General features: G+C 71.4%; 102 protein-coding genes and 3 pseudogenes. 45 read left to right on the top strand and 60 right to left on the bottom strand.

Features of this window, described 5'->3' with window-relative positions; translation table 11 throughout:
- Nucleotides 1–91 precede the first annotated feature (91 nt).
- From ACWDZ7_RS32380 to ACWDZ7_RS32365, 4 genes are all read right to left on the bottom strand, one after another.
- Complete coding sequence (locus tag ACWDZ7_RS32380; RefSeq protein ID WP_451801938.1) at nt 92–946, bottom strand: calcium-binding protein; 855 nt, start codon at nt 944–946, stop codon at nt 92–94.
- Between the two features lie 204 nt (nt 947–1150).
- Entirely contained in the window at nt 1151–2287 is a 1137-nt protein-coding gene (locus ACWDZ7_RS32375; RefSeq protein ID WP_451801936.1) for a hypothetical protein, read from the bottom strand.
- Nucleotides 2288–2505: 218 nt separating this feature from the next.
- Nucleotides 2506–2973: a hypothetical protein gene (locus ACWDZ7_RS32370; RefSeq protein ID WP_451801934.1), complete on the bottom strand. Its 468-nt coding sequence runs from the start codon at nt 2971–2973 to the stop codon at nt 2506–2508.
- 388 nt (nt 2974–3361) lie between these two features.
- Nucleotides 3362–3808, bottom strand: coding sequence for an Lrp/AsnC family transcriptional regulator (locus ACWDZ7_RS32365; protein WP_451514780.1), 447 nt, complete (start codon nt 3806–3808; stop codon nt 3362–3364).
- 94 nt (nt 3809–3902) lie between these two features.
- On the opposite strand from ACWDZ7_RS32365, the gene ACWDZ7_RS32360 reads away from it, so the two are divergent.
- The gene (locus tag ACWDZ7_RS32360; RefSeq protein WP_451801932.1) at nt 3903–4442 is read left to right on the top strand and encodes a rhodanese-like domain-containing protein; all 540 of its coding nucleotides are present in this window, start codon (nt 3903–3905) and stop codon (nt 4440–4442) included.
- Nucleotides 4443–4836: 394 nt separating this feature from the next.
- Here the strand turns inward: ACWDZ7_RS32360 and ACWDZ7_RS32355 are convergent.
- Nucleotides 4837–5123, bottom strand: a pseudogene (locus ACWDZ7_RS32355) (hypothetical protein); the annotation flags it as partial.
- Nucleotides 5124–5152: 29 nt separating this feature from the next.
- Here ACWDZ7_RS32355 and ACWDZ7_RS32350 point away from each other — a divergent pair.
- Entirely contained in the window at nt 5153–5998 is an 846-nt protein-coding gene (locus ACWDZ7_RS32350) for an SDR family oxidoreductase (RefSeq protein WP_451801931.1), read from the top strand.
- Nucleotides 5999–6146: 148 nt separating this feature from the next.
- Here ACWDZ7_RS32350 and ACWDZ7_RS32345 read toward each other — a convergent pair whose 3' ends face one another.
- Nucleotides 6147–7880: a DUF885 domain-containing protein gene (locus ACWDZ7_RS32345; RefSeq protein ID WP_451801930.1), complete on the bottom strand. Its 1734-nt coding sequence runs from the start codon at nt 7878–7880 to the stop codon at nt 6147–6149.
- 32 nt (nt 7881–7912) lie between these two features.
- Nucleotides 7913–8428: an Lrp/AsnC family transcriptional regulator gene (locus ACWDZ7_RS32340; protein ID WP_451801929.1), complete on the bottom strand. Its 516-nt coding sequence runs from the start codon at nt 8426–8428 to the stop codon at nt 7913–7915.
- A gap of 84 nt (nt 8429–8512) precedes the next feature.
- On the opposite strand from ACWDZ7_RS32340, the gene ACWDZ7_RS32335 reads away from it, so the two are divergent.
- Nucleotides 8513–9778 carry a trans-sulfuration enzyme family protein gene (locus tag ACWDZ7_RS32335; RefSeq protein ID WP_451801945.1) on the top strand — a complete coding sequence of 422 codons (1266 nt, stop codon included), beginning with the start codon at nt 8513–8515 and terminating at the stop codon, nt 9776–9778.
- Here ACWDZ7_RS32335 and ACWDZ7_RS32330 read toward each other — a convergent pair.
- Together ACWDZ7_RS32330 and ACWDZ7_RS32325 are read right to left on the bottom strand one after the other, a co-directional pair.
- Nucleotides 9693–11171, bottom strand: a complete 1479-nt coding sequence (locus ACWDZ7_RS32330) for a GNAT family N-acetyltransferase (protein ID WP_451801928.1) — start codon at nt 11169–11171, stop codon at nt 9693–9695. The genes ACWDZ7_RS32335 and ACWDZ7_RS32330 overlap by 86 nt on opposite strands.
- Nucleotides 11172–11319: 148 nt before the next feature.
- Nucleotides 11320–12915 (bottom strand): alkaline phosphatase D family protein, encoded by a 1596-nt coding sequence (locus ACWDZ7_RS32325; RefSeq protein WP_451801927.1) that lies wholly within the window; start codon nt 12913–12915, stop codon nt 11320–11322.
- Nucleotides 12916–13121: 206 nt separating this feature from the next.
- On the opposite strand from ACWDZ7_RS32325, the gene ACWDZ7_RS32320 reads away from it, so the two are divergent.
- Nucleotides 13122–13532, top strand: coding sequence for a VOC family protein (locus ACWDZ7_RS32320; protein WP_451514773.1), 411 nt, complete (start codon nt 13122–13124; stop codon nt 13530–13532).
- Here ACWDZ7_RS32320 and pdxR read toward each other — a convergent pair.
- Entirely contained in the window at nt 13490–14956 is a 1467-nt protein-coding gene (gene pdxR, locus ACWDZ7_RS32315; RefSeq protein ID WP_451801943.1) for a MocR-like pyridoxine biosynthesis transcription factor PdxR, read from the bottom strand. The genes ACWDZ7_RS32320 and pdxR overlap by 43 nt on opposite strands.
- 153 nt (nt 14957–15109) lie before the next feature.
- Here pdxR and ACWDZ7_RS32310 point away from each other — a divergent pair.
- Nucleotides 15110–15898: pseudogene (locus tag ACWDZ7_RS32310) on the top strand (DMT family transporter); the annotation flags it as partial.
- Between the two features lie 87 nt (nt 15899–15985).
- Here ACWDZ7_RS32310 and ACWDZ7_RS32305 read toward each other — a convergent pair.
- Nucleotides 15986–16816 (bottom strand): alpha/beta fold hydrolase, encoded by an 831-nt coding sequence (locus ACWDZ7_RS32305; protein WP_451801926.1) that lies wholly within the window; start codon nt 16814–16816, stop codon nt 15986–15988.
- A gap of 190 nt (nt 16817–17006) precedes the next feature.
- On the opposite strand from ACWDZ7_RS32305, the gene ACWDZ7_RS32300 reads away from it, so the two are divergent.
- Together ACWDZ7_RS32300 and ACWDZ7_RS32295 are read left to right on the top strand one after the other, a co-directional pair.
- Nucleotides 17007–17897 (top strand): RNA polymerase sigma-70 factor, encoded by an 891-nt coding sequence (locus ACWDZ7_RS32300; protein WP_451801924.1) that lies wholly within the window; start codon nt 17007–17009, stop codon nt 17895–17897.
- Between the two features lie 306 nt (nt 17898–18203).
- On the top strand, nt 18204–18965 hold the full coding sequence (locus ACWDZ7_RS32295) for a GntR family transcriptional regulator (protein ID WP_451801923.1): 762 nt from the start codon (nt 18204–18206) through the stop codon (nt 18963–18965).
- Nucleotides 18966–19043: 78 nt separating this feature from the next.
- Here ACWDZ7_RS32295 and ACWDZ7_RS32290 read toward each other — a convergent pair whose 3' ends face one another.
- Nucleotides 19044–20201: an ROK family transcriptional regulator gene (locus ACWDZ7_RS32290; RefSeq protein ID WP_451801921.1), complete on the bottom strand. Its 1158-nt coding sequence runs from the start codon at nt 20199–20201 to the stop codon at nt 19044–19046.
- A 159-nt stretch (nt 20202–20360) separates the two neighbouring features.
- On the opposite strand from ACWDZ7_RS32290, the gene ACWDZ7_RS32285 reads away from it, so the two are divergent.
- Nucleotides 20361–20834: a hypothetical protein gene (locus ACWDZ7_RS32285; protein ID WP_451801920.1), complete on the top strand. Its 474-nt coding sequence runs from the start codon at nt 20361–20363 to the stop codon at nt 20832–20834.
- 25 nt (nt 20835–20859) lie between these two features.
- On the opposite strand, the gene ACWDZ7_RS32280 is transcribed toward ACWDZ7_RS32285, so the two are convergent.
- The 5 genes from ACWDZ7_RS32280 to ACWDZ7_RS32260 form a co-directional block, all read right to left on the bottom strand.
- The gene (locus tag ACWDZ7_RS32280) at nt 20860–21912 is read right to left on the bottom strand and encodes an enoyl-CoA hydratase/isomerase family protein (protein ID WP_451801918.1); all 1053 of its coding nucleotides are present in this window, start codon (nt 21910–21912) and stop codon (nt 20860–20862) included.
- A 21-nt stretch (nt 21913–21933) separates the two neighbouring features.
- Nucleotides 21934–22926 carry a methylmalonyl Co-A mutase-associated GTPase MeaB gene (gene meaB / locus ACWDZ7_RS32275; protein ID WP_451801941.1) on the bottom strand — a complete coding sequence of 331 codons (993 nt, stop codon included), beginning with the start codon at nt 22924–22926 and terminating at the stop codon, nt 21934–21936.
- Between the two features lie 13 nt (nt 22927–22939).
- A complete protein-coding gene (scpA, locus tag ACWDZ7_RS32270) occupies nt 22940–25141 on the bottom strand; it encodes a methylmalonyl-CoA mutase (protein WP_451801916.1) in 2202 nt (733 codons plus the stop codon).
- Complete coding sequence (locus tag ACWDZ7_RS32265) at nt 25141–26988, bottom strand: methylmalonyl-CoA mutase family protein (RefSeq protein ID WP_451801915.1); 1848 nt, start codon at nt 26986–26988, stop codon at nt 25141–25143. The genes scpA and ACWDZ7_RS32265 overlap by 1 nt, the downstream gene beginning before the upstream one ends.
- Before the next feature lie 140 nt (nt 26989–27128).
- Nucleotides 27129–27920, bottom strand: a complete 792-nt coding sequence (locus ACWDZ7_RS32260) for a GNAT family N-acetyltransferase (RefSeq protein WP_451801913.1) — start codon at nt 27918–27920, stop codon at nt 27129–27131.
- A gap of 482 nt (nt 27921–28402) precedes the next feature.
- Between ACWDZ7_RS32260 and ACWDZ7_RS32255 the strand changes: the two genes are divergently transcribed.
- Together ACWDZ7_RS32255 and lysA are read left to right on the top strand one after the other, a co-directional pair.
- Nucleotides 28403–28822, top strand: coding sequence for an SAV_915 family protein (locus ACWDZ7_RS32255; protein WP_451801911.1), 420 nt, complete (start codon nt 28403–28405; stop codon nt 28820–28822).
- Complete coding sequence (lysA, locus tag ACWDZ7_RS32250) at nt 28810–30141, top strand: diaminopimelate decarboxylase (protein WP_451801909.1); 1332 nt, start codon at nt 28810–28812, stop codon at nt 30139–30141. The genes ACWDZ7_RS32255 and lysA overlap by 13 nt, the downstream gene beginning before the upstream one ends.
- A gap of 63 nt (nt 30142–30204) precedes the next feature.
- Here the strand turns inward: lysA and purB are convergent, their stop codons facing one another.
- The 3 genes from purB to ACWDZ7_RS32235 form a co-directional block, all read right to left on the bottom strand.
- Complete coding sequence (gene purB, locus ACWDZ7_RS32245) at nt 30205–31647, bottom strand: adenylosuccinate lyase (RefSeq protein WP_451801908.1); 1443 nt, start codon at nt 31645–31647, stop codon at nt 30205–30207.
- Between the two features lie 97 nt (nt 31648–31744).
- Nucleotides 31745–32266: an ATP-binding protein gene (locus ACWDZ7_RS32240; RefSeq protein WP_451801906.1), complete on the bottom strand. Its 522-nt coding sequence runs from the start codon at nt 32264–32266 to the stop codon at nt 31745–31747.
- 116 nt (nt 32267–32382) lie between these two features.
- Nucleotides 32383–33162, bottom strand: coding sequence for an SGNH/GDSL hydrolase family protein (locus tag ACWDZ7_RS32235; protein WP_451801905.1), 780 nt, complete (start codon nt 33160–33162; stop codon nt 32383–32385).
- A 135-nt stretch (nt 33163–33297) separates the two neighbouring features.
- Here ACWDZ7_RS32235 and ACWDZ7_RS32230 point away from each other — a divergent pair, with 135 nt between their 5' ends.
- Nucleotides 33298–33558 carry a holin gene (locus tag ACWDZ7_RS32230; RefSeq protein ID WP_451801903.1) on the top strand — a complete coding sequence of 87 codons (261 nt, stop codon included), beginning with the start codon at nt 33298–33300 and terminating at the stop codon, nt 33556–33558.
- Here the strand turns inward: ACWDZ7_RS32230 and ACWDZ7_RS32225 are convergent, their stop codons facing one another.
- From ACWDZ7_RS32225 to ACWDZ7_RS32215, 3 genes are all read right to left on the bottom strand, one after another.
- Nucleotides 33559–34572, bottom strand: a complete 1014-nt coding sequence (locus tag ACWDZ7_RS32225) for a hemolysin family protein (protein WP_451801902.1) — start codon at nt 34570–34572, stop codon at nt 33559–33561.
- Nucleotides 34569–35900 (bottom strand): hemolysin family protein, encoded by a 1332-nt coding sequence (locus tag ACWDZ7_RS32220; RefSeq protein ID WP_451801901.1) that lies wholly within the window; start codon nt 35898–35900, stop codon nt 34569–34571. Before ACWDZ7_RS32220 ends, ACWDZ7_RS32225 begins: the two co-directional genes overlap by 4 nt.
- A gap of 175 nt (nt 35901–36075) precedes the next feature.
- Complete coding sequence (locus ACWDZ7_RS32215; protein ID WP_451801899.1) at nt 36076–36501, bottom strand: GNAT family N-acetyltransferase; 426 nt, start codon at nt 36499–36501, stop codon at nt 36076–36078.
- A 418-nt stretch (nt 36502–36919) separates the two neighbouring features.
- Between ACWDZ7_RS32215 and ACWDZ7_RS32210 the strand changes: the two genes are divergently transcribed.
- From ACWDZ7_RS32210 to ACWDZ7_RS32180, 7 genes are all read left to right on the top strand, one after another.
- A complete protein-coding gene (locus ACWDZ7_RS32210; protein WP_451801897.1) occupies nt 36920–38134 on the top strand; it encodes a B12-binding domain-containing radical SAM protein in 1215 nt (404 codons plus the stop codon).
- Entirely contained in the window at nt 38131–39657 is a 1527-nt protein-coding gene (locus ACWDZ7_RS32205; protein ID WP_451801895.1) for a B12-binding domain-containing radical SAM protein, read from the top strand. Before ACWDZ7_RS32210 ends, ACWDZ7_RS32205 begins: the two co-directional genes overlap by 4 nt.
- Nucleotides 39654–41432: an AMP-binding protein gene (locus ACWDZ7_RS32200; protein ID WP_451801893.1), complete on the top strand. Its 1779-nt coding sequence runs from the start codon at nt 39654–39656 to the stop codon at nt 41430–41432. The genes ACWDZ7_RS32205 and ACWDZ7_RS32200 overlap by 4 nt, the downstream gene beginning before the upstream one ends.
- Nucleotides 41422–41709 (top strand): acyl carrier protein, encoded by a 288-nt coding sequence (locus ACWDZ7_RS32195; RefSeq protein ID WP_451801891.1) that lies wholly within the window; start codon nt 41422–41424, stop codon nt 41707–41709. Before ACWDZ7_RS32200 ends, ACWDZ7_RS32195 begins: the two co-directional genes overlap by 11 nt.
- Nucleotides 41710–41736: 27 nt before the next feature.
- Nucleotides 41737–42990: a beta-ketoacyl-[acyl-carrier-protein] synthase family protein gene (locus ACWDZ7_RS32190; protein WP_451801889.1), complete on the top strand. Its 1254-nt coding sequence runs from the start codon at nt 41737–41739 to the stop codon at nt 42988–42990.
- A gap of 34 nt (nt 42991–43024) precedes the next feature.
- Entirely contained in the window at nt 43025–43459 is a 435-nt protein-coding gene (locus tag ACWDZ7_RS32185; RefSeq protein ID WP_451801888.1) for a PaaI family thioesterase, read from the top strand.
- Between the two features lie 88 nt (nt 43460–43547).
- A complete protein-coding gene (locus ACWDZ7_RS32180; RefSeq protein ID WP_451801887.1) occupies nt 43548–44285 on the top strand; it encodes an enoyl-CoA hydratase/isomerase family protein in 738 nt (245 codons plus the stop codon).
- Between the two features lie 48 nt (nt 44286–44333).
- Here the strand turns inward: ACWDZ7_RS32180 and ACWDZ7_RS32175 are convergent, their stop codons facing one another.
- The gene (locus tag ACWDZ7_RS32175) at nt 44334–46898 is read right to left on the bottom strand and encodes an ABC transporter permease (protein WP_451801885.1); all 2565 of its coding nucleotides are present in this window, start codon (nt 46896–46898) and stop codon (nt 44334–44336) included.
- A gap of 14 nt (nt 46899–46912) precedes the next feature.
- Nucleotides 46913–47743 (bottom strand): ABC transporter ATP-binding protein, encoded by an 831-nt coding sequence (locus ACWDZ7_RS32170; RefSeq protein WP_451801884.1) that lies wholly within the window; start codon nt 47741–47743, stop codon nt 46913–46915.
- 164 nt (nt 47744–47907) lie between these two features.
- Here ACWDZ7_RS32170 and ACWDZ7_RS32165 point away from each other — a divergent pair, with 164 nt between their 5' ends.
- Both ACWDZ7_RS32165 and ACWDZ7_RS32160 read left to right on the top strand, forming a co-directional pair.
- Complete coding sequence (locus tag ACWDZ7_RS32165; RefSeq protein WP_451801883.1) at nt 47908–48207, top strand: antitoxin; 300 nt, start codon at nt 47908–47910, stop codon at nt 48205–48207.
- 4 nt (nt 48208–48211) lie between these two features.
- Nucleotides 48212–48583, top strand: a complete 372-nt coding sequence (locus ACWDZ7_RS32160) for a fic family toxin-antitoxin system, toxin component (protein WP_451514837.1) — start codon at nt 48212–48214, stop codon at nt 48581–48583.
- A gap of 41 nt (nt 48584–48624) precedes the next feature.
- On the opposite strand, the gene ACWDZ7_RS32155 is transcribed toward ACWDZ7_RS32160, so the two are convergent.
- The 4 genes from ACWDZ7_RS32155 to bioB form a co-directional block, all read right to left on the bottom strand.
- Nucleotides 48625–49296 (bottom strand): class I SAM-dependent methyltransferase, encoded by a 672-nt coding sequence (locus ACWDZ7_RS32155; protein WP_451801881.1) that lies wholly within the window; start codon nt 49294–49296, stop codon nt 48625–48627.
- Nucleotides 49297–49841: 545 nt separating this feature from the next.
- Complete coding sequence (gene bioD / locus ACWDZ7_RS32150; RefSeq protein WP_451801880.1) at nt 49842–50576, bottom strand: dethiobiotin synthase; 735 nt, start codon at nt 50574–50576, stop codon at nt 49842–49844.
- A 1-nt stretch (nt 50577) separates the two neighbouring features.
- Entirely contained in the window at nt 50578–51858 is a 1281-nt protein-coding gene (locus ACWDZ7_RS32145) for an adenosylmethionine--8-amino-7-oxononanoate transaminase (RefSeq protein WP_451801879.1), read from the bottom strand.
- A complete protein-coding gene (gene bioB / locus ACWDZ7_RS32140) occupies nt 51851–53014 on the bottom strand; it encodes a biotin synthase BioB (RefSeq protein WP_451801878.1) in 1164 nt (387 codons plus the stop codon). The genes ACWDZ7_RS32145 and bioB overlap by 8 nt, the downstream gene beginning before the upstream one ends.
- A gap of 120 nt (nt 53015–53134) precedes the next feature.
- Here bioB and ACWDZ7_RS32135 point away from each other — a divergent pair, with 120 nt between their 5' ends.
- Nucleotides 53135–54295 carry an 8-amino-7-oxononanoate synthase gene (locus tag ACWDZ7_RS32135; protein ID WP_451801877.1) on the top strand — a complete coding sequence of 387 codons (1161 nt, stop codon included), beginning with the start codon at nt 53135–53137 and terminating at the stop codon, nt 54293–54295.
- Nucleotides 54296–54327: 32 nt separating this feature from the next.
- On the opposite strand, the gene ACWDZ7_RS32130 is transcribed toward ACWDZ7_RS32135, so the two are convergent.
- Both ACWDZ7_RS32130 and ACWDZ7_RS32125 read right to left on the bottom strand, forming a co-directional pair.
- Nucleotides 54328–54552 carry a DUF397 domain-containing protein gene (locus tag ACWDZ7_RS32130; RefSeq protein WP_451801876.1) on the bottom strand — a complete coding sequence of 75 codons (225 nt, stop codon included), beginning with the start codon at nt 54550–54552 and terminating at the stop codon, nt 54328–54330.
- A gap of 9 nt (nt 54553–54561) precedes the next feature.
- Nucleotides 54562–55428 (bottom strand): helix-turn-helix domain-containing protein, encoded by an 867-nt coding sequence (locus ACWDZ7_RS32125; protein WP_451801875.1) that lies wholly within the window; start codon nt 55426–55428, stop codon nt 54562–54564.
- Between the two features lie 273 nt (nt 55429–55701).
- Here ACWDZ7_RS32125 and ACWDZ7_RS32120 point away from each other — a divergent pair, with 273 nt between their 5' ends.
- On the top strand, nt 55702–56154 hold the full coding sequence (locus ACWDZ7_RS32120; protein ID WP_451801874.1) for an ATP-binding protein: 453 nt from the start codon (nt 55702–55704) through the stop codon (nt 56152–56154).
- Nucleotides 56155–56197: 43 nt separating this feature from the next.
- On the opposite strand, the gene ACWDZ7_RS32115 is transcribed toward ACWDZ7_RS32120, so the two are convergent.
- On the bottom strand, nt 56198–57115 hold the full coding sequence (locus ACWDZ7_RS32115) for a LysR family transcriptional regulator (protein ID WP_451801872.1): 918 nt from the start codon (nt 57113–57115) through the stop codon (nt 56198–56200).
- 120 nt (nt 57116–57235) lie between these two features.
- Between ACWDZ7_RS32115 and ACWDZ7_RS32110 the strand changes: the two genes are divergently transcribed.
- Complete coding sequence (locus ACWDZ7_RS32110) at nt 57236–57853, top strand: LysE family translocator (RefSeq protein WP_451801871.1); 618 nt, start codon at nt 57236–57238, stop codon at nt 57851–57853.
- Here the strand turns inward: ACWDZ7_RS32110 and ACWDZ7_RS32105 are convergent.
- From ACWDZ7_RS32105 to ACWDZ7_RS32090, 4 genes are all read right to left on the bottom strand, one after another.
- Nucleotides 57792–58400, bottom strand: coding sequence for a DUF6328 family protein (locus ACWDZ7_RS32105; RefSeq protein ID WP_451801869.1), 609 nt, complete (start codon nt 58398–58400; stop codon nt 57792–57794). The genes ACWDZ7_RS32110 and ACWDZ7_RS32105 overlap by 62 nt on opposite strands.
- An 81-nt stretch (nt 58401–58481) precedes the next feature.
- Complete coding sequence (locus ACWDZ7_RS32100; RefSeq protein WP_451801868.1) at nt 58482–58955, bottom strand: C40 family peptidase; 474 nt, start codon at nt 58953–58955, stop codon at nt 58482–58484.
- A gap of 526 nt (nt 58956–59481) precedes the next feature.
- Nucleotides 59482–59790 (bottom strand): hypothetical protein, encoded by a 309-nt coding sequence (locus tag ACWDZ7_RS32095; protein ID WP_451801866.1) that lies wholly within the window; start codon nt 59788–59790, stop codon nt 59482–59484.
- A gap of 7 nt (nt 59791–59797) precedes the next feature.
- Nucleotides 59798–60433, bottom strand: coding sequence for an ATP-dependent Clp protease proteolytic subunit (locus tag ACWDZ7_RS32090; protein WP_451801864.1), 636 nt, complete (start codon nt 60431–60433; stop codon nt 59798–59800).
- Nucleotides 60434–60651: 218 nt separating this feature from the next.
- Here ACWDZ7_RS32090 and ACWDZ7_RS32085 point away from each other — a divergent pair, with 218 nt between their 5' ends.
- On the top strand, nt 60652–60936 hold the full coding sequence (locus ACWDZ7_RS32085) for a type II toxin-antitoxin system Phd/YefM family antitoxin (RefSeq protein ID WP_451801863.1): 285 nt from the start codon (nt 60652–60654) through the stop codon (nt 60934–60936).
- Nucleotides 60937–61156: 220 nt separating this feature from the next.
- On the opposite strand, the gene ACWDZ7_RS32080 is transcribed toward ACWDZ7_RS32085, so the two are convergent.
- Nucleotides 61157–62203: an ABC transporter permease gene (locus tag ACWDZ7_RS32080; protein ID WP_451801861.1), complete on the bottom strand. Its 1047-nt coding sequence runs from the start codon at nt 62201–62203 to the stop codon at nt 61157–61159.
- 148 nt (nt 62204–62351) lie between these two features.
- Here ACWDZ7_RS32080 and ACWDZ7_RS32075 point away from each other — a divergent pair, with 148 nt between their 5' ends.
- The 7 genes from ACWDZ7_RS32075 to ACWDZ7_RS32045 all read left to right on the top strand — a co-directional run bounded on the left by ACWDZ7_RS32075 (nt 62352) and on the right by ACWDZ7_RS32045 (nt 67857).
- A complete protein-coding gene (locus tag ACWDZ7_RS32075; protein WP_451801860.1) occupies nt 62352–62972 on the top strand; it encodes a TetR/AcrR family transcriptional regulator in 621 nt (206 codons plus the stop codon).
- Nucleotides 62973–63170: 198 nt separating this feature from the next.
- On the top strand, nt 63171–63473 hold the full coding sequence (locus ACWDZ7_RS32070) for an urease subunit gamma (RefSeq protein WP_451514727.1): 303 nt from the start codon (nt 63171–63173) through the stop codon (nt 63471–63473).
- 17 nt (nt 63474–63490) lie between these two features.
- The gene (locus ACWDZ7_RS32065; protein WP_451801859.1) at nt 63491–63835 is read left to right on the top strand and encodes an urease subunit beta; all 345 of its coding nucleotides are present in this window, start codon (nt 63491–63493) and stop codon (nt 63833–63835) included.
- On the top strand, nt 63828–65549 hold the full coding sequence (locus ACWDZ7_RS32060) for an urease subunit alpha (protein WP_451801858.1): 1722 nt from the start codon (nt 63828–63830) through the stop codon (nt 65547–65549). Before ACWDZ7_RS32065 ends, ACWDZ7_RS32060 begins: the two co-directional genes overlap by 8 nt.
- Nucleotides 65550–65585: 36 nt before the next feature.
- Nucleotides 65586–66260 carry an urease accessory protein UreF gene (locus ACWDZ7_RS32055; RefSeq protein ID WP_451801857.1) on the top strand — a complete coding sequence of 225 codons (675 nt, stop codon included), beginning with the start codon at nt 65586–65588 and terminating at the stop codon, nt 66258–66260.
- 119 nt (nt 66261–66379) lie between these two features.
- Nucleotides 66380–67063 carry an urease accessory protein UreG gene (ureG, locus tag ACWDZ7_RS32050; RefSeq protein WP_451801856.1) on the top strand — a complete coding sequence of 228 codons (684 nt, stop codon included), beginning with the start codon at nt 66380–66382 and terminating at the stop codon, nt 67061–67063.
- Nucleotides 67060–67857, top strand: coding sequence for an urease accessory protein UreD (locus tag ACWDZ7_RS32045; protein WP_451801939.1), 798 nt, complete (start codon nt 67060–67062; stop codon nt 67855–67857). The genes ureG and ACWDZ7_RS32045 overlap by 4 nt, the downstream gene beginning before the upstream one ends.
- 1 nt (nt 67858) lies before the next feature.
- On the opposite strand, the gene ACWDZ7_RS32040 is transcribed toward ACWDZ7_RS32045, so the two are convergent.
- Both ACWDZ7_RS32040 and ACWDZ7_RS32035 read right to left on the bottom strand, forming a co-directional pair.
- Nucleotides 67859–68347 carry a YbaK/EbsC family protein gene (locus ACWDZ7_RS32040; RefSeq protein WP_451801855.1) on the bottom strand — a complete coding sequence of 163 codons (489 nt, stop codon included), beginning with the start codon at nt 68345–68347 and terminating at the stop codon, nt 67859–67861.
- Between the two features lie 105 nt (nt 68348–68452).
- Nucleotides 68453–69187, bottom strand: coding sequence for a lysophospholipid acyltransferase family protein (locus ACWDZ7_RS32035; RefSeq protein ID WP_451801853.1), 735 nt, complete (start codon nt 69185–69187; stop codon nt 68453–68455).
- Nucleotides 69188–69409: 222 nt separating this feature from the next.
- Between ACWDZ7_RS32035 and ACWDZ7_RS32030 the strand changes: the two genes are divergently transcribed.
- Nucleotides 69410–69802 carry an SSI family serine proteinase inhibitor gene (locus tag ACWDZ7_RS32030; protein WP_451801852.1) on the top strand — a complete coding sequence of 131 codons (393 nt, stop codon included), beginning with the start codon at nt 69410–69412 and terminating at the stop codon, nt 69800–69802.
- Between the two features lie 34 nt (nt 69803–69836).
- Here ACWDZ7_RS32030 and ACWDZ7_RS32025 read toward each other — a convergent pair whose 3' ends face one another.
- The 5 genes from ACWDZ7_RS32025 to ACWDZ7_RS32005 form a co-directional block, all read right to left on the bottom strand.
- A complete protein-coding gene (locus ACWDZ7_RS32025) occupies nt 69837–69995 on the bottom strand; it encodes a hypothetical protein (RefSeq protein WP_219689097.1) in 159 nt (52 codons plus the stop codon).
- Nucleotides 69996–70082: 87 nt separating this feature from the next.
- On the bottom strand, nt 70083–71033 hold the full coding sequence (locus tag ACWDZ7_RS32020) for a cytochrome c oxidase assembly protein (RefSeq protein WP_451801850.1): 951 nt from the start codon (nt 71031–71033) through the stop codon (nt 70083–70085).
- Nucleotides 71034–71141: 108 nt separating this feature from the next.
- Nucleotides 71142–72167, bottom strand: coding sequence for a 6-phosphofructokinase (locus ACWDZ7_RS32015; RefSeq protein WP_451801848.1), 1026 nt, complete (start codon nt 72165–72167; stop codon nt 71142–71144).
- 144 nt (nt 72168–72311) lie between these two features.
- Nucleotides 72312–73040, bottom strand: coding sequence for a type 1 glutamine amidotransferase (locus tag ACWDZ7_RS32010; RefSeq protein WP_451514718.1), 729 nt, complete (start codon nt 73038–73040; stop codon nt 72312–72314).
- A 41-nt stretch (nt 73041–73081) separates the two neighbouring features.
- Nucleotides 73082–74320 carry a MurT ligase domain-containing protein gene (locus ACWDZ7_RS32005; RefSeq protein ID WP_451801847.1) on the bottom strand — a complete coding sequence of 413 codons (1239 nt, stop codon included), beginning with the start codon at nt 74318–74320 and terminating at the stop codon, nt 73082–73084.
- Between the two features lie 141 nt (nt 74321–74461).
- Here ACWDZ7_RS32005 and def point away from each other — a divergent pair, with 141 nt between their 5' ends.
- Nucleotides 74462–75001 carry a peptide deformylase gene (gene def, locus ACWDZ7_RS32000; protein WP_451801845.1) on the top strand — a complete coding sequence of 180 codons (540 nt, stop codon included), beginning with the start codon at nt 74462–74464 and terminating at the stop codon, nt 74999–75001.
- A gap of 19 nt (nt 75002–75020) precedes the next feature.
- Here def and ACWDZ7_RS31995 read toward each other — a convergent pair whose 3' ends face one another.
- Nucleotides 75021–75671: a TetR family transcriptional regulator gene (locus ACWDZ7_RS31995; protein ID WP_451801844.1), complete on the bottom strand. Its 651-nt coding sequence runs from the start codon at nt 75669–75671 to the stop codon at nt 75021–75023.
- Nucleotides 75672–75837: 166 nt separating this feature from the next.
- On the opposite strand from ACWDZ7_RS31995, the gene ACWDZ7_RS31990 reads away from it, so the two are divergent.
- The gene (locus tag ACWDZ7_RS31990; protein ID WP_451801843.1) at nt 75838–77064 is read left to right on the top strand and encodes an acyl-CoA dehydrogenase family protein; all 1227 of its coding nucleotides are present in this window, start codon (nt 75838–75840) and stop codon (nt 77062–77064) included.
- A 31-nt stretch (nt 77065–77095) separates the two neighbouring features.
- Here ACWDZ7_RS31990 and ACWDZ7_RS31985 read toward each other — a convergent pair whose 3' ends face one another.
- From ACWDZ7_RS31985 to ACWDZ7_RS31970, 4 genes are all read right to left on the bottom strand, one after another.
- Nucleotides 77096–77884, bottom strand: coding sequence for a GNAT family N-acetyltransferase (locus ACWDZ7_RS31985; RefSeq protein WP_451801841.1), 789 nt, complete (start codon nt 77882–77884; stop codon nt 77096–77098).
- Between the two features lie 42 nt (nt 77885–77926).
- Nucleotides 77927–78967 carry a PhlD gene (locus ACWDZ7_RS31980; RefSeq protein ID WP_451801840.1) on the bottom strand — a complete coding sequence of 347 codons (1041 nt, stop codon included), beginning with the start codon at nt 78965–78967 and terminating at the stop codon, nt 77927–77929.
- Between the two features lie 98 nt (nt 78968–79065).
- Nucleotides 79066–79887, bottom strand: coding sequence for an MmyB family transcriptional regulator (locus ACWDZ7_RS31975; RefSeq protein WP_451801838.1), 822 nt, complete (start codon nt 79885–79887; stop codon nt 79066–79068).
- Between the two features lie 434 nt (nt 79888–80321).
- Complete coding sequence (locus ACWDZ7_RS31970; RefSeq protein ID WP_451801837.1) at nt 80322–81209, bottom strand: Gfo/Idh/MocA family protein; 888 nt, start codon at nt 81207–81209, stop codon at nt 80322–80324.
- A 199-nt stretch (nt 81210–81408) separates the two neighbouring features.
- Between ACWDZ7_RS31970 and ACWDZ7_RS31965 the strand changes: the two genes are divergently transcribed.
- Both ACWDZ7_RS31965 and asnB read left to right on the top strand, forming a co-directional pair.
- Nucleotides 81409–82017, top strand: coding sequence for a TetR/AcrR family transcriptional regulator (locus ACWDZ7_RS31965; protein ID WP_451801835.1), 609 nt, complete (start codon nt 81409–81411; stop codon nt 82015–82017).
- A 298-nt stretch (nt 82018–82315) separates the two neighbouring features.
- Complete coding sequence (asnB, locus tag ACWDZ7_RS31960; protein WP_451801833.1) at nt 82316–84157, top strand: asparagine synthase (glutamine-hydrolyzing); 1842 nt, start codon at nt 82316–82318, stop codon at nt 84155–84157.
- 44 nt (nt 84158–84201) lie between these two features.
- Here asnB and ACWDZ7_RS31955 read toward each other — a convergent pair whose 3' ends face one another.
- Both ACWDZ7_RS31955 and ACWDZ7_RS31950 read right to left on the bottom strand, forming a co-directional pair.
- Nucleotides 84202–84477, bottom strand: a complete 276-nt coding sequence (locus ACWDZ7_RS31955) for a hypothetical protein (protein WP_451801832.1) — start codon at nt 84475–84477, stop codon at nt 84202–84204.
- A 209-nt stretch (nt 84478–84686) separates the two neighbouring features.
- The gene (locus tag ACWDZ7_RS31950) at nt 84687–85442 is read right to left on the bottom strand and encodes a sulfite exporter TauE/SafE family protein (RefSeq protein ID WP_451801831.1); all 756 of its coding nucleotides are present in this window, start codon (nt 85440–85442) and stop codon (nt 84687–84689) included.
- 170 nt (nt 85443–85612) lie between these two features.
- Between ACWDZ7_RS31950 and ACWDZ7_RS31945 the strand changes: the two genes are divergently transcribed.
- Both ACWDZ7_RS31945 and ACWDZ7_RS31940 read left to right on the top strand, forming a co-directional pair.
- Complete coding sequence (locus tag ACWDZ7_RS31945) at nt 85613–86545, top strand: LysR family transcriptional regulator (RefSeq protein WP_451801830.1); 933 nt, start codon at nt 85613–85615, stop codon at nt 86543–86545.
- Between the two features lie 180 nt (nt 86546–86725).
- A complete protein-coding gene (locus tag ACWDZ7_RS31940; RefSeq protein WP_451801828.1) occupies nt 86726–88816 on the top strand; it encodes a pectinesterase family protein in 2091 nt (696 codons plus the stop codon).
- A 17-nt stretch (nt 88817–88833) separates the two neighbouring features.
- Here ACWDZ7_RS31940 and ACWDZ7_RS31935 read toward each other — a convergent pair whose 3' ends face one another.
- The 3 genes from ACWDZ7_RS31935 to lpdA all read right to left on the bottom strand — a co-directional run bounded on the left by ACWDZ7_RS31935 (nt 88834) and on the right by lpdA (nt 94475).
- Nucleotides 88834–90354 carry an MFS transporter gene (locus ACWDZ7_RS31935; RefSeq protein ID WP_451801827.1) on the bottom strand — a complete coding sequence of 507 codons (1521 nt, stop codon included), beginning with the start codon at nt 90352–90354 and terminating at the stop codon, nt 88834–88836.
- A gap of 415 nt (nt 90355–90769) precedes the next feature.
- Nucleotides 90770–92941 carry an MMPL family transporter gene (locus ACWDZ7_RS31930; protein ID WP_451801825.1) on the bottom strand — a complete coding sequence of 724 codons (2172 nt, stop codon included), beginning with the start codon at nt 92939–92941 and terminating at the stop codon, nt 90770–90772.
- Between the two features lie 130 nt (nt 92942–93071).
- Nucleotides 93072–94475, bottom strand: a complete 1404-nt coding sequence (gene lpdA / locus ACWDZ7_RS31925; RefSeq protein WP_451801824.1) for a dihydrolipoyl dehydrogenase — start codon at nt 94473–94475, stop codon at nt 93072–93074.
- Nucleotides 94476–94751: 276 nt separating this feature from the next.
- On the opposite strand from lpdA, the gene ACWDZ7_RS31920 reads away from it, so the two are divergent.
- From ACWDZ7_RS31920 to ACWDZ7_RS31905, 4 genes are all read left to right on the top strand, one after another.
- Complete coding sequence (locus tag ACWDZ7_RS31920) at nt 94752–95642, top strand: SAM-dependent methyltransferase (protein WP_451801823.1); 891 nt, start codon at nt 94752–94754, stop codon at nt 95640–95642.
- Between the two features lie 201 nt (nt 95643–95843).
- Entirely contained in the window at nt 95844–96788 is a 945-nt protein-coding gene (locus ACWDZ7_RS31915) for a TauD/TfdA dioxygenase family protein (RefSeq protein WP_451801822.1), read from the top strand.
- 179 nt (nt 96789–96967) lie between these two features.
- Nucleotides 96968–98629 carry an ABC-F family ATP-binding cassette domain-containing protein gene (locus tag ACWDZ7_RS31910; RefSeq protein ID WP_451801821.1) on the top strand — a complete coding sequence of 554 codons (1662 nt, stop codon included), beginning with the start codon at nt 96968–96970 and terminating at the stop codon, nt 98627–98629.
- 30 nt (nt 98630–98659) lie between these two features.
- Nucleotides 98660–99082: a YunG family protein gene (locus ACWDZ7_RS31905; RefSeq protein WP_451801820.1), complete on the top strand. Its 423-nt coding sequence runs from the start codon at nt 98660–98662 to the stop codon at nt 99080–99082.
- On the opposite strand, the gene ACWDZ7_RS31900 is transcribed toward ACWDZ7_RS31905, so the two are convergent.
- From ACWDZ7_RS31900 to ACWDZ7_RS31890, 3 genes are all read right to left on the bottom strand, one after another.
- Nucleotides 99067–99219: a hypothetical protein gene (locus ACWDZ7_RS31900; RefSeq protein WP_451801819.1), complete on the bottom strand. Its 153-nt coding sequence runs from the start codon at nt 99217–99219 to the stop codon at nt 99067–99069. The genes ACWDZ7_RS31905 and ACWDZ7_RS31900 overlap by 16 nt on opposite strands.
- 294 nt (nt 99220–99513) lie before the next feature.
- Nucleotides 99514–99954, bottom strand: a complete 441-nt coding sequence (locus ACWDZ7_RS31895; protein WP_451801818.1) for a subtilase-type protease inhibitor — start codon at nt 99952–99954, stop codon at nt 99514–99516.
- 453 nt (nt 99955–100407) lie between these two features.
- Nucleotides 100408–100851, bottom strand: a complete 444-nt coding sequence (locus ACWDZ7_RS31890; protein ID WP_451801817.1) for a DUF3093 domain-containing protein — start codon at nt 100849–100851, stop codon at nt 100408–100410.
- 181 nt (nt 100852–101032) lie between these two features.
- Here ACWDZ7_RS31890 and ACWDZ7_RS31885 point away from each other — a divergent pair, with 181 nt between their 5' ends.
- Nucleotides 101033–103813 carry an alpha/beta hydrolase family protein gene (locus ACWDZ7_RS31885; protein ID WP_451801815.1) on the top strand — a complete coding sequence of 927 codons (2781 nt, stop codon included), beginning with the start codon at nt 101033–101035 and terminating at the stop codon, nt 103811–103813.
- A 28-nt stretch (nt 103814–103841) separates the two neighbouring features.
- On the opposite strand, the gene ACWDZ7_RS31880 is transcribed toward ACWDZ7_RS31885, so the two are convergent.
- Both ACWDZ7_RS31880 and ACWDZ7_RS31875 read right to left on the bottom strand, forming a co-directional pair.
- Nucleotides 103842–105356 (bottom strand): amidase, encoded by a 1515-nt coding sequence (locus ACWDZ7_RS31880; protein WP_451801814.1) that lies wholly within the window; start codon nt 105354–105356, stop codon nt 103842–103844.
- Complete coding sequence (locus ACWDZ7_RS31875) at nt 105349–106662, bottom strand: MFS transporter (protein ID WP_451801813.1); 1314 nt, start codon at nt 106660–106662, stop codon at nt 105349–105351. The genes ACWDZ7_RS31880 and ACWDZ7_RS31875 overlap by 8 nt, the downstream gene beginning before the upstream one ends.
- Before the next feature lie 71 nt (nt 106663–106733).
- Between ACWDZ7_RS31875 and ACWDZ7_RS31870 the strand changes: the two genes are divergently transcribed.
- Nucleotides 106734–107687 carry a GlxA family transcriptional regulator gene (locus ACWDZ7_RS31870; RefSeq protein WP_451801812.1) on the top strand — a complete coding sequence of 318 codons (954 nt, stop codon included), beginning with the start codon at nt 106734–106736 and terminating at the stop codon, nt 107685–107687.
- Between the two features lie 41 nt (nt 107688–107728).
- Nucleotides 107729–108274, top strand: a complete 546-nt coding sequence (locus ACWDZ7_RS31865) for a GNAT family N-acetyltransferase (RefSeq protein WP_451801811.1) — start codon at nt 107729–107731, stop codon at nt 108272–108274.
- Here ACWDZ7_RS31865 and ACWDZ7_RS31860 read toward each other — a convergent pair.
- Nucleotides 108182–108544, bottom strand: a pseudogene (locus ACWDZ7_RS31860) (slipin family protein); the annotation flags it as partial. The gene ACWDZ7_RS31865 and the pseudogene ACWDZ7_RS31860 overlap by 93 nt on opposite strands.

Below are 108544 nucleotides of genomic sequence, written 5' to 3'. Positions count from 1 at the left end.
CCTGTGTCGCGGTCCCGCCCCGGCCGGCTTGATTGCGGCCTCTTGTTCCCCTCCCTCGGCCCCAACCTCGTTTGGGGGGGGGGGGGGCTGTTCAGTCCTGGTGGAGTTCGTTGCGGCCCGGGCCGCCGGAGAGCTTGTCGGTGCCTGTGCCGCCCCACAGAACGTCGTCACCGCTGTTGCCCCACAGCGTGTCGTTGCCGTCCTCGCCGTACAGCTTGTCGTTGCCCTTGCCGCCGTAGAGGACGTCGGCGCCGCCCTTGCCGCGCAGGACGTCGTTGCCGTCCTCGCCGTGCAGGGTGTTCTCCTCGCCGGTGCCGGTCAGGGAGTCGTTGCCGGGACCGCCGAAGCAGTCCTGGCTGCACTGGGTGAGGGTGTCGTTCCCGGCGTCCCCCCACGGGCCGAAGCCGAACGGGCCGCCGCCGCCGTCGAGGCGGTCGTCGCCGTCGCCGCCGTGCAGGAGCGCGGACTCCGACGCCTTGATGACATCGTTGCCCGTGCCGCCGTAGATCCCCGCCCATGCCTGGCTGTCCGGCGCGAGGGTCGCGGTGTCGTTCTGGTCGCCGAGGTCGATGTCGTAGCTGTCGGAGTCGTCCGAGTTCTCCGGGATCTTGACCGCGCACCGCACGGCGGTGCGGTCACCCTCCTCGGGGTACACGCACTCGTCCCACTCCGCCGCGTCGGCGGAGATGGCGATGTCGTACCGGTCGTGGAAGGTGAGGACGTAGTAGGAGTCGTGCTCGCCGCGATTGTCGATCTCTTCGTCGACTGTCACCTTGTTCTGCTGGCCGGGTGCCGCCTTGTACCAGAGCTCGCCGTCCGCGACGACGACGGAGGCCGTGGCCAGAGCGGCGGACGGGGCGGCCTGGGCGGTCGACGCCGTTAAGCCGGCCGTGCCGAGAGCCAGGGCAAGGGCGGCAGTGGCTGCGATGTTCCGGTGAATGCGCATGCGGAAGTGACCCTTCAGGGTGTGCGTGTGCAGTGGTGCTTCTGGTCACCCGGTTAGACAAGAGGCCCGGGAACGGAGTTGCCCGGCGGCTCATGAACAGCGGCGGACGGTGTGGTGACCGGTACGTGGACGGCGCCGCTGCGACGGCCGCCCGCTTTCATGAGCCCTGCGAGCCGTGGCGATGGCGCGCAGCAGGTGCAGGCTCTAGGAGCGGGTGGCGGTCGCGCAGTCGTTGCCCGTGGTCGTCGCGCCGTTGCTCGTGTCGAGCGGCTTGCTGCGGTCGTACGGATCTACCTGGTGGGCCTCGTCGGCGGGCCGCTTGTCGGCCGTGTCGAAGGGCGGCACGAAGTAGCCGGTCGGGGCGGAGCAGCCGCCGTTGGTCATGTCGAGCGTGTACGAGACGAGGGACATCGTGCCCGGTTCGGTGATGACCTCGGCCGGGTCGTCCCAGCTCATCACCACCTCGCGCCGCACGATCGTACGGACGACCTCGGCGTCCCGCCCGCTGTCGCCGGCCGAGGTGACCGGGTATACGAAGGTGACGTCCGCCGTCACTTCGACCGCCCCCCGTTTCCCCTCCCGGTACGTGAGCCGACCGCGCGTCTTGACCACGTCACCGACCAGCCGGGTCTGCGCCGGCCGGAAGCGGCTGAACAGCAGCAGCGGGTCGGTCTTGTCGGTGGGCGCCGTCGACGACAGGGCGGTACGCAGATACTCCTGGACGTCCTTCTGGTGCGGATTCAGCAGCGCGATCGCCTTCGTGGGCCGCTTGCCGCGCAGCACGCGGGAGTCGAGCCCCGCGGCCACCAGGAAGTCCCGGCTCTGCCGCAGTGCCCGCTCGACCTGGGCGGCGTCCATCCAGCCGGTCGCCTTGGCCGGTGGCACCGTGATCCCTGCCGCTCCGTCGGCCCAGCGGGCGGCAGGCGAACCCCGGAAGGGGGCGGCGAGGGTAGGGCGCAGACCCGGCTCAGCGCCGGGCGCCTCCCGCGGGCTCTCCGACTCGGCGGCCAGCGGCGCCCCGTCCTGCCCGCCGTCGTTGCCACCGTCGTTGCCCCCGAACCAGCCGGCGACCTGCTGCGGGAAGAGCCCCACGACCAGGAGGGCCACGGCCGCCACCAGGCCGGTCACGTACCAGCCTGTCCTGCGCCGGGGCGGGGCGGGTGAATACGCACGCCAGCCCTCCGGCTGCCCGGGGCGTTCCCGCAGCCGCCGCGCCACCTCACGGGCACGCGCCGACGGCTCCACGGGAGCCCCGGCCGCACCCGTGACCGATTCACGGAGGAACCGCTCCCACTCCTCTTCGGACGCGGACGACCTGTCCTGCCCCCCAGCACCACTCACACCGCACTCCCGTTCCAGCTCGCCTTGCTCGATGCCTGGTCCGGTCCATCGAGAGCCGTTCGCATGATCGCATGAGCAAGCCGCCGGCCTGCCGGGGCGGTGGGCGCCACGACGAAGAGCCCCCGGAGTGATCACTCAACGGGGACTCTTTTGTGCCCTGTCCTGCCTGGGTCTTGCCTAGGTCTTGCCTAGGCCTTGTCTGGTCAGAGCGGTTGCGGTCAGAGGTTGTAGCGCTCTACCTTCAGCACCCAGTTCTGCACGCCGCCCATGTCCGCTTCACTCACGCGGAGCCTCACTTGGGCGTTGACGTACCGTTCGGCGAACTCGGGTTCGAAGCGGGCCACACGGAGGAGTGTGTGGCTGGACCACTCCGGGTTGCCGCGGGCGGTGATGTAGCGGTGGTTGTTGCTGAGCGGCTCGGCCTGCTGGTCGCCGAAGAAGACGGTCGCGTTCAGCACGCCCTGCCCGTTGCCGCCCTGGTCGGAGGAGAGGGCCTCCGCGGAGAAGGTGGCCACGAAGATCGCGCCGTAGGAGGGCGCTCCCTGTCCCAGGCGCAGGTCGATCGATGCGCCCGGGACGTCGGTCCAACTGGTGCTGGTGGTCTCGAAGCGTTCGGCGTCCCACTTCGCGTAGGTGATGTTCGGGGCGCTGGTGATACGGAAGGAGTTCTGCGCGGGTGTGCTCATGGCTGCTCCTCGTCGGTGGGAGGGGGCCGGCGCACCGGAGTTGACGCCGGCCGTGTTGCGAGGATCACCGTGTTCCGCTTGCGCCACACCTCTTCGCGTGACACCACGTATCTGTACGGGTACTTTGAGTCATTGGATGGTCGCATCGCCGTCCTCCGGCGTCACACCGGGCACTGAGGGGTCGTTCATGCGTCCTAAGGGGCCGCCGGTGCAGGCGTGGCAGGGGCACTGGCATGCGGAACACAACAGTCCGGAAACGGCTCACCCACTCGGATGACTCATGAGCCATGAGCCATGGCTCATGGCTCATGGCTCACAGGTCAACGTCAACGTTCAGTAGCCTTGACGGAGTTGGCGAGGACCGCCACATTCAAGGGGCCGGGCGTGCTCAGCGTCCCAGTGGGCGCCTCGGCAGGGGAGAGGAGTAGACGACGCTCGTCGTCACCGAACCCAGCGCGCCGATGCGGCCCGAGACCTCTTCCAGGTGGTTCATCGAACGCGCGGCGACCTTGATGACGAAACAGTCGTCGCCCGTGACATGGTGCGCCTCCAGGATCTCCGGGGTCGCCTCGACCAGGTCGTGGAACGGTTTGTAGTTGCCCGTCGGATAGCGCAGACGTACGAACGCGAGAATCGGCAGGCCCAGCCGATCCGGGTCGACCACGGCCGCGTAGCCCTGGATGACGCCCGCCTCCTCCAGGCGCCGCACGCGCTCGGTGACGGCGCTCGCGGACATCGAGACGGCGCGCGCCAGTTCGGCATAGCTGGCGCGGCCCTCGCGCTGGAGGACGTCGAGGATGCGCCAGTCGGTGGCGTCCGTGGAATAACCGGTCATGCCCGAGAGGAAACAGGGAAATCATCGGCTGATCAAGAGGGATGCCGGGGATCACCGCTTCAGGCTTCCGGCCACGAGCCGTAGATTTTCTGCCATGAACAACACGAACGCGCAGCTCAGCGCCCCTTCCGACGGCGCCTCCGCCGTCCCCGCCGCCCCGGTCGCCGCCGTCGCGAATCCCGTCCTGCGGATTCCGCCCGCCTCCCCGGCCGCGGCCGCCGCGTACTTCGGTGCGAGCCTCGCCTTCCATGCCGATGTCTCCGACGTGGCGTCCGTGCTCGCCGCCGACGGCGACCCCGGCTTCGTCGTCATCGACACCCGCTCCACCGCGTCCTGGGACCAGGGGCACATCCCGGGAGCGCTGCACCTGCCCACCGCGCTCATCCCCGAGCAGGCGGAGGCGCTGCTCGACAAGTCGGTGCCGGTGGTCACCTACTGCTGGGGCCCCGGCTGCAACGGCGCGACCCGGGCGGCGCTCGCCCTCGCCCAACTGGGCTTCCAGGTCAAGGAGATGCTCGGCGGCTTCGAGTACTGGGCGCGTGAGGGCTTCGGGTTCGAGACGTGGGAGGGCCGCGAACAGCGCACCCCGGACGCGCTGACGGCCCCGGTCGACGCGGCCGACTGCGGCTGCTGAGCGAGGGCCGCCTCGTCGACGCGGGGCCAGATCACGCGGAAGAGGTCGGCGTCGGCTGCGCGCGGGGCGCCGAGGTGGGCGTCGGCTGCGCGCGGGGCGCCGACGGCCACGCCGAAGAGGCGGAAGCCCAGCAGGCGCTTGACCTCGTTGCAGCCGCGCATCCACTCCTCCGTGACCCCGCACTCCTCATCGTTGATCAGCACGATGTCGGCGCGCCGGTCGGCGGTCCACGCCTCCCGGGGAAGCGGCCGATCAGTTCGGCCCACTGTGCGAGCCTGCTGGTGCGCAGCCGTTCCGCCAGCCGGGCGCGCTGGTCGAACGGCATCCGCTCCCATGCGCCGGAGTCGACTCCCCACGCCCGCGTCAGCGCGGCCTCCCCGCGTACGGCCTCGGCGGCCTCCGTGGCGCGGCCGTCGTAGACCTGGCGGTACTCGCCCCGGGCCATCTCGGACTTCGCCGTCCCGGGCGGGCCGAGCGCCAGCGAGTGCTGCCCGGCCAGCAGCGTCACCATCAGGGTGCGCACCACGTCGGCCCGCGCTCGTAGAAACGGTCCGACACCTCGTCGCTGATCGCCCGCAGCTGCTTGGCCGTGTCCTGCGCGTCGTACGTGCCCTGTGCCCGCGCGTCCTGTACATCCTGTGCGCTCACATTCGACTCGCCCCTCGAAAACGTCGTGCACATCACGGCCCCACCGCCCATCATGAACTGCCATGCCACACCTTCCGCCTCCCTCTCCCGCCCGACTGCGCCGCGACCCGCTCCCGTTGCGCGGCCGCACCGCTCTCGTCACCGGGGCCAGCCGGCGCGGCGGCATCGGGTATGCCGTGGCGCGCCGCCTCGCCGCGTACGGAGCCGGTGTGTATCTGCACCACCACGTCCCGCACGACGCCGCCATGCCCTGGGGCGCCGACCAGCCGGACGACGTCGTCGAGGGAGTGCGTGAGGCGCTCGGCGACCCGGACGCGACGGTCCGCGCGGGGCCGGGCGACCTGGCGGAGCCCTCCGCGCCGGCCGAGTTGATCGACTCGGCGGCCGACGCGCTCGGCGGGCGGATCGACATCCTCGTCGCCAACCACGCGCTGAGCGGCAGCGACGGCTCGCTCGACGCCGTCGACGCCGCCATGCTCGACGCGCACTGGGCGGTCGACACCCGCTCCGTGATCCTCCTCGTCCAGGCGTACGCCCGGCTGCGCGCGAGGTCGGCGCCACCGGCCCCCGGCGGGCGCGTCGTGATGATGACGTCGGGACAGGACATCGCGGGCGGCATGCCGCAGGAGATCGCGTACGGCCTCCAGAAGGGCGCGCTGGCCTCGGTGACCCGGTCGCTCGCGACCGGTCTCGCCGACCTCGCCACCACCGTGAACTGCGTCAACCCGGGCCCGGTGGACACCGATTACCTCACGGGCGAGGCCTATGCGCAGGTCGAGGCCCGGTTCCCGGCGGGCCGCTGGGGGATGCCCGACGACCCGGCCCGGCTCATCGCCTGGCTCGCCACCGACGAGGCGGCCTGGATCACCGGCCAGGTCATCGACTCGGAGGGCGGCTTCCGCCGCTGAGCAGGCGAACGTACGTCAATGAGGTGACGTACGTACGTCGGTGAGTGGACGCACGTGCGTACGTCAGTGAGTGGACGCACGTACGTACGTAAGCGGGCGGCGGGCCGGGAGACGCGCGAGCGCCCGCCCCGTCCCGCCGCCGCTCCCGTCACAGTGCGGACAGCTCGTCCACCAGGTCGTCCAGGCCCAGCGAGCCCTGGGAGAGCGCGGCCATGTGCCACGCCTTGGCGTCGAACGCGTCCCCGTGGCGGCGCCGCGCGTTGTCGCGGCCCAGGAGCCAGGCCCGCTCGCCCAGCTTGTAGCCGATGGCCTGGCCGGGGATCGTGAGGTAGCGGGTCATCTCGCTCGCCACGTACTCCGTCGGACGGCTGCAGTGCGCGTCGTAGAACTCCTGGGCCAGGTCCGGCGTCCAGCGCTCACCGGGGTGGAAGGGGGAGTCCGCCGGGATCTCCAGCTCCAGGTGCATGCCGATGTCGACGATGACCCGCAGCGCCCGCATCATCTGGGCGTCCAGATAGCCGAGCCTGCGCTCCGGGTCGGTGAGGAAGCCCAGCTCGTCCATGAGCCGCTCCGCGTACAGCGCCCAGCCCTCCGCGTTGGCGCTGACGATGCCGACGGTCGCCTGGTAGCGGGAGAGGTTCTCCGCGACGTGGGCCCACTGGGCCAGCTGCAGGTGATGGCCGGGCACGCCCTCGTGGTACCAGGTGGAGACGAGGTCGTAGACGGGGAAGCGGGTCTCGCCCATGGTCGGCAGCCAGGTGCGGCCGGGGCGGGAGAAGTCCTCGGAGGGGCCCGTGTAGTAGGGGGCCGCGGCGCCGCCGGGCGGGGCGATGTGGGACTCCACCTTCCGTACGCGCTCGGCGAGTTCGAAGTGTGTGCCGTCCAGCGCCTCGATCGCCTCGTCCATCAGCTCCTGCAGCCAGACCCGCACCTCCTCCACGCCCTCGATGTGTGTCCCGTGCTCATCGAGGTGGGCGAGTGCCACCCACGGCGTGGCCGCGCCCGGCACGATCTTCTCGGCCTCGGCCCGCATCTCCCCGAGCAGCCGGTGGAACTCCGACCAGCCGTACGCGTACGCCTCGTCGAGATCCAGGTCGGTGCCGTTGAAGTAGCGGGAAAGCAGGGCGTAGCGCTCGCGGCCCACGGTGTCGGGAGAGCCCTCGATCGCGGGCGCGTAGACGTCCCGCATCCAGTCGCGCAGCGCCACGACGGCGGCGGTGGCGGCGCGCGCCGCGGCGTCCAGGTCGGCGCGGAGCGCGTCCGGACCCGAGGCGGCGAACTCCTCGAACCAGCCGCGGCGACCCGCGTCGCCCGCCTCACGCTCCTCGCCCTCCTCGCCCGCCCACTCGGTGAGCTGCCCGATGAACGTGGCGGTGGGGCGCGGCGCCGCGAACAGCTTGCGTTCCAGACCGAGTTCGAGGGAGGCGCGGTAGCCCTCGTACGCGGCCGGCACGGCCCGCAGCCGCTCGGCGATCGCCGACCAGTCCTCCTCGGTCTCCATGGGCGTCACGGTGAAGATCTCGCGCACCTCATGCGGCACCGTGTGCAGATTGCCGACCCAGCGCAGCCATTCGCCGGTGTCGCGCACGGCGAGTTCCGCGGTGAGCCGCTCCCGCAGCAGCCGGCCGCAGCGGCGCTCGACCTCGCTGTCCGCGCCGGGCCCGCGCTCCGCCTCGTCGAGCCGCGCCAGGGTCGTCCGCGCCAGCCGGGCGAGCGCCTCCTGGCCCGCGGGCGAGGTGTCGGGGAGCCTGCTGTTGCTCTCCTTCACGCCGAGGTAGGTGCCGGTGAGGGGATCGAGGGCGATGAGCTCGTCGACGTACGCGTCGGCGACCTCACGGGGCAGGGGGCCGGTGTTCGGATGCGGGTTCTTCGTGGCTGACATGCGGACATCCTCGTACGAGGGGCCGGTGCGCGTCACCATGATTCACCGTCGACATCGGGTGTCCCGTCGGCGGCGGCCTCGGGCGGCAGCAGCGGACCGCACTCCCACTGCTGGAAGATCAACCTCGTCTCCACGCGGGCCACTTCGCGCCGCGCCGTGAACTCGTCGAGGACGAGCCGCTGCAGATCGGCCGGACCGGCCACCGCCACATGCACAAGAAAGTCGTCCGGGCCCGTGAGATGGAACAGGGACAGCGACTCCGGCAGCGCCCGGATCCGTTCCACGAAGGGGCCCACGAGGTCGCGGCGGTGCGGCCGCACCTGCACCGAGAGCAGCGCTTGAAGGCCACGCCCGAGCTTCGCCGGGTCGAGCCGCAGCCGCTGTCCGAGAATCACCCCCGAGCGCCGCAGCCGCGTCACCCGGTCCAGACACGTGGACGGTGCGACACCGACCTGCGCCGCGAGGTCGCGGTAGGTGGTCCGGGCGTCGTTCTGCAGCAGGCGCAGAATGTGGAGGTCCACCGGGTCGAGTGCGACAGATTCGGCCATTGGCCGAACGTAACACGGCATTCACGGCCGAAGCCCCGGGTGTTGTTCAGCCTGTGGGGCATGGACGCGAACACGGAGACAGTCATGCATGAGGCGCCGCTCGGCGGGTCGCGGGTGGCGGACGAGACCAGGGGAGACGGGGCACCGGCGCCGCGTGCGCTCGCCACCGAGGCCGTGCACGCCGGGCGCGACGATCTGGCCGAACTGGGCCTGCACGCCCCGCCGATCGACCTCTCGACGACGTACCCCTCCCACGACAGCCGGACCGAGGCCGCCCGCATCGACGCCTTCGCCGCCGACGGGACCCTCGACGACGGGCCGCCCGTCTACGCCCGTCTCGGCAATCCGACCGTCGCCCGCTTCGAGACCGCCCTCGCCCGCCTCGAAGGCACCGAGAGCGCCGTCGCGTTCGCGAGCGGCATGGCCGCCCTGACCGCGGTCCTCCTCGTACGCGGCGCGGCGGGCCTGCGCCACGTGGTGGCCGTCCGGCCGCTGTACGGCTGTAGTGACCACCTGCTCACGGCGGGCCTGCTCGGCACCGAGGTGACGTGGGTGGACCCGGCCGGCATCGCGGACGCCATCCGCCCCGACACCGGCCTGGTGATGGTCGAGTCACCGGCCAACCCCACCCTCGCCGAACTCGACCTGGCCGCCGTGGCCCACTCCTGCGGCGAGGTGCCGCTGCTCGCCGACAACACCTTCGCGACGCCCGTGCTCCAGCGGCCCGTGGAGAGCGGCGCCCGTCTGGTGCTGCACAGCGCCACGAAGTACCTGGGCGGGCACGGGGACGTCCTCGGCGGGGTGGTGGCGTGCGACGAGGGGCTCGCGCGGCGGCTGCGCCAGGTGCGGTTCGCCACCGGCGGGGTGCTGCATCCGCTCGCCGGATATCTGCTGCTGCGCGGCCTCGCCACGCTGCCGGTCCGGGTGCGGGCGGCGTCCGGCAACGCGGCCGAACTGGCGCGGCGCCTCGCCGGGGACCCGCGCGTGGCCCGCGTCCACTACCCGCGGCTCGGCGGCGCCATGGTCGCCTTCGAGGTGCGCGGCGACCCGCACGAGGTGACCGCGGGGGTGCGGCTGATCACCCCGGCGGTCAGCCTCGGCAGCGTCGACTCGCTCATCCAGCACCCGGCGTCCATCAGCCACCGCGTCGTGGACGCGGCGGATCGGCACTCGTCCGGCGTGAGCGACCGGCTGCTGCGCATGTCGTGCGGGCTGGAGGACGTCGAGGACCTCTGGCGCGACCTGGACAGGGCGCTCGGTCCGGTCAGCGGTGCGCCCGCTGGTGCCGCTCGACACGGGCGTCCTGCTCACGGTCGTCCTGCTCACGGTCGTACGGCGATCGCGCGCTGACGGTCGTCGCGTCGAGGCGGGCCGTGATCACCAGCGTGCCCTCCTCGATCTGGTAGTCGAGCGGCAGGCCGAGCCCGCGCATCGCCGCGACCATGCCCGTGTTGGACGCCTGAGTCACCGCGTACACACTCTCGCAGCCCGCCTCGACCGCCATCGCCACGAGCCTGCCGAGCAGCTGGCCGCCGATGCCGCGCCGCTGCCAGTCGTCCTCGACGAGCAGCGCGATCTCGGTCTCGTCGCCGTCCCAGAGCAGATGGCCGATGCCGACGACGCGGCCGGAGGCGGTCTGTACGGCGAGGGTGCGGCCGAACCGAGGGCTGAGCAGGTGGCCCAGATAACGGTCGGCGTCCCGTACCGGACCGTGGTAGCGCATGCTCAGCGTGCGCTGCGAGCAGCGGTCGTGCATGGCCTTGGCGGCCTCGACGTCGGCCGTGCCGGCGCGGCGCACGGTGATGGCGTCGCCCTCGGGCAGCGTCAGCACGTCCTCGCCGCGCGGAACGCGCGGACCGAGCCGCGTGTCGAGCTCAACCAGGGCACGCGCGCGGGCGAACTCCGTGGGCGTGAACGGCAGATACGGCCGCTCCACGGTGATCACCTCGCCCTCCGGGCCCTTCAGGCGCAGCACGGTCCCTTCGAGCACGCCGTCGACCGGAACCTCGTGCGCCGCCTTGTCCTCGCGCCCCACGGCCCGGGACGCGGCGGGCAGCGACCGGATGGTGCAACGGCCGAGAAGCTGCCGCAGTGCCAGCGGCAGCTCCGCCGCGTCGAGCGCGGTACGGGTGGCCAGGCCCAGGACGCGGGTGGGGGCGTCCACCAGGTCGTGGGCGTCGGCGCGTTCGATCCAGGTCCCCGAGCCGCCCGCCCGCGCGATCGACCGGGTGATCTCGGCGGCGGAGAGCGCCTCGGGGGCGCGCAGCAGGAACTCGTCGACCGTGCCCTCGGCCAGGGGGTGCGCCTGGAGGCTCAGGATGTCCACCCGGCTCTCGGCGAGGGCCACGCACAGGGCGGCCAGTGAGCCCGGCTCGTCCCGTACGGTCGTACGCATCCGCCACAGCGTCGACCCACCGGACGGCTCGGCGGAACGCCCCGAGGAATCCTCGGCGGCGGTGGGCCCGGCCTGCTCCGCTACGGCGGGCGGCCGGGCGCCGGTATCGTGCGCCGCCGGCGGCGGTGCGTGGTTGTGGCGCCGTGCCCACCAGAGGTGGAACCCGGCCGTGGCGAGCAGCACCACGGCCGAGACCACGAGCAGGACGGGCCCGCCGGGCCCGTGCCCGATCATGTTCGCCACGGCGTCCGCCACCGCGACGGCGGTGAACAGCGCGGCCAGCTCGACCACGTCGCGCCGCCAGTGGTGGACGGGGCGGCCGTGCTTGGTGCGTGTCACGTCAGGCATGTCAGCTCTCATACGGCCACTGTGCGGGACCGGTGTTGCGTGATCACGAACGCCTTGTGACTGATGGGTTAAGAGGTCATCTGCCCTCTTCGCGCCTTTTGCCCAGCGCTACTGGCCCACGCGGCGTGCCGCTGACCCACTCGGCGTACTACTGGCCCACCCGGCCCGGCCGCAGGACCTTCGTGAAGAGTACGCCGCCGCCCTCCTGCCGCAGACGCACGGTCAGCTCACCGCTGTCCCCGTCGATGTCGACCTCACCGAAGTACTGCGGCGTCTCGGCCGGGGAGGTGTTCGCGCGGCTCGGCGCCTTGATGAACGTCTGTTCCGGTCCGAACGTCGCGTCGAGCTTCGTCGCGGGGAATCCTCCGGCGGCCAGCGGCCCGGACACGAACTCCCAGAACGGCGCGAAGTCCTTGAACGCCGCGCGCGACGGGTCGTAGTGCTGCGCCGAGGTGTAGTGCACGTCGGCCGTCAGCCACAGCGTGCCGGTGATCTTCCGGTGCTTGATGTGCCGCAGCAACTCGGCGATCTGCAGCTCGCGGCCCAGCGGGGCGCCCGGGTCGCCCTGCGCCACGGCCTCGAAGTTCGTCCTGCCGTCGGGCACGACGAGGCCCAGCGGCATGTCGGACGCGATCACCTTCCACACCGCCCGGGAGCGCGACAGCTCCCGCTTCAGCCAGGCCAGCTGGCGGGCGCCGAGGATGCCGGTGGCGTCTTCGGGCTGTCTGTTCGGCGAGTTGGCGTTGCGGTACGAACGCATGTCCAGGACGAACACGTCCAGGAGCGGGCCGTGCCGCAGCACCCGGTACACCCGCCCGCCTTCGTCGCCGGGCGGCAGCGTGGACACGGGGAAGTACTCGCTGAACGCCCGCAAGGAGCGGCCCGCCAGGACGTCCACGTCCTTCTCCGTGTAGCGGGCGTCGTCCAGGATCTGCCCGGGGTACCAGTTGTTGCGCACCTCGTGGTCGTCCCACTGCACGACGGACGGGACCTGGGCGTTGAACCGCCGCAGGTTCTCGTCGAGCAGGTTGTAGCGGAACGCGCCGCGGAATTCCTTGAGTGACTCGGCGACCTTGGACTTCTCCTCCGTCGTGACGTTCCGCCACACCGTGCCGTCGGGGAGGGTGACGCTGGGCTGGATCGGCCCGTCGGCGTAGATGGTGTCGCCGCTGCACAGGAAGAAGTCGGGGTCACGGCGGCGCATCTCCTCGAAGACGCGGTAGCCGCCGCGGTCCGGGTTGATGCCCCAGCCCTGGCCCGCGATGTCACCCGACCACAGGAAGCGCACCCCGTCCTTGCGGCCCTTCGGCGTCGTCCGGAACGTGCCGGTGACCGGCTCTCCGGTACGCCGCGGATCGTCGGGGTCCGCGAGCAGCACCCGGTAGTGGATCTGCTCGCCCGCGGGCAGCCCGCGCAGCCGGGTCGTCCCCGTGAAGTCCGTGTCCGCACCGAGCAACGGGCCTCGCCAGCGCCGCGGATCGCGGAACGACTCCGTGGCCGACGTCTCCACGATCATCCGGGCCGGCCGGTCGGAGCGGACCCAGACGAGCCCCGCGTGCGCGGTCACGTCCCCCGCCTGCACGCCCCACCCGGCCTTGGGACGCCCCGACAGCGCGAACGAGGGAGCCGCCCCGGCCGACGCGGGCACGGCGAGCGCGGACACGGCGAGCCCCGCCGGTACGGCGAGCGATCCGCGCAGCACGCTGCGGCGACGCGGGGACGGGCTCGGCTGACGTGGTGACATGGATGCGCCTCCAGTTGACGGGTGCGACCAGTGTGCGGGTGCTGCTCGGGCCCGCGCCAGGGCCTGGGCCGAAGGTCGCAGGTCTGCGGGCGGAGGACCAGGGACCCGCGCACCAGGACGTATGACCGATGGCTTAATGATCAACGGCGGCTACGCTCTTGAACCAGGGGCACGCGAACGGGCGTGCCGCACAGAAGGGGGCCCACATGCCTGTCAGCGGTCAGAGCCACATCCGTATCGCCCGCCCGTCGCGCGACCTGGCGGCGGCGGAGCGCTTCTGGGTCGGCGGACTCGGACTGGGGGTGGTGTACCGGTCCGAGGGCAGCGACATACCCGGGGAGCACGATCTGCTCATGGTGGGGTGGCCGGACGCCTCCTGGCACCTCGAACTCGTGCATGAAGCCGCCGCTCCCGTCCAGCCGCGGCCCACCGAGGAGGACCTCCTCGTCGTCTACGTCGACGGTGAGGTCCCCGAAGCGCTGGTGGCGCGCCTTGAGGAGCACGGCGGCAAGCGGGTCCTCTCCCCCAACCCGTACTGGAACGAATGGGGCGTCACGGTCGAGGACCCGGACGGCTATCGCCTGGTGCTCTCGACGCGCGCGTGGTCCAACGCCTGAACCTCCCGCGCCCCTTGGACGGCTTCGGCCAACAACCGGACACCTTCGGTGATCCGGGTGGGCGTCAGGTGCGCGTACCCGAGGACGAGACTCACGCCGCTTCCGGCCGGCGTCCCGTAGTCGCTCAGCGGCCGGAGCGCGACCCCGGCCGCGGCGGCCCGCTCCAGGAAGACGTCCTGCGGCCCCCAGCGGCCGGGCAGCCGGGCGATGACGTGCAGGCCCGCCGCGATGCCGGTGACCCGCACCCCCGGCAGGTGCTCGCGCAGCGCCGACACCAGGGCGTCCCTGCGCTCCCGGTAGGCGCGCTGGCAGCGGCGCAACTGCCGGTCGTAGTCGCCGCGTTCGACGAAGCGGGCCAGAAGCGCCTGGTCGAGCGTCGGATTGCCCAGGTCCATCACGCGCTTGCGCTCGACGACCTCCTCGGTGAGGCCGTCCGGTACGAGCAGCCAGCCCAGGCGCAGTCCGGGGGCGAGCGACTTGCTCACCGAACCGGCGTAGGCGACGTGTTCCGGGTCGAGCCCCTGCAAGGCCCCCACGGGGGCGCGGTCGTAGCGGAAGTCCCCGTCGTAGTCGTCCTCGATGACGAGGCCGTCCACCGACCGCGCCCACTCCAGGAGCTCGGCGCGCCGCCTCGCCGAGTACCCGATCCCCGAGGGGAACTGATGGGCGGGCGTGGTGACGACCGCGCGTACGCCCCGCTCCCGCAGCGCCCCTGGGTCCACGCCCTCGTCATCCACCGGGATGCCCACCGGGGTGATCCCCGCGGCGGCCAGCAGCGTCTCGTGCTCGGGGCTTCCCGGGGCCTCGACGCCGACCGCCGTCCGCCCGCGCGCGCGGAGCACCAGGGCCAGCAGCGTCATGGCCTGCGCCACGCCCGAGCAGACGACGACGCGTTCGGGCTCCGCGACCACGCCGCGCCGCCGCACCAGCAGATCGGCGAGGACCGTACGCAGCCGGGGCAGCCCGCGCGGATCGGGGTAGCCCAGCATGTGGTGCGGCAGCTCGGCGAGGACCTGACGGTGGGCGGCGGCCCAGGCGGCGCGGGGGAACAGCGAGAGGTCCGGGACGCCGGGAAGGAAGTCCACGCGCGCGTGCCCGGGGCGGGGCGCGCGATCGCGCACCGCGGGCGCCGCGGCCCGTGCCGCGCCGCCCACCCAGGTGCCCGAGCCCCGGTCGCTGCGCAGATAGCCCTCCGCCGTCAGCTGTTCGTACGCCTCCGTGATCAGGCCGCGCGACACGCCCAGATCGGCAGCCAGTTCACGGCTGGAGGGCAGCCGCGTGCCGGGCACGAGCCGGCCCGCTCTGACGGCCTCCCGCAGGGCCGACCGCAGGTCGCGGCCCCGGCTGCGCGCGGGGGCGGTGGCGGCCGGAAGGAGGAGCTCCCAGGCGGCGGTCCCTTGCGGGCCTTGTGACGTCAGCGTGATGCACCTCTTCGGGAGAGCGGTTCCAGGGGAGAGCGGTCGAGGACGCGAAAGGAGCGAGAGGCGGGGAGCGGTTCGCGCACGTGCGAAGTGGTCCCCGAACCAGCCCTGGAAGTGGACCTTAATGGGGGCCGCCCGGCTTCCTAGCGTCAGGGCATGAACGTGAACTCCTCTCGCGGGGCGCTGCTCGCGGCCCTCGCCTGTCTCCTCGTCGGCGGCTCCTTCACCGCCAACAGCCTGCTCGGCGACTACCCCTACGCCGGCGGCCAGTTCCTCCGCTACGGGCTGGCCTGTCTGCTCCTGCTGCCCTGGCTGGGAAGGGGCGGGGCCGCCACCCTTCGGCGTCTGCCGCGGCGCCAGTGGGGCCGCCTCGCGCTGCTGGCCGCCGTGGGGATGGTCGGCTTCAACATGGCCATCCTGGCCGCTGAACGGTCGGCGGAACCTGCCGTACCGGGTGTCTTCGTAGGGTGCGCGCCCGTCGTCGTCGCCATCCTGGTGCCGCTCCTTGAACGGCGTACCCCTCAGCGCACCGTCATCCACGGGGCGCTGCTCGTCGCCGTGGGCGCCTTCGTCGTGCAGGGATGGGGGCGCACCGACGGCCTGGGGCTCGTCTTCTCGGTCTGCGCGCTCGCGGGGGAGGTCGGCTTCGCGGTGCTCGCCGTCCCCGTGGTGCGTCCGCTCGGTCCCAGGCTGCTCGCGGCCACCGTGTGCGCGCTCGCCGCCGTCGAGTCGGCCGCCCTCGGCGTCGTGGTGGACGGCAGTGGGTTCGTGCGGTGGCCCGACCGTACGGAAGGCGCCGCCCTGTTGTGGCAGGCGGTGATCGTCACCGTCGTCGGCTTCGTGCTCTGGTACACGGGGCTCCAGCGCATCGGCGCCGAGCGCGCCACGCTCTTCTCGGGCCTCATCCCGGTCGCGGCGGCGTGCACGGCGCCCCTGGTCGGCACGGGCACGTACGGCGCCGCCCAGGCCGTCGGCAGCGCGCTCGTCGGTGTCGGAGTGGCGGTGGGCTCCGGTGTGCTGCGCGGGCGCCCCTCAGCGGCAGGTGTCGAGGATGACGCGGGCGACCAGGGCCGGGTCGTCGTTCATCGGGACGTGGCCGCAGCCGGGCAGCCGCACGAGCCGCGCGCCGGGGATGGTGTGCTTGGCGCGGATTCCCTGGCGCCGCAGGAGCAGCCGGTCCCGGGTGCCCCAGGCGACGGTGACCGGCAGGCCCGTCACATCGTCGCGGAAGAGGACCTCCCGCCCGGCCGCCAGCGTCGCGCCGAACCCCGTGGCATGGCGCAGCGCGAGCGTCTCGGCGACGACCGCCTCCGGTGAACGGCGCCCGGGGCGGGCGTAGATGGTGCTGGTGAGTGCCGCGCGCCCGGCCGCGGTGCCGGAGAGCCGCTCGATCATCGGCAGCGGCAGCAGGCGCGCGCCCTGCCGCATCGCGAGCAGCGTGCCGAACGCGTACCTGCGCTCGGCAGTCGTCCAGAAGCCGCCGGGCGACAGCGCGGTGACGGAGCGCACGAGCTTCTCGCGGCCGAGCTCCAGGGCGAGCAGCCCGCCCAGGGAGTTGCCCGCGACGTGGGGGCGCTCGATCTCCAGGGCGTCACACATCGCGCCGAGCGCCGGCACGACCGTCGAGAGGCCGTACGTCAGTCCGTCCGGCAGCGCGGGTGACTCGCCGAAGCCCGGCAGGTCGACGGCGATCACGTCGTGCTCGGCGGCCAGGATGTCCACCACCGGGTCCCAGGCCTGGCGGTGGTGGCCTATGCCGTGCAGGAGGAGCAACGGCTCGCCCGCGCCCGAGCGTTCGTAGGAGATCGTCACGGGGAGCGGGCCGCTGGGCGACGCGACGCTGAAGGACACCTCTGCGGCCATGACTGCTCCTGTCCCCGCCGCGGGACGACGGTTCCTCAGATACGTTAGACACGTTGTCAGCAACAATTACCGCTCAGTAGGCCGCACTTCAAGAGGCTGACCGCCTGTCCGTGCCGACCGGCCGGTCATGTGCTGTGCGCCGCACCGTTTCCTTCTGGACAGCGGATGCCCCGTGAGCTGGGATGGAGGGGTGGCTACCGACAGCGTGACCGACCTCTTCGAACAGCACCGCCCCGTCCTGATGGGTGTCGCCTACCGCATGCTCGGCCGGGTGGCCGACGCGGAGGACGTCGTCCAGGAAGCCTGGCTGCGCTGGTCCGCCGCAGACCACGGCCAAGTGCGCGAGCCGCGTGCCTATTTGGTGCGCGTCACCACACGCCTCGCCATCGACCGGCTGCGCCATGTGCAGTCCCGGCGCGAGGCGTACGTGGGGCCCTGGCTCCCCGAGCCCTACGTCACCGACTTCGGCCCCACCGTCCCCGACACGGCCGAGCGGGCCGTGCTCGCCGAGTCCGTCTCCCTGGCGGTCCTCGTCGTCCTGGAGTCCCTCTCGCCCCTGGAGCGCGCCGTCTTCGTGCTGCGGGAGGCGTTCGGGTTCCCGTTCGCCGAGATCGCGCTCACGCTGGACCGCAGCGAGTCCGCCGTGCGCCAGCTCGCCGGACGGGCCCGCAAGCACGTCGAGGCGGGCCGCCCCCGCTACGAGGTGGACCCGGCCGAGCGCCGCGACCTGACCGAGCGGTTCCTGGCCGCGGCGGCGGAAGGCGACCTCGAAGGGCTGATGTCCATGCTCGCCCCGGACGTCCGGCTGGTCGGCGACAGCGGCGGCAAGGCCAAGGCCCCGCTGCGCGTCCTGGAGACCGCCGACAAGGTGGGCCGCTTCCTGCACGGCGTCGCGGCCAAGGGCATCGCCCCCGGCGCCGAGCTGGAATTCCGGTTCCTTGAACTCAACGGCGTCGAGTCCCTGCTCGTGCTGGCCGACGGCAGGCCCGACAGCGTCTTCCAGGTGGACGTCGTCGACGGCCGTATCCAGAAGATCTACATCATCCGCAATCCGGACAAGCTCGTGTCGCTCCCCCGGTAGTACCGCACAGAAAAGGCGAGCGAAACCGCATAACTCCTCAGAAAGAAGCCCCCGCCGACCGGTGGGGGCTTCTTTCTGAGGAATTTCGACCCATCCGCACGCCCGCGTGGCCGGTTACGCCCGCTTGGCCCCGTGCGAACTCCGCGTGAATGCTCTGTGGCATCACTCCTGTGCGGGCTGTAACGGATCGAGGATTGGTCTTGACCAAGGGTGGGTGCGGGCCTATGGTCGCAGGGATAGTGCAGGAACCTTTAATAAACAAGGGCGCTAAAACGCCGCTGTTGAACGGCGATTGCGGAGGACAGGGTGGGGACCACGCAGCTCGACACGGTGCCGGAGCCGAAGTACTGGCACCTCAAGACCGTGCTCAGTGAGGCGCTCGACTCCGAGTTCGCCGTGGGGGAGATCCTGCCGAACGAGCGCGAACTGGCCGCCCGCTTCGGCGTCGCCCGCGCCACGCTCCGTCAGGCACTCGAACAGCTCGAACTGGAAGGCCGGCTCCAGCGCCGCCGCGGAGTCGGTACGACCGTGGCGCCGCCGCGGATGGGCGTGGCCGTCGGGTCCGCGCAGGGCACATGGCCGGGCGCGGTCGGCGACGCCTGGCAGCCCGCGGACTGCGTTCCGGCGGTCCCGCCCGCGGCCGTCGGCCGCATGCTGGAGACCTTCCCCGAGGAGCAGGTCCACACGGTGCGCCGCACCCGTGTCTCGCAGGGCCAGCCCGTCGCCGCCGAACTGCTGTACGTCCCGTCGTCATCGGTCGCCGAACTGACCGGCATGGACGCCCCGTCCGGCGCCGCCCGCGCGCGCGTGGTCCTGCGCGAACTGGCCCGGCTCGGCCTCGAAGGGCAGGACAGGGCCGTCGAGCTCGGCTCGGCCCGCGCGGACGACGCCAAGGCGCTCGACCGGCTCCCGGGAGCGCCGGTCCTCGTCGTGACGACCCGCTTCTTCGCCGAGGGCCGCACGGCCGCGGTCTCCGTGGCGACCTACCGCGCGGACACCTGCCGGCTCACCTTCGGGGACTCCGTCGGCGTGGAGATCCACCACGGTCCGGAGCGCCACGCTTCCTGACGATCGCCTCCCGGCGGCGCCCTCAAGGGCTCCCGCCGGGACAGCGGCGGCAACGCTCCCCACCGCATGGCGCGTCCCTCAACGGCGAGCGGTGACGGTGCCCTCCACGGCGAACAGCTGCTCCTCGACGTGGTCGAGCGCAAGGCGCAGCGCCCCCGTCGCCACCGCCGCCTCGCCCAGCACCGACAGCGCGACGCGGGGCGGCCGCAGGCAGTAGCGCGCCAGCTCCCGGTGCAGCGGTTCCAGCACGCCGTCCAGGCCCGCCGCCCAGCCGCCCACGACGACCAGTTCGGGATCGAGGGCCAGCACCAGGGCCGCCACGTCGTGCACGAGGCGCTGGATGAAACGCTCCACGGCCTCCCGCGCCCGCTCGTCGCCCTCCCGTGCGTGCGCGAAGACCTCGGCGACCGCCTGCTCGTCCAGCGGGTGCAGCGGCTCGCCCGTGGTGGAGAGCAGCGTCTCCGGAGTGACCTCACGGCCCAGCAGATGCAGCGCGCCGATCTCGCCCGCCGCGCCGCCGTACCCGCGGTGCAGCCGACCACCGATCAGCGACCCGGCCCCCGGGCTCAGACCCGCGAGGACGAACACCACGTCGTCGATGTCGGTCGCCGCGCCCTTCCAGTGCTCGGCGACGGCCGCCGCGTTGGCGTCGTTCTCCACGAGCACCGGGCACTTGAACGAACGGCGCAGCCGCTCGCCGAGCTGGAGACCCGTCCACTCGGGCAGCGCCGTGCTCAGCCGCACCGTGCCGTCCGCCTCCAGGATGCCGGGGCTGCCCACCCCGACCGCGCGCAGCGAGCTGCGGGCGATCCCCGCGCGGCGCAGCAGATCGGCGACCGTGGTGCGCAGCCGTTCGAGCCGCTCGTCCGCCGGGGCCTCTTCGGAGACGTCCTTCGACGCCGTGCCGAGGACCTTGCCGTCCAGATCCGACAGGACGGCCGCCACCCGGTGCGGCCCGATCTCCAGGCCCAGCAGATGGCCCGCCTCCGCCCGGAAGCGGAACTTCCGCGCGGGCCGTCCCTGGCGCCGGGCGCCGCTGTCCTCGGCCGCGGACTCCACCACGAGCCCGGCCTCGATGAGCCCCTCGACGACCCCCTCGACGGTGGGCCGGGAGAGCCCGGTCACGCGGGTGATCTCCGTGAGCGTCGCCAAGTCCGTGGCGCGCAGCGCGTGCAGCACCACCGCGGAGTTGATCCGCCGCAACAGAGAGGGGTCCCCGCCGGTCAGCTGCCCCAACGTCCGTCCTTCCAGATCGTGCGCATGATGGCCGGATCGTACTCGTAGGACGGGGCAGCGGCGAGTGCCGGGCCCGCATTCACCCTGCGTACGGCCGTCATGCGGGCCGGACGGAGTCCGTATGACCGATTGTCAGTGGCGCCCGCTTTACTGGGCTTCATGAGTACCGCACAGCATCTCGCCGCGATCGACCTGCTGCGCTCACGGGAGTTCCCCGCGGAGCACGGCAGGTCGGAGTGCGGCTCCGAGGGTCCCGGGTACCACATCGCCGAGTTACTGACGAGCGACACCTTCTGGGAGGACGACGGCACGCGGTGGCACATCACCGAGGAGCAGTACGAGGCCGAGCGGGACGGTCTGACGGTCCTCCTCGCCGACCGCTGGGGGCCGCCCCAGAGGTTCAGCCTGGCGAGCCTCTTCGAGCGCACCATGGACGCGGAGTTGGGGACCGACGGCCAGGGCGGGACCGAGGCCGAGGAGATACCGGAGCCGTGGGCCCAGCTCAGCTCGTCCGTGCCGGATCTGCACCTGTGGCGGGTGGACGGCCGCTGGATCGCCCTCGGTGTCGCGCAGTGGGACAAGGAGCTGCCCTTCCAACTCCTCGCCGTGGTCACCGAGATCGACCCGCCCTGAGGCCTGCCGCCGTCGCGACGACGCGTCACCGCCGGCACGGAGCGTGCACGTCGACGTCCTCGAAGAAGCGGGCCACATCCGCCTCCGTCACCTGCTCAAGCCCGGCGGGCGACCAGCGCGGCCTGTGGTCCTTGTCGACGACCTGGGCCCTGATGCCCTCGGGAAGGTCGGGTGAGCCGAGCGCGGCACAGGACACCCGGTACTCCTGCGCGAGGACGGCTTCCAGGGACGGCAGTTCACGCGCCCGGCGCAGCGCGGCGAGCGTCACCTTGAGGGAGGTCGGGGACTTCGTCAAAATCGTCTCGGCCGCTTCCTTCGCGTGCCGGTCGCCGGAGGCGTGCAGCCGGTCGACGATCTCCTCGACGGTGTCCGCGGCGTAGCAGTGGTCGATCCACTCGCGGTGCGCGGCGAGTTCACCGGCCGGGACCATATCGGCGTACCGGCGTACGGCCTCGGGCGCCTCGATGTCGGCGAGGGCCGCGGTGAACTCCTCCAGGCGCTCGGAGCGTACGTAGTGGTCGGCGAGGCCGCACAGCACCGCGTCGCCCGCGCCCACGGCCGTGCCGGTCAGCGCGAGGTGCGTGCCCAGCTCGCCCGGCGTACGTGTCAGCAGATAGGTGCCGCCCACGTCCGGGACGAAACCGATGCCGGTCTCCGGCATGGCGACCCGCGAGCGTTCGGTGACCACCCGCACGCTGCCGTGCGCCGAGACGCCCACGCCGCCACCCATCACGATGCCGTCCATGACGGCGACGTACGGCTTCCGGTAGCGGGCGATCCGCGCGTCGAGGCGGTACTCGTCGTGCCAGAACGCGGCCGAGGCCGCCCCTCCGCCCGCCCGGACGTCGTCATGGATGGAGCGGATGTCGCCGCCCGCGCACAGGCCGCGCTCCCCGGCGCCGGTGAGCACCACCGTCGCCACCGACTCGTCGTCCTGCCAGGCGGTGAGGGCGTCGTCCATCAGCCGGACCATGGCGTGGTCGAGGGCGTTGATGGCCCGCGGCCGGTTCAGGACGAGGTGCCCGGCGCGGCCCTCGCGGCGGACCAGGACGGGGGCGTCGTCGCGGGGGACGTTCATGGTGCGGGTGGCTCCGTTCATTCACATGCGGCGCGTCTGGAACGCGTCGAGGATCCGCTCGGCGGCCGAGGTGGCCGTCAACGTACCCTCCCGGACGCGTCGCTCAAGATCAGGGGTGACGCGCCGCACGTCCGCGTGGTCCCGAAGCCTGCCGAGCAGCTCGTCACGGACCATCGACCACGTCCAGTCGACCTGCTGGTCGCGGCGCTTGGCGGCGAGGCGGCCGGTCGAGTCCAGGAGCGTGCGGTGCTGCTCGATCCGCTCCCAGAGCGTGTCCAGGCCGCTCGACTCGCGGGCGCTGCACGTGAGTACGGGCGGCGTCCAGGCGGCGTCGGAAGGGTGCATCAGCCGTAGGGCGCCCGCCAGTTCACGCGCCGCCGAGCGCGCGTCCCGCTCGTGCGGCCCGTCCGCCTTGTTCACGGCGATCACGTCCGCCAGCTCAAGGACGCCCTTCTTGATGCCCTGCAACTGATCACCCGTGCGGGCCAGGGTCAGCAGCAGGAACGTGTCGACCATGTTCGCGACCGTCGTCTCCGACTGCCCGACGCCCACGGTCTCCACGAGCACCACGTCGTAACCCGCCGCCTCCATCACCACGATCGACTCCCGCGTCGCCTTGGCCACCCCGCCGAGCGTCCCGGCGGAGGGAGACGGGCGTACGAACGCGGCGGGATCCAGCGAGAGCCGCTCCATCCGCGTCTTGTCGCCCAGGATGGAGCCGCCCGTGCGCGTCGACGACGGGTCGACGGCGAGCACCGCGACCCGGTGGCCGAGCGAGGTGAGCATCGTACCGAGCGCGTCGATGAACGTGGACTTGCCCACACCCGGCACACCGCTGATGCCGACCCGCCGCGCCCGCCCGCTGTGCGGGAGCAGCTCCGTCAGCAACTGCTGCGCGAGCGCACGGTGCTGCGGTCGCGTCGACTCGACGAGGGTGATGGCGCGCGCGACGTACGCGCGCTTCCCGTCGAGGACGCCCTTCACATACGTGTCGATGTCGATGGTCACAGGCAGCGGGCTCACCGGCTCACAGGTCGTGGCCGAGATCGGCCGCCAGTCGGGTCACCAGGTCGTGCGCCGCGTCCGGGATCACCGTGCCGGGCGGGAACACCGCCGTGGCGCCCGCCTCGTGCAGCGCCTCGACGTCCTGCGGAGGGATCACCCCGCCCACGACGATCATGATGTCGTCGCGGCCCTCGGCGGCCAGCTCCTCGCGCAGCGCCGGTACGAGGGTCAGATGCCCGGCGGCCAGCGAGGAGACGCCCACGATGTGCACGTCGGCCTCGACGGCCTGGCGGGCGACCTCCGCCGGGGTCTGGAAGAGCGGACCGACGTCGACGTCGAAACCCAGGTCGGCGAAGGCGCTGGCGATCACCTTCTGGCCGCGGTCGTGGCCGTCCTGGCCCATCTTGGCGACCAGGATGCGCGGGCGGCGCCCCTCGGCCTCGTCGAACGCGTCCACCAGCGCGCGTGTGCGCTCGACGGACGGGGACTGGCCTGCTTCGGTGCGGTACACACCGGAGATCGTACGGATCTGGCCCGCGTGCCGCCCGTACACGCTCTCCAAGGCGTCAGAGATCTCACCGACCGTGGCCTTCGCGCGGGCCGCGTCGACCGCGAGCGCGAGCAGATTGCCCTCCAGGCCCGGACCCGAGCCGCGCTCGGCCGCCGCGGTCAGCGCGCGCAGCGCGTCCTGGCAGGCCGCGTCGTCGCGCTCCTCGCGCAGGCGGCGCAGCTTGGCGATCTGCTGGGTGCGCACCGAGGAGTTGTCGACCGCCCGGACCTCGATCTGCTCGTCGGTCTCCACCCGGTACTTGTTGACGCCGATCACGGGCTGGCGTCCCGAGTCGATGCGGGCCTGGGTGCGCGCGGCGGCCTCCTCGACGCGCAGCTTCGGGATGCCGGCCTCGATGGCCTGCGCCATGCCGCCCGCCGCCTCGACCTCCTCGATGTGCTGCCAGGCACGGCGTGCCAGGTCGTAGGTGAGCTTCTCGACGTACGCGCTGCCGCCCCACGGGTCGATCGTCCGCGTCGTCCCCGACTCCTGCTGGATCAGGAGCTGGGTGTTGCGGGCGATGCGCGCGGAGAAGTCGGTCGGCAGGGCGAGCGCCTCGTCGAGGGCGTTCGTGTGCAGGGACTGGGTGTGGCCCTGCGTCGCCGCCATCGCCTCGACACACGTACGCGTGACGTTGTTGAACACGTCCTGCGCGGTCAGCGACCAGCCCGACGTCTGCGAATGAGTACGCAAGGACAGTGACTTGGCGTTCTTCGGGTCGAACTGCTTGACCAGCTTCGCCCACAGCAGGCGCGCCGCCCGGAGCTTGGCGACCTCCATGAAGAAGTTCATGCCGATCGCCCAGAAGAAGGAGAGCCGGGGCGCGAACGCGTCGACGTCCAACCCCGCCTCCCGCCCGGCCCGCAGATACTCCACACCGTCGGCGAGCGTGTACGCCAGCTCCAGGTCGGCCGTCGCCCCCGCCTCCTGAATGTGATAGCCGGAGATCGAGATGGAGTTGTAGCGCGGCATCTTCTGCGAGGTGTACGCGAAGATGTCGGAGATGATCCGCATCGAGGGCTTCGGCGGATAGATGTAGGTGTTGCGGACCATGAACTCTTTGAGAATGTCGTTCTGAATGGTCCCGGCCAGCTTCTCCGGCGGTACGCCCTGTTCCTCCGCCGCCACGATGTACAGCGCCAGTACGGGGAGCACGGCGCCGTTCATCGTCATCGACACCGTCATCCTGTCCAGCGGAATGCCGTCGAAGAGCTGACGCATGTCATAGATGGAGTCGATCGCCACGCCCGCCATGCCGACATCGCCGGTGACGCGCGGATGGTCGCTGTCGTACCCGCGGTGCGTCGGCAGGTCGAAGGCGACCGACAGGCCCTTCTGACCGGCCGCGAGATTGCGCCGGTAGAAGGCGTTGGACTCCTCGGCGGTGGAGAAACCCGCGTACTGCCGGATCGTCCAGGGCTGGTTCACGTACATCGTCGGATAGGGGCCGCGCAGATACGGGGCCACACCCGGATACGTCCCGAGGAAGTCGACGCCCTCCAGGTCGGCGCCCGTGTACAGCGGCTTGACCGCGATGCCCTCGGGCGTCTCCCACAGCAGGTCGCTCTCGGACCTGCCCGTGGACTCCTTCACCGCGGTGCGCCACTGCTCGGACGAGCCCTCCACGCCCGCGCCGGAACCCAGGTCGACGGAGGAGAAATCGGGGATGCGCATTACGCCACTCCCATGCGGTCGAGGGTGGAGGTGAGCACGGCCACGGCGTCACAGCCGGCGAAGACGTACGCGTCGACGCCGTCGTACGCACCGCGCCCCGCGAGGAACACCTGCCGCGCGCCCGCGGACTTGAGCGCTCGGGTGACGGCCTCCGCCTGCTCGGCGTAGAGCGCGTCGCTGGAACACAGGCACGCGACCGTCGCGCCGCTGGCCTCGAAGGCGTCGGCGGCCGTCGCCGCGTCCACCGTCGCGGGCTCGTGAACGGTCTCGATGCCGCCCGCCTGGAAGAGGTTCGCGGCGAACGCGGCCCGCCCGGTGTGCGCGGCGGCGGGGCCGAGCGCGGCGAGGAACACCTTGGGGCGCGCGCCGGTCTCCGCGAGATGCGCGTCCGAGCGGGTACGCAGCTCCTCGTACGTCTCGTCGCGGCGTACCCGGGGCAGCCCGCCGGTCGGCGCGGCCGGTGCGGTCGCGCGCTCCACGGGCCGCTCCGCCAGGAGCGGGAACTCACTGACGCCGGTGATCGGTTCCCGGCGCCGGGCGAGCTTCGCGCTGCGCTCGGCCCAGGTGCCGGCGAGACGCTCGCCGACCATCCCGGAGCGCAGGGCGGCCGCCTGGCCGCCCGCACGCTCGATCTCCTGGAAGAACGCCCAGCCCGCGTGGGCCAGTTCGTCGGTGAGGCGCTCCACGTACCAGGAACCGCCCGCCGGGTCGATGACGCGGGCCAGGTGCGACTCGTCGATGAGGATCGTGGACGTATTGCGGGCGATGCGGCGCGCGAACGCGTCCGGGAGGCCCAACGAGTGGTCGAACGGCAGCACGGTGACGGCATCGGCGCCGCCGACGCCCGCGCCCAGGCACGCCACCGTCGTGCGCAGCATGTTCACCCACGGGTCGCGGCGCGTCATCATCACCGGCGAGGTCACGGCGTGCTGACGCTGCGCCCCCGCGGCGGCCGCCCCGCACACCTCGGCGACGCGGGCCCAAAGGCGGCGCGCGGCACGGAGCTTGGCGATCGTCAGGAACTGGTCGGCGGTCGCCGCGTAGCGGAACTCCAGCTGCGCGCAGGCCTCTTCGACCGACAGCCCGGCCGCGGTCAGCTCCCGCAGATAGGCGACGCCCGTGGCGAGGGAGGCGCCAAGCTCCTGCGCGGCCGAGCCGCCCGCCTCGTGGTACGGCAGCGCGTCCACGGCGAGGGCCCGCACCCCCGGGTACTCCCGCCCGCACAGCCGTGCGAGCTCAACGGCTTCCGCCGGGTCCAATGCCTCACCTGAGCGGGCCTCGTGGCCGAGGACGTCCGCGCCGAGCGTGCCGCGCGCCGACTCCTTGGCGACGCCCGCGGCCTCGTACAGGCGCAGCAGCTCGCGCGCCGCGGGACCGTACTCGGCCCCCGCGTCGAGCGCGATCGGGGCCAGGTCCAGATAGACGCCGTCCAGCGTCCGCGCCAGGTCGGACACCGGTACGCCTGCCGCGCCCACGCCCAGCCACAGCGAGGTGACGCCGTTCTCCAGGTCCGCGAGCACGGCTTCGTTCGTGCGGGCCGGGTCGGCGCTCATGTGCCGCTGCCGTACGTCCCAGCCCGCGGCGGTGCTGCCGCTGGGTGTGGCGCCCCGTACAAAGGGGGCGAAACCGGGGAGGCCGGCGGTGGGCGCGGCGTCACGGGAGGTGTACAGGGGGCGGGTGGTGAGCCCGTCCTCCAGGGCGGTGGACAGCGCTTCCTCTGCGGCCGTGCCCGATACGTCCTTACCCGACTTGCGCAGCACGCCTTCCACAAGGCGCTGCCACTGCTCATGGGTCGCATCAGGGAACTCGGCGGCCAGGGAAAGCCCGTCGTCAGGCAGGACCGTCATGCCCCGATGCTAGGGCGCAACCCATGGCACGCGGTGCCAACAAAGGCTGTGACCTTGCCCTCTTCTGAACGCTCTTGATCTCGAACGAGCGGGCGGCTAGGACGTGCGGGGGCACCCGGTGTACCGGCGCGGGTGTCGGCTCACGCGGAGGCGCGGGGTGCGGACTGAGGTCGCGCGACAGGGTTCCCGGTGGCGTACCGGACGTACTCGCGGTGCAACCGGAACCCCGCGTTCCAGGCGAGCAGGCGGCTGGGCCGGTCGTTGCGCCCGCACGACCAGCTCGCGGTGCGGCCGCGCGCGGTGATGTCCGCGCACAGGGCGGTGACACAGGCCGCCGCCAGGTGTTCGCGGCGGCGCTCGGGCATGGTGAGCACGGCCACGTCCTCATACGCGTCGCCCACGAAGTAGCCGCAGGCGACGGCGGCGATCCGGCCGCCCCGGTCGAACGCGGCCCAGCCGTGCCCCGAAGCGGCGAGCTCGGCCGGACCGCCCCAACTGGCGTGGATCCAGGCCGAGTCGTCGGGGGAGAGGCCGACGAGTGCGGGAGCGTCGTCGGGTGACAGGCGGCGGACGGTCACACCGCGCGGCGGACGCGGCGCGGTCACCGGCTCGCGGTGTACGTAGACCATGCGCTCGGCCGGGGCGACCCGGTCGAAGGCGGCGCCGAGCACCGGCAGGAAGCGGGCGGGCGCCTCGACCTGGCTGTGCGCGAAGGGCGCCAGAGAGGCCGGGTCGACGCCTCCCGGATCACCGCTCAGCAGCACATGGCCCGCGCACGAGACCGCCACGGCCCGCGGTCTCAGCGCGCGGTCGCCCCACCAGGCGCCCACCCCGGTGGCGGCGACGTGTTCGGGCAGGCATGCGGGCCCGGGGGCCCCGGCGGTGAACCAGCGGGGCGCGACGGGCAGACGGTGCGGGGAAAGCTGGATCATGAGCCGCTCCTCCGGAGTGGGACCTCGGTGGGACCTCGGTGGGACTTGACGGGACTTAGATGGGACCTCGGTGGGACCTGATGGGACTTTGATGGGACCTCGGTGGGACTTTGGTGGAACCTTCGAGTGAACTTCGGACCGTAGGTGCGCGAGAAGGGACGAGCGGTCGGTCGCGGGCCGGGGTCGCGCCGCCGGCCGCCTCACCCCGGGTTCCCATCCCCTCGTCTCTCCAACTGGCCCGCATATGTCCCCTCTCGTCATCCAACTGGCCCGCGTACGACGGCTCAAGAGGGCCTCGTCGGCGTTGACGCGGCCCTGATGGCCGGGGCGGCGGCGCGCCAGTGTCGCGTCAGGGAGGATGGCTGACGCGTCAACGTCGCGTCAGCCAGGGAAGGTTGACACTCCGTGCCGGGCATAACGTCTCCGTACACCTTCTCTCTCCACCTTCTCTCTCCACCTTCTCTCTCCACCGGAGGAACCCCATGGCAGAGCTTCTGTGCGGCGAGGATCCCGAGCCCTGTGAACCCGGCCCGGCCGGGCCGCTCTTCGTCCCCGTCCGGCCGGGACCCGTGGGCTGCGTGGCCCGCCTGTTCCGCACACCCGTCGGCGGGCGCACCGCCGTCGCCTTCACCACAGCGCAGCGGCTGAGCGCGGCCCTCGGCTCCCGGCAGACGTGGATCAGGCTCTCCGAACCGGCACTCCGTGCCCTTGTCGTGCCGCTCGGCGTCAGCGGCATCACCGTCGACCCCCGCCTGGCCACACACCCCGTCGGCCCCGCGCCGGCCCGGCCGCGCGAGCGCCACGCCGCCGCGTGGCGCGAGCGGGACCCACGCGCGGTGGGCGCGCCGCGGGTCAGCGGCGCGGCGGTGCTGGTGGGTGCGGTGGCCCTGTGGATCGGCTGAGGACGAGGCGGACCACGCCCGACGGTGACCTGTCCATCTGGCCCGCGTCCGCCACACCCCTCGCACACGGCGATCTCGCCGTCGGCGGAGTGCCGCTCTCCGAGGTCGCCGAGCGCTTCGGTACGCCCGGCTACGTCCTGGACGAAGCTGACGTACGCGCACGCTGCCGCAGCTACCTGCGTGCGTTCAAGGGCGCCGAAGTGCTCTATGCCGCCAAGGCGTTCCTGTGCCGCGCGATGGCGCACTGGATCGACGAGGAGGGCCTCGGGCTCGATGTCTGCTCGGCCGGGGAGCTGGAGCTCGCCGTCACCACGGGGTTCCCCGCGGACCGCATCGTCCTGCACGGCAACGCCAAGAGCCCCGACGATCTGCGGACCGCGCTGCGGCTCGGGGTCGGGCGGATCGTCATCGACAGCGCGTCGGAGATCGCGCGCCTGGCCGCCGCCGTGCCGCCGGGCAGTCGGCAGAAGGTGATGGTCCGGGTCGTGCCGGGCATCGCGGCCGGCGGGCACGTCAAGATACGGACGGGCACGGACGACCAGAAATTCGGCCTCTCCCTCACCGACGGCTCGGCGCAGCACGCCATCGCCCGCATAGTCGGCCAGCCCACGCTCGAACTGGTGGGCCCGCACTGCCACCTGGGCTCGCAGATCACCACGGAGAAGCCCTTCGTGTGCGCGGTGCGCCGGCTGGTCGGGCTGATGGCACGCGTCAAGGACCAGCACGGGATCGCCCTCCCCGAACTGGACCTCGGCGGCGGACACGGCATCGCGTACCGGCCGGGCGAGGACGCGCTCGACATCGCCTCCCTCGCCCGCAAGGTGCGCGCCGAACTGACCGGGAGCTGCGCGGCGGCCGGCCTGCCCGTGCCGCGGCTCGTCGTGGAGCCGGGGCGGGCGATCGCCGGCCCCGCCGGGGTGGCGCTCTACCGGGTCCTCGCGGTCAAGCGGACCGGCGGGCAGACCTTCGTAGCGGTCGACGGAGGCATGAGCGACAACCCGCGGCCCGCCCTGTACGGAGTGCGCTACGCGCCCCGTCTGATCGGCCGGCGCTCGATGTCCGGGCCGCAGCCGGTGACGGTGGTCGGGCGGCACTGCGAGGCGGGCGACATCCTCGCCTCGGACGTCCCGCTCCCCGGCGACGTACGGCCGGGGGATCTGCTCGCCGTCCCGGTCGCGGGGGCCTACCACCTGTCGATGGCGTCCGGCTACAACCTCGTGGGCCGCCCGCCCGTGGTCGCGGTGGCCGACGGGCACGCCAGGCTGCTGGTCCGCCGCGAATCACTGGCGGACTTCCGCAGCAGGGACATAGGTCTTTGAAGCCTGTGGAACACGGTGGCCCCGGGGCGTCTTGCCCCGGGGCCACCGTATCCGACATGACCGTCAGAGGATCGCGCCCGGCGTGTACGCCGCGGCCTCCGGGTGCTGCTTGAGGAGCGTCTCGATCCGCGCGACGACCGTGGCGACCTGGTCGCTCGCCGCCCCCGTGAAGGACAGCTTGTCGGCCATCAGCTCGTCGAGCTGCGCGCGGTCCAGCGGGATGCGGGAGTCGGCGGCGAGCTTGTCGAGGAGTTCATTGCGCTCGGCGCCCTGCTCCCGCATGGCGAGCGCGGAGGCGACCGCGTTCTCCTTGATGGCCTCGTGGGCCTCCTCGCGGCCGACGCCCGCGCGCACCGAGGCCATCAGGACCTTGGTGGTGGCGAGGAAGGGGAGGTAGCGGTCCAGCTCGCGCGCGACGACCGCCGGGAAGGCGCCGAACTCGTCCAGCACGGTCAGGAAGGTCTCCAGGAGGCCGTCGAGCGCGAAGAACGCGTCGGGCAGGGCGACCCGGCGTACGACCGAGCAGGAGACGTCGCCCTCGTTCCACTGGTCGCCCGCCAGCTCGCCGGTCATCGAGGCGTAGCCGCGCAGGATGACGGTGAGGCCGTTGACGCGCTCGCACGAGCGGGTGTTCATCTTGTGCGGCATCGCGGACGAGCCGACCTGGCCCGGCTTGAAGCCCTCGGTGACCAGTTCGTGCCCGGCCATCAGACGGATCGTCTTGGCGAGGGAGGACGGCGCGGAGGCGACCTGCACCAGCGCGGTGACGACCTCGTAGTCCAGGGAGCGCGGGTAGACCTGGCCGACCGAGGTGAAGGCGCGGTCGAAGCCGAGGTGCCCGGCGATACGGTCCTCCAGCTCCGTCAGCTTGTCCGTGTCGCCGCCGAGCAGGTCGAGCATGTCCTGGGCGGTGCCGACCGGGCCCTTGATGCCGCGCAGCGGGTAGCGGCCGAGGAGGTCGTCGAGGCGGCGGTAGGCGACGAGGAGCTCGTCGGCGCCGGTCGCGAAGCGCTTGCCCAGCGTCGTCGCCTGCGCGGCGACGTTGTGGGAGCGGCCCGCCATGACCAGCTCGGCGTACTCGCCGGCGAGCTTGCCGAGCCGGGCGAGGACGGCGACGGTGCGGCCGCGGATCAGCTCAAGGGAGAGCCGGATCTGCAGCTGCTCGACGTTCTCGGTGAGGTCGCGCGAGGTCATGCCCTTGTGCACGTGCTCGTGCCCGGCGAGGGCGTTGAACTCCTCGATACGGGCCTTCACGTCATGGCGCGTGACCTTCTCGCGCTCGGCGATGGAGGCCAGGTCGACCTGGTCGAGGACGCGCTCGTAGTCGGCGATGGCGGCGTCGGGAACCTCGATCCCGAGGTCCTTCTGCGCGCGCAGCACGGCGAGCCAGAGCTGACGCTCCAGTCTCACCTTCTGCTCGGGCGACCAGAGGGTGGCGAGCTCGACGGAGGCATAACGTCCCGCGAGGACGTTCGGGATACGGGGCTTTGCAGGCGCGGCAGTCACGTGTACGGAGTTTACCGGGCGTCCATACGGGCTCCGAACCATCTGCGTGATGTAGGAACCTACAGGTCAGACGCTGTTTTCGCGTGGCGGGCGGGCCTCAGCTCCGGACGGCCTCCGCGATCCGCAGGGCGGCCTGGGCGGGCGTGAGGTGTGTGGTGTCGACGACCTCGGCCTCGCCGTGCAGCCAGGTGCGGGCGGCCTCGGCGTAGGGCTCCAGGTATGCGAGGCGGAAGGGGGAGGGGCCGAGAAGGGTGTCCCCCTCGATGCGCCCGCGCAGGGTGTCCTGATCGGCGTGGAGGACGAAGTGCCTTACCGGGATGGAGTGTTCGGCGAGGCCCGCGCTGATCTCGCGCCAGTACCGCTCGACCAGGACGGTCATGGGCACCACCAGGGTGCCGCCGGTGTAGTCGAGTACGCGGCGGGCGGTCTCGACGACCAGCGGCCGCCACGGCGGCCAGTGCTGGAAGTTGTCCGTCCCGGGCAGCCCGGGCGTGATGTCCATGAGCGTCTCGCCGACCTTCTCGGCGTCGAACACCCGCGAATCCGGGAGGAGGGGCTGGACGAGTGCGCTGGTCGTGGTCTTGCCCGCGCCGTGGGTGCCGTTGAGCCATACGATCATGCGCCGACGCTAGCGCTGTGCGGGCCACGGGGACAGGCACGGCGGAGATCCGGTACGGCTTGCGGCCGCGTATCAGGCCGCTCCCCCGAGTGGCCCGTCCAGCCGGCGGACACGGCCTAGGGCAGCGGGCCGTCGTAAGGCAGCAGCTCGGGACGCTTCGGCGGGCGGCCGTCACCGGAGGAGCGGCCGGTGAGGCGGCGGCCGATCCACGGCATGAGGTGCTGCCGGGCGAAGCGGACGTCGGCGACGCGGCGCCGGGCCCAGTTCAGCGGCACGGCCGCGGACAGCGGGGTCTGCCAGTCGTCCTCGGGCGGGTAGCCGAGGGACTGCCACACGGCCTCTGCGATCCTGCGGTGCCCCTCGGCCGTGAGGTGCAGCCGGTCGACGTCCCAGAGGCGCTGGTCGCCGAGGACCGAAGCGCCGTACAGGTTCACGACCACCGCGTCGTGCCGGGACGCCAGGTCGTCGATATGGGCGTAGAGCTCCTCCATGCGCGGACGGAACCGCTCCATCACCGGACCGTTCCGGCCCGGGCTGCGCATCAGGACGAGCTGCTTGCAGGAGGGAGCGAGCCGTTCGACGGCCTCTTCGAGGAGGTCACGCACGCGGTTCATGTCGCACTTGGGGCGCAGTGTGTCGTTGAGGCCGCCCACCAAGGTGATGACGTCGGGCTGCATCGCGGCCGCCACGTCCACCTGCTCGGCGACGATCTGGCCGATGAGCTTGCCGCGCACCGCGAGGTTCGCGTAGCGGAAGCCGGGGCTGTGCGCCGCCATCCGCGCGGCCAGGAGGTCGGCCCAGCCGCGGTAGCTGCCGTCGGGCAGCAGATCCGACATGCCCTCGGTGAAGGAGTCGCCGACCGCGACGAGACTGGTGTAGTTGGCATTCATCTGCATGGCGGAAGCGATGGTAACCCGCCGGCCGCCCTGGAAGCAGGCGGCGGACGAAGCCGAGGCGCGCGCGATCTGTGCAGCGCGCCCCGGCGGCGGTATGCCATGGGCAAACCGTCGTCCCGAGAGAGCGAGTACGCCATGTGGACCGCAGCCTTCTGGAAAGCCACGGCGGAACGTGCGATCCGCACCTTCGCGCAGGCGCTCGCCGCCGTCCTGGTCGCCGGGGCGACCAGCCTCCTGGACGTCGCCTGGGGCGCCGCCTTCGCGACGGCCGGTCTGGCGGCGTTCCTCGCCGTCCTGACCGCGATCGGCGCCTCGGAGGCCGGGGCGGCAGGCCCCGGCATCACGGAGGAACCGACTCCGGAGCGCACCGACGCGCCCAGGGCCCCGGCGGGGTAGCTACGCGGTCTGGCCGAACAGCTCCCGCAGCACGTCCTCCATGGTGACCATCCCGGCGAGCCTGCCGTCGGAGCCGAGCACCGCGGCCACATGCGTACGGCTGCCCCGCATCGCGGTCAGCGCGTCGTCCAGCGGCGTCGTCTCGCGCACCTGGGCGATCTTCCGCATGTCCGGGACCCGGAACGGCAGATCCCGCGGCGCCCGGTCCAGGGCGTCCTTGACGTGCAGGTAGCCGACGATCCGACGGCCCTCGTCGACGACCGGGAAGCGGGAGAACCCGGACTCGGCCGAGAGGTTCTCCAACTGCTCCGGAGTGACGCCCACGCGCGCGTAGACCACGTCCTCCAGGGGCAGGACGACGTCCCTGACCGGGCGCCGGCCCAGTTCGAGCGCGTCGTGCAGCCGCTCCTGCGCGCGGCCGTCGATCAGACCGGCGGCGCTGGAGTCCTTGACCATGCGGGCCAGATCGTCGTCCGAGAAGCTCGCCGAGACCTCGTCCTTGGCCTCGACCCGCAACAGCTTCAGCAGGCCGTTGGCGAACGCGTTGATCGCGAAGATCACCGGGCGCAGCGCCCGTGCGAGCGCCACCAGCGGCGGGCCGAGCACCAGCGCCGTGCGCACCGGCTCGGCGAGCGCGATGTTCTTGGGAATCATCTCGCCGAGCAGCATGTGCAGATACGTCGCCACGGTCAGCGCGATGACGAACGAGATGGGGTGCACCAGACCGTGCGGCACTCCCACCCCGTCGAACACCGGCTCAAGGAGATGCGCGATCGCGGGCTCCGCGACGACACCGAGGACGAGCGTGCACAGCGTGATGCCCAGCTGCGCCGCCGCCAGCAGCGCCGACACGTGCTTGAGGCCCCACATCACGCTCTTGGCGCGCCTGTCGCCCTCCTCGGCGTGCGGTTCGATCTGGCTGCGGCGTACGGAGATGAGGGCGAACTCGGCGCCCACGAAGAAGGCGTTGACGACGAGCGTCGCGAAACCGATCAGCAACTGGATGGCGGTCATCGGGCGTCCTCCGCCTCGTCCGTGGTCAGCGGGGCGTGCAGGAGCACGCGCGCGGCGCGGTGCCCGGCGGCGTCCGTGACGTCGAGCCGCCAGCCGCCGACCTCGACGCTGTCGCCGACGGCCGGGATGCGGCCGAGTTCTGTCGCGACGAGCCCGGCGAGCGTCTCGTACGGCCCGTCGGGCGCCCGCAGGCCGACCCGCGCGAGCTGGTCGGTGCGGGCCGCGCCGTCGGCGGAGTAGAGCGTCCTGCCGTCGTCGTCCTTGCCCGCGGAGGCGATGTCGGGTGTCTCGTGCGGGTCGTGCTCGTCCCGTACCTCGCCGACGACCTCCTCGACGATGTCCTCCAGGGTGGCGACCCCGGCGGTGCCGCCGTACTCGTCGATGACCACGGCCATCGTGCGCTTGCCCGAGAGCCGGTCGAGGAGGCGGTCGACGGTCAGCGACTCCGGTACGAGCAGCGGCTCGCGCATCAGTTCGGCGACGGACACGCGCGGCCTGCGTTCGGCGGGCACGGCGAGCACGTCCTTGATGTGGGCGACGCCGACGACCGAGTCGAGGTTGCCGCGGTAGACGGGGAAGCGGGACAGGCCGGTCGCACGCGTGGCGTTCGCGACGTCCTCGCAGGTGGCGTGGACGTCGAGGGCCATGACCTGGACGCGCGGCGTCATCACGTTCTCCGCGCTGAGGTCGGCGAGGTTCAGCGTGCGTACGAACAGCTCGGCGGTGTCCGCCTCCAGCGCGCCCTCCTTGGCGGAGTGCCGGGCCAGGGCCACCAGCTCCTTGGGGCCACGCGCGGAGGCCAGCTCCTCGGCGGGCTCGATGCCGAAGCGGCGTACGGAACGGTTCGCGGTGTTGTTCAGATGGGCGATGAACGGCCGGAACGCGGCGCTGAACAGCCGCTGCGGCGTCGCCACGCGCTTGGCGACGGCGAGCGGCGAGGAGATCGCCCAGTTCTTGGGGACCAGCTCACCGATGACCATCAGGAAGACCGTCGACAGCGCCGTGCCGATGACCAGGGCCACCGAGGACGCCGCCGATCGGGGGAGGCCGAGGTCGCGCAGCGGGCCCGAGATCAGCTTGGCGATCGAGGGCTCGGAGAGCATGCCGACCACCAGGTTGGTGACGGTGATGCCGAGCTGGGCGCCGGAGAGCTGGAACGTGAGGTTCTTGGCGGCCTTGAGGGCGCCGGCGGCGCCGCGCTCGCCGCGCTCGACGGCCCGTTCGAGCTCGCCGCGCTCGACCGTGGTGAGGGAGAACTCCGCCGCGACGAAGACACCGCAGGCCACACAGAGCAGCACCGCCGCGAGGAGCAGGAGCACTTCGGTCATCGGGTCACCTCCTTCCCATGATCGGACAGGGGCGGAAGGGATGCGCGATGTCGGGTACTGGGAGGCTCGCCCATGGGCGGACGCTCACACCTTTCAGTCGAATACGAGTGTGACGACCATGGTAAAGGACCAGCAAAGCCGCTCTCGAACCCCCTGGAGGGCCCTGCGGCCGGACTCAGTGGGTGAGGGGCTTCACCCAGCGGCTCCACTGCGGTTCGGGGCCGTAGCCCGCCGCGCGCCACGCGTGGTGGGCCAGTTCGTTGCGGTCCAGGACCATGGCGTCGACCCGTCGCCCGCCGAGGCGTGCGAACCTGTCCTCCGCGGCGGCCAGCAGCGCCGACCCCACGCCCTGGCGGCGGTGATCGGGGTGGACGGCGAGGCGGTAGGCGGAGCATCGCCATCCGTCGAAGCCGGCTATCACGGTGCCGGTGAGGAGGCCGTCGCGCTCCGCGAGCAGCAGGGCTTCGGGGTCGCGTGTGATGAGTCGGGCCACGCCGTCGTGGTCGTCGCTGATGCTGGTCCCTTCCGCGGCGTCGCGCCAGAACAGCAGTACGGCGTCGATGTCGGCGAGGGTGGCGTGGCGGATGTAGAGATCGCTCATGGGAAGAGCCAAGCAGAGCGCCGGTTGATCTGGCGACCGGTTTCTCCGCATGGTTCCGGCCGAGTTGTCCGGGCCCGGAGAGACTCCGCTTCTGCCGCCCCTCGGAGCGCCCACACGTCACGTACGTGGGGAAACGGCGCGTCCGGATCGGACAACCGGACCTCGGCCGGTTGGCGTGAATTCAGTGGCTCTAATAACCGGGTTGTTCCATGGGTTGACACAGGGTTTCGCCGATCCTAGAGTCAAAAATCTGTGCATGAATGTGTGAATGATAAATAAAATAGTTCTGGTATTGCGGGCCGGTTGAGGCGAAGGGGAACAGCGGATGAAGAGAGTGCTCCTCACGACCGCTCCGAAGGAGGCCCTGATCGAGTCCGACGGTATCGGTGGGAACTGGTACGACCGGACCGACACATATATGGCCTGGACCTGCGCGGTAGATCTTGAGGACCGGCTCTCCGTCACCTGTCCACCGACCGGACTCAGCTTTATCAAGTGCAACGTGCCGGACGTCGAAATCCTTGAGTACCCCACCTGGGACGAGTACCTCACCGCCCTGCAGTCCGAGACGTGGGACATGGTCGGCATCAGCTTCTACACCTGGTCGACGCCCGTCGCGATCGAGATGGCGAAGGTCGCACGCGAGGCCGGTGTACCGGAGATATGGGCCGGCAACTACGGTGTCCTCTCCCCGGGAATCGACGAATACTTCACCAAGAAGATAAAGGGTGCGGGCGAGGCGCCGATCCACCAGTACGTCTACGGCACGCCGCTGCCACGTGTGCGACACCCGGCCATGCTGGGCGAGAGCGGTTTCCGCGGGATGAAATCTCCGGTCGGCTACTTGTATTCGAAGCGCGGGTGCAATATCGGCTGCACCTTCTGTTCGACGCCGATCTTCAATCCCAAAGAAGAAGCCATCTTCATGGAGGACACGTACGCGGCACTCGACGCGTACCGGGAAGCCGACGTCGCTCACGTCATCATCTATGACGAGAGTTTCTTCCTCACCAACGCCCTGGCCGAGCAGGTGGTGGACGCGCTGGCGGAGCGCGAACTCCCCTGGATCTGCCTCACCCGAGCCGACCTGATCCGGGGCAGAATTCCCGAGCTGACCGACCGCTATATGGACGGTGCGATCGTCGGTATCGAGTCGTATCGGGACAAGAACATCGCCGACGTGAAGAAGCGCGACGACGTCTACAACGTCCGGCAGACGGTCCGCGAGCTGATCGACAATGGCCGCCGGGCGCTCGGCACCTTCATGGTCGGTTTCGCCGAGGACAGCATCGAGGACATGCGGTTCGACATCGAGCAGCTGAGTGAGGAAGGGCTGTTCGCCTGTCAGCTGACGCTGCTGACCCCGTTCCACGGCACCCGCCTCTACCGGCAGATGGAGCACCTGGTCGACGAACCGGACCTCAGCAAGCACGATCTGTACAACCTGGTGTGGAAGCACCCGAAGATGAACCGCAGTGAGGCACGTGACCTGCTCGCGTGGGCGCAGCGCCGGGTCAACGACCCTGACCGGATCGCCGCCAGGCTCAAGCAGGAAATGAAGGCGAAGGTACGGAAAGAGTTCGCGCGCCGCCACGGCGCGACGCCGCTGAGCCAGTCGGGATCCGCGTCATGAGAAGCCTCAACATCCTCTGCGTGCAGCTGGGTTTCCACGAGGCGTACCCCGACGCGTCCACACTCGCGACGACCTACAACGACGGGATCTACTACGTCGCGTCCTTCGTCCAGCAGGAGTACCCGGACGCCCGGGTCGAGATGTGCCAGATGTTCTGGGGTGAGAAGCCGGAGGACTTTCCCCTGGCGAGCTACGACTACATCCTGATCTCGGCGCTGGCCACCCACTTCTGGTCGAACCTCCAGGCGCTCGAGTTGATACAGCGCGCCAAACGCCCCGGCTGCGTGGTCATCATGGGCGGACCGCACGCCGCGTTCGCACCCTACGAGGCACTGCGCTACGCGGATTACGCGGTGATCGCCGAGGGCGAGATCCCCGCCGTCCAGCTGATCAACGCGCTGGAGGCCGGCGACCCCCTCACCGAGGTCGACAACCTGGCCTACATCGGAGCCAACGGCGAGCTGACCCTGAACAAGATCGCCCGTTACGGGAACATCGACCACGCGATCAACCCGGAGTTCCTCAAGCGCGCGCCGAAGCTTCACTGGGCCACGGTCTCGATGTCGCGCGGGTGCCCGTTCGACTGCTCCTTCTGCTATGCGATCCGCCTGCTCGGACGGCGGTTCCGCACCAAGACGGTGGAAGACGTCCGCAACGAGCTGGATGCCATCTACCAGCAGACCGGATGCAACCGCTTCTATGTCACGGATCTGAACTTCACGACCCGCAAGAGCTACTGCCGTGAAATCGCCGAGGCATTCCGGGACCGCGACTACAAGTTCATCGCCATGAGCCGGGTCAACCACGCCGACGACATGGACCTGGTCCTCGACCTCAAGCGGTCGGGGTTCGACGAGTACTGCCTGGGAGTGGAATCGGAGGACCCGAGTGTCCTCCAGGCGTTCAACAAGCGGGTCGACCCCTCCGAGCAGACCCGGCGCCTGCTGCGCTTCGCCGAGAACGACATAGCCATTCACTCCGCGATCATCTTCGGGCTCGACGTCCAGGACCGGCAGGCGATCGAGGCCACCGCGCGCTGGTGCGCCGACGCCCGCATCATGCACCCGGTGTTCGTGTGCCTCGCGGAATATCCCTTCCAGAATCTGCTGTACGGGGCGCGCCAGGATGTCGAGGACCACCGGATCATCATGGAAGTCCCGACCTACCAGCACTACTCGTTCGTCGGCATCTTCCCGCGCGAGATGCGCCCCAGCGAACTGCAGCGCGGCATACTCGACAGCTACGGGATCTTCTTCCAGCGGGCGTTCGAGGTGGAGACGCGGCCCCAGCGGCGGGCCCGCCTCAAGGCGTATGCGCGCAGTGTCGACCGCGGCCGCGCCGGAATGCAGCAGCACATCCACTTCCTCGAGCAGCTGGAGAAGCCGTACTACACCGCGGCCGGGACACTGCGGGAGGACTTGTTGAAGGCGGACTTCGACGCGCGGCACGGAGAGCTGCGCGACTGGCTGGCGCGCTCCTCCAAGTGCACCGACGTGGAATTCGTGAAGAAATACGCTCGATGACGGGACATCAACGAGCAGGGACCGTCATCGGCGCGTTGCTCGACAGCGCCGCCCGCACCCCGGACCGGCTGGCGTTCCGTGTCATCGAGAGGTCCGAGGACGAGTTCGAACTCAGTTACGCGGACGTCTGCCGCCTCGTCGGTCGGACCGTGGCCGGACTGGAGGCACACGGCATCGCGGAGGGGGACCGCGTCGTCGTCGTTCTGCCCACCTCCCGCGACTTCCTCTCGGTCTATCTGGGCTGCCTTTACGCGGGAGTCGTGCCGGTCATCGCGGCGGAACCGACCGGCGGCAATCCGCACTACGCGACCAACCTGCGCGGCCTCGCCGAACAGGCGCGGGCCACCACGGTCATCGCGGCCCCGGAGCTGGCGGACACGCTCGCGCCGTTGCTGCCCGTCACGGTCACGACACCCGACGCCCTGCGCGGGGACCCCCTCCCACTCGACTCGCCGCGGGCGACTCCCGCGTCGCTCGCCCATCTCCAGGCGACCTCCGGCTCGACCGGAGCCCCCAAGCTGGCCCTGATCCGGCACGGCAACATCGTCGCCAATGTCCGGGCGATCGCCGAGGCGATACGGGCGAGACCCACCGACTCACTGGTGAGCTGGCTGCCCCTGTTCCACGACATGGGCCTCATCGGGATCTCGTACGCGCTCCACGCCCACATCCCGATGGTGCTGTCGGACCCGCTCAACTTCCTGCGGAACCCGATGTCGTGGCTGCGTTGGATCAGCCGCCACCGCGGCACCCTCTCACCCGCCCCCAGCTCCGCGTTCCACATCTGCGCGCGCGTGGCCAAGCGGCGGCCCCCCGGCGATCTCGACCTGTCGTCCTGGCGTGTCGCTCTGTGCGGCGCGGAACCGGTGCACGAGGCCACGTTGCGCGAATTCCAGGCGGCGTTCGGTCCTTTCGGCCTGCCCGAAACGACGCTGCGGCCCGTGTACGGACTCGCGGAGACGACACTCGCGGCCACCATCTCGGACGTCGGCCGCCCCTACTCGGTCGACCGCGTGGACGCGGAGGCCGTCTCGGCCAGGGGCCGTGCCGAGCCCCGCCCGGCCGACGATCTCCGCAGCATGAGCATGATGTGCGTGGGGCCGGCGGTTCCGGGCCATCGGCTGAGGGTGGTCGGCCCGGACGGGACGCCGCTGCCCGACCGTGCCATCGGTGAGATCGAGGTGGCCGGCCCCAGCCTGATCGACGGCTACCTCCCGGAACGGGACGCTACGGAACCCGCTACGGAACCCGCCACAGAATCCACCACGGAAACCGTCACGGTCGACGATCAGCTCAAACGGCCGGACGGCTATCTCCGCACCGGCGACCTCGGATATCAGCTCGACGGGGAGCTGTACGTCACCGGTCGCCGCAAGGAGATCGTGATCATCTCCGGTCGCAATTACATACCCGACCAGATCGAGAGGTTCGTCGAAGCCGTCGCACAGAGCCCGCGCACCCCCGCGGTCGTGGCGGTCGGCGTCCCCGACCCGACGCTGCTCACCGAGCAGCTGCATCTCCTTCTCGACGAGCGGATCGGTGAGGGCCGCGACCGGCAGGCCGTCACCGACCAGGTGCGCGGCGCGCTGGCCGAGGCGTTCGGGATCAGCGGCGTCACCCTCCACTGGATCCGGCGGGCGCAGCTTCCCCGGACCACCAGCGGCAAGGTCCAGCGCCATCTCTGCCGAAAGATCATCGAGGAACGCTCCGCGCCGTTCCCACGTACCGACGAGCCGACGAGCGTGACCTCTGGAGGGCCACCCGATGCAGGATGAGAAGCAGGAGCAGAAGCACGACCAGGAGCTTTTCGAGAAGATCGTCCGGCACATCGGCGAGTTCGTCGAAGCCGATGTGTCCCACCTGACTCCACAGTCGAACATCGGCAACTCCATCGAAGGCATGAGTTCGCTCAAGATGGTCGAGCTGCTCCTCTTCCTGGAGGACTGCTTCGGCGTCGACTTCGACGAGTCCGTCATGGACGAACTGCAGACCATGCAGGACCTCGAGCAGTACATACGGCGGACAGTGGACGCGGCTGGACAGCAAGCCTGACACGGCCTCGAAGTGCCAGGACACGGCGTGGTGGTCACCGGGATGGGTGTGGTCTGCCCGCTCGGCTCAACGGCCGACGAGGTGTGGCAGGGGCTCGTCGCCGGACGTTCCGGGATCGCTCCACTGACACGCTTCGACCCCGGCCGGTTCCACAGCCGCCATGCCGGTCAGATCGACGACTCCGTTGTCACGTTCGCCCCCGGCCCGCTCCGGTTCGAGATGAAACGCATGAGTGCCTTCGTGCGCTACGCGCTGTTCGCCGCCGATCGAGCACTTGAGGACAGCGGCTTCTCCGCGGCCGCGGAGCACGAGACAGGTGGGCGCCCGGCGCACCGCCGGTACCCGCCGGGATGCGGCGTGTACCTGGGCGTGGCCATGGGCGGACTGCCCAGCATCGAGGCGGGCGTGCTCAGACAGGAGCAACAGGGAGTGCGGAGGACCAGTCCGTTCCTGATCCCCTCGCTCATCCCCAACATGGCGGCGAGCGCGATCGCGCTGCGCCACGGCATCGAGGAGGAACAGGTCACGATCGCCGGTGCCTGCGCGAGCGGCAGCCAGGCGATCGGGCAGGCGATGCGCGCGATCCGGTCCGGTGACCGCACCTGGGCGATCGCCGGCGGAGCCGAGGCGGTCATCACTCCGATCACCTACTCCGGCTTCCAGGCGATGAAGGCGCTCAGCCGGTACGACGAGCCGGAGACCACGCCCCGCCCGTTCGACCGCTCACGGGACGGGATCGTCGTCGGCGAAGCGGCCGCCGTCTTCGTACTGGAGGACCGTGCGCACGCCGAAGCGCGCGGCGCGGTGATCCATGGCGAACTGACCGGCTTCGACTCCAACAGCGGTGGTGACGACCTCACGGGTATCTCGACCCGCCACGTCACCCGGTGCATGAGCGGCGCGGTCGCCGACGCCGAGGTGGGACCGGACGCGATCGACTGCGTGTTCGCACAGGCATCCGGCATGGTCCAGGGCGATGCCGCCGAGCTGGAGGCGTTGCGCGCGCTCACCGCGGACAGTGATCAGAAGCCGGTTGTCACGTCGGTCAAGGGACATATGGGGTACACGTTCGCCGCGAACGGTCCGCTGAATCTCGCCAGTGCCCTCATGGCACTCCGCCACCAGGCCGTCCCTCCCACGCTGAACCTGAAGGAGACCGACCCGGAGTTCGTCAAGGTCGACATCGCCCGCGAAGTGCGGGGGATGAGGATACGTCGCTGTCTGATCAACGCATTCGGGTTCGGCGGGATCAACGCCAGCCTCGTCGTGTCCCTGGCATAACCGTGCCGCTGTCCATAGAGGAGTACTGAGTACTGTGTCGACGCACTTCGAGAAGCTCACCCGTTGCTGCATGAGCTGCAAGATCTCCCGATTCCTGAACAAGACCATCGAGATCGAGGAGGCCGGGGCCGCACGGGTGGCCATTCCGTTCCACGGCGACCTCACCCAGAACGCGGACTTCCTGCACGCCGCCATGATGTTCGAGGTCGGGGACACGGCCGGGTTCGTGGCGGCCAACTCGATGGAGGAGACCTTCAGCGTCCTGACAGTCGACTACCACATCAACCTGATCCGACCGGTCCAGAAGGAGGGCGTCTACGCCCTCGGCAAGGTGGTGACCGCGGGAAAGACGATCTACGTCGCGCGCAGTGACATCTACAGCGACAGCGGCAAGCTGGTGGCGGCCGGGCAGGGCACGTACACGGTGTCGAAGATCCCGCTCACCGACCTGGAGGGGTACGCGGACTGATAGGCGCGGATACGCGAGGCCTACGGACAGCGAGGCCTACGGACAGCGGGGCCTACGGACAGCGGGGCCTACAGACAAGGACCGACGAGTGATTGACGTATCCGACCACGACGGCATCGCCATCCTGACACTGGACCACGGGCCGGTGAACGCACTGGACCGGGAGCTGCTCACGCAGATCGCCGACACCTTGGCGGCCGTCGGCGATGCCCGCGCTGTCGTGCTGACCGGCAGCGGGCGCTCCTTCTCGGCGGGGGTGGACCTCAAACGGGTGATCGACGGCGGCCTGGACTACACCGACACCTTCCTCCCCGCCCTGCACCGAGCGACGCTCGCCCTGTTCGAGCATCCGAGGCCGGTGGTCGGGGCCGTCAACGGGCACGCCCTGGCCGGCGGATGCGTGCTCGCCGCCGCCTGCGACATGCGGCTGATGTCCGGCGGCTCCATCGGGCTCACCGAACTCGCCGCCGGGGTGCCCTTCCCCACGGTGTGCCTGGAGGTCGTGCGCCATGCCATCGGTCCGGCACTCGACGCGATGGTGCTGGGCGCCGGCCGCCTGACGCCCCAACAGGCCCTCTCGATCGGCCTGGTGCACGAACTCGTCGAGCCGGACCACCTGCTCACCAACGCGCTGCTGCGAGCGGAAGAGCTGTGCCGCGCGCCGTCGGACGTCTACGCCCTCTCCAAGCGCCAACTCCACCGGCCGACCCACCAGCGCATCAGCGCAGCCCAGGAGTTGGACGACGGCGAGGTGCTGAAGATCTGGAGCTCCGAGCGCACCGGCCGCACCCTGCGCGCGTACCTGGCATCCCTGCGTCGGGGTTGACAGCGGGTGGACGTCCCCGGGCCGGACATCCGGCCCGGGGCCCACCCCTCACTCGTGCGCGATGGCCGCCAGCACATTCATACGGGACGCACGCAGCGCGGGCAGCAGCGCCGCGGCGAGGCCCACGACCACCGAGCCGATCACCACCGCGACGATCGTCGGCCAGGGGAACGCGAGTTCCTTCATGCCCTGGAGCGCCAGCACCTGCTGCACGGCGACGCCCCAGACCAGACCGAGCGCGAGGCCGAGCAGCGCCCCGAACACCGCGATCACCACCGACTCCAGGCGGATCATCCGGCGCAGCTGACGCCGCCCGAGCCCAATGGCGCGCAGCAGCCCGATCTCCCGGGTGCGCTCCACGACGGACAGGGCGAGGGTGTTGACCACACCGAGGACGGCGATGACGATCGCGAGGCCGAGCAGTGCGTAGACGAGGTAGAGCATCACGGCTATCTGCTGCCGGATCAGCTCCTTGTAGTCCGCCTGGTCGCGCACCTGCACCTGCGGGTACGGATCGAGGGTCTTGTCGAGGCGCTCGCGCAGGGTGTCCGCGTCCGTGCCCGCGGCGGCGTTGACGTACACCGCCGAGTCCTGCCCGTCCGGCACGTACTTCTCGACCGTGCCGAGCCCCAGGAAGAGTCCGCCCTCGATGCCGAACCCCTCGGGCGAGTCCTGATCGGTGAGCGCCCCCACCGTCAGCTTCGCCTCGCGCCCGCCGGGGAACGTCGCCTTCAGCACGTCACCGACACGCACCTCGTGTTCCCGCGCGAACTCCTTGTCCATGCCGATGTGCCCGGGCGCGAGCGCGGCACGTGAACTCCCCTGCGCGTATGTGACGTTGGCGACGTCATCGAGCCGCGGGTCGTAGCCCGCCGCGGTCGACTCGACGCTTCTGCCGTCGGGGAGCGCCAGTTCGATGGGGCTGAAGCGCTGGCGTACGACGAGACCCGCGCCGTCGGTGTCCCGGACCTTCCCGGTGATCTCCGCCGAGAAGGGCATGAAGTTGCTGTTCTGCACGACGAAGTCCGCGCCCAGCGTGTCGTCGATCTGCCGGTCGAACGACTTGGTCATCGACGCGCTCGCCACCGAGAGCCCGCCGACCAGCGCGAGCCCCACCATCAGGGCGGCCGCCGTCGCTCCTGTCCGGCGCGGATTGCGCAGCGCGTTGCGCTGGCTCATCCGGCCGACCGGGCCGAAGACCGCGGGGAACGCGCCGCCGAGCACCCGGATCACCGGGCGCACCAGGAGGGGCCCCGCGATGACGGTCGCGACGAGGGTCAGCACGATGCCGAGCCCGAGATACGAGGCCGCCGCCGACGTCTTGTCGGCCAGCGCACAGCCCACCAGAGCCGCGGCCCCGGCCACCGCGACGACGGAACCCGCCACGGCCCGTACCTTGAGCGGCCGCCCCACCCCGGCGATCTCGGCGTCAGCGAGCGCCGCCATCGGCGAGACCTGCGCGGCCCGGCGCGCCGGGAGATACGCCGCGAGGAACGTGACACCGACCCCGACGGCGTACGAGGCCACAGGCGTCGCCCACTTGACGACCATCTCCGTGGACTTCAGGTTCATCCCGAGCAGCCCCATCAGCTCGATGAGGCCGAGGGCCAGACCGATGCCGACGGCAAGGCCCAGCGTGGAGCCGACCAGGCCGAGCAGCAGCGCCTCGATGAGCACGGAGCGGCGCACCTGCCTGCGGTCCGCGCCGAGCGCGCGCAGCAGGCCCAGTTCGCGGGTGCGCTGCGCGATCAGCATCGAGAACGTGTTGACGATCAGGAAGACGCCCACGAGTACGGCGACACCGGCGAAGCCGAGCATCACGTACTTGATGACGTCCAGGAAGCCGCCGAGCGAGGACGCGGCGGACTCGGCCTGTTCGTCGGCGGTCTCCAGGTCGTAGCCCGCGCCGACCTCGGCGGCGATCCGGCGTTTCAGCGTGTCGTCGTCGACGCCCTCGGCGGCGGTCACCGAGACGCTCGTCGCCGCGTCCGTCGAGCCGAGGAGCCTGCGCTGGGCGGTCGGGGTGTCCAGGAAGACGAGGGCGGCGCCGGGGTTCGTGGTGGTGAAGGTGGCGATGCCCACGATCTCGACCTTGAACGAGCCGGGGCGGGCCAGGATCGTGAGGGTGTCGCCGAGCTCCACGTCCTTCTTGTCGGCCGTGTCCGCGTCCAGCATCGCCTGGCCCGCGCCGCGCGGGGCGTGGCCCGAGGTGAGCTCCACGGGGCTGCGGTCGGTGGGGTACCAGTTGGTGGCGATGGTCGGCGCGCCGGTCGTCGGGCCCACCGATTCGTTGTCGCGGTCGACGACGGTGATGTTCTGGACGGACGCGTCGAGGTGGGCGTCTGCGACGCCCTCGACCTTCGCCACCTTCGCCTTCAGGCTCGCGGGCACGGTCGGCGTCCGCCCGGAGGGCACCGACTCGTCGAGGTCCTCCTTCGGCGCGACCGTCACATCGGCCGATGTGGAGGCGAACAGGCGGTCGAAGGTGCGGGTCACCGTGTCCGAGAAGATGAGGCTGCCCGCGACGAACGCGACCGAGAGAATGACCGCGAGGGCGGAGAGCACGAGCCGGCCCTTGTGCGCGAGGAAGCTCCTGAGCGTTGCCTTCAGCACCGTTACCCCTTGGCTCAGCTCTGCTCGGACGCGCCGTCGGTGGGCGCGTGACCGCCCGGCTTGCTGTGGAGGCCCAGCGCGTCGAACCGCTTCATGCGTTCGAGCACCGCCTCCGCCGTCGGGCGCTCCATGTCGTCCACGATCCGTCCGTCGCCGAGGAAGAGGACCAGGTCGGAGTGGGCGGCGGCGCCGGGGTCGTGGGTCACCATGACGACGGTCTGGCCGAGCTGGTCGACCGCGTCCCGCAGAAAGCCGAGGACCTCCAGACCGGCCCGCGAGTCGAGGTTGCCCGTCGGCTCGTCGGCGAAGATCAGCTCCGGCTTCGACGCCAGCGCCCGCGCACAGGCCACCCGCTGCTGCTGCCCTCCGGACAGCTGTGCGGGGCGGTGCTTCAGCCGGTCCCGCAGCCCCAGCGTGTCGATCACATGCTCCACCCACGCCTGGTCGGGCCGCTGCCCCGCGATGTCCATCGGAAGCGTCATGTTCTCCAGCGCGTTGAGCGTGGGGATGAGGTTGAACGACTGGAACATGAACCCGACGCGGTCGCGCCGCAGCCGCGTCAGCTCCCGCTCCTTGAGGCCGGTTATCTCCGTGTCGCCGAGCCACACCTGGCCCGCCGAGACGTTGTCGAGCCCGGCCAGGCAGTGCATCAGCGTGGACTTCCCCGAACCGGAGGGACCCATGACGGCGGTGAAACGCTCGCGCGCGATGTCGACGTCGACCGAGTCGAGGGCGAGCACGGTCGTCTCGCCCGAGCCGTACGCCTTGGTCAGGCCGCGGGCGCGCGCGGCGATCCCGGCGGCCCCCGAGCGGCCGGTGAACGGTGCCGAAGCAGGTGTGGACAAGGCCCCTCCTGGGTTGTGACCGTTCCAACTCCCGTAGTCCGGCGAAGAGTAGTGGGGCGGACCGGGCCCGCGGTATCCCTCCGAGGTCGGTACCCGTCGACGTATGTAAGGGACATGGTCCTGACGGCCTTGTCGTGCTAGCACCCCGGCGCTAGCTTGAAGGCATGGCGAAGACTCAGCTGAACGTGCGGGTGGACGAGGACACCGCCCGGGCCGCGCGGGAGCGCGCCCTGGCCCGAGGCATGAGCGTGAACCGCTACATCGAGGAACTCGTGAAACAGGACGCCGGTGAGGTCGGGCATACGTTCGTCGAAGCGGCGGCCGACTTCATGAAGCAGTACGAGACCGTCTTCGCCGAGGAGTTCGGCGCGGAGCGCGAAGGCGCCCGCCCCGTCCGGGAGACCCTCCACTGCGCGCGTGCCCCGCACGAAGCCGCGCGGCCGCTCGGTGAAGGTCGTCGTTGAGCCGTTGGACCTCAGAATAGATCTTGCCTGGCTCCTGATGATCGCCGAACACAAGACGCCCGGAGACCCCCAGGTCACCGACTGGGGAGCGCTCGTCGCAGCCCTCAGCCGGCACGAGGCGGAGATATTCGGCATGCCCGTGTACGAGACGCCGCACGACCGGGCCGCGGCGCTCCTGCAACTGCTCCTCCACATCCCCGCCCTTGAACGTTCGAACGCGCTCTTCGCCTCCTCCGTCGCGTACGCCTATCTCGTCTCCAGCGGCCTGAAGGTCGTCACCTCCCCCGAGCAGGTGCGCGACCTGGCCCGTCTGGTGAAGGAGGACGGCGCGAGCGTGCACGCGATCGCGGAGCGGCTGAGGCAGTGGAGTCTGTGAACCTGTGGACCGCCGGGCTCCCGCCGCATCCATCCCGGGTGTCAGGAGGCGTCCGGGCGGCGGGCCGTGCCGAGCACGCAGTACGAGGTGGGCAGGCGCGGTCCCCTCGCGGGCACCAGGAGGCGGCGGTACGCGCCGAGTTCGAAGCCCGCGTCGCGCAGCGCGCCCAGCGTGTCCCGCGAGACGTGGCAGCCGCCGAAGAGCGGGGGCCACACCGTGCGGTCCAGGGCGCGCTGGGTGGCCGCCATCAGGGTGCCCGGGGCCCGGCCGTGCTCGAAGAAGCGCAGCTCACCGCCGGGCCGCAGGACGCGGCGCAGCTCGCCCAGCGCCCGCTTCACGTCGCGCACGCTGCACAGCACGAGCGAGGCGACGGCCGCGTCGAACGCCTCGCTCTTGACGGGCAGCGCCTCGGCGGCGCCCGGCACGACGTCGACGGGAACGTCGGCGCGCAGGGCCGCGGCGACCGCCAGCCGCCGCAGCACACGCTCCGGTTCGATCGCCACGACCTCGGAGACCGCGCCCGGGTAGTACGCGAAGTTCAGCCCGTTGCCCGCTCCGACCTCGATCGCCCGGCCGGAGAGCCCGGCGAGGAGTTCCTTGCGGTGAACGGAGATCACGGGCTCGGCGGCCACGCTCTGGCGTGCGTAGAAGCGGGCGAAGACGGGGTGGTGCACGGCGTCCCGGGACGCGGGTTTGGCGGAGCGCGGTGACATGGGCCCTCCTCGGCGGGGCGGGGGCGAGCGGATACCGCAATGGTGCCCCGGTGCGGGGCATTCCCCTCCTGCCCACGACGAGGAGTCCCGCGAGACCCGCGCGGGGGCGAGAGGCGAGTCCCGTACCGGACCGTGGGCGTGACGGGCGAACCTCCCGGGAACCCCCACCACGCCGGCAAGCCGCCAGCACGCGCCGCCGCCGCCACTTGGCCACCCGCGACGCCCAGCGCGCCGCCGCCGACGCCGCCGCCGGAGCTTCAGCGCCGCGGTGCCAGGGCCGCGGTGCCTCAGCGGGCCATCGGCCCTGGCGGCCCGGTGGCCTGGCGGCCCGGTGGCCTGGTGGCCTGGCGGCCCGGTGGCCTGGTGGCCTGGCGGCCCGGTGGCCTGGCGGCCTGGCGGCCCGGTGGCCTGGCGGCCTGGCGGCCTGGCGGCCCGGTGGCCCGGTGGCCCGGCGGCCCGGCGGCCCGGCGGCCCGATGCTTCGGCGGCCCTGGCGCCCCCGTATGGCCTCGGCCCTCGGCCCGGCGCCTTGCCGTCCCCGCCGCCTCAGCCCCCCGCCACCCCCGCCGCCTCCCTCCGCGTAAAGGACTCCACGTCCCACGTGCCCCCCAGCTCGGGACCCAGCCAGCCGCCCGCCGCCGTGCGGAAGGAGGGGCCGGTCAGGGAGCCGGCGCCCTCTGGGATCGCGCCCAGGAGTGGTGCTTCCGCTGCCGAGGGGAGGTCCGCCAGGTTGCAGCGGGAGGCCAGGTCGGGGCTCGTCGGCCAGCTGCCGATGGTGATGCCCAGCTGGCGTACGCCTCGCGCGCGCAGGGCCTCCGCCGTCAGGGTTGTCGTGTTCAGCGTGCCGAGGCCCGCCGTCGCGACCACCAGGACCGGCGCGCCGAGGAGCCTCGCCGCGTCGGCGAGCGTGCCGCCCTCGTCGTCGAGGCGGACGAGCAGGCCGCCCGCCCCCTCGATCAGGACCAGGTCGTGCTCGGTGGCCAGCTTCCCCGCGGCGTCGGCCACGTCGTGCGGGCGAACCGGCGCCATCCCGGCCCGCCGCGCCGAGGTGTTCGGCGCCAACGGATCGGGAAAACGGGCGAGTTCGAGCGTGGTGACGCCGTCGCCCGCCAGCCGCGTCACCTCCTGCGCGTCACCCGGCTCCCCGGGCGCGACCCCCGTCTGCGCGGGCTTGAGCACGGCCACGCTCCGCCCCGCCGCCACCGCGACAGCGGCCACCGCGGCCGTCGTCACCGTCTTGCCGATCTCCGTGCCCGTCCCGGACACCACGATCACCGTCATGTCAGCCCTCCCTCGCCGCCGCGCACACCGCACGCGCGATCTGTGCCACGTCGTCGTCGCCCGTGATGAACGGCGGCATCGTGTAGATCAGGTCGCGGAACGGCCGTACCCACACGCCCTCGCGCACCGCCGCCCGCGTGGCCGCCGCCATGTCCACCGGGTGCTCGAGCTGGACGACGCCGATCGCCCCGAGGACGCGGACCTCCCGTACGGAAGGAAGGGCGTCCGCCTCCGCCAGGCCCTCGCGCAGACCCGACTCGACGCGCTTGACCTCGGTCTGCCAGTCCTGCCCGAGGAGCAGGTCGATGGAGGCGCCCGCCACCGCGGCGGCCAGCGGATTGCCCATGAACGTCGGCCCGTGCGCGAGGACCGGCACCTCGCCCCGCGAGATGCCGTCCGCGACCCGCGGCGTGCACAGCGTCGCCGCCAACGTCAGATAACCGCCGGTCAACGCCTTGCCCACGCACATCACGTCGGGCGTGACGCCCGCGTGGTCCGCCGCGAACAGCGCGCCCGTGCGGCCGAAGCCCGTCGCGATCTCGTCGAACACCAGGAGCACGTCGTGCGCGTCGCACGCCTCACGCAGCACCCGCAGATAGTCGGGGGAGTGGAACCGCATCCCGCCCGCGCCCTGCACCACCGGCTCCACGATCACGGCGGCCAGCTCACCCGCGTGCCGCTCGATCATTTCGCGCAGGTGATCCGCGTACTTCTCCTCGTAGGCGGTCGGCGGCGCGTCCGCGAACACCTGCTGTGGCAGGACCCCCTGCCACAGCTCGTGCATGCCCCCCTCGGGGTCGCAGACGGCCATCGGCTGCCACGTGTCGCCGTGGTAGCCGCCGCGCCACGTCAGCATCCGCCGCTTCTCGGGACGGCCGAGCGAACGCCAGTACTGCAGGCACATCTTCACCGCGACCTCGACCGAGACCGAGCCCGAGTCGGTGAGGAAGACGTGTTCCAAGCCCTCGGGGGAGATGTCGACAAGGCGCTTCGCCAGGGTCACGGCGGGCTCGTGCGTGAGGCCGCCGAACATGACATGGCTCATCCGGCCGAGCTGGCCGCGCACCGCTTCGTTCAGCACCGGGTGGTTGTAGCCGTGGATCGCGGACCACCACGAGGACATGCCGTCGATCAACTCGCCCGAACCGCCCGCGAGCCGCAGCCGCACTCCGCTCGCCGACTCGACGACCAGCGGTTCGTCACGTCCCGGCATGGGGCCGTAGGGGTGCCAGACATGGCGACGGTCCAGTTCGAGGAGGTCGCCCGGGGAGAGGTCAGGCATTGGGCGCCAGGTCCGTTCCCGCGCCCCTGCGACGTACCGCCACCAGGTCCGTCCGCGCCTCGTTGGACTCCGCCGCGGGCTCGCCCGTCCCGCAGGGACCGCAGCCGCCCCCCTCGTGCGAGCCGCAGCCCGCCGCGACGGCGTCCGCGTCCACCCGGTGCTCCGGCAGCGTCACCTGATCCGCGCCCTCGACCTCGAAACCGGCGTCCGCGATCATGTCCAGGTCCGCCTTGCCCGCCTGGCCCTCGCTGGTCAGATAGTCGCCCAGGAAGATCGAGTTGGCGAGGTTCAGGGCGAGCGGCTGCATCGTGCGCAGATGGACCTCGCGGCCGCCCGCGATGCGCACCTCGGCGTCCGGGCAGACGAAGCGGACCATCGCGAGGATGCGCAGACACCGCTGCGGCGTGAGGTTCCACTCCTTGGCCAGCGGGGTGCCTTCCATGGGGATCAGGAAGTTCACCGGCACCGAGTCCGGGTCCAGCTCGCGCAGCGAGAAGACCACGTCGACCAGGTCCTCGTCGCTCTCGCCCATGCCCGCGATCAGCCCCGAGCAGGCGGAGAGCCCCGCCGCGTGCGCCTTGCGCACGGTGTCCACGCGGTCGGCGTAGGTGTGGGTCTTGGTGATGCCCGCGTACGTCGCCTCGGACGTGTTGAGGTTGTGGTTGTACGCGTCGGCCCCCGCGCCCCGCAGCCGCTCCGCCTGGCCGTCCGAGAGCAGGCCGAGGCAGGCGCACACCTCGACGCCCTCGTTCCGGTCCTTGACGGCCGCGATGGTCTGCGCCACCCGGTCCACGTCACGGTCGGTGGGCCCCCGGCCGCTGGCCACCAGGCAGACCCGCTTCGCGCCGCCCGCGACACCGGCCGCCGCGGCCTGCGAGGCCTCGTCGGGCTTGAGCCAGGTGTACTTGAGGATCTCGGCCTTCGATCCGAGCCGCTGCGAGCAGTACGAGCAGTCCTCGGGGCACAGGCCCGACTTGAGGTTGACCAGATAGTTGAGTTTCACCCGTCGCCCGAACCACTGCCGCCGTACCCTCCCGGCGGCGGCCACTACGTCCAGGAGATCGTCGTCGGAGGTGGCCAGCACGGCCAGCGCCTCTTCGCGGGTCGGCAGTTCGCGCCGAAGCCCCTTGTCCACCAGCGTGTTCAGCAGATCCATGGCGCTGATCCTTACGCACGGCAGGCTCCCCGGCCAAGGAGGATTCGTACAACAGAACCGGTTTGAGGTGTGGGTATTGCCACATCCTGGTCCGGTGGCAGGGCGGCTAGGGTCTGTGCAATGTCTACAAACAGGCACCCCGCGACGGGCGCGTTCGACTGGATCGACGAGCAGGCCAGGCTGCGTGCCGACGCCGGGCTCGTCCGCACCCTGCGCCCGCGCGCCGCCGGCGCGGACGGTCTCCTGGACCTGGCGAGCAACGACTATCTGGGCCTGACCCGGCACCCCGAGATCACCGAGGGCGCCGCCGCGGCGGCCCGGCGGTGGGGCGGCGGAGCCACCGGCTCCCGGCTCGTCACGGGATCCACTCGTCTCCACGCCGAGCTGGAGCGCGAACTCGCCGAGTTCTGCGGCTTCGAGGCGGCGCTCGTGCTCTCCTCCGGCTACGCGGCGAACCTCGCGGCGGTCACCGCCCTCGCCCCGCACGGCTCCCTGATCGTCTCCGACGCGGGCAACCACGCCTCCCTCATCGACGGCTGCCGGCTCGCGCGCGCCGCGACCCAGGTGGTGCCGCACGCCGACCCGGAGGCGGTACGCAAGACGCTGGACGCCCACGACGGCCCCGCCGTCATGGTCTCCGACTCGGTGTTCTCGGTGGACGGCGACGCCGCGCCGCTGGCCGAACTTGCGGACGTATGCCGGGGGTTCGGTACAGGGCTGATCATTGACGACGCCCATGGCCTGGGCGTAATCGGCGACGGCGGCCGTGGCGCACCGCACGCCGCGGGCCTCGCGGGGGCCGCCGACACGGTGGTCACCCTCACTCTCTCGAAGTCCTTCGGCAGCCAGGGCGGCGCCGTCCTCGGCCCCGCCAAGGTCATCGACCACCTGGTGAACGCCGCGCGGACGTTCATCTTCGACACGGGCCTCGCCCCGGCGGCGGTCGGTGCCGCGCTCGCGGCCCTGCGGCTGCTGCGCCGCGAGCCCGAACGCGCCGCGCGGGCCCGCCATGTCGCCGCTCAGCTGCATCGGCGGCTCACGGCCGAAGGGCTGTCGGCGGTACGTCCCGACGCCGCCGTCGTCTCCGTGCGCGCACCGTCACCGGAGTCGGCCGTGCGCTGGGCCGCCGACTGCCGGGCCGCGGGCCTCGCGGTCGGCTGCTTCCGCCCGCCGTCGGTGCCGGACGGCATCTCACGGCTGCGGCTGACCGCTCGCGCGGACCTCACCGACGCACAGATCGCCGATGCCGTACGAGTGATCAGCCGCACCGCTCCCCGATGAGGTGTCCGGCCCCGAGCGGGGCCGGACCACGGTCATCGGAGGCTGTCGACGAACGTCTCCCAGGGGCCGGGGGAGAAGAGCAGGGCGGGCCCCGCGGTGTTCTTCGAGTCGCGCACGGCCAGCAGGCCGGCCGGTGCGCCGGAGTCGAGCGTGGCTGTCTCGACACAGTTGTTCATTCCGTTGCTGCGGCTGCTGCGCTGCCACCGCGCACCCTGCAGTGTGGTGCTGGAAGGTACGTACCGAGGCATTGCGGTCATGGTGCCTCCTTACGCGCCGTCGCTTAGCCCGGCGATGAATTCCTCTGAGTCCTCGGGTGAGAGCGCTTGTTCCTGAAGGGAGTTGAAGGCCTTCGTATACGCCTGGAGGTCCTCTTTCCGTTCGAGATAGAGGCTACTCGTCAAGTGGTCGAGAACAACCACATCCAGATCAGCAGTGTTCGGAAATGAGAAAATAACGAAAGGCCCGATGAGGCCCACATGCTCTCCGGAGGTGTACGGCAGCACCTGAAGTCGCACCTGGGGCAACAACGCCACCTCCCGTAACCGCGCGAGCTGTCCCGCGAAGACGCGTGGCCCGCCCACCGAACGGCGCAAAACCGCCTCGTCCAGGACCACGCTCAGGCGCAGCGGCGGTTGTGCGCGCAGCACGTCCTGCCGGGCCAGGCGCACCTCCACCAACGCGTCGACCTGCTCCTCGGGGAGCCCGCGGAGCGCCGCCCGGGTCACCGCGCGCGCGTACTCCGGGGTCTGCAACAGCCCAGGGACCACGGAGGTCTCCAGCGTGCGCATCCAACTCGCCTGCGCCTCCAGGCTGATGAAGTCGCGGTAGGCGACGGGCAGCAGGTCCCGGTAGGCCTTCCACCAGTGGTGACGCCCTACCGATGGGGTGTCGTCGGTACCGGCCAACGCGACGAGCAGCTCGCCGAGATGCGGATCCTTCACGTCGTAGGCCTCCAGCAGGAGGCGCACGTCCGTGGCCTTCACACCACTGCGGCCCGTCTCGATCCGGCTCACCTTCGACTGGTGCCAGCCGACCTTGGCGGCGGCCTGGCTGCTGGTGAGTCCCGCGACGCCGCGCAGCGCGCGCAGTTCGGCGCCGAGCCTGCGGCGGCGCACTACGGGGCCGTACTGCATGTCCGTCTCCTTCCGGACCGAGCCGTCGGGTCACCCGGCGGCAGAGCGGGGGACAGGGGCGACAGTAGAGGAAGCACAGACCTCGCACCCAAATGCGTTCGGTCGTAGCAGAGTTCACCGCTTCGAGCGACAGATATATGCACATCTCGGTGGATCGCCACCCGTGACCGGCAAAGGAGTGGGAGGCTGGCGCGAAGGACCAGTCCGGGGCGTCCTCGAATTCAACCGCTCCGAGTCGGAGACCGACCCCGGTGGGAAAGGGACAGCGTCGCCATGGCAGACCACCAGGAAGCATCCGTCACTCTGCCGAGCGATCCCGCCTCGGTCTCCGCCGCCCGCAGGTACGTGGCGAACGTACTCGCGGAGTGGGGGCTGCCGGGCGAGGCCGAGATGGGGGAGACGATCAGACTGATCGTCTCCGAACTCGCCACGAACGCCGTGCAGCATACCCGCGGTCAGTCACCCACCTTCACCGTGGATGTCGAGCTCGACCGGGACGAGCAGCTGCGGATCGGCGTCACCGACAGCCATCCGCGCTATCCGAAGCGGCTGCCGGCGGCCGTCCAGCAGGACAACGGCCGCGGCATGGTCATCATCCGCTGTCTGGCCGCCGAGTGCGGCGGCAGGCTCTCGGTCAGCCCCACCGACGAGGGAGGCAAGACCGTGTGGATCGCCCTGCCCTGGACGGTCCCCGTCCGGCACCGGCCCCGCGACGCCGCGCACTGACCCGCGGGACGCCGCCTGGCCCCGGCTCCCGGGGTCTCCTGGCTCAGCCGGTGTTCGCCGAGCGCCCGAACGCGCCGCGCAGCAGCGCCCTGAAGGAGTCCGCCGCGGCGTTCGACTCGTCGGCGCGGTGCACGACGGAGATGGTCCGTCGCAGCTCACCCGGGTCGAGAAGCCGCATCCCGACCGGCGTCGCGGCGGTGCGCGCCACCATCTCCGGCACCACGGCGACACCGAGCCCGGCGCTCACCAGGGCGCAGACCAAGGCGTAGCCCGGCGTCGCGACGACCACGGCGGGCGTCGCCCCGGCCCGCGCCAGCGCCCGCTCCACGGCCCGCCGCGGCGGATGGTCGGGCGCCATGCTGATCAGCGGCTGTCCGGCCAGCGCGGCCGGCGCCAGCCGTGACGTGCCGCTCGCGAGGGCGTGCCCCGGCTGGGTCACCAGGACCAACTCCTCCACCAGGACCGGCTCGGCCGACACGGCGGCGGGCAGCGTCACCGGGTCGGCGGGCTCGTAGGTGTGGGTGAGGGCCAGATCGACCTCGCCCGCCGCCACGGCCGCGACGCCGGACGGCGGTTCGTGGTCCGTCACGGTCAGCTCCACCTCCGGATGAGCCCTGCGGAAGGCGGTCAGGACGGGCGGCAGCAGATGAATGCCCGCGGTCTGGAAGGTGCCCACGCGCAGCCGCCCGCCGGAGAGCCCGGCGAGCCGCGCCAGTTCGTGCCGGGCCCGCTCCATCTCGTCGAGCACCCGGCGGGCGTGCCCCACGAGCAGCTCGCCCGCGCCGGTCAGCCGGGCGCCGCGGTGATGGCGTACGAGAAGGGCGGCACCCGCCTCCCGCTCCAGCTTGGCCAGTTGCTGGGAGAGGGCGGGCACGGTGTAGCCGAGACGCCCGGCGGCCCGGGTGATCGAACCGGCCTCGGAGACCGCGACGAGCGCGGCCAGCCGCGTCGGGTCGTACATGGCAACCACCCCTCCCGCGGCGCACGCCCGGAGCAGAGCCGAGGGCTAAACGTCTGCTTAAGGCAGACCCAGGATATTGCACATACCCGCTGAAGGCCCATGCCCGGCAGGCTGGGCGGCATGGACGCACAACTGGTCGCCTTCACCGGGGTCGCTGCGGGCATAGTCGCCATGCCGGGCGCGGACTTCACCGTCGTCGTACGCAACGCCCTCGCCTCACGGCGGGCCGGAGTCGCCTGCGCGCTCGGCGTCGCCGCCGGGCTCCTGGTGCACACGGCGCTGGCGGTCGCGGGGCTCGCGACGGTACTCGCGGCCGTCCCCACGCTCTTCGAAATGCTGCGACTCGCCGGCGGCGCCTACGTGCTGTACCTCGCCTGGCGCGCGCTGCGGTCGGCGGCGCGCGCACGCGCCACGGAGGACGACGAGCCGGTGGTGCGGGGCGGCGGCCTGCGCGAGGGCTTCCTCACCAACGCCCTGAACCCGAAGGCGTCCATCACGTTCCTCAGCGTGCTGCCGCAGTTCGTGCCCGACGGCAGCCCCGCGATGCCGAGGACCCTGCTGCTCGCGGCCATCGTCGTGACGCTCGCCCTGCTGTGGTTCCCGGTCGTGGCGCTCCTCGTGGACCGGCTCGGCACATGGCTGCGCGGACCGCGCACCGCCCGCGCCGTCGAGGCCGTCACCGGCACCGCTCTCGGCGCACTGGGCCTGGTGCTTCTCCTCGAACCGCTCCTCGCGTGAAGACCACGGTCTTCTGAGGTGAGGGCGTGGGAGGCTTGGCCGTCTCGGCCGGGGGCGTCTCGTCGTCCCGCAGCCCCGCACGCCGCACCAGACGCGGCAGTACGCCCCACAGCCCGGCGCACACCACGAACGTCCCGACGCCCGCGGCCACGCCCTCGGCGCGCCCGGCCGTCACGTCCACGACGAGCAGCACGGCCCCGGAGAGGGCGAGCACCAGTACGCACAGACCGATGGCGGCGAGGCGGGAGGAGACGCGCACGATCAGTGGCTTGGCGCGCTGTTGGAACAGTGATCTGTGCAGCGCGGCCGGCGCCGTGAACAGCGCCGCCGCGGCCACCGCGAGCAGCAGCGTCGTCACATAGGTCGCGCGCTGCATGGCGTCGAGCGAGGGGAACCGCGCCGTGAACGCGAGGCTCAGCAGGAAGGCGAAGAGGATCTGGACGCCGGTCTGGGTGACCCTCAACTCCTGGAGCAGCTCCGCGAAGTTGCGGTCGGCGCGCTCCAGCGGCGTCTCATTGCGTGCGGTGCAGGAATAGTTGTCCGACATCCGGTACGGGTATCCGCGCCGACGCGGACCAAGCACCCCCGGGGGTGCTCGGTGCGCGCCGGCCGGACACCGCGGGCGGGGTCAGCGGACCCGGCCGTACCAGACGCTATTGGTCCAGATCTTCTCCAGGCGCACTACGGTCCCCCTCTTGGGCGCGTGCCAGATGCGGCCCTTACCCGCGTAGATACCGACGTGGTAGACGTTGCGGCCCGAGTGGAAGAACACGAGGTCGCCGCGGGTCCGCTGGGACTTGGCGATGTGCCGCGTCTTGTTGTACTGCGCGGCGGCGGTGCGCGGCAGCTTCTTGCCCGTGCGCTTGAACGAGTACAGCGTCAGCCCCGAGCAGTCGAACCGGTTGGGTCCCACCGCTCCATAGGCGTACGGCGAGCCCTTCTTGGACGCCGCGATCTTGAGCGCCTTCGTTCCGTGGGTCGCTGCCTCGGCTTCCGACGTGAGCCCGGGGGCCACGATGGTGCCGCCTACGACGGCGAGCGTGAGAGCCGATGCGGCCCCCGTTCTGCTGAGGAGCGACGGAACGTGATTCAGCGCGGTCATGCGTAACCCTTCGTCAGCCGCCTGTGAAAGATGACCTGTCGGGTTCGGGCAGGCGAAGATGCCCGGCCGCGTCGTGCTCTGCGGCTTCACCCCTAGGGCGTCGTCCGGACTTCCCGGACGGGCCCGTCTTGCTCGGGTCCTCCACTCCTGCCGATGCACCGATGTCGACCGGTCATCCGGGTGGCGGCAGGACTCGGCGTCCGCCCGGATCGCCCCGCCGCTGTGGCGGGGGCTTGTCGTCGGAAGGGATCTTGACCCGAAAAGGGTTCGAAAACCGAGCCGAAACCGTCTTTTGTGAGGCTCCTCACGACTGACCCGTTCGGGTGGACACTGCCGAAATCGGGTGTGGGCCCCCGGGTCCGACGACGGCGCCACCAGCATTGGAATGTGTCATTCCGCCCGCTCTGTGCGCGCCCTGTGCAACTTGCGGCCGCACGCGAATGGACGCGCATGTACCCCAACTGGGGTAGCCCATCTGGTCCACTTCGAGGCGGTCCCGGACGGTGCGAGGAGCGGAACGCCACATTCAACCGCGCGGCGGGGGCGGTACGCCGACCCGTCGGGCCCGCCGCTCGCCGTCGAGTACGCGCAGCGCCTGGGCGAGCGTGGCGGCGTGCACCTCGCTCTCGCCCCGCTGGTGCATGACCGTCAGCGCGTCCCGCAGGGCGGTCGCCCGGCCGACGAGCGCCTGTGCGGCGCGCAGCCCGCCGTAGGTGTGTTCGGCGCGGGCGGGGTTGATCCGGCCGAGCAGATCGACGACTTCGAGGTAACGGTCGATCAGCTCGGCCTCGGCCCGGGTCAGTGCGGGCAGTGGAGGCAGGTCGGGCGGCAGCATCGGCGGCTCACCGCGCTTCGCGCTCGGTGAGCGAGGTCTTGCGGCTCGGGATGATCCGGTCCACGAGCCCGTACTCCAGCGCGGCCGCGGCGTCGAGGATCTTGTCCCGCTCGATGTCTGCGGAGACGCGGTCCGGGCTCTGGCCCGTGTGCCGTGCGAGCAGTTCTTCGAGGAGCCGCCGGGTGCGCAGCATCTCGTCGGCCTGGATCGCCAGATCGCTGGCCTGGCCCTGGAACGGCTCGGGGGCCGAGGGCTGACGGACCAGCACCCGCGCCCCGGGCAGCGCCTGCCGCTTGCCGGGCGTGCCCGCCGCCAGCAGCACGGCGGCGGCCGAGACGGCCTGCCCCAGGCACGTCGTCTCCACATCACAGCTGACGAACCGCATCGTGTCGTAGATGGCGGTCATCGCGCTGAACGAGCCGCCGGGGCAGTTGATGTACAGCGAGATGTCACGGTCCGGCGCCAGGTATTCGAGGTGCGTGAACTGCGCCATCACGTCATTCGCGGAGGTGTCGTCGATAGGGGTGCCGAGGAAGACGATGCGCTCTTCGAGAAGCCGCGAGTACGGATCGAGGGTCCGCGTCCCCGAGCTGGTGCGCTCGGTGAACTCGGGCAGGACATAACGGGCGGACGGACGGTTCATGGCGCGCCTCTCTCCTTGGGCGGTCGGCGGAGCGGTCCGGCTGTCCGACAAAAATGTACAGGACGTACGTAAACTTGAGTGGGAAATCTGCTCAGGGCATACGCGGCAGGGACGCGGCCCATAGAAATCACTCCGAACTCGCTCCAAGCCCGCTCCAAGCCCGCTCCGAGATCGCTCACGCCCGCAGCCCGGGAACGGCGGCGTCTAAGCTGGAGGACATGGCCTACGAGATTCCGGTGACGCAAGCCCGGGCAGAGCTCGCCGAGCTGATCAACCGCGTCGTCTACGGCGGCGAGCGGGTCGTCGTCACGCGACACGGCAAGCCGCTCGTGGCACTGGTCTCCGCCGCCGACCTGGAGCGCCTCGAAGAACTCGCCGAGGCCCCCGAGGAGCGGACGGTCAGCACCGTCACCGCGATCAGCTCCGCCCCGCCCTCCGGCACGGCTCAGGAGCACCGACGCTTCGGCATCGCGGCGGAGCACCGGGGGTCCAACGTCACGTAGCCCGGGGTGAGTCCGTCGCCACGTAGCCCCGGGGCGGGGTCCGGCGTCATCTAGCCCGGAGCGGGGTCCGGCGCCATCTGGCCCCGAGGCCGGGCTGAACGCCACGTAGCCCGGGGCAGGCCCGGCGCCACTGAGCCCCCGGGCACCGCCGAACGCCACGCAGCTCCCGGGCAGGCCCAACGTCACCCAGCCCCGGGCAGGCCCAACGCCCCGCGCCGGCTCAGCCCACCGGCGTGGCCTCGCGCCGGACCGAGGGGTTTCCCGCGGCGGGCGCGCGTCGTGCGCGCGGTGTGAGCAGCAGGACGGTCGTGAGGCCGAGTACGGCCCACGCGCCGAGGGTCAACGCGGGCGCCGCGGCTCGTGCGCCGTCGAAGAAGGACACCGAGCGCAGCAGGGAACCCCCGGCGCCCGGCGGCAGCAACTGCCCGAGGAATCCGACCGGTTCCGGCAGGAGCCGCGGCGCCGAGGTCACGCCGGAGAAGGGGTTGCCGAGCAGCACCATCAGCAGGGCGCCGACCCCGATGCCGGCCGGGCCGACCAGCGCGCCGAGCCCGGCGACGGTGGCGCTGACCGCGAGCGTGGAGAGCCCCAACACCCCCGCTTCCGCCCACCAGTTGCCCGTGAGGATGCCCAGCCAGCTGTGGGTGAGGGCGGCCGCGACGGCGCCGACGAGTACGGCGGCGCCGACCAGTGCGGTCACCGAATGGATGCCGCGTAGTCCGCGCAGCGTGACGAGCGCGCCCGCGGCGACCCCGGCGATCGCCAGTGGCAGCACGCTCGATCCGAGGGCCGAGCCCCGAGGGTCGGCCGCGGGGGCGGGGACCACATCGACGGTCGGCACCGCCGAGCCCTTCGGGTCCTGATCCCGCACGGCCTTCTCCAGGAGCTGCGCGACGACAGGGCTCGCGGCCGTCGCGGTCAGCAGCTTGGGTCCTTGTCGCGTGGCGACGATCGCGCCGTATACGGAACGCTCCTCGATGGCGGACCGGGCGGCGGCCTCATCGGCGTAACGATGGATCTCGAACGCGCCCTCGTGCCGTGAGAGTTGCTGGGTGATCGGCCCCGTCGCGGCGGCCGGTCCCGCGACGCCGAGCGGCAGGTCGCGCGGCGCGGTGCGGGCGGCGGGCCAGGCGAAGGCCCAGAGCGCGAGAGCCACGAGCGCGGGAACCAGGACGGCGACCAAGGCGATGCGAGGGCCGGGTGCGGGTGCGGGTGCGGGTGAGGGTGTGGGAGCGGGCGTGGGCGCGGTGACGGGTGGCGTGGACATGGGTTCCTCCCGTGTCGTTACGTTGATTTGTTACGTCGATTCGTTTACGTCGATTTAAAGAGAAGGATCGTTCGTTTTATCGAGTGGGGTCACTGTCCTGCCGGGCGGTTCGCTTGTCAAGAAGGAATGTTCGTTCTACGTTGAGACCATGGCCCGCGTATCCCAGCAACACCTCGACGCCCGCCGTCGGCAGATCCTCGACGGCGCCGCGCTCTGCTTCGCGCGCAACGGCTTTCACGCCACGTCGATGCAGGACGTGCTGAAGGAGGTGGGCCTCTCGGCGGGGGCCGTCTACCGCTACTTCACCGGCAAGGAAGAGCTGATCGCCGCGATCGTCTCCGAGGTGCTCGCGGACATCAGGGGCATCTTCGACGCCGCCGCCCGGCAGAGCCCGCCGCCCCCGCCGGACGTCCTGTTGGGCCAGGTCATCGCCGAGGTCCTCGACCTGAGGCCCGGCATGCGGGACGGCGACACCTCGTACTTCCCCCGGCTGATGGTCCAGGTCTGGACGGAGACCCTCCGCGACGAGCGGCTGTCCGCCGTCATGGGCGGCGTCTACGCCGAGGTGCGGGCGGGCTGGGTGAGCGTCGTCGAGGCCTATCAGGAGGCGGGGATGATGCGCGCGGACGTGCCGGCCGACCATGTCGCGCGGACCATGATCGCCGTGGTGCAGGGGTTCGCCGCGCAGTACGCGCTCTTCGACGACGTGCGCGTCGAGGCGCTGCAGGACGGTCTGCGGGCCCTGACGGGTATGGCGCGGCCCAGCTGATGGTCATGGGCCGGTCAACGACTGGTTAACCTCGTTGAAACTCCCCCCAACTACCCTCCCATCCCACGCCACCAGGGGTTTTCGTAACCAGGGTGCGCAAGATCGCGCGCATTCGCTGTGTGTTACATCTATACCCGTCGCGGTGGCCGCGGCAGCCGGACCCGCACGGTTCGGACCGAGGACTGTGAGGTGGGACGCGTGCAACTGACCCCGCACGAGCAGGAGAGACTGCTCATCCATGTGGCCGCGGATGTGGCCGAGAAGCGAAGGGCGCGGGGGCTGCTGCTCAACCACCCCGAGTCGATCGCCCTCATCACCTCCCACATCCTCGAAGGCGCCCGGGACGGCCGCACCGTCGCCGAGCTGATGTCGTCGGGGCGCAAGGTCCTGACCCGGGACGACGTCATGGAGGGCATCCCCGAGATGATCCACGACGTCCAGGTCGAGGCCACCTTCCCGGACGGCACGAAACTCGTCACCGTCCACGACCCGATCGTCTGACGGGAGTCACGCGCCTCATGCATGCCGCGACGCACAGCACAGGTCAGGGCCTCGTCCCCGGAGATATCCTCTTCGCGGACGCCCCCGTCCCCTTCAACGAGGGCCGCGAGGTCACCCGCCTCACCGTCCTCAACGCCGCCGACCGCCCCGTCCAGGTCGGCTCCCACTACCACTTCGCCGAGGCCAACCCGGGTCTGGACTTCGACCGCGGCGCCGCACACGGGAAGCGGCTCAACATAGCCGCGGGAACCGCCGTGCGCTTCGAGCCCGGGATCCCCGTCGACGTCGAACTCGTCCCGCTGGCCGGCAAGCGCGTCGTGCCCGGCCTGCGCGGTGAGACCGGAGGTGCCCTCGATGCCTGAGCTGTCCCGTGCCGCGTACACCGATCTGTTCGGCCCCACCACCGGCGACCGGATCCGGCTCGCCGACACCGATCTGCTGATCGAGATCGAGGAGGACCGCGCGGGCGGCCCCGGATGCTCCGGCGACGAGTCGGTGTTCGGCGGCGGCAAGGTCATCCGTGAGTCGATGGGCCAGTCCCGCGCCACCCGCGCCGAGGGCGCCCCCGACACGGTCATCACCGGCGCGGTGATCATCGACCACTGGGGGATCGTCAAGGCCGACGTCGGCATCCGCGACGGCCGCGTCACCGGCATCGGAAAGTCCGGCAACCCGGACACCATGGACGGTGTCCACCCCGACCTCGTCATCGGACCGGAGACCGAAGTCCTCGCGGGCAACGGCAAGATCCTCACCGCGGGCGGCATCGACACCCATATCCACTTCATCTCGCCGACCATCGTCGACGAGGCGCTCGCCTCCGGAGTCACCACGCTCTTCGGCGGCGGCACGGGCCCCGCCGAGGGCAGCAAGGCGACCACCATCACCCCGGGCGCCTGGCACCTGGCACGGATGTTCGCGGCCATGGAGTCGAGCCCGGTCAACATCGGCTTCCTCGGCAAGGGCAACACCGTCTCCGCCGAGTCGATGCACGCCCAGCTCCGCGCCGGCGCCGTCAGCTTCAAGATCCACGAGGACTGGGGCGCGACGCCCGCCGTCATCGACGCCTGCCTGAACGTCTGCGAGGAGACCGGCGCCCAACTCGCCGTCCACACCGACACGTTGAACGAGGCCGGCTTCGTCCAGGCCACCTTCGACGCGGTCGCGGGCCGCACCCTGCACGCCTTCCACGTCGAGGGCGCGGGCGGCGGACACGCCCCCGACATGATCACCGCGGTGTCGCTGCCGAACATGCTGCCGAGCTCCACCAACCCGACCCGGCCGCACACCGTCAACACCGTCGAGGAACACCTCGACATGCTGATGGTCTGCCACCACCTCAACCCGGCCGTCCCCGAGGACCTGGCCTTCGCCGAGTCCCGCATCCGGCCCACCACCATCGGGGCGGAGGACATCCTCCACGACCTCGGCGCCATCTCGATCATGTCCTCGGACTCCCAGGCGATGGGGCGCGTCGGCGAGGTCATCATGCGTACGTGGCAGACCGCGCACGTGATGAAGCGGCGCCGCGGCTTCCTGCCGGGCGACACCCGCGCCGACAACCGACGCGCGCGTCGCTATGTCGCCAAGTACACGATCAACCCGGCCGTCGCACAGGGCATCGACCACGAGCTCGGCTCGGTCGAGGCCGGCAAGCTCGCCGACCTGGTGCTGTGGGACCCGGCGTTCTTCGGCGTCAAGCCGCAGGTCGTCCTCAAGGGCGGACAGATCGCGTACGCGCAGATGGGCGACGCCAACGCCTCCATTCCCACCCCGCAGCCGGTCCTGCCGCGCCGCATGTACGGAGCGCACGGCAAGGCCCCGGCCCTTAACTCGGTCAACTTCGTGACCCGGTCAGCATTGGACGACGGGCTTCCGGAACGCCTCGGCCTGGACAAGCAGTTCCTGCCCATCCACTCCACCCGCGGCCGCTCCAAGGCGGACATGCGGGAGAACGACGCGCTGCCCCGGGTCGAGGTCGCCCCCGACAGCTTCGCCGTCACCATCGACGGCGAACTGGTCGAGCCGTCACCGGCCGCGGAACTGCCGCTCGCCCAGCGGTATTTCCTCTTCTGACGGCCCCGAACCCCGACGACCACTGGCGACCATCACATGTCACGCGCAGCACTCCTCGTCCTGGCCGACGGCCGCTTCCCCGCCGGCGGGCACGCCCACTCCGGCGGGGCCGAAGCGGCCGTCAAGGCGGGCCGTGTCACCGGAGCCGCGAGCCTGGAGGCCTTCTGCCGGGGGCGGCTCCACACCAGCGGCCTGGTGACGGCCGCCCTCGCGGCGGCCGCCGCTCTCGGCGTCGACCCGGCCGCCCTGGACGAGGCGGCCGACGCCCGCACGCCCTCACCCGCCCTGCGGACCGCGGCACGGCGGCTCGGGCGGCAGATGATGCGGGCCGCCCGCGCCACCTGGCCGCACCCCGAACTCGACGCGCTGGCCCGGCGGTTCCCCAAGGGCACCCATCAGCCGATCGTCCTCGGGCTCGCGGCCCGCGCCGCCGGGCTCGGACCCGAGGACGCCGCGTACTGCTCGGCGTACGAAGGTGTCAGTGGCCCGGCGACCGCCACGGTGCGGCTGCTGAGCCTCGACCCCTTCGACGCCACGGCCGTCCTGGCGCGGCTCGCCCCCGATCTCGACCGGGTCGCGCTGGACGCGGTCGAGGCGGCGAGACGCGCCGCCGACGAGGGCGTCGACGAGCTGCCCGCGGCGTCCGCTCCGCTCCTGGAGATCGGCGCGGAGGCGCATGCGGCCTGGCCTGTGCGGTTGTTCGCCTCTTAGCGGCGCTCTGCCTTCCGTACCTGACCCGGGGGCTCTGCCCCCAGACCCCTTATCGGCCTGAACGGCCTCGTCCTCAAACGCCGGACGGGCTGAGACGGTCCGGACCATTGGAGACCCTCATGCACCTCGACCACTCCCACAACGGGCCCGCCGCCGTCAGCGCCGACGCCGTCCGGCCCGACGGGCGCCGCCGCGCCCTGCGCATCGGGCTCGGCGGGCCCGTCGGCTCCGGCAAGACCGCCACCGTCGCCGCCCTGTGCCACGCCCTGCGCGCGGAGCTCTCCCTCGCCGTCGTCACCAACGACATCTACACCCGCGAGGACGCCGAGTTCCTGCTCCGCGAGGCCGTCCTGCCGCCCGAGCGGATCACCGCCGTGGAGACCGGCGCCTGCCCGCACACCGCGATCCGCGACGACATCTCCGCCAACCTGGAGGCCGTGGAGGACCTGGAGGACGAGGTCGGACCGCTCGACCTGATCCTCGTCGAGTCCGGCGGCGACAACCTCACCGCCACCTTCTCCAAGGGGCTCGTCGACGCGCAGATCTTCGTCATCGACGTCGCGGGCGGCGACGACATCCCGCGCAAGGGCGGCCCCGGCGTCACCACGGCCGACCTGCTCGTCGTCAACAAGACCGACCTCGCCCCGCACGTCGGCTCCGACCTCGCCCGGATGGCCGCCGACGCCAAGGCGCAGCGCGCCGGACTCCCCGTCGTCTTCCAGTCGCTGCGCTCCGACGACGGCGTCGGGCCGGTCGCGGCCTGGGTGCGCGAGCAGTACGCGGCGTGGACCGCGTCGCCGTGACGCTCGGCCTCGCCCCACGCGGCCGCACGGAGCCGGGCCATGGCGCGGGCCTGCGCGCCACCGCCCGCGTCGTGGCGCGCGCCGACGGCCGCGGCGGCACCGCCCTGCCCGTGCTCGACGGTGAGGGGCCGCTCGCGCTGCGGCGCACCCGCTCGGCCGGCCCGGCGGCGCACGTCACCCTGGTCGGTGCGATGAGCGGACCTCTGGGCGGCGACCACCTCACCATCGAAGCCACCGCTCGCGAAGGAGCGAGGCTGCGCGTCGGCTCCGCCGCGGCCACTCTCGCGCTGCCGGGCCAGACCAAGGAGACGGCGCGCTACGACGTGCGCCTCACCGTGGCCGAGAGCGGCGAACTGCACTGGCTGCCCGAGCAGTTGATCTCGGTGTGCGAGAGCGATCTGCGCGTCACGACGCGGGCGGAGCTGGCCGCGGGGGCCCGCCTCGTGCTGCGCGAGGAACAGGTGCTCGGCCGCACCGGCGAAGCCTCCGGCCGCCTGACCAGCCGCCTCACCGTGCGCCGCGCGGGCGTGGCGCTGCTCGACCAGGAGCTGTCGTACGGGCCCGGCGCGCCCGGCGGCTGGGACGGCCCCGCCGTCCTCGCGGGACATCGCGCCGTCGGCCAACTCATCGTCGTACGGCCGGAGTACGAGCAGAGCAAGCCGCAGGCCGCGCCGCTGGGGGAGTGGGCCGCGCTCACTCCCCTGGCCGGGCCCGGCGTCCTGATCACCGCGGTCGCCCCGGACGCCCTGCGGGTGCGCCGCATTCTGGACGGGGCTCTGCGCGACCTGGGCTGAACTACTGGGAAATCGCCTCGGTGCGAGGCCGGGCGATCTCCCGGTAGTCCGCCGTCCGCAGCGCCAGCGAGCGGTCGAGCCGCGCCGCGTTGAAGAAGATCTCCTCGTGCGCCAGCAGGGCCGGATCCACGACGAGTTCGAGCTCCGGGTCGAACGAGAACGGCAGGATCGTGCCGCTCACGCTCCCCGAAAGCCGCTCCGCCACCTCCTGCGTCGCGAAGCCGGCGTACGTGCCGCCCAGCAAGGCCTTCAGCGCGTTCAGATCGACGCGCCGGTCACCCGGCACCACGGCGAGGACGTACCGCTTCGTCTTCTTGCCGATCTTCACCATCACCACGATGCACTTGGCCGCCTGCTCCAAGGTGTTCCCGCGCAGAGCGCTCACCGCCTCCGTGGCGCCCTCCGGCTCATGCTCGATGACCCGGTACGTCGCCCCCCGCTCATCCAGCAGTCCCACCAACTTGGTGTACTGGGCGTGCTGCTCGCTCACTTGGTCCTCCCGCCGCGCCGGACCGGCGCCTTCCGCTGTGTGGTCGAAGAGATCGACTTCGGGATCATAGTGCGGGAACGAACGCCACGTGTGGCCCCGGGTTCCTCAGCTCAGCGGCATCCGCGGGAACTTCCGCGGCTCCCTGGCGCCCGCCGCGGCGCGCTCGGCCTCCTCCGCCTTCACGACCGCCGCGTACTTGTCGACGTACTCCTGCCCGGAGAGCCCGAGGATCGCGTACATGATCTCGTCGGTGACGGCCCGCAGGACAGCCTTCTCGTTGTCCATGCCGAAGTAGCGGGAGAAATCGAGGGGCTCGCCGAAGCGGATCGTGACGCGCCGGAAGTTCGGCACCTTCTGGCCCGGCGGCTGCGCCTCGAAGGTGCCGATCATCGCGCAGGGGACCACCGGCACCTCCGCCTTGAGCGCCATCGCCGCGACACCGACCTTGCCCTTGTACAGCCGCCCGTCGTGCGAGCGCGTGCCCTCCGGGTAGATGCCGAGCAGCTCGCCCTTGTTGAGCACGCCGAGGCCCTCGCGGATCGCGGCCCGGCCCGCCTCCCTGCCGGAGCGGTCGACCGGGATCTGCCCCGCGCTGCGGAAGAACGCGGCCGTCAGCCGGCCCTTCAGGCCGGGCCCCGTGAAGTACTCGGCCTTCGCGAGGAAGGTGATGCGGCGCTTGATGATCGCGGGCATCAGGAAGTGATCGGAGAACGACAGATGGTTGCCCGCGACGATCGCGGCGCCCGACTCGGGCACATGTTCCAGACCCTCGATCCTGGGGCGGAACATCAGCCGGAGCAGTGGGCCGAGGATCACGTACTTGAGCAGTAGATAGAACATGGCGGCCGCCTTCCCTGATCCAGGTGCGGACGCACAGTAGCCAATCGGCGACGCGGACGCGAGAGCCCGTTCGGGCCCTTACGCGCCGCCGTGCGGGCGACCCACCGGTGAGGCGGCTCGACGCGCGGCACGGACGGGGGGTCCGCTGGCTTCCTCCGAGCGTCCCCGACGCCACCGACCGACGCCACAGAACGTCACCGTCACCCCTTACGGAGGTCTCGCATGCGCCCGTTCCCCGTCGCAGCCGCCGCCATGATCGCCCTCGCCGCCACCGTCCCCGCCCACGCGGCGGACGACGCCCACACCCCTCGGCACCCCGGGCTCTTCCTCACCGTCTCGGGCGCCGAGAACACCTGGATGCGCGGAGTGCTGCTGCGCTGCGAGCCCGTGCCCTCCGGGCACCACCCGCACGCCGCCAAGGCCTGCGCGGCCATCACCCGGGCCAAGGGCGACTTCGACCATCTCGCCGACGACCCGCACGTGTGCACCAAGGAGTACGACCCGGTCACCGTGACCGCGACCGGGTCCCACCAGAACCGGTCGATCAGCTGGCGCAAGACGTACCCCAACGCCTGCACGCTGGACTCGGACACCGGCCACGTCTTCCGCTTCTGAGCACGACCTGGCCTGTTGTCGCGCGCCGCGGCGCTCATGTGGCGCGCGACAGCACCATCCCGAGCGTGATCAGTCCGAGCACGACCCAGCCGAACCACAGCCAGCCGTTGCTCCCGAGCCCCACCGAGTAGGCCGTCACCATGACCAGGCCTCCGATGGTGAACCCACCCATGGTCTTCGTGGAACCGGGCATCGCTCAGCCTCCTCCCGGCAGCCTCCGGCGCCTGCGCGCCGAGGCCGCGGTCCGAAGACCATCGTCACCCCGCGAGGCCCTTCGGCGCTAGCGTCCGCGTGCGGCCAGTGAGGCCAGATAGGCGTTGTACGCCGCCAGCTCCTTGTCACCGTCACGGTCCGCGGCGCGGTCCTTGCGCCGGGCCTCACGGTCCTCGGAGCGCCGCCACTGGAAGAGCAGCGCCACCAGGACCACCACGGAGGGGATCTCGCTGAACGCCCAGGCGATGCCGCCCGCCGCCTCCTGGTCGGCCAGCGCGTCGATGCCCAGCGAGGCCGGCGGGTGCGTGTACGTGCCGATCATCGGCTCGGTCGCCATCATCAGCGCGATGCCGAAGAACGCGTGGAACGGCATGCCCGCGAACAGCTCCAGCATCCGCATCACATAGCCGGGGCGGTGCGGCCCGGGGTCGACACCCATGATCGGCCAGAAGAAGACCAGGCCGACGGCGAGGAAGTGCACCATCATCCCGATGTGGCCCACCTTGGAGCCCATCAGGGTGTCGAAGATCGGCGTGAAGTAGAGCGCGTACAGACTCGCGATGAACAGCGGGATCGTGAACGCGGGGTGCGTGACGATCCGCATGTACCGGCTGTGCAGCAGCCACAGCAGCCACTCACGGGGCCCCTTGTGGCCGCGCGCCGCGACCGGCAGCCCACGCAGCGCCAACGTGATCGGCGCGCCGAGCAGCAGCAGGATCGGCGACAGCATGCTGATCACCATGTGCTGCACCATGTGCACGCTGAACATGACCATGCCGTAGTCGTTGAGCTTGGTGCACATCACGAGCAGGACGGTCAGGATGCCGATCACGAAGGAGATCGTGCGGCCCACCGGCCACTTGTCACCGCGCCGCACGAGCCGCGCCACGCCCCACCCGTACAGGGCGAGGGCCACCAGGCAGCCGATGAGGAAGAAGGGGTCGGCCGAGAGTTCCAGGCCTCGCCCCAGCGTGAACGGCGGCAGATCCATGTTCATGCCGTGCCCGCTGTGATCCATCCAGTGGCTCCTGATTCGTGCGGATTGTGCGACGTGTGTCGGCTCCAGAGTAGAACCGCCCCCGGCCGCTGACGCGACCGGGGGCGGATAGTTCGACCAGCTGCTGGGTCAGAGCACGCACTCCGCCTCGGCGTACCGCTCGTCCGGCACGGTCTTCAGCGTCTCGACGGCCTCGGCGAGCGGCACCATCGTGATGTCCGTGCCGCGCAGCGCGGTCATCCTGCCGAACTCGCCGCGGTGCACGGCCTCCACGGCGTGCCAGCCGAAGCGGGTCGCGAGGACGCGGTCGTACGCGGTCGGGGTGCCGCCGCGCTGGACGTGGCCGAGGATGACAGGGCGCGCCTCCTTGCCGAGGCGCTGCTCCAGTTCGAGGGAGAGCTGCCGGGCGATGCCGGCGAACCGCTCGTGGCCGTAGACATCCTTGCCGCCCTCGTCGAACTCCATGGAGCCCGCGCGCGGCTTGGCGCCCTCGGCGGCCACGACGATCGCGAACTTCTTGCCCGCCGAGAAGCGCTCACCGACCTTCGCGGCCAGCGCCTCGATGTCGAAGGGGCGCTCGGGGACGACGATGGCGTGCGCGCCCGCCGCCATCCCGGAGTGCAGGGCGATCCAGCCGGTGTGCCGGCCCATGACCTCCACGATGAGCACGCGCTGGTGCGACTCGGCGGTGGTCTTCAGCCGGTCGAGCGCCTCCGTCGCGACGCCCACCGCGGTGTCGAAGCCGAAGGTGACGTCGGTGACGGCGATGTCGTTGTCGATCGTCTTGGGCACGCCGACGATCGGCAGGCCCGCGTCAGAGAGCAGCCGGGCCGCCTTCAGCGTGCCCTCGCCGCCGATCGGGATGATCGCGTCGAGACCGAGGTCCGCGACATGGCCCTTGGCGCGCTCCACACCGTCCCGCAGATGCGCGGGCTGCACACGGGAGGAGCCGAGAATCGTGCCGCCGCGGGCGAGGATGCCGCCCACCGCGTCGAGGTCGAGCTTGCGGTAGTCGCATTCCAGGAGGCCTTTCCAGCCGTCGTGGAAGCCGATGACCTCGTCGCCGTGGTCCGCCACCGCGCGGTGCACGACGGAGCGGATGACGGCGTTCAGGCCGGGGCAGTCGCCGCCGGAGGTCAGGACACCAATGCGCATAGCCCGGATTACCTTTGCAACGTGGGCCGAATGGCCGGACCACGTCGTCCGGCTGGATCCCCGCCACCCTATAGGCGCCGGGGGGCGGGGCCGCATCCGGCGTCCGAGGGCTGGACGCCCCCGCTCACATGTGCGGGCGGGGCGTCAGGCGGGCTGCTGCGCGGCGTTGATGCGCTCGTTGCGCAGCGCCTCGTACCAGCGGTCGTCCGTCGGCGGCAGCGCGTTCACATCGAGGGCCAGCTTGAGCAGCAGGTCCGCGATGAGCGGGTTGCGGGCGAGGACGGGGCCGTGCATGTACGTACCGAAGACCGTGCCGTTGTACGCGCCCTCGGTGCCGTCGCCCGTGCCGTTGCCCCGGCCGAGCTGGACGCGGGCGAGCGGCCGCGCGGACGGGCCGACGTGCGTGACGCCCTGGTGGTTCTCGAAGCCGGTCAGCGGGGGCAGACCCAGCTGCGGGTCCAGGTCGGCGAGGACGTCACCGACGCACCGCTCGCCCTCGCCGCGCGTGGAGACCACGTCGAGCAGGCCGAGGCCCGGCTCACGCTGACCGAGGTCGTTGATGAACTCGTTGCCGAGGATCTGGTAGCCGGCGCAGACCGAGAAGACGATCGCGCCGTTGCCCACGGCACGCTGCAGGCCGCCGTCGCGGCGCAGCCGCTCGGCCGCGAGGCGCTGCGGGCGGTCCTCGCCGCCGCCGATCAGATAGATGTCGCCGGAGGTCGGGATCGGCTGGTCGCTGCGCACGTCGTAACGCTCGACCTGGAGGCCGCGCTGGCGTGCGCGGCGCTCCACGACCAGGGCGTTGCCCTGGTCTCCATACGTGCTGAGCAGGTCGGGGTAGACCCACACCAGCCGCAGGCTGTTGTCGCTCATGCTCATGTGTCCCTACGAGGGTCTAGAAGGGGCCGGTGGGGTCAGTTGCCGACGCGGCGGCGCAGGTCCTGGAACGCGGTGTAGTTCGCGATCGTCTCGATGCGTCCCGGCGGGGCCAGCTGCACCGCCTCGTCGACGCTCTCGCAGACGCGGAAGTCCAGGCCCGCGACCTCCAGGCGCACGGCCAGGTCCAGCTTGCGGTCGCCGAGCACGAAGATCGGGTGACCGGCGAGCCGGGTGTAGTCGACGTCCCAGAGCCAGGAGGTGTCCGTGCCGTCCGCGCCGCGGGCGTTGACGGAGAGGATCACCGGGGTCGGCGGCGGGTCGATCAGCGAGAACGTCTCGAGCCAGCCCGCGGGGTTCTTCGCGAGGAGCAGCCGCAGGTCGCGGCCCTGGAACTGCACGACGTCATAGCGCCCGGCGACCGCCTGCACCTGGTACATGCGCTCCAGGGCGACCTGCGGCGGCACTCCGAAGACGGCGGCGACGGCCGCCGACGACGTGGCGTTGGCCTTGTTCGCCCGGCCCGGCAGCTGGAGGTGGATCGGCCAGGCCGAGCCGTGCGGGTCCAGGACGTGGTCGCCGGAGAGCACCCAGCTGGGCGCGGGCCGGCGGAAGCCGCACTCGCCGCAGAACCAGTCGTCCCCGGGGCGCTGCATGACGCCACCGCAGGACGGGCACGACCAGGCGTCGTCCTTCCACTCCTGGCCGGCCGCCACCCACACCACGTTCGGCGAGGAGGAGGCGGCCCAGACGACCAGCGGGTCGTCCGCGTTGGCGATGACGACGGCCTTCGAACCGGCCAGGCCCTCGCGCCACTTCTCGGCGAGCATGCGGGTCTCGGCGGCGCGGTCCAGCTGGTCGCGCGAGAGGTTGAGCAGCGCGATCGCCTTGGGGTCCACGTCACGGGCGACGCCCGAGAGGTACTTCTCGTCGACCTCGATCACGCCGTACTTGGCGTCGGAGCCGCCGGCGAGCGCCGAGGTGATTCCGGCGGGCATGTTCGCACCGAGTGCGTTGGAGACCACCGGGCCGCTGGCCCGCAGGGCCTCCGCGATCAGACGCGTGGTGGTCGTCTTGCCGTTGGTGGCCGACACGAGGACCACGTCCAGGTGTGTGGCGAGCCGCCCGAGCAGCTCCGGGTCGAGCCTGAGCGCGACCTTGCCGCCGATCACCGATCCGCTGCCGCGGCCGGCCGCCCGCGACACCGCCGCGGCCGCCTTGCCCGCCGTCACGGCCAGCTTGGCCCGCGGCGACAGCGGGTCCGTGTTGCCTGACATCTGTCGAGATCCTCCTTGCGTACGGCGCCGCGCCTGCCCCCGGCATCGTTTCTCTGCTCAGCCTATCGAGATCCGCTGACAAGCCCGAACCACGGCACCACCTCGACGCCGCTCCATCCCATGGACCGTACTCTTGCCGCCATGCGACACGGCTCGATCCCGGGCGCCTCGGGGCGCGTACGACCTCTGACCCTGCTCGGTGACCCCGTGCTGCACACGGCCTGTGAGGAGGTGACCGACTTCGGTCCCGAACTGGCGCGGCTCGTCGAGGACATGTTCGCGACGATGTACGCGGCGCAGGGTGTGGGGCTGGCCGCGAATCAGGTCGGTGTCGCCCAGCGGGTGTTCGTCTACGACTGCCCTGACGACGAGGACGTCCGCCACCTCGGACACGTGGTCAACCCGCGGCTCGTGGAGGCGGACGGCGTGACCGTGCGCGGGCCCGAGGGCTGTCTGTCGCTGCCGGGCCTCGAAGCGGGCACGCCACGCTTCGACCATGCCGTGGTCGAAGGGGTCGACCTGCGCGGGAAGCCCGTGCGGGTGCACGGTACGGGCTGGTTCGCGCGCTGCCTGCAGCACGAGTGCGACCACCTGGAGGGCGGCGTCTACACCGACCGGGTCACCGGCTGGCGGCGCCGCAGGGTGCTGCGGGCCGCCGCCAGGGCCTCCTGGGGCAACTGAGGTCCGCCGGGGGGGCGGCTCAGAACCCCGGGCCGCCGACGCGGTTGCCCGCGGCGGCCAGGCGCCCCCAGAGCAGATCCGCCAGGCTGCGCACCAACTGCTCGCGCGAGCAGGGCCGTTCGCCGAGCCACCAGTCGCCGGCCGCGTGCATCATGCCGACGATGCCGTGGCCCCACACGCGGGCGAGCTGCGCGCTGTCCGGTCCGAGGTCGACGCGCTCCTCGATGACCTCCGCCAGCTCCTCGCCGAGGCGGCGCAGCAGGGGAGCGGAGTGCAGACCGACGTCGAAGCCCTGCTCGCCGGGGGACGGCGCCTCGGAGGGGTGCATCAGGAACCGGTAGACCTGCGGACGTGCCTCGATCGCGGTGAGGTAGGTGTCGAGCGTCGCCTCGACCCGCTCCCTGCGCTCGGCCGGGGCGTCCAGGGCGGCGCGCAGCGCTTCGAGGAGCGCGTCCGTGTGCCGTTTGGCGAGCGCGGCGTAGAGTCCGCCCTTGTCGCCGAAGTGGCGGTAGAGGATCGGCTTGGTGATACCGGCCTCGGCGGCGATGGCGTTCATGGAGGCGCCGGGGCCGTCGCGGAGCACCACCCGGTCCGCGGCCTCGAGCAGCTCGCGCCGCCGTCGTCGATGGTCCGCGGATCTCTGCTGTTCGGTGCGTTGCGTGGTCTCCATAAGCGTTCTCTCCCCGCCCGTGCGATTGCGTGACGCACGCGCAACGTAACACTCGGCGTGCGAGGGGCATCGAACGGGCTGCCGGGAGTTGACACGGACTACTGGCCGGTAACAGACTTCCGTTACCGCTAGTAACGCCCAGTTGATCGCAGGTCCTGGAGGGGTCATGGCCGAGTTCACCATGGAGCTCAACGACGAACAGAAGGAGGTCCGGGACTGGCTCCACGGGTTCGCCGCCGACGTGATCCGTCCCGCTGCCGCCGAGTGGGACGAGCGTGAGGAGACCCCCTGGCCCATCATCCAGGAAGCGGCGAAGCTCGGGATCTACTCCCTCGATTTCTACGCCCAGCAGTTCTTGGATCCCACAGGCCTCGGTATTCCGATGGCCACGGAGGAGATCTTCTGGGGTGACGCGGGCATCGGCCTGTCCATCATGGGCACGGGCCTGGCCGCCGTCGGCGTGCTCGCCAACGGCACCGAGGAGCAGATCGGCACCTGGATCCCGCAGATGTACGGCGACGTGAACGACGTCAAGGTCGCCGCCTTCTGCTCCTCCGAGCCCGACGCCGGATCCGACGTGGCCGCGATGCGCACCCGCGCCGTTCACGACGAGGCGAAGGACGAGTGGGTCCTCAACGGCACCAAGACCTGGGCGACCAACGGCGGCATAGCCAACGTCCACGTCGTCGTCGCCGTAGTCGACCCCGAGCTGGGCTCGAAGGGGCACGCCTCCTTCATCGTCCCGCCGAACACGCCGGGCCTGTCCCAGGGGCAGAAGTTCAAGAAGCACGGCATCCGCGCCTCGCACACCGCCGAGGTCGTCCTGGAAGACGTACGTGTCCCGGGCCACTGCCTCCTGGGCGGCAAGGGCAAGCTGGACGAGCGCCTCGCCCGCGCGCGGGAGCGCGCCAAGTCCGGCGGCGAGCGCGTGAAGAACGCCGCGATGGCCACCTTCGAGGCGTCCCGCCCGGCTGTCGGCGCCATGGCGGTGGGCACGGCCCGCGCCGCGTACGAGGAGGCCCTGGAGTACGCCAAGACGCGCACGCAGTTCGGCCGCCCGATCATCGACAACCAGGGCGTCGCCTTCCAGCTCGCCGACATGCGCACCCAGATCGACGCGGCCCGCCTCCTGGTGTGGCGCGCCTCGTGGATGGCGAGCACCGGCAAGAAGTTCGAGTCGGCCGAGGGCTCCATGTCCAAGCTCTACGCGAGCGAGGTCGCCAAGAAGGTCACCGCGCAGGCCGTGCAGATCCTCGGCGGCAACGGCTTCACCCGGGAGTACCCGGTGGAGCGGATGCACCGCGACGCCGCGATCTACACGATCTTCGAGGGTACGAGCGAGATCCAGCGACTGGTCATCGCGAGGACGCTGTCGGGAATGCCGATCCGCTAGGCGGGGGCGGGCCTGCCCGTCGGGGCCCGGCCTACGGCTGATACACGTACGGAGTCGTCGTGCACAGCGTCGCGAAGCCGAGCCGGTCCAGGATGGGGCGGCTGTCATCGGAGGCGTCGACCTGTAGATAGCGGTAGCCGCGCTCGGCGGCGATGCGGGCGCGGTGGGCCACCGTCGCGCGGTAGACGCCCTTGCCGCGCCAGTCGGGAGCGGTGCCGCCGCCCCAGAGCCCGGCGAAGTCGGTGCCCGGGCGGAACTCCATCCGGGCTCCGCAGACGGGCCGCTCGCCGGCCATGGCGACGACAGCGACGATCTCGTCCGGCGCCTCGGTGAGCTGGGCGAGCACCCGCTTGGCGAGCTGCTCGCTCAGCGCGGCGTCGGCTTCCCCGAACGCCGCGAGGTGCGCCTCGGCCATGAGCTCGACGCCCGCCGCGTCCGTCACCGGGACCAGCCGGATGCCCTCGGGCAACTGCGGGCCCGCCGGCAGCTCTTCCGCCTCGGCGACCATCACGGTCTCCAGCGGGTCGGCCACGAAGCCGGCGGCGAGGAGCCGCTCCGGCAGGTCGGCGGGGTGGTCGTAGGAGTGCAGCTTCCACTCGAACTCGCGTCCGGCGCCGGTGTAGTGGCGCACCTGCTCCGCGATCACGGCGTCCGCCGTCGTCGCGTCGATATCCGCCCACAGGACGCCGTTCCAGTCATGCTCGGAGCCGGTCTGACGGACGACTCCACCGACCCGCTCGACCCGTGCACCCGGACTCTCGCTCCGCGCGTCGCGCCTGATCTGCCGGTCGTACGCGGCCAGTACCGCTGCGTGATCCATTCGGTCACTTCAGCAGGGCGGTGAAGGGGTGGCAAGCGAATATCAGGACTGCCAGCGGCAGCGGAGGGCCGCGGTGATGAAGCCCGGACCGAACGCCACGGCGACACCGTTCGCCCCGTCGGCCGGCGCGTCCGTGTGCGTGCGTTCGAGGACGCGGAAGACGCTGACACCTCCCATGTTGCCCTCTTCCGTCAGGGTGTCCACGGAGTGGCGGGCGCCGCTCGCATCGAGGCCGAGAGCGTCGGCCGTGCCGGTGATGATGCGCAGACTGCCCGGGTGGATGACCGCGAAGTCGGTGGTGTGGTCTCCCAGCCAGTCCGTCAGGGGAGTGAGGGTGGAGACAGCTGTGTGAGGAGCCTGCTTGGTAGAGTCGAAGTGCATCCCGTGGGGGTCGAGCCGCCCGCGGTAACGGTCGAGGCTGTCCGGGAGGGCGTACTCGAAGGTGTCCTCGACCACCAGCCCCGGGCCCGATGGAGCGCTGGTGACCACCGTCGCGGCGGCGGCGTCCGCGAACAAGGCCTTGTAGATCATCGATTCGATCGTGTCGGCGATGTGGTTGTAAGAGGTCGAGAGCACCTCGGCCGCGACGACCAGCACTCTGCTGCCGGGCCGCGCGGTGACCAGGTCCGTGGCACGGATCAGGGCCTGGACGCCGCCCGCGCAGGCCACCGTCGTCAGGGCCACCCGGCGCACCGTCGGTCGCAGGCCGAGGCGGTCGACGAGATGGACGTCCAGGTTGGGTACGGCCCATCCGGTGGCATGGGAGGTGACGATCGCGTCGACGTCCCGCGGCGCCAGTCCGGCCGCGCCCAGGGCCTCGACGGCGGCCTGCTCCGACATGTCGACGGCGTCGTCGAACGCGGCCTGCGTCCGCTCCCGGACATCAGCCGTGCCGGAGACCGTGGGGGAGACGAGGGGACGTGTGAAGTGGCGCGAACTCACACCGCAGTTGTTGACGACGCGAAGGATCGCGTTGAGCCGGGGGTGGTCGCGGTGGTGTGTGCGTATGTCTTCGGCGATCTCATCCGTGGTCACCTTGTGGGCACCGAGGACAGTTCTGGGGACGGACACGAAGGCTGGCATGAGGCACTCCCACGGTACTGATCGGGGCGGGGGGTGCCGATAACGTACTTGACGGTGTGGTCGGTGTCCCCTAGGCGTGGGAGCGGAGCCTCGGGTCCCTACACGGCTCGCAGCATGGGCGCGCGTGCATGCCTGCGCTCCGTGCCCGCGTGGTAGATGAGGATGAACAGACGCGAGCCGGGAGCGGTCATGGGCTGTGCCGCACAGATCGAGACCCAGCCGAGGCCGTGGACCGCGTGCCGCAGGGGGCGCTCATGACCGTCGGGGTGTATCAGGGCGCCGTCGACGTCGTAGAGGTGGGCGAGCTCGGGGTCCGCCAGCACCTCCTTCTCGATGCCGCGCAAAATCTCGTCGTCGGGGCGGGCCACCAGGGCGGCGCGAAGCTGCGGCAGCACCATCGGGAGCCATGAGGTGCGCCAGTCGGTCAGCCGCTCACGGCCGTCCTGGTCCAGGAGCATCCACCGCATCGTGTTGGTCGGCACTCTCCGGTCGGGGAACATCGCCTCGAACGCCTCGTTGTGGGCGAGGAGTTCCCAGGACGCGTCGGTGACGTATGCCATATGCGTGATGCTGTCGACCGCCTCCTGCCAGACGCCGGGTATCTCCTTGCCCGACGAGGGGTGAAGCGGACCCGGCGGGTCCTGCAGCAGCGCGTACCGGCACAGCGACACCCACTCCTGCTCATTGAGCCCGAAGAGCCGCGCGACATCCCGCAGCAGCGAGGTCGGCGGATTGGGGTAATTGCCGGACTCGAGACGGTGATACGTCCCGAACGTACGGTGCAGCAACTGGTCGACCTGGTGCTGCGACAGGCCGGGAGCCCGCCGCCCCTGGCCGCTCGGCCGGGAGAAGCCATGCGATTCGGGGGCAATGAGGGCGCGTCGTTCGCGGAGCAGAGCGCGGAGCGCCGTCTTGTTCATGGTGGGTAATCCCTCTTGGTACACGCCGAGTTCGAGCGTGATCAGTCTAAATATTCACAACTTCTTTGGTAGTAAACATTGCCCGAAGAAAACGATCAGACGCTGCGGCATCATGGTGTGCGCGACCTCGTCGACCTGCACGTCTGATCGTCGGCGAGTGCGTGGGCACAACTGTGGGGCATCTTGTCCGGGGCGTTCGAGAATGGCTGAAATTCCCCGGCATTGGGTACCCCCTAGGCCCAACGGGCCGATGCGGGAAGCGTGTGGGACGGTTGTTCGTATTCTGATCCGTGTGGTCGGAAACAGGGCAGCGCGGAGCCGCACGGAGCTTCTTCCCGGACCGGTCCCGGGGGTCCACCGGCTGCGGCCGGTGCCGTCACTCGCCATTACGTAGCGGCCACGGTACCGGCCGCCCGTGGTTGTCCCCGGGCGCGTCACGCGGCGGCGATCCGCTCCTCCGCCCGCGCCAGGATCTCCGTGACCCGCAGCCCGAACCGGACGTCGCAAGGGTGAGCCGTGCCGGTGCGCGCGGCCGTCACCAGCTCGTCGACCGCGGTCCCGAACGCCCCGTCGGCGCCCTCCCACGCCGGCAGCACCGCGATGCCGTTCTCGCCGCGCAGCTCCACCGCGAAGCCCGCGCACTTCACCGGTGCCGTCAGGGTGAGCGCCGCCGTGCTGGACGCGCCGCCGGTGTGCCGCAGGATCAGATGGGTCGTGTCCCCGGGGCCGCGCGCCGCCGTCACGTCGCTCACGTCGCCGAGGACCGGCAGCAGCATCGACAGGGCGTGCGGGCCCACATCCCACAGGCCACCGCGGCTCGCACGCCACGGCGACGGGAACGCGCCACTCCCGTCCGGGGTGTAGAACGAGCCGTACCAGTCGGCGCGGCCGGTGAACCAACCGCCCAGCGACGCCTGTGCGGCGAGCCACGCGGAGCTGACGGCGGCGAAGCGCAGCGTGAAGAAGACCACGGACGCCACCTGGGCCCGCTCGGCCTCCCGCGCCAGATGGCGCGCGGCGTCCGGCGCCGTGGCCACCGGCTTGTCCAGGAGCAGGTGGCAGCCCGCCGCCGCGGCCCGCGCGGCCAGCGGCGCCTGCACGTCGGGCGGGACCGCGAACGCCACCGCGTCACTGGCCGCGAACAGCTCGTCCACGTCCGCGTACGCCGTCGTCCCGTGCGCGGCGGCGAGCGTGGCCGCGGCCTCCGGCCTGCGGCCCCACACACCGCTGAGGTCGACGTCCGGATGCGCGGCGAGAGCGGGGGCGTGCGTGGCGGTGGCCCAGGGTCCGGTACCCACCAGGCCGATGCGGAGTCGGTTCATGGGCGGCAGTATGACCGAAGGCGTCCGAATGGGACCTCTCACGGCAGAAGCGCCCTTCTTCAATGGCCAGTTGCTGACCGTGCGCATTCGTTCCGGGAGAGGCATGAGCCTCGGGCACATGCCAACTTCCGGGGGCTGGATACCCATGCACCCGCTATGGTGAATTTCAATTCACCTCATGCAGGCGGGGGAGTTTTTGATGAAGACCATCCCGGTTTCAGGCGATGCTCCGCAAACGCTCCCGCCCTCGAACCCGCCCTGCCGCAGAGACGCCGAGGCGACCAAGGGCGCGATCTCCCGAGCCGCCGGATACCTCCTCGCACGGCACGCGCACGGTGACATCACCCTCAAGGCCGTGGCCGAACGCGCCGGGGTGAGCGCGCCGCTGGTCCTGAAGTACTTCGGCAACAAGGACGCCCTGTTCGCGCACGTCATGTCCTTCGAGGCCGACGCGGAGGCGCTTCTCGACGCGCCCCTCGCCGACCTCGGCCGCCACATGGTCCGCCGGCTGCTGACCGGCCAGGCCGAGCGGGGCGCCGACCCCATCCTGCGCATCGTCTTCGCCCCGCTCCGCGGCGAGCGGGGCGACATCCTGCGCGCCGACTTCCGCGCCCAGGTGTCCCAGCGGCTGAGCGAGCGGTTGGCGGGGCCGGACGCGGGCCTGCGCGCGGAGCTAGCCGTCGCCATGCTGATCGGTCTCGGCGCGATGTACGGCATCGCCCGCGGCCCGCATCTGCGCGCCGCGACGATCACCGACCTCACCGACCGGTACGCGCCCGCGGTGCAGGCGTTCCTGACTCCGAAGTGACGCGCGACGCGCGGCGTCTGCCGGCGCCCGTCGACGGGCAGGCCCCGGCGGCCGATCGTTGACAAGTCTTTGCGCTTGGCCGGAATGTTTCCTTCTGTGATCTCCGGTGGTCCTCGTGATCACGGGTCAAGGGGGCGCGGCCGCCCGCGAAACGCCCTCTGGCCTTGGTAAAGCGCGGCCGAAAGCGGGTGGGTGGTGACCGTCGCGCGGTGGACGACATGTTGACCGTACGCAACCTCAGGCGCACGATCCTCATATAGATGTTGAATACATCTATCTCGCAAGCAGGAGGAAGCGCATGTGTGGCATCACCGGCTGGGTCTCCTTCGACCGTGACCTGACGGCCGCGTCCACCACCCTGGACGCCATGACGGAGACGATGTCCTGCCGCGGTCCCGACGACCGCGGCACGTGGACCGGCGGCCCCGCCGGGCTCGGACACCGCCGGCTCGCGATCATCGATCTGCCCGGCGGGCGCCAGCCCATGACGGTCGAGACGCCGACCGGCACCGTCGCCCTCGTCTACTCGGGGGAGACCTACAACTTCACCGAGCTGCGGCGCGAACTGACCGGCCGCGGCCACCGGTTCACCACCGAGTCCGACACCGAGGTCGTCCTGCGCGGCTATCTGGAGTGGGGCGAGGCCCTCGCCGAGCGGCTCAACGGCATGTACGCCTTCGCGGTCTGGGACGCCCGGCACGACAAGCTCGTCATGGTCCGCGACCGCATGGGCATCAAGCCCTTCTACTACTACGAGACCTCCGACGGCGTCCTGTTCGGCTCCGAACCCAAGGCGATCCTCGCCAACCCGCTGGCCCGCCCCCGCGTCGGCATCGACGGCCTGCGCGAGCTGTTCTCCGTCGTCAAGACGCCCGGCCACGCCGTCTGGGAGGGTATGCGCGAGGTCGAGCCCGGCACCGTCGTGACCGTCGACCGCTCGGGGCTGCGCCGGCAGGTGTACTGGTCGCTGGAGACCAGGCCGCACACCGACGACCGTGACGCGACCATCGCGAAGGTGCGCGAGCTGCTGGAGGACATCGTGCGCCGCCAGCTCGTCTCCGACGTACCGCGCTGCACACTGCTCTCCGGTGGCCTGGACTCCTCCGCGATGACGGCGCTCGCCGCGCGCCGACTGGCCGAGGCGGGCGAGACCGTGCGGAGCTTCGCCGTCGACTTCGTCGGCCAGACCGACAACTTCGTCGCCGACGAGCTGCGCGGCACACCCGACACCCCCTTCGTGCACGACGTCGCGAAGGCGGCCGGCACCGAGCACCGCGACATCGTCCTGGACTCGCACGCCCTCGCCGACCCCGACGTACGCGCGAAGATGATCCGCGCGCGGGACATCCCCATGGGCTTCGGCGACATGGACGCCTCCCTCTACCTCCTGTTCCGCGCCATCCGCGAGCACTCCACGGTCGCGCTCTCCGGGGAGTCCGCGGACGAGGTCTTCGGCGGCTATCTGCAGTTCTTCGACGAGAAGGCGCGCACGGCGGACACCTTCCCCTGGCTGGTGCGGTACGCCGACCACTTCGGTGACGACTCCGGCGTACTGCGCCCCGACCTGACGGCGGCGCTCGATCTCCCCCGGTACGTCAAGGACAGTTACGCGACGGCCGTCGACAGCATCCAGCGCCTGGACGGCGAGAGCGACTTCGAGTACCGGATGCGCAAGATCTGCCATCTGCACCTGACCCGCTTCGTCCGCGTCCTGCTCGACCGCAAGGACCGCGCGAGCATGGCCGTCGGCCTTGAGGTGCGCGTCCCGTTCTGCGACCACCGCCTCGTCGAGTACGTCTACAACACGCCCTGGTCGCTGAAGTCCTTCGACGGCAGGGAGAAGAGCCTGCTGCGCGAGGCGACCGCCGATGTGCTGCCGCGATCGGTCTACGACCGGGTGAAGAGCCCGTACCCCTCCACGCAGGACCCCAAGTACGCGGTCGCCCTCCAGGGACACGTCAAGGATCTGCTCGCCACGCCCGGCCACCCGGTCTTCGAGCTGGTGGACCGGGAGCGGGCGGCGCGGGCCGCCGGGCGGGAGGCGCCGCAGATCACCCAGGCCTCGCGGCGCGGCCTGGAGCGCACCCTGGACCTCGCGCTCTGGCTGGACCTCTACCGGCCGGATCTCGCACTGTCCTGACCGCCGAGTCACTCCCTTCCTGGCGCCGCCGCGTTCACTCCTTCTCACTCCTTGGGCTCGGCCGACGTGGCGAGGGTGTCGAGGAAGCGCTGGAGCGCGGGCTTCCCGCCCGTCCCGAGGCTGCGCTGGACGGGCGGCACGCTCGCCCCGCGCCGGGCTTCGGGGATCCGGCACGTACCGCCGGTGTGCTCCTCGGTGCGGACGGTCACCGCACGGCGTATGAACTCCGCCACCGGCATCCCGAGCCGGTCCGCGTGGAGCACGAGTGAGGCGTACTCCTCGGGTGTGAACAAGACCTGCACAGGCTTGGCACCGTCCATGGACGCATGATGCCGCCCGGGCGGGTGTGGCGCGGTGCGGTCGGCATATTCGCCCACGAAGGCGTGAAAACGGCGGAAGCCGTCGGCACGAACGAGAAGTGACCCCGACCGGACGGGGGAATCGCGGTCGGGGTCACTTCCTGTTCAACGATAAACCACTGCGAGGGGTGCCCAGGGCAGGGGCATGGCGGTGTGAGCTGCGTTACGCGCTAGCTCACGATCATGGCCACCGACGCCGTGACGCCCACGACGACGATGAAACCGCGCAGCGCGACCGGCGGCAGCCGGCGGCCGTAGCGCGCGCCCACCAGCCCGCCCACCGTGGAACCGGCGGCGATGAGACCCGCCGCCGTCCAGTCGATGTCCGCGACCACGATGAAGACGACGGCCGCGACGCCGTTGACGATCGAGGCGAGGACGTTCTTCGCGGCGTTCAGGCGTTGCAGGTCGTCCAGGATGAAGGCGCCGAACAGGCCCATGAGCAGCACTCCTTGCGCCGCCCCGAAGTAGCCGCCGTAGACACCGGTGGCGAGGACACCGCACCACATCGGCACGCCGCCGTCCCGTTTGCCCGGGCTCTCGCGCTCCTTGAGCCGCCGGTTGAGCCAGGGCTGCAGCACCACCAGGGCGCAGGCGGTCAGGATCAGTACCGGCACCACGGCCTGGAAGGCGTCATCAGGCAGCTTCAGAAGGAGCAGCGCGCCGATCAGACCGCCGATGAGGGAGGCCGCGCCGAACCGCACCAGGCGCCCCAGCTGTCCCTTCATCTCCCGCCGGTAGCCGTACGCGGCGCTCAGGGTGCCCGGCACCAGGCCCAGGTTGTTCGACACGTTCGCGAGCACCGGCGGAAGGCCGAAGGCCAGCAGCGTGGGGAAGGTGATCAGCGTGCCGGACCCCACCACCGCGTTGATCCCGCCGGCCGCGACACCGGCGACTCCGACGGCCACCATTTCGAGCGCTTCCACACATCACCTTTTCCACAGGGTCATGGCCCGGCCGCCGGGGTCCCGTCGACCCCGGGTCGGCGCCCGTCGCCGGGTCGCCGCCCGGGCCATGAACGATCTTGGGCCACAGTGAAAACCCAAGTCAATCCTCGGGTTTCCTTGCATCCCCCCAAGAGATAACTTCACTTCTTGTGACTCTCGACGATCTCCGTGTCTTTGTGGCCGTGTGCCGCGCGGGCAGCCTCAGCGCGGTGGCCCGTGACCTCACCTGTACGCAGTCGGCCGTGAGCCAGCACGTCAAACGCCTCGAACGGGAACTCGGCGTGAGTCTCCTTGAGCGGCACGCGCGCGGCGTCGTGCCCACCTCGGCCGGGCGGGTCCTGCGGGCCGCGGCGTCCGAGGGGATCGGCGGCATCGACCTCGCGGTGCGGCGCCTGCGGGAGCAGGCGCGGGGCGACGGCGGCGCGGTGCGGATCACCACGGGCGCCACCACCGTGCGGCACTTCATGGCCGAGGCCGTCGTCGGCTTCCGGGAGCGCTATCCGCGCGTCGGCCTGGAGTTCCAGACCGTGAGTTCGAGCAGCGGCTGCTTCGACGCGCTCGCCGCCGACGACCTCGACCTCGCCTGGATCACCCTCGGGGAGCCCGTGCGCGGCATCGAGCAGCGGCCCGTCGTGGCACTGCCGTGGGTCCTCGCCGTCCGCGCCGACGATCCGCTCGCCGACCGGCCGCGCGTCGAGCCCGCCGAACTGGCCGGGGGGCAGCTCATCACGCCACCGGCGAACTCGACCTCGCGGGCGCAACTGGACTCCCACCTCGGCGATCTGGGCGTGGTGTTGCCGCCGGGCACCAGCGTCGCCGACTGGGACACGGCCGTACTCCTCGCGGAGCTGGGCCTCGGGCAGGCCGTCGTGCCCGCGCTGCCCGGCTGGCGGGGCCGCGCTCCCGCCGGGCTGCGCATGGTCCCGCTCCCGGAGCTGCCGCCGCTGTCGGTCGGCTGGGCGGTGCGCCGCTGGGACGCGCTCAGCCCGCTGGCCCGCGCCTTCGCCGACACCGTGGCCGAGCACTGCGCGCCGCTCGGCCGGGTGCCGGCTCAGGGCGGCGGCCCGGCGGCGCGGGTCTGAGAGCCTGCCTTTGCACCCCCGCAGGCGCGGCCCCGCCTGCGCGGCCCGCGCTCCGCGCGAACGACGGGGGTTCAAGGACAGGCTCTGAAGGTCGCGGCAACCTTTCGCGGCTCCGCGGCGACTGCTCAGCAGCCCGTTCCCACGGGTGCCCCCCACGTACGTACAGATGGGAAGCGACGCATGAGTGAGCTGCACGGGCACGGCAAGGCGCGGCACCGCAGAAGGAAGACGGCCCTGATGGCAGGCGTCCCGCTGGCGCTGGCCGCCGCGGGGGCCATGGCCTACGGCACGGCCTTCGGGGTGTTCGGCGACGACGCGGAGCCGAAGGCCGCGGCCGCCGCCGCACCTGCCCGGGCCGACAACGCCGCCGCCGACAACGCCGCCGCCACCGCCGACGGCTTCGCGTCGGTCCACGCGCTCGGGCAGAAGGGGACGTACGGCGGGCGGGACGGAAAGACTGTCACCGTACGGAACCTCGCCGACCTGGAGAAGTACGCGACCGCCCCGCAGCCGTACGTCATCGTGGTGGCCGCGACGATCTCGATGGACCCGAAGGGCAAGGAGATCAAGGTCGCATCCGACAAGACGATCGTCGGCGCCGGCACCTCGGGGCAGATCGTCGGCGGCGGCTTCTTCCTCGGCCGGGGCGTGCACAACGTCATCATCCGCAACCTCACGATCCGGGACTCGTACCACGGTGTCTGGAACGACAAGGAGCACGACTGGGACGCCATCCAGATGGACGGCGCACACCACGTCTGGATCGACCACAACGACCTGCGGCACATGGCCGACGGCCTCATCGACAGCCGCAAGGACACCACCTACGTGACGGTGTCCTGGAACAAGCTCAGCGACAACAACAAGACGTTCGGCATCGGCTGGACCGAGAACACCACCGCGGACCTGACCATCCACCACAACTGGTTCCGCGAGAGCGAACAGCGCAATCCGTCGACCGACAACGTCGCGCACGCGCACCTCTACAACAACTACCTCCAGGACGATCCGGGCACCGACATCACGTCGTCCTACGGCAACTACTCGCGCGGCAGGACGAAGATGGTCCTGGAGAACAGCTACTTCCAGGGCGTGCACAACCCCGTCGTCAAGGACGCCACCGCCGCCCTCGTCCAGCGCGGCAACGTCTTCTCGCGAACCAGCGGCCGCAACGAGAGCGGCGGCACGGCGTTCAACCCGAAGGCGTACTACAAGTACCGCCTCGACAAGGCGGCCGACGTGCCCGCCCTTCTCAAGTCCGGGGCGGGGCCCAGGAGAACGATCGGTACGGCAGCGGGAAGCAAGGCCGCCGCGCAGCGCACCCTCACCGTCGCCAAGGACGGCAGCGGCCAGTACAAGAGCGTGCAGAAGGCCGTCGACGCCGTCCCGGCGGGCAACACCGCGCGCGTCGTGATCCGGATCGCCCCCGGCACGTACCGCGAGACGGTGAAGGTCCCGGCGAACAGGCCGCACCTCACGTTCGAGGGCACCGGCCGCAGCCGCAAGGACACCGTCATCGTCGAGGGCCACGCCGCCGGGATGACGAAGCCGGACGGTTCGGGAACGTACGGCACCGGCGGCAGCGCGACCGTCGCCGTGGAGGCCGACGACTTCCGGGCCCGCAACCTCACCATCGCCAACGACTTCGACGAGGCGAGGAACCAGCAGCTGAACGGCCACCAGGCGGTGGCGCTGCGCACCGCCGCCGACCGGGTCCGCCTGGACGCCCTCATCGTCAGCGGCGACCAGGACACCCTGCTCCTGGACACGGCCGCCAAGGACAGGACGGGCCGGGTCTACCTGACCAACTCCTATGTCGTCGGCAACACCGACTTCGTCTTCGGCCGCGCCACCGCGGTGATCGACAAATCCGTCCTCACCCTGAAGAAGCGCTGGAACGGCACCTCCGCCGGCTACGTCACCGCGCCCAGCACCCCCGCGGGCCGCAAGGGCTTCCTCATCACCCGCTCGACCGTCGACGGCGATGTGTCCGCCCGGAGCTTCCACCTCGGACGCCCCTGGCACGCCGGCGGTGACGCGAGCCTCGACCCGCAGACCACCGTCCGCGACAGCACCCTCGGCGCGGCCGTCAAGGCGGCCCCCTGGACGGACATGGGCGGCTTCTCCTGGAAGGACGACCGTTTCGCCGAGTACGAGAACACCGGCCCGGGCGCGGGCGCCCCCGGCGGTGAGCGCCCGCACCTGACCGATGCCCAGGCCGCGGCCCAGGAGACCGCGGACTGGCTCGGCGACTGGAAGCCCACCGCCTGACCCGGCGGGGTCGCGCCTCAGCCCATGTGGACGGGCGCGGCCCCCTCCGCCACCTGCTGCTTGCCCGCGTTGACCGCGATCGCGGTGACGGCGAGACCCGCCAGGAACATGACGCCCGCGGCGACGAACGCCAGGGTGTAGCCGTGGGTCAGCGCGTCGGCGGCCCTGGCGATCAGGCCGTGGTCCTTGGTGGCGATGCCGCGGTAGAACGAGGCGGCGGCCTCGGGCAGCCGGTCGTCGGCCGCGGAGGTGGAGATGGTCGAAAGGACGGCGAGGCCGAGCGCGCCGCCGATCTGCTGCGCGGTGTTCAGGAGCGCGGACGCCACGCCCGTCTCCTGGTGCTCGACGCCGCTGACCGCGCCCAGCGTCATGGGTACGAAGCTCATGCCGAGGCCGAGCGCGGTCACGAACATCGCCGGCATCAGATGCCCGGTGTACGACGAGTCCGGGGTGAGCGTGGCGAACCAGAACATGCCTCCGGCGGCCACCAGCAGCCCGGGCCCGGCTATGAGGCGCGGAGCGAGGCGGGTCACCAGCTTGGCGCTGAGGGCGGCGGCGATGCCCATGCCGAGGCTGAACGGCAGGTTCGCGAAGCCGGTCCTGACGGCGCTGTAGCCGAGGATCAGCTGCATGTAGAGGGTGAGGAAGTAGAAGGTGGCCATCATGCCGGCGCCGATGAACAGCATCGTGGCGTAGGAGCCGGAGCGGTTGCGGTCCTTGAAGAGGCGCAGCGGCATCATCGGGTGGGCGGTGCGGTTCTGGATGAACAGGAACGCGCCGAGCAGCACGACGGCGACGGCGAAGCAGCCGAGTGTCACGCTGTCGGTCCAGCCGTGCTCGCCGCCACGGGTGATGCCGTAGACCAGCGCGATCAGACCGCCGGTGCCGGTGATGGTGCCGGGCAGGTCGAGGCGCCCCGGGTGGCGCTCGGCCTCGACGAGCGTCCTGGTCCCGGCGAGGACGGCCAGGCCGATCGGGATGTTGACGAAGAACACCCACCGCCAGTCCAGGGCGTCGGTCAGGATGCCGCCGAGCAGCAGGCCGACGGTGGCGCCGATGCCGGCCATGGCGGCGTAGACACCCATGGCCTTGTTGCGCGGCTTGCCTTCGGGGAACGTCGTGGCGATCAGGGACAGCGCGCTGGGCGCCGCGATGGCCGCGCCGACGCCCTGCAGGACGCGCGCGCCGATCAGCAGGCCCTCGTTCGGGGCGAGGCCGCCGAGGAGGGAGGCCAGGGTGAACAGGGCGATGCCCACCTGGAACATCCGCCGGCGCCCGAAGAGGTCGCCCGCACGGCCGCCGACCAGCAGCAGCCCGCCGAAGGCAAGCGCGTACGAGTTGACGATCCACGCGAGGTTCGCGTCGGTCACACCGAGGGCGGTCTGGATGCTGGGCAGGGCGATGTTGGTGATCGTGCCGTCGAGGACCACCATCAGCTGGGCGGCGGCGATGACGAACAGGGCGAGGCCGAGATGCCGGCCCTTGCGGGAGCCCTCCGCCGGGGCGGGGGCGGTGACAGCAGGGCTGTCAACAGACATGAAAGAACTCCAGAACGAGGCGTGGACACATTCCGCCGGAACCGGAAGCAGGCACAGAAGATCGGCTTCCATTCCGGGTGGGATAAGTCGTGCAATCCGAGCTGCGCGACGCGTCGAAGTCGGCCTGGGCTCGGGGCGAAGGGAAACCTTAGCACCTTATAAAGGCAGGTCGGGGGCCATCTCCCCGCATTTTATCGATGCCCTCGGTGCACTTGACATTCGCCTTCGTTATGTGAGCACGCGAAAGGGGTGGGTGGAATTCAGTATGCCACTTGCATTCTCGAAGAAAGTGTGAGCAAAAAGGATGAGTGGAGGAATGTAGGGTCCACACTTTTCTCCGAAACGCAAATTGAGGGTCCGCGTCGATGGCCGCGGAAACGGCCTCGTCCTCGCGTGAACGGGCCGCCGGGGCCGCTCACCGCGTGCGCGTCGCGCCCCCGACCCGCTCCTCGTCCGTGTCAGGAGGCGGCGGTGCCCCGCCGCCGCTGTTCCGCTTCTCGTCCCCGTGGCCGGGCCACCAGGCGGCGTGCCCGATGAGCGCCGTCAGCGCCGGGGTGAAGACGGTCGCCATGATGAAGGCGGCGATGACGATGCCGAAGGAGAGCGAGAAACCCATCTGGGAGAGCGTCGAGTTCCCCGCCAGCATCAGCGTCGCGAACGTGCCGGCGAGGATGACGCCCGCCGAGCAGATCGTGGGACCCGAGTGCCGCACCGCCGTACCCGCCGCGTCGTGCGGGTCGCGGCCCTCGCGGGCCTCTTCGCGCAGCCGCGACACCATGAGGATGTTGTAGTCGGTGCCGAGCGCGACGACGAACAAGTACATGATCACCGGCAGCATGAACATCAGCCCCGGCTGGTCGCCGATCTGCTGGAATATCAGCGAGGTCGCGCCGAGCGTCGCACCGAAGCCGAGCGCGACCGACAGCATCAGATACCAGGGCGCCACCAGACTGCGCAGCAGCAGCCCGAGGATCACCATGATGGCGATCGCCGCGACCGGGAAGACCACCGAATAGTCGCGGTCCACCGCCTTGTTGATGTCGACGTACACCGCTGTCGTGCCGCCGACCAGCGCCTGCGAGCCGTCCGCCGCGTCCTGGTGGGCGGCGGGGCGCAACCGGTCCTTGACGGTCGACAGGGCCTTGTCGGAGGCGGGCGGGTCCGACAGGATCACCGAGTACGACGCCGTCGTGCGGTCCGGGCTCAGGCGTGGCGCCGCGACCTCGCCCACGCCCCGGACGTCGGCGAGCCGCTCGCGGAAGGCGGCGGCCTGCCGCTCCGTCACCGGCTCGTCGTCCGTCGAGGAGAGGTAGACGGAGGTCGGGTCGGTGGTGCCCGCGGGGAACCCCCTCTGGAGGTCATCCATGGCGACCATCGACTCCTTGTCCTTGGGCAGCGAGGACCCGGCGAGGTCGAAGTTGGCCTTGTAGCCGAGCGCGCCGAGCGCCAGGGCGCCCATGAACAGGGCCGAGACGATCGCCCACACGGCGGGCTTGCGCGCGATCGACGTGCCGAGCCGGGCGAACCCGCTGCCGTGCGGCTCGCGCTGCCAGGACTTCGAGGGCCAGAACACCTTCGTGCCGAGCAGCGAGACCACCGCCGGTACGAGCGTGAGACCGGCCAGCAGCGTCAGGAAGACCGCGATGGCGAGCGCCGGGCCCATCGAGCGCAGCATGCCGAGCGAGGAGAGCGTGAGCGCGGCGAAGGCGACGATGACGGCGCCCGCCGCCGACGTGATGGCCTCACCGACCCGCTCGACCGCGTGCACCATGGCGCCCTTGGCGTCCTCGCCCGCCCGCAGCGCCTCCCGGTAGCGGAAGAGCAGGAACAGGATGTAGTCGGTCCCGACACCGAACAGGACGACGGTCAGGAGTTCCTGGATGGAGGAGTCCGCCTTCATGTCGAACGCCTTGTTGGCGGAGGCGATCAGTCCGGTCGCCATCGGCGAGACCAGGCCGATGAGGACGACCGGCAGCAGCGCGATGATGGGGCTGCGGAAGATGACCAGGAGCAGCAGGATGATGATGATGATCGTGCCGGCCCCGACGAGCAGGCCCGCCCGCTCGGAGGCGTCGCTCTCGTCGAGCGCCTGGGCCGCGGCGCCGGTGATGCCGGCCGACAGGTCCGTGCCCTTCAGCTCCGGCTTCAGATCGGACCGCAGCCGCTCGACCGCGTCCTGCTGCGAGGTGTCCTCGGGGTCGGTGATCTTCGGCATCGCGACGACCGACGTCTGCACGAGCTTGTTGGGCGAGGCCTCGCCGGGCACGACGGCCTGCACACCCTCGATCTTCCGCGCCTGAAGGTCCTTGGAGACCCGGTCCACGTCGGCGGAGTCGGCGGCCGTCAGCTTCCCGCCGTCGGATCGCTCGAAGACGATGATGGCGCCGATGTTCTGCTGCTTGGGGAACTCCTTCTCCTGCACATCGGCCGCGCGGATCGACTCGTAATGATCAGGAAGGAAACTTGCCTCGTCACTGCTGGAGGTGAGCTTCGGCGCCAGGGATATCACCGCGCCGGCCATCACCACCCACGCCAGGATGATCCACCAAGGGCGGCGGACCACGAATCGGCCCAGACCAGAGAACATCGGCTACTGCCTCTCCTCGCCCCCGAGGCATAACAGTCGTGTTCCGCCCAGCATCGGCCGCCCCGGGCTGCCCCGCCACTCGAGCCACTCGATTTCAGTCACTCGCGTCGCGGCGGGGCGCCCGCCACCGTCAGAAGTTGATCATGTGCCCGGCCAGGCCGTGCACCGCTTCCTTGACGGCCTCGCCGAGCGTCGGGTGCGCGTGGACGTTGCGCGCGACCTCGTGGACGGTGAGGTCCCACTGCTGGGCCAGGGTCAGCTCGGGGAGCAGCTCGGTCACGTCCGGTCCGATCAGGTGGGCGCCGATGATCTCGCCGTACTTCGCGTCGCTGATGACCTTGACGAAGCCGACGGTGTCACCGAGGCCGTGCGCCTTGCCGTTCGCCTGGAAGGGGAACTTCGCGACCTTGACGTCGAAGCCCTTCTCCTTGGCCTGCGCCTCCGTCCAGCCGAAGCTCGCGATCTGCGGCTGCGAGTAGGTGGCACGCGGGATCATCGGGTAGTCGAGCTCCATCGTCTCGGCGTCCGCGAGGGTCTCCGCGGCGACCACGCCCATGGCCTCGGCGGTGTGCGCCAGCATCAGCTTCGCGGTGACGTCACCGATGGCGTAGATGTGCGGGACGTTCGTGCGGCAGCGGCCGTCGACGTCGATCGCGCCGCGCTCGGTGAGCGCCACGCCCGTCGCCTCCAGGCCGAAGCCGGTGACGTTCGGCGCGAAACCGATGGCCTGCAGGACCTTGTCGGCCTCCAGGGTCTGCTGCTTGCCGTCCTTGCCCGTGACGGTCACCCGGACCTGCTCGCCCGACTCGTCGATCGACTCGACGCGCGTCGAGGTCATGACGTCGATGCCGAGCTTGCGGTACTGCTTCGCCAGCTCCTTGGAGACGTCCGCGTCCTCCAGCGGCGCGACGCGGTCGAGGAACTCGACGATCGTCACCTTCACGCCGTAGTTGTGCAGCACGTACGCGAACTCGATGCCGATCGCGCCCGCGCCCGCGATCACGATGGACCGGGGCAGGGAGTCGGCGAGGATCTGCTCCTCGTACGTGACCACACGCTCGCTGCGGCTCGTGCCGGGCAGCAGCCGGGGTGTGGCGCCGGTGGCGATGACGCAGTTCTCGAAGCCGATCGTGGCGGTCGTGCCGTCGGACTTCGCGACCTGGAGCGTGTTCGCGTCCAGGAACGTGCCCCGGCCGTCGAACTCCGTGATGCCGTTCTTCTTCATCAGGAAGTGGACGCCCTTGACGCGGCCGTCCGCGACCGTGCGGCTGCGGTTGAACGCCTCGCCGTAGTCGAAGGACACCTGCCCGTCGACCTTGATGCCGTACGTCTTCTGCTCGTGCGTGAAGAGATGGGCCAGCTCGGCGTTGCGCAGCAGCGCCTTCGTCGGGATACAGCCGACGTTGAGGCAGACACCGCCCCAGTACTTCTCCTCGACGACCGCTACCCGCTTGCCCAGCTGGGCGGCGCGGATGGCGGCCACATAGCCGCCGGGTCCTGCTCCGAGCACGACGACGTCGAAGCGGTCTTCCATGGGGAGGTCCTCTCTGGGTGGAACGAATCCAGTGGTGCGGATGGCTCTGTGCCACGATCATGCGTCATGCGGGGGCCCGGATGGCGGGCGGGTGGCGCACACCACTGCCCGTCCGGCGCGACCCTCGCGAGCGCGTGACCGTTCATCATCTCAACCGACTTACCGCGTACGTCTGTTGGAGTTCCCGTCCGCGTTCACCCGAACGTGGATCGCCGGATAGTGTCACGACAACGGCACACGTTCCGTGAACCCCACGGGAGAGGTGGAGAGCGCACAGTGGAGAGCGACAACCAGCCCGGGACGGCGTCCATTCCGTCCATTCCGTCCGATCCGTCCATCCCGTACGACATCCCGACCTCGGCACGCGCCTACGGCTGGATGCTGGGCGGCAAGGACAACTACGAGGTGGACCGGAGCTTTCTGCTCTCCACGCTGCCATCGTTCCCCGAGTGCGTCGACATCGCCCGGCAGAACCGCGAGTTCCTCTTCCGCGTGGTGCGGTATCTGACCCGCGAGGCGGGCATCCGCCAGTTCATCGACATGGGCTGCGGACTGCCCACCGACGACAACGTCCACCAGGTCGCCCAGCGCTTCACCCCCGACGCCCGCGTCGTCTACGTCGACATCGACCCGATCGTCCTCGCGCACGGCCGCGCGCTGCTCGCCGACGACTCCTCCACCACCGTGATCACCGGCGACATGCGCGACCAGAAGGCGATCCTGGACCACCCCGACGTGGTGCGCCTCATCGACTTCGACGAGCCGGTCGCCGTGCTCTTCCTCTCCGTGGGCCACCACCTCGTCGACGCCGACGGACCGGCCCGCATCCTGCGGACCGTCATCGACCGGGCGGCGCCCGGCAGCCTCCTCGGCTTCTCCCAGGTCGTCGCCGACGATCCCGCCCGGGGCGCGGCGATGACCGCGCACATCTCCGGCGGCGGCGTCCCGTGGCAGACCCGCACCCCCGCCGAGGTCGACGCGCTCCTCGACGGCCTCGAACCGCTGGAGCCCGGCCTCGTGAACCTCGTCGACTGGCGCCCCGACGCCGACCAGCCGCCGCTCGCACCGGTCGACCCCGACCTCGCGCCCTACCTCGGCGCCACCGAGGTCAACAAGGGCATCTACGAGTACGGGGGAGTGCTGAGGGCGCCGCGGCAGAACGGCTGAGCGGTCAAGGGGAGGTTGACCCCAGTCGCCCGGCACCCCACAATGACCACCATGATCCAGCACCTGACCGCCGCCGTACGGACGTTCGACGTCCCGTGGCGGCGCGGGTGCGAACGATCGGGCCGCTAGCTGTACGGAGCTCGCCCCTATGGCTGCTCTCCGCACGGCCCGCCCGTTCCCGCACCCGAAGGATCACCCCCCATGGCTGTCACCGACCGCACCGCCCTGCCCCCGGCCGCCCTGCGCGACGCCCGCGTCCCCGCCGACGGCATGTACGAAGGCCGCCGCACCCTGCGCCGCCTGCCCGAAGGATGGCAGGAGCGGCCGTACGACCTGATCGACGTCGTCCCCCAAGGCCGTCTCATCGGCGCCGAGATCCGGGGCGTCGATCTCGCACGGCCCCTCGCACCCGCTCTGCGCGACGAGCTGAACCGCGCCCTCCTGGAATGGAAGGTGCTGTTCTTCCGCGGCGCGCACATCACCGCCGAGCAGCAGCGCGCCTTCGCCCTCAACTGGGGCGACCTGGAGACCAACCCACTGCTCGCGCGCGGCTCCGCCGACGACGTCGTCCGGTTCGACAAGGGCGGCAGCTCCGTCCCGACGTACGAGAACGTCTGGCACGCGGACGTCACCTTCCGCGAACGCCCCGCGCTGGGCGCCGTGTTGCAGTTGCGCGAGGTGCCGCCGTACGGCGGGGACACGATGTGGGCGGACATGGCGGCCGCCTACGACAACCTCCCCGAAGCCGTCAAGGAGCGCGTCGAGGGCGCGCGGGCCGTGCACGACTTCATCCCCGGCTTCGCCCGCTTCTACGGCCCCGAAAGGCTCGCCCCGCTCCAGGACCGCTTCCCGCCCGTCACCCACCCCGTGGTGCGCACACACCCCGAGACCGGACGGCGGATGCTCTTCGTCAACACCTCCTTCACCACCCACATCGTCGGCATGGAGCGGGACGAGAGCGACCGTCTCCTCGGCTTCCTCGTACGACAGGCCCATGTGCCGGAGTACCAGGTGCGGTTCCACTGGCAGGCGGGCGACGTCGCCTTCTGGGACAACCGCGCGACGCAGCACTACGCCGTCGACGACTACGCACCGCACCGCCGGGTCGCGGAGCGGGTCGCGATCACGGGCGACCGCCCGTACTGAGCCAACCCTGGCGCACCCTGTAGCATGATTGTCATGGCACGAGGTATCTGGTCGCAGAAGGTGCGCTCCGCCCGCTGACGGCGGCGCGCTTCCTTCTGCTGAATCCGCGCTCGCCGTCCCGGTTCCCGCCGGGCGGCCTCTCTTGCTGCCCGGCTCCCACGCGAGCTGCGGAGCACCCCGTGAACCTCAACCCCACCCCTGAAGCCATGCCCCTGCCCGCCGAGGCGGGCACCCGCGCACATCTGTGCGCCGAGGGCCTCACCGTCACCCGCGGACCCCGGCGCGTCCTGAACGACGTCACCCTCACCGTCTCCGCCCGGTCGCGCATCGCCGTCGTCGGCGAGAACGGCCGAGGCAAGACGACACTGCTGCACACCCTCGCCGGGCTGATCACACCGGACCAGGGCACCGTGCAGCGGGCGGGCACCATCGGACTGGCCCGCCAGGAACTCTTCGCGCGAGGCGGTCAGACCGTCGCCACCCTGACGTCCGAGGCGCTGGCCGCCTCCCTCGCGGCCCTCACCGCGCTGGACGAGGCGGCCCTCGCCATGACCGAGGGCGACCCCACCGCCGACGACCGCTACGCCGCCGCGCTCGACGCCGCCACCCGGCTCGACGCGTGGGACGCCGAACGCCGCGTCGACGTCGCCCTTGAGGCCCTCGGCGCCTGCACCGACCGCGACCGCCCCCTGTCGACGCTGTCGGTCGGCCAGCGCTACCGGGTCCGCCTCGCGTGCCTGCTCGGCGCGCGCCACGACGTCCTGCTGCTCGACGAGCCGACCAACCACCTCGACGCGGGCGGCCTCGACTTCCTGACCCGCAGGCTGCGCGAGCACGACGGCGGCCTCGCCCTCGTCAGCCACGACCGGGCGCTGCTGCGCGACGTCGCGGACCGGTTCCTCGACCTCGACCCCACCCGCGACGGGAAGCCCCGCCTGTACGCGGGCGGCTACGACGCCTGGCAGGACGCCCGCCGTCGCGAGCGCGGGCGCTGGGAACAGGACCACGAGGAGCAACAGGCCGAGCACCGGCGGCTGCAGGACGCCGTATCGAAGGCCCGCGACCGGCTCTCCACCGGCTGGCGGCCGGAGAAGGGCACCGGAAAGCACCAGCGCCAGTCCCGCGCACCGGGCGTCGTGCAGGCCCTGAACCGGCAGCAGGACGCCCTGGACGCGCACCGCCTCGACGTGCCGGAGCCGCCGCCGACGCCGCGATGGCCCGACCTGGGTGTCCGGCCGGGCGCGCCACAGCTGCGGGCACACGGCGTCACCGTCGACGGACGTCTCGCCGGCCCCGTCGACCTCACCCTCGACGGCGGCGACCGGCTGCTCGTCACCGGACCGAACGGTGCCGGAAAGTCCACGCTGCTCGCGGTGCTCGCCGGCTCGCTGGAGCCCACGTACGGGCACGTCCGGACGGCGAAGGGGGCGCGGATCGTCCGGGTCACCCAGGAGACCGCCGAGCAGGACCCCGGACTGACCGCTCGCGAGGTGTACGCCCGTCACGTGGGGCGGCTGGTGGCCCGCGGGATGCTCCGCGACGCCGACGCCGTCCCGCTGGGGGCGCTCAGGCTGCTGGACTCCGACGCGACGCGCACGCCGGTCGGGCGGATGTCGCAAGGACAGCAGCGGCGCCTCGACCTGGCGCTGGCACTGGCCGGGCGGCCCGGTCTGATCCTGCTCGACGAGCCGACCAACCACCTCTCGTCGACGCTGGTCGACGAGCTGACCGACGCGATCCGCGACACCAGCGCGGCCGTCGTCGTCGCCACGCACGACCGTCAACTGCTGCGCGACCTCGCGGACTGGCCCCGCCTGGAGCTGAGCTGCGACGACGGGTGATTGTCAGTGGCGGGTGCGAGGGTGATCGTCATGACATCACTTCTTCTGAGCGACATCGAAGCGGCCCTGCGCGACAGTTGGGGTGCGGACACCTTTCCGCCGGACTCGACGAAGCCCTGGCCGCGGCAGAACCCCGCCCGGGGTCAGTGCGGCGTCACCGCGCTCGTCCTCAACGACCTGCTGGGCGGGGAACTCGTACTCGGAGAGGTCCACGTCGACGGCGTCCGGGTCGACTACCACTGGTGGAATCGCCTGGGCGCGGGCCTGGAGATCGACCTCACCCGCGAGCAGTTCGCACCGCACGAGATCGTGACGGAGGGCGTCGTCACCGCCAGACCACCGGAGATCCGCCGCTGCCGGGAGGAGTACGAACTGCTGCGCGCCCGCGTGTTGAAGAGGCTCGACGAGCTGGCCGGCGACCGGGCGGCGGCGGCCGTTCACGCCACTTCGTAGACGTCGAGCCGCCCGCACATCCCGAACCGGCCCCGCACGGCGGGCTGTTCGGCGCGTACGGCGGCCCGTGCCAGGTAGTCGGCGTCACCGCGCTCCAGCCGGTCGAGCTGCGCGCCGGTCGCCTCGGCCTCGGCCACCGCGCGGCCAGGGGCCGTACGAGCGCGACGGCCGCGAGTTCTGCATGAGGACGTTGATGGCCAAGTCCCCCTCGCTGACGAGCCGGTGGATGGTCCCGGGTGTGAATCACACCAGCGCCCCCGGTGACAGAGGCGGCCACCGCGTACCCCTCGGCGCGTCGGGTGGATTCACCATGGGAAAAACACTACGGCCCCCGGTGTCCGAGGACACCGGGGGCCGCCCCGCGTCCCGGCTGCCTTCCCCCACGAAAGGTCACCGGGACTCCCCTGAGTGTGGTTCAGGGTCGGATCTCGTCAGAAGGTCAATGCGGCACCCTCCCCGAGACCAGCCTTCATCATGCACCGGTTGGAGAAGGTGGCGGACCAACTGACATGCCTGCCGTTCCATACTCCGTCGGCGGTCACCGTGACCGGCTGCCACTCCTTGGTACAGATGGCGTCGGACGTGTCCCTCACCAGGTGGCCGAACTGGCCGCCCGCCTTGGTGAGTTCGGCACACGCGGCGGCCGCGGAGGGGTGGCTTCCGGCGGGGCGCGGCGCGCAGATCAGCGTCACTGCGCGCTCGACCGCCGCGGAACTGGCGTCCTCGCCCTGGCCGACCGTGAGCACCAGGGCGGACGGCGCGTAAAGGCTCGTGGGCCCGGGGGCCTCGGCCTGCGCGGTGCCTGATGTCGCGGCGAGGACGCAGGTGGCAGCCGCGGCGGTTGCTCCCATCGTCCTGAGGGTGCGACGCATGGTGGACTCTCCTTCGCTCGATGCGGTTGATGACTGCGGTGAGGAGTCTTGCCGGTGCGGAGAGTGAGTGCCAATACGGTGGTCGATTTCCGGATGTGCGCGTCCGGTGGACGGTGTCCGTACGGACGTTCGGGCAGCTCAGGAGTGGTGGGGCGAGGGTGGGTCGACTGTCCAGCATGTGGACCAAGGTCACTGGTATAAACGCCAACTACCGCCTGACCTGCATCAATAGGAAATTGGTTCTTTCTTCGACCATCTGTATCGACCGGAAATCATCGCTGGCTGAAGAGATGGGCGGGTCAGTGGTTGCCCACGAGACCGCCCGCGGCGCCGAGGGCCGGCAGCGGCCGCAGAGCTGTCTGCGCCCGCTCGAAGTATCCGGGGACCTTCGCTGTCCCTTCGGTAAGTCCTGTGCGTGCGCCGGGACCGGGGCGCAGGTCCATGCCCGGCTTTTCAGCTCCGCGAGAAGGCCAGTACCGCCGCCAGGTTCATGGGCTGCCGCGTCGAGAGGTAGACGTACGGCGCGCCGCCGTAGGCGTCGCGCAGCTCGATGCGCAGGGCGGTCGGGATGTAGGAGCGCAGGAGCAGCATCGCGTACGGGTTCGCCCTGACCGTGCGCCACTCGAACGCCTCCCGCTCGTCGAGGATCTCCGTCGCGCCGAGCGCGTCGATCGGGATGGTCCGCTCGCCCACGACGAGGGAGCCCGGCGTCACGAGGATGCGCACCCTGCCGTGCGCGTGCACGATCGCCGCGGCCACCGACATGCCGATCACGGACACGGTCACCGCGGTGATCACTCCGAAGGGGATCGCCCCGACCCCCAGTCCGGCTCCGCCCAGTGCGACCAGGGCCCACCAGGAGCGGGGGACGCTGAGCCGCTCTTCGTAGATGTGCATGACCGAATCCTGGCAGGGGCGTCGACCGCGCCGGACAGAGGGTTCCCGTCGCGCCGCTCTCCTGCCGTCAGTGCGCGCGGTGAGGCAACGCGTAGGCGCTGGTTGCCGTCCTCGAAGGGGCAAGAGGGGCACATGAGTTCGCTTGTGTGTCCTGAGGAGAGTGATCAGGAGGAGGACCACTTTGAGACGTGTCTCACGAGTGGCGACCACAGTGCTGGCGGTACTCGCGCTCGCGGCGGCGACCCCGGGGGCGGCGCACGCGCTGCCGTCCGCCGACGCCCCGCCACCCGCGTCGCCCGCCCCGCCGGGCGGCCACGACGACCTGCCGGAGGGCTGGCGCCTCGCGGGTGAGGGCAGCGGCAAGGAACTGGTGTGGGCCTCACCCGAGCCGGTGCCCATGGGAGACGCCCGCGTCGAGTTCTACGCAGGGGAGAAGCTGCTCGGCCGCCCCGAGGCCGCGCGGGACCGCCGCTCGTTCCGGCTGCCGCTGGGCGGCGCGCGGGTCGGACCGGTGAAGAAGCTGCGGGTACTGGCCGGCGGGCGCCGCCTGGACGAGGCCGGAGCCGGGCAGGAGCCGAACACCCCGCGCCCCGCCTCGCCCGCCGCCCTGCCTCCCGCGAACGAGGTCGACCCGGGGAAGCCGGGCCGCTACCGCACCGTCAGCGGCGCGTACACCCTGAAGTCCCAGCGGCTGCCCGGCTTCCCGGAGCCGGTGGAGATGCGGGCCGACGTCGTCGGCCCCGCGGACGCGCCGGGGAAGCGGCCGCTGGCGCTGTTCCTGCACGGCCGTCACTACACCTGCTACGGCGCCGGGGACGGCCAGGGCGGCACCTGGCCCTGCAAGGCCGGCACCAAGCCGGTGCCCAGCCAAGCGGGCTACAAGCGGGCCCAGAAGCTCCTGGCCTCCCAGGGGTACGTCACCGTGTCCATCGCCGCCAACGGCATCAACGGCCAGGACCACCTCGCCGAGGACGGCGGCGCGCAGGCCCGCTCCTCGCTGGTCCGGCTGCACCTCGCCCGCTGGGCGGACTGGGCCGAGCGGCGGGGCGACGCACCGGCGGCCGTGCGGAAGGTCGCGCCCGCGGACCTGTCCCGCGTGCTCCTCGTCGGCCACTCCCGTGGCGGCGAGGGCGTCAACAGGGCCGCGCTCGACAGCCTTTACGCGCCGCCCGCCGACCAGGACGGCTACCATGGTCCGGTGCGCTGGAAGATCCGCGGCAACGTCCTGATAGGCCCCACCGTCTTCGGGCAGAACCCGGCCCCCGACGTCCCCTCCGCGACGATCCTGCCCGGCTGCGACGGAGACGTCTCCGACCTCCAGGGCGAGATCTACGTCGACGGGACGCGCCGCGTCGGCGGCGGCACCGCCCTGCACAGCGCGCTCTACATGGTCGGCGCCAACCACAACTTCTTCAACAGCGAATGGACCCCCGGGCAGGCGAAGGCGCCCGCCGACGACGACTTCCAGTCCGACGGCACCGACCCGGTGTGCTCGCCGGGCAAGAAGACCCGCCTCAACGCCAAGCAGCAGCAGACCGCCGGCGCCACGTACATAGCCGCGGCGGCCCGGCTGTTCGTCGCGGGCGACGACCGGGTGCGCCCCCTTCTCGACGGCTCGAACCGCCGTGCTCCCTCGGCGGACCCCGCGCGGGTGCTGACCCACGCCGTCGGAGCGCGCCGCACCGAGGCCTTCCTGCCGGACGCCTCGACCACGGTCAAGGGCGGACGGCTCTGCGCCCAGGTGCACCCGGACGCCGCCCGCGCCTGTCTGCCGCCCGGCACGGCGGGAGCCTCACCGCACTTCGCCGAGTGGCAGGTCTCGCCGGAGCCCGGCCGTGACGCGGTGGCGATGCGCTGGACGCGGCCAGGCTCCCCGGCGCGGATCAGCCCCGCACGCCCGGTGTCCCTGGCGGGCGCCAAGGACGTGGCGCTGCGGGTGATCGTGCCGCCCAACACCACCGGCACCCGGCTGGACGTCACGCTCGTCGACGCCTCCGGCCACCGCGCGAAGCTCGGCACGGCCCGCGTCGACGGGCTGCCGGGCAGCGGCCGGACCGCCTCGTACTGGGCCCGGGAGGTCCGCGTGCCGCTGACCGCACAGGCCCGGGAGAAGCTGGACCTCAAGCGGGTGAGGACCCTGGAACTCACCCCGCGCGGCCGCTCAGGCAAGGCGTGGCTGATGGACGCATGGGGCCGGCGCCCGGGCACGCCCGCGGTGAAGCCGGCCGCGCTGCCCCGCGTCGACATCGGCCGGCTGACCGTCGACGAAGGCGACTCCGGGGCGCGCACCTACCGGGTTCCGGTGAAGGTCTCCGGCACGGGCAGCGGCCAGGTCCGCCTCTTCGTTCCCGAGCCGGGCTCGGAGCGGGTCACGCACCGCACGGTGACAGTGCGACCGGGCGCCCACGACATCGACGTACCGGTCGAGGTACGGGGCAACACCCGCTACGGCTACGACGTCACGCACGACGCGTTCGTCAAGGCGGTGCGCGGCGCCGTGGTCGGCTCCCACCACGGCGGGGTGACGGCGCGGAACGACGACCCGATGCCCGAGGTCACCCTTGAGCCCGTCGCCGACCGCGTCACCGAGGGCAAGCCGCTGAAGTGGCGGATGACGCTGGCGGAACCCGTCGACGTGGACGTCATGGCCGGGCTCGCCTTCCTGCCGGTCGACGACGGCGCCGAGCTGTCCACGCTCGACGTGGACCCGCGCTGGCTGAAGGACGAGGCCGGTCAGAAACCCCGCCCGGGGCGCGCGCTCTCCAAGATGGGGGAGGACGGCGAATCCCTGTTCCTCACCGTGCCCGCGGGCAAGAAGAGCGTCGAGGTGCGCGTACCCACCATCAAGGACGGTGTGCGCGAGCCGGACGAGTCCCTGAAGGCCCAGCTGTTCCCGTACGACGAGAACTGGGAACCGCGGGAGGGCCCGGTGGTCACCGGTACGGTCCGGAACGCCCCGTAGCGCGAAGGGTGGCCGCCCAGGCGTGCGATCAGCCGGGCCGGCCACCCTGGCTGTCCTGGCCGGCGTGGCCACCCAGGCCGTCCTGGCCACCCTGCCCGCCCTGCCCGCTCCATGGATCCACCGGCGTCACCGCCCCGAGCGCCGACTCGATCGACTCGGCCGCCCGCAGGCACAGTTCCTCGCCGAAGCGCGGGCCGATCAGCTGCACCCCCTGCGGGAGGCCGTCGACCAGGCCGACCGGAACCGCGACGGCGGGCAGCCCGAGGAAGTTGACGGCGACCGTCGCGCGGAGCCCGTCCACGATGCCGTGCGCCGCTTCGACACCGTCGAGGTCGCCTCCGGCGCGGAAGGCACGCCCCGCGAAGACCGGCGCGAGGACCAGGGGAGTGGTGCGCTGGTACTCCGCCCAGGCGCGGGCGATCCGCTGCCGGGTCGTGAAGAGTTCGGCGTACGCGTCCAGGTCGAGGGCGGGCACCAGCTGGAAGATCAGCTCCATGAAGCGGCGGCCGTCCGCGGAGACCAGATCCTTCGCCGCGGGCCACGCTCGGCGGGCGTCACTCGCCATGAGACGGGCCCAACCGGCCGCCGCCTCCGCGAGGTTCGGCGGCGGGACGTCGCACAGTTCGTACCCCTGCGCCTCCAGGGTCGCCGCCGCGCGCCGGACGGCCTCGGCGACCGACGGGTCGTACCGGACGCCCGCCATCTCGTGCAACACGTGTACGCGGCGCGGCAGTTCGGGCGCGTACTGAGCGGGGACGGGCACGTGCCACGGGTCGCGCGTATCGGGCGCGGACAGGACGCCGAGCGCGAGACGCAGGTCCTCGACGCGGCGGGCCATCGGGCCCTGCACCTCGATGAGCTGGAGACTCACCGGCTTGGTGACCGGCTCGACGGACAGCGCGTGCGGGACGCGGCCGAGCGTGGGGCGCAGCGCCGTCGTCCCCGCGCACTGCGAGGGCCAGCGCAGCGAGCCGCCGAGGTCGTTGCCGATACCGAGCGGGCTCATCCCCGTGGCCAGGCACACGGCCTCGCCGCCGCTAGAACCGCCGGGCGTGAGCCGCGCGTCCCACGGGTTGAGCGTGGGCCCCATGAGCCCGCTGTCGGTGTGCCAACGCAGCGCGAGATCCGGCATGTTGGTGCGGGCGACCGGGATCGCCCCCGCCGCGCGCAGGTGCGCCACGGCGGGCGCGTCCACCGGGGCGACGGCCTCGGACAGGGCGGCGACGCCCTGCGTGGTCGCCGAGCCCGCGACATCGACGTTGTCCTTGACGGTGACCGGTACGCCGTCCAGCGGCCCGGCGGGACGGCCCGCCGCGAGCCGCCGGTCCGCAGCGGCCGCGGCGCGCAGCGCCTGGTCGGCCAGTACCTCGCGGACCGCGTTCACCCGGGGGTTCACCGTCCGGACGCGGTCGAGGACGGCCCGGACGAGTTCGGTGCTGGAGAACTCCTTGGCGCGCAGGGCGCGGGCGGCCTCGGCGGCCCCGAGGGTCACCAATTCGGGAACGGCCGCCGATCGGGCGTTGTATGTCGTGACGTCAGCCATGTGAGTGCTCCGTACGTTCGTAGTTGCGGCCTTGGCCGAGGCCATGGCCTTGCTCGTGCTCGTGGTCGTGGTCGTGGTCGTGGCGGTACGGGGCCGCGCGCGGCGGACGGTTCGCCGCGCGCCTCGTCCAGAGCAGCGTCAGGCCCGCGAGGCCCGCCATCACGGGCAGCAGCACGCTGGGTGGTACGGCGCGCTGGGCCGCCGCCAGCAGGAACGGCGCGGCGAACCCCAGATAGGACAGCGCCTGGTAGAGCGCGGTGAGCGTGGCCAGTTCCGCGGGGCGGGCCAGGCGCTGCACCTCCAGGAGCCCGCAGACCTGGGCGGCACCGTAACCCGCGCCGAGGGCGAGCGCCGCGGCGGCCACCAGCAGCGGCTCGTACGTCGCCGCCGCGCCCGCGGCGGCCAGCAGGCCCGCCACGACCAGCGCGAGCGCCGTGGTGAGCAGACGCGCCGAACCGGGCCGGTCCACCCCGCGCACCAAGGGCTGTACGAGGATGCCGGCGAGCGCGGTCAGCATGGCCGAACCGGCGCTGAACACGAGCGCGTGATCCGCCAGGCGGCTCCCTACGAGCCCTGGCAGATAGGCGAGTCCGATCGACGCGGAGCCGAACACCCACGGCGCGAGCGGCGCCACCACGGTGCGCATCCGGCCCGGCGGCGGAACAAGGAGCCGCAGGCCGCCCCGGACTCCTCCAGGGCCGGACGGACCACGCGTCTCCGGAGCCGCCGCGAGCAGCGGCAGGGCGATCAACAGCAGTGCCAGGTGCGGCAGATAGGGCAGCACGGTGGGCGCGGGGCCCCACTGGGCGAGAACCCCGGCCGCCGGCGGTCCCGCGGCGAACCCCGCGGTCATCGTCACGGTCACCCGCCGCGCGCCGGGCGAGGCCCCGCCACCCGGCCCCACCGGGGAGAGCTCCTTGATCCACGCGGCGCCCGCACTGAACGCCGCCCCGCTGGCCGCCCCGGAGACGAGCCGCCCGGCGAACAGCCAGCCCACGCCCGAGCCCCCGGCGATCAACAGCAGACTGCCGAGCAGAGACGCGCAGAGAGCGGGCAGCACGACCCGCCGCCGCCCGCGGCGGTCGGAGACCGGGCCGCCGAGCAGCAGCCCCGGGATCAGCCCGACCGCGTACAGGCCGAACGTGGCCTGCACCGTCGACGCGGAGAGCCCGAGCCCGGACCGGTACATCAACAGCAGCGGCACGAACTGGTTGGCGCCCCACCCCACCGCGGCCACCGCAAGACCGACCCGCAGCCAGGGACGGGCGGCGACGAACGGCGCCGCCCGTGTCATGTGCTTTCTCATGCCCACCAGCGTCGCCGCCAGCCGATCACGCGACGAGTGGCGGTAACGACACCATCCGTACAGTTACCGACATGGCTACTGTCGCACTGGCCGTCACCGACGGGATACCGCTCTTCGAACTCGCCATCCCCACCGGCGTGTTCGGCCTCGCCCCGCCCGACGGCGTCACGTCCTGGTACGACCTCGTCCTCTGCGCCCCGGACCGCGCGGGTGGCACGCGCGCCGGAGGCTGGTTCCTCGCCGAGACCCCGCACGGGCTCGACGCACTGGCCGCCGCCGACACGGTGATCGTGCCCGCCTGCCACGACGCCGCCGAGGACCCGCCCACCGACCTGGTCGAAGCGGTCCGTGCCGCGCACGAGGCGGGAGCCCGGGTGGCGTCCATCTGCACCGGCGCGTTCGTCCTCGCCGCCGCCGGTCTCCTCGACGGGCGGCGCGCCACCACCCACTGGTCCCACGCCGCGCGGCTCGCCGAACGCCACCCCGCCGTCGAGGTCGACGCGGGCGTGCTCTACGTGGACGACGGCACGGTGCTGACCTCCGCGGGCAAGGCCGCGGGCATCGACCTGTGCCTGCACATGGTGCGCTGCGACCACGGCGCCGCCGTCGCGAGCGACCTGGCCCGCCGCATGGTCGTCGCCCCGCACCGGCCCGGCGGCCAGGCCCAGTTCATCGCGGAACCGGTCCCCGCGGAGGGCGACCACCGGCTCGCCGACGTGCTGGCGTGGGCGCTCACCCGCATCGCCGAGCCGCTCACCGTGACCGACCTCGCGGCGCGCGCCCGCCTGAGCCCGCGCCAGCTGACGCGGCTCTTCACCGCCGTCACCGGCACGACACCGATCCAGTGGCTGCTGGCGCAACGCGTCCAGCGCGCCCAGGAGCTGCTGGAGAACACCGGACGGAGCGTCGACCGGATCGCCGAGGACTGCGGCATGGGCACGGCCGCGACGCTGCGCCGCCACTTCCGCCGCGCGGTGGGGGTCGCGCCGGACAGCTACCGGCGGGCGTTCCGCGGGCGCGCCTGAGCGGGCCTTCTCAGCGGTGGCCGGATGCGTAAGGTTCCTCCATGCCCATCTCCTCGAACACTCCCTCGAACACCCCTTGCAACGCCCCTTCCAACGCCCCTTCCAACGCCCCTGAACTCCAGCTTCTCGGCGCCGAGCACGCGCCCGCCCTGCTCGCCTTCGAGGAGGCGAACCGCGCCTACTTCGCCGCGTCGGTGCCCGACCGCGGTGACGCCTACTTCCGGGACTTCGCGGCGCGGCACAGCGCCCTCCTCGCCGAGCAGGCCGCGGGGGTCTGCTTCTTCCACGTCCTGGTGGACGACGCGGGCGCGGTGCTCGGGCGGGTCAATCTCGTCGACGTGGCCGACGGCGGCGCCGAGCTGGGCTACCGGATCGCGCAGCGGGCCGCCGGACAGGGCCTGGCCACCCGCGCCGTCCGGCAGGCCTGCGACCTCGCCGTCACCGCGTACGGCCTCACCGAACTCCGCGCGGCGACGACGTTCGACAACCCGGGCTCACGGGCCGTTCTCGCCCGCACCGGCTTCGTGCCCACCGGCGACATCCGGCTCGACGGCCGCCCGGGGACCAGCTACCTGCTGGCGCTCTGACACGTCAGGGCTTTCGGACCTCTGGCCGCCGCCCGGCTGCTGGGCCCGCTCCAGGAAGCGGAGCAGCTCCACCGGGAAGGGCAGGACGAGGGTGGAGTTCTTCTCGGCGGCGACGGCCACCACGGTCTGCAACAGCCGGAGTTGCAGCGCCGCGGGCTGCGTGGACATCTCCTTCGCGGCCTCGGCGAGTTTCTTGGACGCCTGCAGTTCGGCGTCGGCGTTGATGACGCGGGCCCGCCGCTCGCGGTCGGCCTCGGCCTGCCGGGCCAT

The sequence above is a fragment of the Streptomyces sp. NPDC003032 genome, assembly GCF_053591415.1.
The sequence above is the reverse complement of the archived record's forward strand: the minus strand, read 5'-3'. Positions and strand labels throughout refer to the sequence as shown.

Coding starts and splice junctions, on each gene's coding strand:
- ACWDZ7_RS32380 (WP_451801938.1), bottom strand. CDS start 946: ATGCGCATTCACCGGAACATCGCAGCCACTGCCGCCCTTGCCCTGGCT.
- ACWDZ7_RS32370 (WP_451801934.1), bottom strand. CDS start 2,973: ATGAGCACACCCGCGCAGAACTCCTTCCGTATCACCAGCGCCCCGAAC.
- ACWDZ7_RS32365 (WP_451514780.1), bottom strand. CDS start 3,808: ATGACCGGTTATTCCACGGACGCCACCGACTGGCGCATCCTCGACGTC.
- ACWDZ7_RS32360 (WP_451801932.1), top strand. CDS start 3,903: ATGAACAACACGAACGCGCAGCTCAGCGCCCCTTCCGACGGCGCCTCC.
- ACWDZ7_RS32350 (WP_451801931.1), top strand. CDS start 5,153: ATGCCACACCTTCCGCCTCCCTCTCCCGCCCGACTGCGCCGCGACCCG.
- ACWDZ7_RS32345 (WP_451801930.1), bottom strand. CDS start 7,880: ATGTCAGCCACGAAGAACCCGCATCCGAACACCGGCCCCCTGCCCCGT.
- ACWDZ7_RS32340 (WP_451801929.1), bottom strand. CDS start 8,428: ATGGCCGAATCTGTCGCACTCGACCCGGTGGACCTCCACATTCTGCGC.
- ACWDZ7_RS32335 (WP_451801945.1), top strand. CDS start 8,513: ATGCATGAGGCGCCGCTCGGCGGGTCGCGGGTGGCGGACGAGACCAGG.
- ACWDZ7_RS32330 (WP_451801928.1), bottom strand. CDS start 11,171: ATGCCTGACGTGACACGCACCAAGCACGGCCGCCCCGTCCACCACTGG.
- ACWDZ7_RS32325 (WP_451801927.1), bottom strand. CDS start 12,915: ATGTCACCACGTCAGCCGAGCCCGTCCCCGCGTCGCCGCAGCGTGCTG.
- ACWDZ7_RS32320 (WP_451514773.1), top strand. CDS start 13,122: ATGCCTGTCAGCGGTCAGAGCCACATCCGTATCGCCCGCCCGTCGCGC.
- ACWDZ7_RS32305 (WP_451801926.1), bottom strand. CDS start 16,816: ATGGCCGCAGAGGTGTCCTTCAGCGTCGCGTCGCCCAGCGGCCCGCTC.
- ACWDZ7_RS32285 (WP_451801920.1), top strand. CDS start 20,361: ATGAGTACCGCACAGCATCTCGCCGCGATCGACCTGCTGCGCTCACGG.
- ACWDZ7_RS32280 (WP_451801918.1), bottom strand. CDS start 21,912: ATGAACGTCCCCCGCGACGACGCCCCCGTCCTGGTCCGCCGCGAGGGC.
- scpA (WP_451801916.1), bottom strand. CDS start 25,141: ATGCGCATCCCCGATTTCTCCTCCGTCGACCTGGGTTCCGGCGCGGGC.
- ACWDZ7_RS32265 (WP_451801915.1), bottom strand. CDS start 26,988: ATGACGGTCCTGCCTGACGACGGGCTTTCCCTGGCCGCCGAGTTCCCT.
- ACWDZ7_RS32260 (WP_451801913.1), bottom strand. CDS start 27,920: ATGATCCAGCTTTCCCCGCACCGTCTGCCCGTCGCGCCCCGCTGGTTC.
- ACWDZ7_RS32255 (WP_451801911.1), top strand. CDS start 28,403: ATGGCAGAGCTTCTGTGCGGCGAGGATCCCGAGCCCTGTGAACCCGGC.
- ACWDZ7_RS32240 (WP_451801906.1), bottom strand. CDS start 32,266: ATGATCGTATGGCTCAACGGCACCCACGGCGCGGGCAAGACCACGACC.
- ACWDZ7_RS32235 (WP_451801905.1), bottom strand. CDS start 33,162: ATGCAGATGAATGCCAACTACACCAGTCTCGTCGCGGTCGGCGACTCC.
- ACWDZ7_RS32230 (WP_451801903.1), top strand. CDS start 33,298: ATGTGGACCGCAGCCTTCTGGAAAGCCACGGCGGAACGTGCGATCCGC.
- ACWDZ7_RS32225 (WP_451801902.1), bottom strand. CDS start 34,572: ATGACCGCCATCCAGTTGCTGATCGGTTTCGCGACGCTCGTCGTCAAC.
- ACWDZ7_RS32220 (WP_451801901.1), bottom strand. CDS start 35,900: ATGACCGAAGTGCTCCTGCTCCTCGCGGCGGTGCTGCTCTGTGTGGCC.
- ACWDZ7_RS32215 (WP_451801899.1), bottom strand. CDS start 36,501: ATGAGCGATCTCTACATCCGCCACGCCACCCTCGCCGACATCGACGCC.
- ACWDZ7_RS32210 (WP_451801897.1), top strand. CDS start 36,920: ATGGCCTGGACCTGCGCGGTAGATCTTGAGGACCGGCTCTCCGTCACC.
- ACWDZ7_RS32205 (WP_451801895.1), top strand. CDS start 38,131: ATGAGAAGCCTCAACATCCTCTGCGTGCAGCTGGGTTTCCACGAGGCG.
- ACWDZ7_RS32200 (WP_451801893.1), top strand. CDS start 39,654: ATGACGGGACATCAACGAGCAGGGACCGTCATCGGCGCGTTGCTCGAC.
- ACWDZ7_RS32195 (WP_451801891.1), top strand. CDS start 41,422: ATGCAGGATGAGAAGCAGGAGCAGAAGCACGACCAGGAGCTTTTCGAG.
- ACWDZ7_RS32165 (WP_451801883.1), top strand. CDS start 47,908: ATGGCGAAGACTCAGCTGAACGTGCGGGTGGACGAGGACACCGCCCGG.
- ACWDZ7_RS32155 (WP_451801881.1), bottom strand. CDS start 49,296: ATGTCACCGCGCTCCGCCAAACCCGCGTCCCGGGACGCCGTGCACCAC.
- bioD (WP_451801880.1), bottom strand. CDS start 50,576: ATGACGGTGATCGTGGTGTCCGGGACGGGCACGGAGATCGGCAAGACG.
- ACWDZ7_RS32145 (WP_451801879.1), bottom strand. CDS start 51,858: ATGCCTGACCTCTCCCCGGGCGACCTCCTCGAACTGGACCGTCGCCAT.
- bioB (WP_451801878.1), bottom strand. CDS start 53,014: ATGGATCTGCTGAACACGCTGGTGGACAAGGGGCTTCGGCGCGAACTG.
- ACWDZ7_RS32135 (WP_451801877.1), top strand. CDS start 53,135: ATGTCTACAAACAGGCACCCCGCGACGGGCGCGTTCGACTGGATCGAC.
- ACWDZ7_RS32130 (WP_451801876.1), bottom strand. CDS start 54,552: ATGACCGCAATGCCTCGGTACGTACCTTCCAGCACCACACTGCAGGGT.
- ACWDZ7_RS32125 (WP_451801875.1), bottom strand. CDS start 55,428: ATGCAGTACGGCCCCGTAGTGCGCCGCCGCAGGCTCGGCGCCGAACTG.
- ACWDZ7_RS32120 (WP_451801874.1), top strand. CDS start 55,702: ATGGCAGACCACCAGGAAGCATCCGTCACTCTGCCGAGCGATCCCGCC.
- ACWDZ7_RS32115 (WP_451801872.1), bottom strand. CDS start 57,115: ATGTACGACCCGACGCGGCTGGCCGCGCTCGTCGCGGTCTCCGAGGCC.
- ACWDZ7_RS32110 (WP_451801871.1), top strand. CDS start 57,236: ATGGACGCACAACTGGTCGCCTTCACCGGGGTCGCTGCGGGCATAGTC.
- ACWDZ7_RS32105 (WP_451801869.1), bottom strand. CDS start 58,400: ATGTCGGACAACTATTCCTGCACCGCACGCAATGAGACGCCGCTGGAG.
- ACWDZ7_RS32100 (WP_451801868.1), bottom strand. CDS start 58,955: ATGACCGCGCTGAATCACGTTCCGTCGCTCCTCAGCAGAACGGGGGCC.
- ACWDZ7_RS32095 (WP_451801866.1), bottom strand. CDS start 59,790: ATGCTGCCGCCCGACCTGCCTCCACTGCCCGCACTGACCCGGGCCGAG.
- ACWDZ7_RS32090 (WP_451801864.1), bottom strand. CDS start 60,433: ATGAACCGTCCGTCCGCCCGTTATGTCCTGCCCGAGTTCACCGAGCGC.
- ACWDZ7_RS32085 (WP_451801863.1), top strand. CDS start 60,652: ATGGCCTACGAGATTCCGGTGACGCAAGCCCGGGCAGAGCTCGCCGAG.
- ACWDZ7_RS32080 (WP_451801861.1), bottom strand. CDS start 62,203: ATGTCCACGCCACCCGTCACCGCGCCCACGCCCGCTCCCACACCCTCA.
- ACWDZ7_RS32075 (WP_451801860.1), top strand. CDS start 62,352: ATGGCCCGCGTATCCCAGCAACACCTCGACGCCCGCCGTCGGCAGATC.
- ACWDZ7_RS32065 (WP_451801859.1), top strand. CDS start 63,491: ATGCATGCCGCGACGCACAGCACAGGTCAGGGCCTCGTCCCCGGAGAT.
- ACWDZ7_RS32060 (WP_451801858.1), top strand. CDS start 63,828: ATGCCTGAGCTGTCCCGTGCCGCGTACACCGATCTGTTCGGCCCCACC.
- ACWDZ7_RS32055 (WP_451801857.1), top strand. CDS start 65,586: ATGTCACGCGCAGCACTCCTCGTCCTGGCCGACGGCCGCTTCCCCGCC.
- ureG (WP_451801856.1), top strand. CDS start 66,380: ATGCACCTCGACCACTCCCACAACGGGCCCGCCGCCGTCAGCGCCGAC.
- ACWDZ7_RS32035 (WP_451801853.1), bottom strand. CDS start 69,187: ATGTTCTATCTACTGCTCAAGTACGTGATCCTCGGCCCACTGCTCCGG.
- ACWDZ7_RS32030 (WP_451801852.1), top strand. CDS start 69,410: ATGCGCCCGTTCCCCGTCGCAGCCGCCGCCATGATCGCCCTCGCCGCC.
- ACWDZ7_RS32025 (WP_219689097.1), bottom strand. CDS start 69,995: ATGCCCGGTTCCACGAAGACCATGGGTGGGTTCACCATCGGAGGCCTG.
- ACWDZ7_RS32020 (WP_451801850.1), bottom strand. CDS start 71,033: ATGGATCACAGCGGGCACGGCATGAACATGGATCTGCCGCCGTTCACG.
- ACWDZ7_RS32015 (WP_451801848.1), bottom strand. CDS start 72,167: ATGCGCATTGGTGTCCTGACCTCCGGCGGCGACTGCCCCGGCCTGAAC.
- ACWDZ7_RS32010 (WP_451514718.1), bottom strand. CDS start 73,040: ATGAGCGACAACAGCCTGCGGCTGGTGTGGGTCTACCCCGACCTGCTC.
- ACWDZ7_RS32005 (WP_451801847.1), bottom strand. CDS start 74,320: ATGTCAGGCAACACGGACCCGCTGTCGCCGCGGGCCAAGCTGGCCGTG.
- def (WP_451801845.1), top strand. CDS start 74,462: ATGCGACACGGCTCGATCCCGGGCGCCTCGGGGCGCGTACGACCTCTG.
- ACWDZ7_RS31995 (WP_451801844.1), bottom strand. CDS start 75,671: ATGGAGACCACGCAACGCACCGAACAGCAGAGATCCGCGGACCATCGA.
- ACWDZ7_RS31990 (WP_451801843.1), top strand. CDS start 75,838: ATGGCCGAGTTCACCATGGAGCTCAACGACGAACAGAAGGAGGTCCGG.
- ACWDZ7_RS31985 (WP_451801841.1), bottom strand. CDS start 77,884: ATGGATCACGCAGCGGTACTGGCCGCGTACGACCGGCAGATCAGGCGC.
- ACWDZ7_RS31980 (WP_451801840.1), bottom strand. CDS start 78,967: ATGCCAGCCTTCGTGTCCGTCCCCAGAACTGTCCTCGGTGCCCACAAG.
- ACWDZ7_RS31975 (WP_451801838.1), bottom strand. CDS start 79,887: ATGAACAAGACGGCGCTCCGCGCTCTGCTCCGCGAACGACGCGCCCTC.
- ACWDZ7_RS31970 (WP_451801837.1), bottom strand. CDS start 81,209: ATGAACCGACTCCGCATCGGCCTGGTGGGTACCGGACCCTGGGCCACC.
- ACWDZ7_RS31965 (WP_451801835.1), top strand. CDS start 81,409: ATGAAGACCATCCCGGTTTCAGGCGATGCTCCGCAAACGCTCCCGCCC.
- asnB (WP_451801833.1), top strand. CDS start 82,316: ATGTGTGGCATCACCGGCTGGGTCTCCTTCGACCGTGACCTGACGGCC.
- ACWDZ7_RS31955 (WP_451801832.1), bottom strand. CDS start 84,477: ATGGACGGTGCCAAGCCTGTGCAGGTCTTGTTCACACCCGAGGAGTAC.
- ACWDZ7_RS31940 (WP_451801828.1), top strand. CDS start 86,726: ATGAGTGAGCTGCACGGGCACGGCAAGGCGCGGCACCGCAGAAGGAAG.
- ACWDZ7_RS31935 (WP_451801827.1), bottom strand. CDS start 90,354: ATGTCTGTTGACAGCCCTGCTGTCACCGCCCCCGCCCCGGCGGAGGGC.
- ACWDZ7_RS31930 (WP_451801825.1), bottom strand. CDS start 92,941: ATGTTCTCTGGTCTGGGCCGATTCGTGGTCCGCCGCCCTTGGTGGATC.
- lpdA (WP_451801824.1), bottom strand. CDS start 94,475: ATGGAAGACCGCTTCGACGTCGTCGTGCTCGGAGCAGGACCCGGCGGC.
- ACWDZ7_RS31915 (WP_451801822.1), top strand. CDS start 95,844: ATGGCTGTCACCGACCGCACCGCCCTGCCCCCGGCCGCCCTGCGCGAC.
- ACWDZ7_RS31905 (WP_451801820.1), top strand. CDS start 98,660: ATGACATCACTTCTTCTGAGCGACATCGAAGCGGCCCTGCGCGACAGT.
- ACWDZ7_RS31895 (WP_451801818.1), bottom strand. CDS start 99,954: ATGCGTCGCACCCTCAGGACGATGGGAGCAACCGCCGCGGCTGCCACC.
- ACWDZ7_RS31890 (WP_451801817.1), bottom strand. CDS start 100,851: ATGCACATCTACGAAGAGCGGCTCAGCGTCCCCCGCTCCTGGTGGGCC.
- ACWDZ7_RS31880 (WP_451801814.1), bottom strand. CDS start 105,356: ATGGCTGACGTCACGACATACAACGCCCGATCGGCGGCCGTTCCCGAA.
- ACWDZ7_RS31875 (WP_451801813.1), bottom strand. CDS start 106,662: ATGAGAAAGCACATGACACGGGCGGCGCCGTTCGTCGCCGCCCGTCCC.
- ACWDZ7_RS31870 (WP_451801812.1), top strand. CDS start 106,734: ATGGCTACTGTCGCACTGGCCGTCACCGACGGGATACCGCTCTTCGAA.
- ACWDZ7_RS31865 (WP_451801811.1), top strand. CDS start 107,729: ATGCCCATCTCCTCGAACACTCCCTCGAACACCCCTTGCAACGCCCCT.